The organism is Sulfitobacter sp. W074 (genome assembly GCF_025142275.1).
Classification (GTDB): domain Bacteria; phylum Pseudomonadota; class Alphaproteobacteria; order Rhodobacterales; family Rhodobacteraceae; genus Sulfitobacter; species Sulfitobacter profundi.
In genome coordinates this window covers 1344224-1457950 of the sequence record NZ_CP081130.1, presented here as the reverse complement: position 1 = coordinate 1457950, position 113727 = coordinate 1344224, and the positions used below count along the sequence as shown (strand labels likewise).

Here is a 113727-nt window from a genome sequence, read left to right as displayed (position 1 = left end):
TCGGATCTTGAGGCCACCTTCATACGCTTGGAGCCGGTGATCCAAGGCCTCAACACGGATAGCCTCACCGGTGTCGATCGCAGTGAGACGGTTGAAGCCATTCTGTTTGAACTGGAAGGTTTTGATCTCTCGATCAGGAAGTTTCTTGTGACGCTCTCGCAGGCAAAATCTCAGGCCATGGGAGAGTTCAGATCCGGCCTCCTCACCCTTTCAGATACCGTGGCCTATCTCAGCGCGACAATTCTGGGCCTTCTGGGGATATTCGTCTTTTCGCTTATGCTTGAACTAAGAGCATCCAAAGATGCCGAAAACGAGATGCGCCAACTCGCTGAGGAAGCAACATCGGCTGCCCGGATGAAAATGAATTTCATGAGCATCGTCAGCCACGAGCTAAGGACGCCTCTGACTTCAATCATCGGCGGCCTCGCTTTATTGAAGCGCCGCGTTGCAGATACGATGAAGGATGAGGTCACACTGAAGCTGATTGATGTCGCGTCTCGTAATGGAGACCGACTTCTGGCACTGGTCAATGATATTTTGGATGCGCAGGCTTTGGCAGAGGGGAAAGTTAAAGCAGACCTCAAACCTGTCGATCTCAATGCAGTTGTGTCTTCGGCAGTCGAAGGGTGCCAAGCTTACGGTGATAAACATAACGTCAGCTATCTCGTAGAAACGCCGAACGAGAAGCTGAAAACACTGACAGACAGCGCCCGTGTCAGCCAGGTTCTGGCCAACCTGATTTCCAACGCTACAAAATTTACGACTCCAGGGGACGTCGTGAAAATTAGATTGAAAAAGATGGGCCAGAAGGCGCGGATCGAGGTCACCGACAACGGGATCGGAATCCCCATCGCCGCGCAAACTGCCATCTTCTCCCCCTTTCATCAGGTCAACCCGGGCACCACCGGAGCCACACAGAGCAGTGGCTTGGGTTTGAGCATTACAAAACAGTTAATTGACTTGCTGGGCGGAGAGATAGGGTTCAAGTCTTTCGAAGGAAAGGGCTCAACGTTTTGGATCGAGTTGGATCTGCTTCCCAACACCCCCGAAACCCAAGCAAGGGCGTGACCTGTGAGCGTAGCGCCATTCGCAGAGCGGAAGTTCGCGCAAAATGCAGCATCGGTCAATTTGGGCTCAAAGCGAACGTAGCGCTTCGAGGCTCAGAAACGCCCGATACCGTGATGCTTCCGCCGAGAGATCGGCGTTGATCAAAGGCTAAGAGCCTTCTCTGCCTCGCTGTGTTCAAAGGCGTCTGCGAGGGCATTCAGATCTTCTCCACCAACACCGAATTGCCGCATGAGAGGTTTCCACCGGTTGGCGATGACTGATGCCATCGCGCGCGCCCTTTTGCGCGCCTCGTGCTCCGATAGATCGAAGAACTCCGCAGCGGCCACCGCAAGATCGAGCGATGCCTTAAATGGCCCTCCTTCTATGATCGCCGTCTCGAGATAGCGATGGCGTCCCGCTTGTGGGTTCACATCAAAGAACGGAGAGAGCCGCCAAAGGCCGTTGTCGGCATAGATGAAGCCGTGGTTCTTCAGGTGATCATCCGTGTTGGTGACCAGGACGTTGAAGGCCATTCGCGCCCAAAGCTCATGCAGATCTGCCCGCGCAGCCTTACTGATCATCCGGATCGCCTCTGCGATCTCTGTATAGGACCCCTGCTCCGCACCGGATCGATTAAGAGCTGTGCGGGCTGAAAAATAGGGGACACGCGCGCCCGCCCGCCGATCGAAGCGTCTGATCTCCTCGTTCATCCTGCCGAGAAAATTATACTTCCGCATCCCCTTAAGATCCGGGGGGATTACCATTGGTAGCCACGGAGAGGCGGGCATTTTGATGCAAATTATATTTTAGCGTATCTGGCACTTAATAAATCCCTGCGATCTGCGACCTTCGTTATCTGCCAATACTTCAAGCTTCCAACTACAACAATAAGCCAGAATAGCCAGAAACAGGCACTCGGGTTGGTTAGTAAAAACGCACTACTCTTAATCATGTATACACACGGGGAAGCACATAGGGTCATTTAGCTCTTAGTCGCTTGAATTCCAATGCCTCACTCTCCCAAAAATGGCGGGAATGAGAAACGCTGCTTTGTACGCGCCTCCTATCAGTATCGCCGCACAAAAGTGGCATGCCAAAGACTGAAACCCCCGCCATACTTTGGCGCAAATGAGCGATTTCTGACAAGATGGCTAGACCAGTGCTTACCTCCGTCCCAATACGCTTTTGAAGAGAAGCACGGGAAAGCCTTGGCAAAAAACCGACTTTGTGACCGAATTCTAGAATCTGCGCAGTAGGTTTCCAGTTGGTTAATTGGAAAGGTAGGTCAGCTTTTCTAATAAGCGTTCCAAACCGAACTCTGGATAGGTTTGCTTGTCCAAAACCGATCATGCCCGTCAAAACTGTAACGTGATAATCAACATTATTGCCCCACGCTTCACCGAGAAGAAAATCATTAATCCTTATTATGAGATCATGATCATCAATTTCATCTGGTGATATATCTGAAGAAAGAGGTCCATTTCCAACAACCGCGATGCGGTTTTTCTGCGTGCCAACCCTCCGTGAAAAACCTAGATCGGTAGCGTCTACTCCAGCAAGACCGGCGAGTGCCGGGGAAACCAATTTATTCGCGAAATTTGATACCACCAGACACTGTTGAATAATGCTTTGTGGAATAGCAGCTTTAGACAAAGCTTTCGCCGCCGCTTCGTTGTCTTCCACAGCCAATGCGACTGCGGCCACACGTACTTGCAACAGATGTCTGGCGCCTACCACTCTGTCCAATGCACTAGTCGCGTCACGCAATAATTGTTTTTTATCGCTCGAACTGCGCCTTAGATATTCGACTAGGTACGAAATTCGAATTTGACAAACCAACTCTGGATTTACCAACTGCTCACGGGCAGCGTTCATTTCTGCATCGCCAAACAAATGAAACCGCGCTGGAAAAATCGCTGAGACATGTTCGACATACGCCATTGGAAGTTCCTCTTTGTGGACATGTTTGTTGAGGATACCCGCAACGTCCATCCTCCACAGCTTTGAGGCTCTTTCTTCCATTGCCAACCGAGCCGCTTCATATTCAACTGCGGTATTGGTTAAACTCAGAACGTTCAGAATCTGCTCCTCATTGACGAGAACCTCAGGGCTTTTCAGATTGCGAAATAACTCGACGGCCGACTGCCACCAAATTGGAGCTTTGCTGTCGGGGATCAATCTGTCCCATCCCGCAGCATCGGCTCCAAAACGGCCAATCGATGAAAGCCAACGCAACGGCGAAACACTTGATACGATTCTGTCAGCAACAAGTTGAGCAGCCCGCCAGCCTTCGCCGCTTGCCTGCGACACGGCAATCAATTGCGCATCTGGAACAACGCCCCCTTCTTCAAGAAGGTCAGCGATTACATCCATTGCAATTCGGGGGCGGTTAAACTGTAAGTGTAAGCGTGCGTCCTTCAAGCGCTCATGCACTGGCAAAACACTGGCCGGTTGCTGTGGCGGCGTTTGGGTAAGTAATTTTGGTGGGGTTTGTTTTTCAGCCCAATCAAAAAGTCGATCGTAAATGATACGGTTTGTCTTAATTCGATTCAATGCAATCACCGCTTCACTTTGTGTCTTACAAACGGGAAGCTTTGCGGATGCGGCATCTAAGAGGTCCGCCAATTTGTGTGTATTAGCATCCATGAGTATGAATGGTACACGAGCACGAACCGCAGCGAACATCACGTGATGACGCCCCGTCAGGACCGCACCTGCTGTTGCCAAAGTCGCAATCGCGTCCGACCAATCATAATCTGCAAGATTGAAATAGGGGAGTTTTGAAAATGGCCCCGACGTGCTTCTGACGAAGCCGCCAAAGTCCTTGTTGAAAAAATCAGTGACAACTGTTGCGCCACCGAAATCAACGACGGGCTCGCGTGGCTCAATAGGGGCAAATAATGACAAGTCCGCATGGTGGAACGCAGCCACGCCATGTCGCTCAAACATATCGGCAGCACTGGCCGGACCGCGCAACGTCAACACGTCAAGATTTCTTAGAACATCATCGAACCTTCCACTATTTTCCTGCCAGACTGCATTCACCAAACAGGTTTTTTTTCCAAGCATTTGGGCAGCTGCTAGCTGCTCCATCTTTGCAACAAAATGGGCGGAATCATGGTGCATAGATCCCTCGCCATTTACAATGAGAGTGTCAAAGGGGCCCCCCGTTTCTGCAAACGTGACATCGGGCAACATTCGCCTTATTGCTGAAATCACTGCTGCGCTTCCGCCATGGTATTGACTATGGTCACCTGACAAGAAAACTCTCTGAGACTTAGCACGCTCTGGGGCCATCATCATACCTCCCTTTCTTAAGTATTTTTCTATTTCCACGAATTACAACCTTAAAAGGTGAGCCCCCTCGAATACGGCCCCCACCGAGAACGCGGAATACTCGATGTATTTTCAAATCGCCTGCTTTCTTTCTGGCTACCTTCACAGCACACCACTCAATGCGGATGTTGTCGCATCTATAACGCATCGCCTTTGTGCACCACATTTACGGAGGGGGTTGACAGTAAAATCTTTCAGTCCCGACTTCGAACCGACAAAGATCAAACCCTTTGTACTTGAAATACTCTGGCCAGTCGGCGTCCCGTCGATAGCCCATTGTCAGCCAATGTTGAACAGCGTGATCAGCGTATCGAGAATAAACTGCAGCATGGTTCCCCCGGTTTATTTGCCGATCCCCTAGGGGGGCAAGGAAGCAGGGAAAAATCCTATCGGACCTGCCCGTCCGTTCATCGCAGGTGATCAGTCCACTGTGACCAGATCGTTATCTTCGAATTTCAACCGCCTAACGGTCGGCCAAACCAGCGCGGTTGATCGCTTCCGCCGCGAACAGCACCGTATCATATGCATAGCCGCCATAGGCCAAGAGAAAACTCTCGCCAGTTGCGCTTTCATAAGCTCGCTTGTAGCTCCCGCAGCCCTCACGTTCATGCCAAGCAGGCCCTGTTTGAAGTCTTCGGGGGTGTCGGGGTTCGTCATGGTGATCATTGAAGTGGTCCCATCTTTTCGGACAGGTTTGCAGCTTCTCTAAGGTGTATCGTGTTTAGGTTTCATGCTGTTTTCGCTCGTCGCACGCTATCCCAATATGCATCGTCGGGCGTCAGCCGATCAAGCGCGGAATGGGGCCGCTCGGTGTTGTAAAATCTCATCCAGTTGCTAATCACCCTGCGAGCTTGGAACCCATCTTGGATTTCCTCAAGGTAGACGGCTTCCTGCTTCAGTGACCGCCAGAGGCGTTCGATGAAGATGTTGTCGGAGGTATCGGCCGCGCCCGTCCATCGAGATGCAGACCCCGGCGTCTTTCAGCGTGGTGGTCCAGGCCGATCCGGTGAACTGCGATCCTTGATCCGTATTCATGATCTCTGGCGGGCCGTGTTTGGCGATTGCCTCCTTCAAAGCCTCGACGCAAAAGTTGGCATGCATCGTATTGCTGAGCCGCCAGCTCAGCACCTTCCGGGTTGCCCAGTCCATAATCGCCACCAAATACAGGAAGCCATTCTTGACTGGCACGAAGGTGATGTCGGCGCACCAGACCTGGTTGGGGCGGTCGATCACCATCTTCCTCAGCAAATTAGGATAGACCGGATGCTGTGGGTGTGGCTGGCTGGTTCTGGGGCGTTTATAGATTGCCTCCAAGCCCATCTTTGCCATCAGACGTCGCACGCGGTGGCGTCCCACGATGATGCTCTCCCGGCGCAGATATGCCGCGAACTGGCGTGACCCAAAGAACGGATATTTGGTGAACACCCGATCAATCGCTTTCATCATTTCCAGCGTCGCTGCATCAATCCCGACCGGCGTGTAGTAGAACCCCGACCGGCTCAGGTTCACCAGCTTGCATTGCTGGCTGACGCTCAGCCTAGGATGGTCGCGCTGAATCATCGACCGTTTCTTGAAAGGGCTCACCTTTTGAGCCCTTTCGACAAAAAATCGTTCTCAACGGCCAACCTCCCAATTTTGGCATGTAGCTCCTTCACATCTGCCTCGGTTGGGCCGCTCTGGCTGCCGCCCGAGAACACGTCCGCCATGCCGTCGATGGCCTGCCGCTTCCACGTGCTGACCTGGTTCGGGTGCAGCTGATGCTTCGCGGCAATCTCTTGCACGGTCTTGTCGCCCAGCAGCACTTCCAACGCCACCTTGGCCTTAAACTGATCTGTAAAGTTCCGGCGCTTTGCCATGTTCGTATCCTTCCAAAAGGGTTGGATACACCTTAGCCGACTGTCCGATTTTCTGGGACCACTTCACAGGATTGCGTACCACGGCGGGTCTTCTTGTTGGCCAAGCCCAAAACTCGCTCGGTTGGGGCGGTGGGTAACCTCCGTTGATTTCCAAGCCGCTTCGGCCGAGAAAGTCCAGCCCAACACAGCGGGCGGAACATCCACAAGGCGGGCGCCGTTGGCCGGGTCGAATACCCCCTTTCAAACCTTGTTTGCCTGCAATAGCAACGTCCCGCGCGCCACGATGTCGCAAAGGTCGCAACGCTCCGTCAAAACGCTGTGGCCGTTTCCGTCTGTGACAGAATGCCCAAGCTTGCAAACGCACGTTCCAGATCGCGGTCACCGAAAGGTTTCTGAACCACGGCGCAGCGACCCAAAGCCGCGGCGGAGGGCACTTCCGCTTGGCCGGTGGCAAAGATGATGGGCATATCGGGATGCTGCGCCCGCACGCGGGTGGCGACCTCCTCGCCCGAAATATCCGGCAGGCCCACGTCGATCAGCAGCGCGTCGAATTGCCCGGCTTGCAGCCTGTCCAATGTCTCCTGCCCCGACGCGGTTTCGGTGACCTCGGTGCCCAGCCCGCTGAGGATATCCGCCAGATCGAGCCGTATCAGCGCGTCGTCTTCGCAGAGCAGAACATGACGGGGCCGGTCTGGCTGCTCTTGGACTGCGTCAGCCTTTGTTTTTGCAGCGGGAGCCGAGGACAGCGCGTCGCGGACTTTGATCGCCAAAGCGTCTTTGGTGAAGGGTTTGGCGAGGAACTGCACCCCGGCATCCACCCGGCCATCGCGCACGATCGCATCGCGCGAATAGCCCGAGATGAAGAGGATCGGCAGGTCGGGCCGCTCGGCCTGAAGGGTTTCGGCCATGTCGCGGCTGCTCAGTTCTCCGGGCATGACCACGTCCGAGACCAACAGATCGAATTCCGGCGCTTGCCGCGCGGCTTTGAGGGCGGTGGCGGGGTCTTCTGCGGTGCGTACGCGGTAGCCCAGATCCGACAGCAAGGCGGCGGTGGCGTCGCGCACCTCGGCGTCGTCTTCGACCAGCAGAACGGTCTCGTTCCCGCCCGCGATGTCTGAGGGGTCATGCCATTGCAAAGGCTCCGCCGCCGTCTCGGCGCGCGGCAGCAAAAGCGTCACCGTCGTGCCCGCGCCGGGATGGCTGGCGATGGTGGCCCGCCCGCCCGATTGCCGCGCGAAGCCATAAACGGTGGAGAGCCCAAGCCCGGTGCCTTTGCCCACCGGTTTGGTGGTAAAAAACGGATCGAACACTTTGGCCAGCGTATCCGCCGGGATGCCGGGCCCGTGGTCGATGACTTTGACCTCAAGATAGTCGCCCGCCACCATGTCAGGCTCACCCAGCAATTCTTCGGGGCCGATATGCCGGTTTTCGACCGCGATTTTCAACTTGCCGCGCCCCTCCATCGCGTCGCGCGCGTTGATGACGAGGTTTAGCACGGCGTTCTGGGTGCTTGCCGCATCGACATAGGCTGGCCACAGGGCATCGGGCGTGTCGAGTTCGACCTCCATCCCCTCGCCCAAGGCGCTGCGCATGATGTCGTCGATATCACTGAACAGATCGCGCAGGTCGATTGAGCGCGGCTGCAATGGCTGACGGCGGCTGAACGCAAGCAGTTGCGAGGATAGGGACGCGCCGCGCTCCACCGCCCGCATGGCCGCGTCGATCCGCACCCGCGCCGGGGAATCGGCTGCAATTTCGCGCGCGGCCATGGTCAGGCTGCCTGTCATCACCTGCAGCAGGTTGTTGAAATCATGGGCAACGCCGCCAGCAAGATTGCCGACCGCCTCGACCCGCTGGCTTTGGGCCAACCGGTCGTGAAGCTCTTCCAACTCACGGTTGCGTTTCTCGACACGCTCTTCCAAAGTCGTGTTCAGATCGGCCAGTTGGCGGGACAGTTCTTTCTGCTCGTGGATTTCGGAATTCGTGCCGACCCAGCGCATCAGCGCGCCTTGGTCATCTCTGGTCGGCACGGCTCGCACCAAGTGCCAGCAATAGGCACCATCGGCCCGTCGCAGGCGAAATTCGCTCTCGTAGACCGCCCCGGTTTCCACCGCCTCGGCCCAAGTGGCTATCGCCTCGGCGCGGTCCTCGGGGTGAATGATCGCGGGCCAAGCATCCCCGACCAGACTGCCCGGCGCCGCGCCCGAAAAGGCATATATCTGATCGCTGACCCAATCCAAACGCCCATCGGCGGTGGCGGTCCAGACATGGACCGGCATGGTATGGGCCATGGTGCGGAACCGTTCCTCCGCCTCGCGCAGCTTGGTTTCGGCAAGCTTATGCGCGGTGACGTCATTGCCTTGGATCACAATGCCGATGGTTTCTCCCCGCACGTTGTCGAGCGGTTGAAACACGAAATCGACGACGACCCGTTCAGTCGGACCTCCGGGGCTGCGTTGCACCCATGCCTCGGCCCCCTGTTGGCTCACGGCCTCGCCGGTGCGATAGACCTCGTCCAGCATTTCGAAAAAGCCTTGCCCCGCGATTTCGGGCAAAGCCTCGCGCGCGGGTTTGCCAATAAGATCGCGCTTGCCAATCATCCGTAAATAGGCGGCGTTGACCGTGCGAAAGACGTGGTTCGGCCCCATGAGGGTGACCATGAAATTCGGCGCCTGTTCAAAGATCAGCTTGAAAAGTCTGATCCCGGTATCGAGTTCCAGATTCTGCTGCGTCACCTCATGGGCACGGCGCAGCACGGCAGCTTGGGCCGGGCCTGCGCGCGCCTCACCCGGGGCTTCGGCGGTATAGACTTCGGTGATGTCCTGCGTGTGCTGCAAAATGAACTCAACCTCGCCATCCGCACCTAGGATCGGCGTATGGGTCGCGCTCCAATAACGGTCTTCGGTCTTGCCCTCGGCACTGGCGATTGGATAGGGGATGACCGGCAGGTGATCGGTGGTGCCATCGCGGAACACCCGCGCGAAAGACGCGCGCAGCATGCGGCCCGACTCGCTTTCGGGGTCAGATGGAAATTCCTCGAACAAGTCCTTCCCGATAAGCCGCTCTAACTGGCGATCAGTCACCTGTAGGTAGGCATCATTCGCCCAGACCACCCGAAGCTCACTGTCCAACAACACGAAGGGCGACGGCGCGGCCTGGAGGATTCTTTCAAAGTCATGGGTCATCGTGTGTTGATCTTCTTATCTATTGGAACGTGCGGGTCAGCAGTCTCAGCCGCGCATTCAATCTTGATTTGAGGTGTCAGGCAAGGACGGTTGCAGCGCCGTGTCTCGCGGCTGCCCTGGCTTGGCCCGCTACGGCAGGGAGGCTTTCGGAGGCTGCTCTAGATTTCATCGTATCTCGGAATTTTTAGGTCTGGGCGGCGGCGCCGCTGCGTCTCAACCGCGCGTCACGCATATGTAGCCCGCAATCCCTGCGGAACCAGAACCTCGCGCAGATTTTGCAACGTCTTGCACTCTGCGCTGAGTTTGCGATGAATGGAGCCGCTGCGCCTACCATGCCCCACGGGCCGCGCAGCCGATCAGCCATCGCCCTTTTTCTCATTTCCGCCCGCGCGCCCCTTTCCCAAAGCTATTCAGGACCACCGCATGACATTCCGCTTCATCCACGCGTCTGACCTGCACATCGGGCGCAAGTTCGCCAATATCCCGCAAGCGGCGGATGGCAACATCCGGGGGCGTCTGATGGAAGCGCGGCATGGGGCCATCGCTAAACTGGCCCAAGCCGCGCGGGATCACGGGGCGGCGCATGTGCTCTTGGCGGGCGATACATTCGACACTGCGACACCTTCGGCCGCTGTGCTGCGGCAGGCCTTGACCGCCATGGGCGAGGCGGCAGAGGTGACATGGTGGATCCTGCCCGGCAACCACGACAATCTGCGCGATGCCGAACCCCTGTGGGAAGTGATCCACCGCGATGCCCCTGCCAATCTGCGCGCTCTCTTGGATGCTGCCCCGGTTGAGATCAGCACGGATGCCAGCCTGTTGCCCTGCCCCGTGGCCTTTCGCGCGGGCGCCAGCGATCCGAGCGCCCCTTTGGACAAGATGCAAAGCCCCGAGGGGCATCTGCGCATCGGCCTCGCCCACGGCGGCGTCACCGATTTCACCGACAGTGGAGAGGCGATCGCGCCCGACCGGGACCAGCGCGCGGGGTTGGACTACCTCGCCCTTGGCGATTGGCACGGGCGGATGGCCGTTTCAGACCGGGTACAATACTGCGGCACGCCGGAGCAGGATCGTTTCAAACACGGGCGCCGGGGCGTCTGCCTTGCGGTTGAGGTTGCAGGCCCCGGCGCTGCCCCCAAGGTGGATGAGATCGAAACCGGCAGCTTCCTTTGGTCCGAGGCTGAGCTTGCGCTTCACCCCCGCCAAGACGCGGCGGCGGCATTGCAGGCCCTGCTGCCCGCTGCGGGCCGCCGGGATCACCTGCTGCGCGTCAAAGCAGGGGGCTGGGCGGGCCTTCCCGATCGCGCAGCGCTTGCCCGCGCGGCCGAGGCCTGCGCCCCCGATTTCGCGCATTTCGAACTGGTGACCGAAGGTTTGGGCACGCAATATGAGGCCGCAGACCTTGATGAGATCGACCGCGGCGGTGCCCTGCGCATGGCGGCGGATACCTTGGTGAACGAGGCACAATCCGACACCCTGCCCCAGTCCGAGCGTGATGTGGCCGCCGATGCCCTCGCCCGGCTTCATGCCTATGTGCAGGGGGCGAAAGCATGAAGATCCGCGCCATCACCCTCAACAACGTCCGCCGCTTCACCGACCCCGCGCAAGTGACCGGAATAGGCGACGGGATCAATGTCTTGAGCGAGCCGAACGAGCACGGCAAATCCACGCTTTTCGACGCGATACAGGCGCTGTTCTTCAAACCCTTCGGCTCTCGCGATAAAGAGGTCGCCGCCCTGCGCCCCCATGCGGGCGGTGCGCCGGAGGTGACCATCGAGGTCGAAACCGACGAGGGGCGCTTTGCCGTTCACAAGCGGTGGTTCCAAAAGCCCCTTGCCACCGTGCACCGCGATGGCAGGCTGATCGCACAGGCGGATGAGGCCGAGGCATGGATCGCGCAGCTTTTGGGCGGGGATGCGGGCGGGCCGTCGGGGCTGATCTGGGTCCGGCAGGGCATGACCGCGCTGACCGGTGGCTCGACCAAAGAGGAGAAACTGGCGCTGGAGGCGCGGCGCGATCTGATGACCTCGGTCGGGGCCGAGGTCGAAGCGATGACCGGCGGGCGGCGCATGGACAAGGCGCTGGCACAATGCCGCGACGAGCTTGCCCAGTATGCCACCGGCACCGGACGCCCGCGCACCGGCGGACCGTGGAAAGAGGCCCAAGATCAAGTGGAGGCGCTACAGGCCACGCGCGACCAACTGACCGCCACCGCGCGAGAGTTGCAGGACGCCTTGGCCGAGCGTCAGCGGGCACGGCGGGCCTTGGCCGACCTCGAAGCGCCTGAGGTGGTCGAAGAACGCCGCCAAAAGCTTGAGGCCGCCCGCACCGCCCATGACGCCGCCACCCGCCACGCGGAAGAACTGGAAACCCTTGACCGGGCCGTGGACCTCGCGCGTCTCACGGCTGAAAGCGCCACATCGCGGCTCGACAGCTACCGCGCCGGAGAGGTCGAGCAACAGGCCGCCCGCGCCGCCGAAGCCACAGCCCGCAAAGCGGCAGAAACCGCCCACAGCACCCTATCTGAACGCCGCGGGACGCTTGACACCGCAGAGGCCGCCGCGACAGATGCCCGCGCCGCCCTCAAAACCGCCGAGGACCACCACCGCCACGCCTTGCGGGCGCGTGCCGCGCGGGACGGCGCAGACCGTCGCCGCGCGCTTGAGGATCGCATCAAAGAGGCCGAAGAGGCCCGCCGCCGGATGGAGACCGCCGGTGCCGCCGCCCAATCCGGCCCGGACGCCGCCACGATGCAACGGCTTGAAACCCTCTCTGCAGAACTCTCCGCCAGCCGCGCCGCCCGCGATGCCGCAGCCCCCCAAGTGATTGTCCGCTACGCCCCCGGCCAATCGGGCAGCATCCACAGCGACAGCGGGCCGTTGGCGGAGGGCACCCCCCTGCCGCTTCCGCGCAGCACCACCCTGCGGATCGACGGTATCGGCAGTTTGGAAGTCCACCCCGGCGCGGAGGGCGCAGAGGACGGCACAGTCGAAACCGCCGCCGCCAGCCTGCAAGCCGCGCTCGACCAGATTGGCGCGGCTGATCTGGCCGGGGCTCGCGCCGCCGCCGCGGCCCGTGTGGAGGCCGCCGCGCGTCAGGGAGAGGCCAAGGCCGTTCTCAACAGCCTCGCCCCTGAGGGGATCGACGCGCTGCACCAAGCCCTCGCCGCTATTCCGGCCTCGGAGGAGGTTTCCGACGCACCTGATCTTGCGCGCGCCGAAGACGCCCTCGAAACTGCGCAGGCCGGGCATGAGACGTGCCGGATCGCGCGGGAGACGGCAGCCGAGGCGCTGGCCGATGCCAAGGCCGATGCCGCGGTCAAAGACGCGCAGCTTGCCTCGCTCAGTGACCGGTTGCAGCGCGCCGAGGCGCAGCAGGCCAAGCTGGGCGATGTCACGGAAGACGCGCTTGCCACCCAAACCGCCAGCACCGCCGCCGCGCTGGAGGCCGCACGCCTGTCCCACGCCGAAAAGGCCAAAGACGCGCCAGATGCGGCCAGCCTTCGGGCCGCCCTCACCCGCGCGGAATCGGTTGAGGCGCAAGCCCGAGAGGAAGTCGCCCGCCTGCGTCCCCTGCTGGCCCGGCTCAGCGAACGCATCACCCGCGCCTCTGGCGACGCGGTGGAGGAACGGCTCGCCGAGACCGAAGACCAATTGCAGGCCGCCGAAGAGACCCTCGCGCGGATCGCCCATGAGGTTGCGGTGCTCATCCGGCTGGAAGGCGCTTTGCAAGACGCGCGGAACGAGGCGCGAGAGCGGTACTTCACCCCCATCGTCAAAGAACTCAAACCGCTGCTGCAGCTCCTTTGGCCCGATGCTGAGCTGACATGGGGCGAGGAATCGCTGCTGCCGCACGCGCTGATCCGCGAAGGTCGCGAAGAGCCGATCGATGTCCTTTCAGGCGGCACCCAGGAACAGGTGGCGCTTTTGGTACGGCTGGCCTTTGCGCGGATGCTGGCCCGCGCGGGGCGCATCGCGCCGGTGATCTTGGACGACGCGCTGGTCTTTACCGATGACGACCGGATCGAGCGGATGTTCGACGCGTTGCACCGGCAGGCCAGCGATATGCAGATCATCGTCCTGACTTGCCGCCAACGCGCCTTTCGTGCCCTTGGCGGACAGGCTTTGCGGCTGCAAACGGTGGGCCCATAGAAATAACGGCATCAAGTGCCCAGCGTGAATGAACTTTTCCCCCCGTCCCGCGTTGGCTTCGTAGCATCTGCGCAGGGCATGTTGGGGGGAATACATTGAACGATATCGCCGCGATCAGACGGCTGTTGGAAGTGCTGGTACTGATCGCCCTCTTCGTGACTGCCTATTTCGCCAAGGATTTGCTGCTGCCGATCCTGCTTGGTTTCCTCCTCGCGCTGACGCTTAGCCCGCTGATCCGCTCCTTTGAAAAATTCGGCATCTCGCCTCCGCTGGGGGCTGTGCTGCTGATTGGCTTTGTCGGGCTGATCATCTTTGTGCTGGCCGGGCTGTCGGCGGGCACCGTGGCCACGTGGTCCGACGAAATCCCCTCGATGGGCAATGAGATACAGCGCAAGCTGCAAGGCTGGATGAAGACGGTAGAGGATGTCCGCTCTGCCACGGAACAGGTCGAAAAGATCGGCGCAGATAACGGCGCCAGCAAACCCGAAGAGGTGGTGGTCAAACAGCCGGGCCTGCTCGACAATGCCATGAACACCGGCGCGCGGATTGGCGGCACGGTGGCCGTCGCCCTTGTGCTGGCGCTGTTCCTGCTGGCCTCGGGCGATCTGTTTTACCTCAAGCTGGTTCAGTCCTTCCAGACCTTCACCGGCAAGAAGCGCGCGCTAAAGGCGGTCTATGACGTTGAGCGCCGCGTGTCGCGCTACCTGCTGACCATCACCATCATCAACGCGGGGCTTGGCGTCTCTGTTGGGCTTTACCTTTTCGCGCTTGGGCTGCCCGTTCCTTATGTCTGGGGCTTGGCGGCGTTCTTGCTGAACTTCCTGCCCTATATCGGCGGGGTGATCGGCGCGGTGCTGGTGGGGGCCTATGCCATCGCCACATTCGACAGCGTCGGCTATGCGATCCTTGCCCCCATCGGCTATCAGATCCTCACCGGGATCGAGGGGCAGTTCATCACGCCCTACCTTGTGGGGCGTCGGTTGGAGTTGAACACCGTTGCCGTGTTCCTCACCGTGGTCTTTTGGGGCTGGCTTTGGGGGATTGCAGGCGCGCTCGTGGCGGTGCCCTTCCTCGTGGTCTTCAAGGTGATTTGCGAGAATGTCACCGCGCTCAACATGATCGGGCATTTTCTGGATAAATCCGCCCCCGATGTGGCGGCAACCGCGGCGGATGAACCCGCCGCGGAAAAGCCCGGTGGCTAAAGCCGCCTAGCCCGCGAGGGACGGCAGCCAAAGCACGATCTGCGGGAAGGCCACAAGCAAGCCGATGGTCACCGCGTCGGCGATGAAGAAGGGCATCACGCCGCGGAACACGTCCTGCACGCTGAGATCAGGGCGTACGCCCGCGACGACAAAGCAGTTGAGGCCAATGGGCGGGGTGATCAGACAGAACTCCGCCATTTTCACCACCAGAATGCCAAACCAGATCGCGCACATTGGCCCCGACATGCCAAAGGCGCTGTCAGCAGCCGAGACGAACTCGCCCCCGTTGAGCGCCATGACCGCCGGATAGACCACGGGCAGCGTCAAAAGCAGCATGCCGATGGCGTCCATGAACATACCCAATACCGCATAGGCCAGCAGGATGCAGATCAGGATGATCATCGGAGAGGTTTCGAGCGAGGAGATCCAATCGGCAAAGGCACCCGGCAGATCGGCAAAGCCCAAGAAACGCACGTAGATCAACACGCCCCAGATGATGGTGAAGATCATCACTGTCAGCTTGGCTGTCTCCAACAGCGCGTCCTTCAACTCGGCCAGACGCATCCCACGGAAAACCGCCATGCAGAAGACGATGAACGCACCCACGGCGCCACCTTCAGTCGGGGTGCCCCAAGCGTCGCCAAAGGGGTTGTAGACGAAGAAGATGATGATCACGACCACCGCCACAATCGGCAGAGCGGCAGGCAAAGCGGCAAAGCGTTCACGCCATGTGAAGCCGGTCACCGGCGGGCCGACGTTCTTCCAGATCATGGCGATGCCAATGATCAAGATGGCATAGACCACCGCCGAGAAAGCACCGGGGATAAAGCCTGCGAGCAGCAGCTTGCCCACGTCCTGCTCAACGATGATCGCATAGATCACCAAGATCGCCGAGGGCGGGATCAGCGAAGCCAGCGTGCCCCCTGCCGCCACGACGCCCGCCGCGAATTGCTTGTTATAGCCGATCTTGAGCATCTCGGGGATGGCGATCCGCGCGAAAACCGCAGCCGTGGCCACCGAGGCGCCGGAGACCGCCGCAAAGCCCGCCGTAGCAAATACGGTCGAGACGGCCAAGCCACCCGGCACCCAAGCGAACCAGCGTTTCGCGGCCTCAAAGATCGCTTTGGTCAGACCCGCGTAATAGGCCAGAAAGCCAATCAGAATGAAGGTCGGGATGAGTGAGAGTGTCTGGCTCGATACTTTCGAGTGCGGCACCTGCCCCGCGGTCTTGATCGCCACGGTCAGCGCCCAGCCAAGCTGGTCCCACTCCATGCCCTTCTTGGCCCAGAAAATCCAGATAAGGCCGATAAGCCCGGCCATGGCGGCGGCAAAGGCCACCCGCATGCCAAGCACCACCATAAGCAGCATGCCGCCCGAGACCCAAAGGCCGATTTCAATAGGATCCATCAGTCACGTCCATCCAGTTGTTCGGCCTCGGCCATTGCTTGTTCTGCCGCCGATTGCACCAGCGGCACGGCCACGGGGCGGTCCAGCCCCAGTATCAAGGCCCGGCCATAGCCCCAAATCTGCAGGCAAAGCCGCAGAGAGATCACGGCAAAGGCCACCGGCACCACCAGTTTGCTGGGCCAGATTGGCAGGCCGATATCGATCGAGCTGTCACGGCTCCACATCGGGGCAGCCATATCAAAACTGCGGTCGAAATGCGCCCAAGCGCCCCATGTCAGCGCCAGCATCAAAAGCAGGATCAGCACCACAGACAGCAGTTCCGCCGCCCAAAGCGCGCGACCCTTAAGCTGGCCGATCAGAATGTCCATGCGCACATGCCCGCCCATACGTTGGGTATAGGCGATGCCCATGATGGCGATGAACGGCATGGCCGCTTCGATCCAGTCGACATAGCCCGCCAGTGGCGTGGAAAAGAACTTGCGCCCCCCCACGGACCAAACGGCCAGCACCATCAACATGAAAACGGCAATCCCCGAGATCAGGGCAAAGAAGGTCTCCAGTTTCAGCAGGCCCCGGTCGAGGCGGCTGAGGAGGCTGCTGTCCTCCAGCACGGCGGATGATCCGGCCATCGGCTCTCCTTTTCAGAAAGTCTGTTTGTTACGTCATTAAAGTCGAAAGGGCCGCGCGGTTTGCCGCACGGCCCTCTAAGTCATGCGCGCAAGGCTTAGTTCGACGCGCGTTCTTTTTCCAGCGTTTCCATCACGAGGTCATAGAGTTCCTGACCCGGAATGCCTTGGGCTTCCATGTCTTTGATCCATGCTTCGCGCGCAGGATCAGCCGCTTTGGCTTTGAACTCGGCGATCACCTCGGGGGAGAATTCGACCTTCTCGACGCCCTTTTCTTCAAGAACGGAATCCCACCGCTCAAGCAGTTCACCGTAGTTGGCAAGGTAGTGATCCAGCGCCTCATCGACGGACCCATCAAGCGCTTCGCGCTCTGCGTCGCTCAGCGCCTCATAGGCGTCGATGTTCACCACAACGGGGCAGTTCACGGTGCCGGGGTTGAGGTTCGCGGTCCACCAATCGGCTTTGTTGATCGTGCCAAAGCTGAGGTGCGCGTGCTGGGCGAAGGCCACAGTGTCGACAACACCGGATTCCATCGCGTTATAGGCTTCCGAAGAGGTCACGGATGTCGGCACACCGCCCACGGCTTCGAATGCTTTGCCCAGACCGCCGGTGGCGCGCACGCGCATGCCGTCAAAGTCTTCCAACGTGGTGCGCGGATCGCCGGTGCCGACAAGGTTGTACTGCGGCATGGGCGAGGTCATCAGCATCTTCGCGTTCCACTGCGCCATCTCTTTGGCCACGGCGGGGTGCGCATAGACGGCACGGCTGACCGCGACTTCTTCTTCAAGGTTGCTGACGCCAAGGAAGGGAAGTTCCAACACGGTGATCGCGCGGTTCTTGTCGGCGTGGTAGCCGGCGCAGAACTGGGCCATCTCGAAGGCACCGATGGAGATACCGTCGAGGTTCTCACGGTTCTTGGACAGGCCGCCGTAGCTGACGTTGATGGTGAATTCGCCGTTGGTCTTTTCGCTCACCAGTTCGGCGATCTTTTCGACATGTTCGGTGAAGGCGCGGCGCTTGCCCCAGACGGAGGCGTTCCATTCGGTCGCGGCAGCTTCGCCGACAAAGGCAACGCTCAGCGCACAGGCGGCGGCACCGCTCAGCAGGTTTTTCATGATGTCTCTCTCCCATTGTTGCCGCCCCTTGGATGGGCGGATTGGCGCACAGGCTACCCCGAGGGGACAGGCCTGCCAACCCCGTCATGCCGCGCAAATACGACAGCCGCAAGACAGTTGGGCAGGGTTTGACTGCCAAGGCATTGAAAAAGCGCGTCATTCCCCGGCACAGATCGGAAAATTTACAGATACCCCGCCAATTGGGAAAAACCTTTACAGGCAAGCCCTTGTATTCCAGTTGCTTATTCACTTCTTTTCACGGGCCGCTATGATCCAGCTTAGGAGGAGGCCACGGCAGCCGGGTGAGATCTGCGCCCCGTGGCAAGATGCGAACATCAAGGGAGGAACCACCATGTCCGACGCCACCGCAAAGACCTATCCGCCATCCGCCGACATGGCCGCCCGCGCCCATGTGGATGCGCAGACCTATGACAAGATGTACCACGCCTCGGTCACCGACACCGAGGAATTCTGGCGCGAACAGGCGCAGCGGATCGACTGGATCAAACCCTTTACCCAAGTGCGCGATGTGAACTTTGACCTTGGGTCAGTCAGCATCAATTGGTTCGCGGATGGCGAATTGAACGTCAGCGCCAATTGCATCGACCGCCACCTTGAGACGCGCGGCGATCAGACCGCGATCATTTGGGAGCCGGACAGCCCCGAGGACGCCGCCAAACACATCAGCTACCGCGAATTGCACAGCGCCACCTGCCGCATGGCCAATGTGCTGCGCGATCTGGGCGTGGGCAAAGGCGACCGCGTCATCATCTACATGCCGATGATCCCCGAAGCCGCCTATGCCATGCTGGCCTGCGCGCGGATCGGCGCGATCCATTCCATCGTTTTCGCCGGGTTCTCACCGGATGCGCTGGCCGCCCGCGTCAACGGCTGCGAAGCCAAGGTCGTAATCACCGCAGATGAGGCCCCGCGCGGCGGCAAGGCCACCCCGCTCAAGGCCAATGCCGACAAGGCGCTGGCGCAGTGCGACGCCAGCGTGCAATGCCTCGTGGTGCGCCGCACCGGCGGGGATGTGGCATGGAACGACGCCCGCGACCGCGATTACAACGTACTGGCCGAGCAGGCCGCCGACACCTGCGAGCCGACAGCCGTGGGGGCCGAAGACCCGCTGTTCATCCTCTATACCTCTGGCTCCACCGGCCAGCCCAAGGGTGTGGTCCATAGCACCGGCGGCTATCTCACCTATGCGGCGCTGACCCATGAGGTGACCTTTGATTACCACGATGGCGATGTTTATTGGTGCACCGCTGATGTGGGCTGGGTCACCGGGCACAGCTATATCGTCTATGGCCCGCTGGCCAATGGCGCGACCACGTTGATGTTCGAAGGGGTGCCGACCTACCCCGACGCCAGCCGTTTCTGGCAGGTCTGCGAGAAGCATAAGGTCACGCAGTTCTACACTGCCCCCACAGCAATCCGCGCCCTGATGGGGCAGGGCAAAGAATTCGTCACCAAAAGCGATCTGTCGTCGCTGCGCATCCTTGGCACCGTGGGTGAGCCGATCAATCCCGAGGCGTGGAACTGGTACCACGACGTCGTCGGCCAAGGCCGCTGTCCCATTGTCGACACTTGGTGGCAGACCGAAACAGGCGGTCATCTGATGACCCCCCTGCCCGGCGCGCATGACATGAAACCGGGGGCCGCGATGAAACCGTTCTTCGGGATCAAACCCGTGGTGCTCGACCCAACCTCGGGTCAAGAGATTGAGGGCAATCCAGCCGAAGGCGTGCTTTGCATCGCGGACAGTTGGCCGGGCCAGATGCGCACCGTCTGGGGCGATCATGAGCGGTTCGAGAAAACCTATTTTGCGGATTATCCCGGCTACTATTTCACCGGCGATGGCTGCAAACGCGATGCCGATGGCGACTACTGGATCACGGGCCGCGTCGATGATGTGATCAACGTCTCAGGCCACCGCATGGGCACCGCCGAGGTCGAAAGCGCGCTGGTCGCCCATGACAAAGTCGCCGAAGCCGCCGTGGTCGGCTACCCGCATGATGTCAAAGGTCAGGGCATCTATTGCTATGTCACATTGATGAGCGGTGAAGAGCCTTCCGATGATCTGCGCAGCGAACTGCGCAACTGGGTCCGGCAAGAGATTGGCCCCATCGCCTCGCCCGATCTGATTCAATGGGCGCCCGGCCTGCCAAAAACCCGCTCGGGCAAGATCATGCGCCGCATCCTGCGCAAAATCGCCGAAAACGATTATGGCGCCTTGGGGGATACATCGACACTGGCGGATCCCAGCGTGGTGGATGATCTTATCGACAACCGAATGAACCGCTAAAGCTTGGCACGGCGCGGGTGGCTGCCCGCCCCCGCGCCGTGCCCTAAGAAAGAGAGACATGGACCAAACCGCCCCCCAGATACTGCCGCCCGCCACAGCAGCGGAATGTGACGCCGCCCTGCCGGATATCCTCGCCGCGCCCAAGGATGGCGCCGTCATAGAGCAGCTCTGTTTCCGCTCTGATTACGGCCTGCGAGACCACCCCGATCAGCTGGACCTGACCGTAGGCGAAGGCATCCGTGGCGAGCGTTGGACCAAGAAACCTTGGCTGACCCTGCCCGATGGCAGCCCCGACCCGCGGATACAGGTTTCGATCCTGCCCAAACGCATCATGGACCTGTGCTGGCGCGACCGCGCAAACACGCCCCACCCCGGCGATACGATGATCGTTGACATGGACCTTAGCCATGAGAATCTGCCCGTCGGCACACGGCTACAGGCCGGATCGGCGGTGCTCGAGGTGAGCGACAAGTTCAATACCGGCTGCATCAAATGGCGCGACAGATATGGCCAAGACAGCCTGCGCTGGATCAACCGAAAGGAAAACCGCCCCCACCGCCTGCGCGGTATCCTGTGCAAGATCGTGCAGGATGGCACCGTGCAGGTCGGCGATCAGCTCGTTAAACTTTGAGGCTTGGCAAAGAGCAAAGGCCGCCCCAATAGGACGGCCTTACGTTCATTTCATATTTGTAAGCTCGGCTCTCGCCTTGCGCGGGCTTAGCCTTCGACGCGCTGCAGGTTGATCTCACCCACGCCCACAGCAAAGTTCACGCCGGTCTGGGTGTTCACGCTCAGCGGCTGAAGCGCCAGCGTGTTTTCCGAGCCACCTGTCATCAGGTTGGCGCCTGCCCCGACACCAACGGTCGCCTCAGCAGAGACACCCTTGTAGCTGCCGTTCAGACCGCCTTCGTAATATTCCTGCTCAGTTGGGGCCAACACCAGCCAAGACATCTGGCCGTTCTGGGTTTTGCCGATATCGACGCCCCAGCGGTTGATCTCACCGACATAGGTCTCATCCTCGAGACCTTCTTCGATGGGGTTGAACGTACAGGTCAGCTCGCGGGTGGAGCCAAAGATAAAGCCGGTGCCATCGCCCACATCGCAAGACAGCGACCCGATCTCAGCGTGGTCTACGGTCTCATTGTCATCGGCCATCGCGGTGGAACCGAAAGCGGTGGCGCTCAAGAGGGCGGCGCCGAGGGTCAGTTTGGTTGCATGCATCATCTTTTGTCACTTTCCGGCGCGGCGTTGCGCGCCTTTTCTGCTTTGAACGGCATTCGGGTGCCTTGGACAGGCGGCGCAGATGACCTGCCCCGCCCCTTTCAGACAGCCAGCATCGACACCAGGTAGGGGCCGATGATGCCTCTCATCGCAGACCCAACGCCCATCCCCGGCTGGGGTTCCTGCCCGTGGCCACAGAGGCGAAATACCGCGCAGGGTGACGGGGCGCGCAACGCCCCGGCACCGCTGGACAAATCAGCCGCTACATGGCACCGCTTGTCGCTATGAGTGATGATCTGATCCCCTTCTCGCCCGACAGCGGCGATGCCCCAGCCCTGCGCCGCGCTTTTGGGCGTTTCGGCACCGGCGTGACCGTGGTGACCGTGAAAACCGCACAGGGCCCCTTGGGGATGACCGCGAATTCTTTCGCCTCGGTCTCGCTTGAGCCGCCCTTGGTGCTGTGGTCGCCTGCGATCTCATCCAAACGGCACGACAGTTTCACCTCGGCCGCATCGTTCTGCATCCATGTCCTTGGCGCGGATCAAGAGGATTTGGCCCAGCGGTTCGCCGGCCAAGGTCACGACTTTTCCGGTTTCGACTGGACCGAAGATGCCGCAGGCGTGCCGAGCTTTTCGGGCTGCCTTGCCCGGTTTCACTGCAACACCTACGCCGTGCATCCGGCGGGCGATCATTCGCTGATTTTGGGCCATGTGCAGCAGGTCGCCCTGCGCGAGGATGGCGCGGCGGGTCTGATGTTCGACCAAGGCCGCTATGGCCAATTTACCCCGCGCGACGCAGATTGAACGCGGCCAAGGGCGCCCCGCAAGGCGCCCCCGTTCTCAGTAATCCCGCTCAAAGAAGATGCCGATGCTGCTGTCGCCATCCGAGCCAAGCGTGCCCTTGGCCGTTAGGCTTTCGGTAATGTCGAGGTTGAGGGAAACCTCGCCAGTCCCGTCAGAGGCCGCCGTGACATCGGTATAGACATTGTCGGTCAGGTATTTCCCAAGCCGCAGCGCCGTTGCACCGTCGTCGGTGGTGGTCACATCCAGATCGTCCAAGCCAAAGCCTTCGCGCAGGTTGCCGATCACCCCTTCGCCGCCACGGCCCGCAAGGGTCGCCACCGCACTGGCCAATTGCAGCGCTTGGAAGGCCGAGATTTCCGAGATGTTGCGACCAAAGAGCAGTTGCGACAGCACCTCATCCTGCGGTGCGGCGGGGGTGGATTCGAAGGTCACCTCTGGCTCATTCGCAGGGCCGCTGACGATGACACGCACCTCGCCCGCTTCGGTATCGGTCGAGGTCACGAAGCGGATATAGGGAATGAAATCGCCTTGAAACTGGACCGAGCCTTCGTCGAGCAAAAAGCGTTTGCCCAAGATATCAAGCCGCCCCCGGATCAGTTCAAACCGCCCGGCAGAGATGATCCGATTGGTGGTGCCGCTGAGCTTAAGCGAGCCGCCCAGTTCCGCATCAAGCCCGCGCCCGCGCACGAAAATCCGGTTGGGCGCGTTCAATTGCAGGTTCAGGCCAAAGCCGGGGCTAGAAGCATCCTCGGCAGGGTCTTCCCCCGCCTCGGCCCCCTCCAGCCCGGCCTTGCGCCGCGTTGCCAGAACATCGGCGGGCGCGTTGACATGGGTGATCTGCGGAATGTCCCCGATTGAGGTCAGCCCCGTTGCGGGCACCTGAATATTGGTCTCGCCTGCGTTGATCACCCCGGTGATCTGCGCCCCACCGCTTAAGGGGCCTGCAAGCCGCAGGTCGCCGTTCAGCGTGGTGCTGTAAAGGCTTGGGTCTGCATAGACGAGATTGCGCAGGGTCACGCTGATATCCGCAGGCAAGGCCGGTGTCAGGGTGATCGCCCCCGCCACACGCAGCTCTCCGCCGTCGACTGCCTGACCGGTCACGTTCAACTGCGCCCGGTTGTTGCCAAGCTGGATATCCGCATTGATCCCGCGCAGCGCCACGCGCAGGTTCGGCGCGGTGAACGTCGCGTCGCTGGTGGTGATGCGCCCACTGACCGACGACAGCGCCGCCGGGCCATTGATTTGCAAGTCAAACTGCGCCTGCCCCTGCAAGTTGCGCGGGGCAAGGAAGGGACGCGACAGGCCAAGCGGCGCGTCGCCCGCGATATCAAGGTTCAGCGTCCCATCGGGGTTCACCAACCCAGCCACGGTCGCCTGCGTGCCGGCGGGGCCATTGGCATTGGTGTCAATCCGCCATGCCTCCCCCTCGCGCCGGGCCGAGCCTGCGACGCTCAGCGGGCCGTTCACCTGCTCCACCAAGGAGCCGATGTCCGGCATGTTCAGCTGGAAATCGACCGCCGCATTGGGGCCGGTCACCAAGCCTTCGACCGTCGCCCGCGCGCCGTAGGGGCCGCTGGCGCTTGCATCAAGCACCACACCTGCTTCGGTCTGGCGCGCCACGCCATTCGCGGCGAAAGAACCCGTGACGCTGGGCACCAGCGGGTTCACATTGGGAACGGAGACGTCGAACCGCATTGAGACCTCACCGGTGACCAGCCCTTCGACCATGGCATTGCTGCCATAGGGGCCGTTGGCGCTCACATCCACGGCGATCCCGTCTTCTGTTTGACGGATGTCGCCGGTGGCCGAAAGCGGGCCATTCACACCGGGGGCGATGGGGCTAAGGTCGGGTACCGACAGATCAAAGCTGAGCGCCATATTCGGACCGGTTGCCAGACCTTCGACCACGGCGCTGCTGCCGTAGGGGCCGGTCGCGGCGACATCCACGGCAATGCCATCCTCTTGCTGGCGGACGGTGCCCTGCGCGGCAAGCGGCCCGTTGACGCCGGGGGCCAGCGGGCTGACATCCGGCAAGGTCAGGTCAAAGCGCAGCGCCATGTCAGGGCCGGTTGCCAGCCCTTCCAGCGCAACGCGACTATCGTAGGGGCCATTGGCGATGGTATCGACGACAAACCCCTGTTCGGTCTGCTCCAACGTGCCACTGGCCTCAACCCCGCCGCTGATCTGCGGCACGAGGGGTTGGATATCTGGCAACGACAGGTCAAAGGCCACATCCACGCGCGGCGTGACCAGCCCCCTGACCGAGGCCTGCGCATCAAGCGGGCCGCTGGCGTCGGTGTTGATCTCCCAGCCCTGTGGTGTCTGGCGCAACTCGCCCTTGGCCGTGACAGGCCCGGTGATATCCGCGTCGGGTACGAAATCTTCGATCCGCGGGATATCTGCGGTGAAATCGATCTGCGCGTCCTCGCCCGTGGCCAAGCCCGACACGGTCAGCGCCGCGTCATAGGGGCCATCGGTCACCGCATCAACAACCCAGCCGCGCGCTTCTTGTACCGCTGTTGCCTTGACCGCGATGGGCCCTTCGTACTGTGGCAGAACCAGCCCGACATCGGCGAGCGTAAAGTCCAAAGCCGCGCGGCTGTCTTCGCTGCGCAACTCGACATTGCCGGTCAAATCAATCGCGTCGTTCTTGAGGTCCAGATCACGAAGATAAGTCCCGGTCTCATTGCGCTTTGCGACCATGCTGAGGCTGGTGCGACCCGCCAGAACCGCATCGGCCTGTTCGATCCCAATCTCAAGGTCATCCGTCCCGCCCGCAATCGCCAGATCAAACATACCGCCCAAAGGCGTGACCGTCCCGTTCAGCGCCAGCGCCGTAGCGCCCGCGATATCGCGGCCTGCCAGCGCGGAAAAGCGACTGATATCCTGCGCTTCGAGCGTCATCTTCAACTGCGTGAGCAGCCCGGTATCCACCCCATCGATCGCCGCCTCGCCGGTCAGGCCATAGTCTTCCCCCGACAGGGTCAGCCCGTTGATCTCAATCGGTTCACCTTCGACGAAACGAATCTCGGCGCTGCCGGTGATCGCGTCCCCAATGGCCTCGGCACTGGCCGGGTCGGTCAGCGACATCCCCTCGGTGGCAAAGGTCACATCGCCAAGGAATTGGCCCAAACTGCCAAGGTCGCCTTCGAGGATCCCATCAAGCGCCAGTTGCGTCTGCGCGATTTGCAGCGCGCCCGTGTCCAGCCCGGTGATGTCGAACGCACTTTCAAAGCGGTCGCCATCGGCGGCATCGTAATCCACGCGCAGGGTCACGGCCTCTACCCGCGTGCCCTCACCCGAAATCGGCAACAGGGTCGAAGTGCCATCGGGGTTTGCGATCCGGCCAGAGATGTCGATCAGGGTCGGCCACTTCTCTTGGTTCAGCGTGACCTGCCCCTCAAGATCGACGGAATTCGCCGCAAGAGCAAAGCTGCTGACCTCAACGGCACCGTTGCTCTCAAGCAGCGCATCAACCGCCAACCGCACGTCTTCCCCGAAAAATTCGCGGTAGCGCGGAGCGAGCAGCGCGGTGATGTCGCCCCCGATATCGGCCTGAATGCGACGGTCAGGGGTTTCGCTGGCGCGGCGTGGGGCCTGCGTGCCAAGGGTCACTTGCCCGGCCAAACGCTCCTCGCCATCGGTGGCGATGGTCACATCGGTCGCGAAATCATCCAGCGGGCCCGCGCCTTCGACGGTCATCTGCACTGAAGGCTGCCCCGGCAGGTTCAGCAGTTTCGAGGCGATGCCTTCGGGGTCTTCGGTCAGGTTCAGCAGCAGATCCAGCACATTTTCCGTGCGGTCGAAATCTGCCTGAATGTCGAACTCACCCTTTTTGCCATCGGTCCGGCGGGCCTGAAAATCGACAATACCAACCGTATCGGTCAGCCGCGCATTGGCGCGGACCGAAAGCTGCGCAGCCTCGCCCAAAATGGGCTCGCCCAGATTGATCTCATCTACGGAAAAGTCAGCGATTTCAATGGAAACGGGCAGATCGGGCAAGGCAAAGGGTTTGGCCTCGGCATCGGGCAGATCGACCTCATTGCTGACTGGCAGACGCTCGACATCCAGCCGCCCGGCGGTGAGCTGTTCAACCTCCAGCCGTCCGCGCAGCAGGGCCGAGCGGTTCCAATCCAGCACCACCTCTTCCAACGTCAGCCAGATGCCATCGTCGTCCGAAATAGTCATCCGATCAAAGGAGGCTGCTGAACTCAGCGCCCCCGAGAACCCGTCGATGCTGACGGTGCGGCCCGCGCCACTGAGTGCATCCTGAATGGTCCGGGTGAGAAAACCCTTGTCGTCATCCTGCGCAAAAGCCGGTGTGAGGCAGGCCAGATAGACAAAGCTGGCGGTGAGAATCTGCAAAAACTGTCGCATTAAAACGCCTGTCCAATCCCGATATAGACTTGGAAATCTTCATCAACTTCCGGCCCCGAGGTGGGCACGGCCACATCCAGACGGATCGGGCCGATGCCCGTGGCATAGCGCAGCCCCAGCCCCGCGCCGGAGTGCCAAGTGCCTGATCCGTCGTAGAATTCTTCTGACCCGATATAGCCCGCATCGGCAAAGCCCACGACGCCGATCTTCTCGGTCAGGGCCACGCGCGCCTCTGCCGAGAGGCCGACAAAGCTGCGCCCGCCCACGGTGTCGCCGCTTGCCAGATCAACCCCCAGCGACTGATAGGGCTGCCCGCGCACGGTGCCGCCCCCGCCAGAGTAAAACAGGTAATCCGCAGGCGCCTCGGAAAGGTCCGGCCCAGCGACGGAGCCAAGCTGCCCCCGGAAGGCCAGTGTCACGGGGCGCTCGGTTCCAAAGCTGCGGTAGTAACGCGCATCAAAATAGGTCCTCAGACCGCTTTCAGACCCCGACAGCGCGACGAAGGGCGTGATATTAGCGTCGATGTAATAGCCCTCGGTCGCGTCCAGTTCCTTGTCGCGGTAGTCGAACTCAGCCCCCAGCGGCAAGGTCAGCAGGGTGTATTGGTTGGTGCCAAAGGCATCCTCTGTCTCGGCCACACGCAGGCCAAGGCCCGCAGAATAGGTGCGGTTTTGGTTGGCGATCCGCTCGATCCCCGCTTCCAGATCCAACTGACGGGAGAAGTAATTCACCTCATCCAGCTGCTCTAGCGTCGCCAGCGCATAGAAATCGGTATCTTCGTTAAAGGTCGCCGGACGCTCGAACCGAGCGGAGAGCGTATAGTCTTCGCCGCCCGAGTTGCCGCCGATGCCTTCGATCTCTGCCGACAAGCGCAGCCGTTCGGCTCCGCCCAACAGATTACGGTGCAGCCAGAAGGTGCTCAACGTCAGCCCTTCGAGCGAAGACAGTTCCGCGCCAAACCCAAAGCGGCGCTTGGGCGCTTCTGTCACCTGCGCGGCAATGGGCAGCGTGTCATTTGGGCCAATCCGATCCGCTTCGATCAGGGCCACGGCATCAAAAGCGCCGGTGCGGCGCAGCCGTTCGGTGGCCAGTTCCAACTCCTCGGGAGAGAAGACCTCTCCCTCCGGCAGGCCCGCGATCTCAATCAGGCGGGCGGTGCGCACGTCTTCGTTGCCGGTCACGGTCAGCGCACCAAAGCGCAGCTTTGGTCCCGGGGCGATCCGCAAGGCAGCGTCGATCTGCCGTTCACGGTGTTTGGCCACAAGATCCTGATCGGCCAATTCCGCCTTTGCGTGGCCCACATCGCGCCAGCCGCTGACCCCGGCCGAGACGGTTTCCTTGAGCACACCAAGGCTCGCAGTTTCGCCGCTGGCGAAACCCTCCGGCAGTTCGGTACCGGGGGCAACAGGCGCGATACGGGCCGCGCCAAAGCGGAACTTTGGCCCCGGGTCCACGGTGATCACGGCGCGGTCGATGCGGCGCGGCGGCTGCACCGGGGGAATCGCGGCGGCATCGACGCCGTCCAATGTGATTTTAAGCGTCGGCCCGAAATACCCATTGTCGTAAAGCAGCGCCAAAAGCCTGCCATAGTCCGCCTGCGCTGCGGCGACCAATTCCTGCGGCGTGGCCGGTTCGGCATCTTCATCGGTTTGCTCGGCCAGCAGCGACCCGTCGCGCAGGGTGGCATAAAGCTCTGAATCATCGTCGATACCGGTGATGGCCAGTTCTGCCGCCTGCGCCGCAGCCCCCCCACCAAGAAGAAGTCCAAGAGCGAGACAATACGCCGCCCCTTGAGTCTGCCCTTGTTGCGCCACGCGCTACCCTCCTTGCGTTTCGTCACCCCGGTTTTCGCGCCGGTTTTCCTTAGCCCGCTCAGCACGAGCCTTTTTCTCATCAACCGTTAAACGGCATTGCCGCCTTGGCTGCAAACATTCTGCCGGGGCAATAGCGGTATGAGAGCCCTGTTCGCCCGTCTCGCACAGAAGCGGACCGCAAAATCGGCAAAATACCGCGCAGCAAAGTGTAGTCTGCACGCGACGAGAGACGAGGGCTGAAACGAGTTTTCTTTTTTGGGTGATCCAACCATCGCTTTGCCATTGCAAAGCATGGTGGTGCGGTCGGAGAGACTCGAACTCTCACGGGTGTTACCCCACAGCGACCTCAACGCTGCGCGTCTACCATTCCGCCACGACCGCACGCCATGGTTGGTGGGCGGGGTTTAGCCAAAGACCAAGGGCTTGTGAAGAGGCAATCGGCAAAATTTTTCAGTGAGTTTCAGAAAGCGGGTTAAGCCCCTATTTTCCCGCGGCCACTTCGCTGATCACAATCCCTTTAATGCCCTGCAATCTGACACCTCAGACGTTGAAACGCCGCGTCCGGCAAGCCATCTGTGGACCAAGCAACAAGGAACACGCCATGCCCGCAGATACCGCCACGCCTTCAACTGACGCCCCCACCGTGCAGATCGACATCGTGTCGGATGTCATGTGCCCTTGGTGTATCGTTGGCTATAAACAACTGGAACAAGCGCTCGGCGCGGTCGGCGTGGGCGCATATCTGCGCTGGCATCCCTTTGAGTTGAACCCGCAGATGCCAGCCGAAGGCCAAAACATGGCCGAACATCTGGCCGAGAAATATGGATCCACCCCCGCGCAATCGGTCGAGAATCGCAAGCGGCTGTCCCAGATGGGCAGCGACTTGGGCTTTGCCTTCAACTTTTCCGACGACACGCGGATGCAAAATACATTCGCCGCGCATCAGTTGCTCACTTGGGCGCAGGCCAAGGGGCTGCAACACCCGCTCAAAATGGCGCTCTTCGATGCGCATTTCACGCAAGGTCACAATGTGAATGATCCCGAGGTGCTGGCCGATGTCGCGGCCTCCGTCGGGCTGGACCGCACCGAGGCGCTGGCGGTGCTTAGCAGCGGCAGCTTCGCCGAACAAACCCGCGAAGCACAGCAATTCTGGACCTCCCGCGGCATTTCCGGCGTGCCGTCGATGATTTTTGAGGGCAAATACCTCGTTACCGGAGCACAGGGAGCCGATAATTATGCCCAGATGCTCCGCAAGGTTCTGGAAGAACGTGACGCCGCCGCCTAACGCAGAGCCTCTGGCGGTGCGGCGCGGGTCTTGCTAAGGCATCCCTATGGTTGAATGGATCATCAGCGACGGCTTGACCGATTACCGCACCGCCGAGGCGTGGATGGAGGCGCGCGCCACCGCCATCGCCGCGGGCGAAGCCGAGGAATGCATCTGGCTGGTAGAACACCCCCCGCTCTACACCGCGGGCACCTCGGCGCGTGCCGAAGACCTGACAGAGCCGGACCGCTTTCCCGTCTATCCCACCCGGCGCGGCGGGCAGTACACCTATCACGGACCGGGCCAGCGCGTGGCCTATGTGATGCTGAACGTCGCCGCACGGGGCCGCGATGTCCGCTGTTTCGTGCGCCAGCTTGAAAATTGGGTGATCGCCACATTGGATGAATTCAACCTGCGCGGCGAGGTTCGCCCTGGGCGTGTCGGCGTTTGGGTACAGCGGCCCGAGAAACCCGCCCAGCCCGATGGCAGCCCCGCCGAAGACAAGATCGCCGCGATTGGAATCAGGCTGCGCAAATGGGTCAGCTTTCACGGCATCAGCATCAATGTTGAACCGGAGCTCAGCCATTTTGGCGGCATCGTGCCCTGCGGCATCACGAACCATGGGGTGACCTCACTGGTCGATCTGGGCCTGCCCGTGACGATGGACGATGTCGATCTGGCCCTGCGCGCCACCTTCGATGATGTCTTTGCCAATGACCCCTCTGGCAGCTGCGACATCGCCTCCTGAGAGAGGCAAAGCGCGCGCCAAGCGGCGTTAGAACCCGATTATACGTCGATAGCCGCAGCGGAAAAAATACCCTCCCTGCGACCATCGCGCCCATTGCCCCCGCGAGACGGTCGCTCTAAAACGGGCGCGACACCGCATGTGCCGCCTATGGCGCCATGTGTCCAATTCATTTGCAGGAGGCACCGCATGGCAGACGCAGCCATTCACGGCCAAGATCATCACGACGACCGGGGGTTCTTTACCCGGTGGTTCATGTCCACAAACCACAAAGACATCGGTATCCTTTATCTGATCGTCTCGGCCTTGGTCGGTCTTATCTCGGTGGCATTCACCGTTTACATGCGCCTTGAGCTCATGAACCCCGGCGTTCAATACATGTGTATGGAAGGCGCGCGTTTCATCGCGGATAGCTCTGCCGCCTGTACGCCCAACGGCCACCTGTGGAACGTGCTGATCACCGGCCACGGCATCCTGATGATGTTCTTCGTCGTGATTCCCGCCCTGTTTGGCGGTTTCGGCAACTACTTCATGCCGCTGCAAATCGGCGCGCCGGATATGGCGTTCCCACGGATGAACAACCTCAGCTTCTGGCTCTATGTCGCCGGTACAACGCTGGCGGTCTGCTCGCTGCTGACACCGGGCGGCAATGGCCAACTGGGCTCCGGCGTGGGCTGGGTGCTCTACCCGCCGCTCTCGGTACGTGAAGCAGGCATGTCGATGGACTTCGCGATCTTTGCGGTCCACGTCTCGGGTGCGTCTTCGATCCTCGGTGCGATCAACATGATCACCACCTTCCTGAACATGCGTGCCCCCGGCATGACCCTGTTCAAAGTACCGCTCTTTGCATGGTCGATCTTCGTCACAAGCTGGCTGATCCTTCTGTCCCTGCCGGTACTGGCGGGCGCGATCACCATGCTGCTGATGGACCGCAACTTCGGCTTCGCCTTCTTTGACCCCGCAGGCGGTGGTGACCCGATCCTCTACCAGCACATCCTGTGGTTCTTTGGTCACCCCGAAGTATACATCATCATCTTGCCTGGCTTTGGCATCATCTCCCACGTGATCGCGACCTTCTCGCGTAAACCGGTCTTCGGCTACCTGCCGATGGTTTGGGCGATCATCGCGATTGGCGCTCTGGGCTTCGTCGTTTGGGCGCACCACATGTACACCGTCGGCATGACCTTGAACCAGCAGGCCTACTTTATGCTGGCCACCATGGTCATCGCGGTGCCAACAGGGGTGAAGGTCTTCAGCTGGATCGCCACCATGTGGGGCGGCTCTATCGAGTTTAAAACTCCGATGCTTTGGGCCTTCGGCTTCCTGTTCCTCTTCACCGTCGGTGGCGTCACCGGCATCGTGCTGAGCCAGGCCGCTGTGGACCGTGCCTATCACGACACCTACTACGTCGTGGCACACTTCCACTACGTGATGTCGCTCGGTGCCGTCTTCGCCATCTTTGCAGGCATCTACTTCTACCTGCCCAAGATGACAGGCCGTATGTACCCCGAATGGGCCGGCAAACTGCACTTCTGGGCAATGTTCATCGGCGCCAACCTGACCTTCTTCCCCCAGCACTTCTTGGGCCGTCAGGGCATGCCACGCCGCTACATCGACTACCCCGAGGCATTCGCCTACTGGAACCAGTGGTCCTCGATCGGCGCCTTCCTCAGCTTCGCCTCCTTCCTGTTCTTCTTCGGGATCATGGCCTACACGCTGACACGCGGCGCCCGCTCCACGGCGAACAACCCATGGAACGAGTTCGCGGATACGCTAGAATGGACCCTGCCCAGCCCGCCGCCCGAACACACGTTCGAGCAGCTTCCAAAGCAGGAAGACTGGGACAAACAGCACAGCCACTAAGCGCTGCGTCACCATTTCAAAGGCCCCGCCACACGCGGGGCCTTTTCTTTTGCACCGCTGCACTGTCACACTCAGCGAAAGCCCCAGACAAAGGTCACCCCATGCCTCTCACCCTCACTCCGATTTACGCCGCCCTTTGTGCGCTGGTTTTTCTCGGCCTCAGCTGGCATGTGATTGCCTACCGGCGGGTCAATCGCATCTCTCTCGGCGATACCGGAGACAAGGCGCTGCTCAAACGCATGCGCGCACAGGCCAATGCCGCAGAATACATGCCCATCGCGCTGATCTTGCTGGCGCTGACCGAAGCCAATGGCGCCCCCGCACTGGCTGTCCACGCCCTTGGCCTCGCGCTGCTGACAGGCCGCATCCTGCATCCTCTAGGCTTTGCCGCCACCCCGCAAAAATTCATCCTGCGCCAGGTCGGTATGGTTCTGACCCTCGCCATGATCGCCGCCTCGGCCCTCGGTTTACTGGGTCACGCCCTCTTCTAATTCATCCTTTTTCAAATACCCGCGGGGGTCCGGGGGCAGCGCCCCCGCCCTGCGCAACTTTTTCCGCCAAAAACCACATTTCCCTCTTGAAGCCCCCTGCCCCAATGGGTATTTCGCCCTCACCAGACGGTAAGCGGGCGTAGCTCAGGGGTAGAGCATAACCTTGCCAAGGTTAGGGTCGGGCGTTCGAATCGCCTCGCCCGCTCCATCTGGTCTTCACAGGGTCGCATCCTCGGATGCGGCCCTTTGTGTTTTTCAGGCCCGTGACGAATGCCAGAAAAATCGCATGGACCCGGCCAAGCCGCCGCATTTTACCTCTTGCAGCCCCCCGCGCGAATGGGTATTCCCCCCTCACCAACCGGATGCGGGCGTAGCTCAGGGGTAGAGCATAACCTTGCCAAGGTTAGGGTCGGGCGTTCGAATCGCCTCGCCCGCTCCAGGTTGATCCTACCACCCCGTAGGAAACGCAAAGCCGCCCCTCGGGGCGGCTTTTGTGTATCTCGCGTCCACCATGACATAAAAAAACGCCCCATGACGAACACGGGGCGTAAGGTACGGAACGAGGGACAGTAGGTGGCCGGCAGGCGTTCCGGGCCTGCGGTCACCTTTAAATTTAGGAACCCTTGGCCGTTTTCAAAGGGGCCGGACCCTGCGGCCCCGCCCCCTGCCCGGTTTTGAGCCAGTTCTTGCCGATTCTCAGCCCCCGACCCGGCTGGCATAAAGCGCAATCGCTGCAGCATTGGAAACGTTGAGCGACCCAAATCCGCCCGCCGCATCAATCCGCACCAGCGCATCCACGGTCTCGCGGGTCTTCTCACGCAGCCCCGGCCCCTCGGCCCCCAGAACCAGCGCCACAGGGCGGTCACGGCGGCCCTCTACCGCGCCCTCGATGGTCTGGGTGGCCTCCCCATCCAGCCCCAGCACCAGATACCCCATATCCTGCAGGGCGCGGATCGCATCAGCGAGGTTGCGCACCCGCAGATAGGGCTGACGCTCCAACGCGCCGCTGGCGGTCTTGGCCAACGCGCCGGTCTCAGGCGCGGAGTGGTGCTTGGTGCCGATGACCGCCGAAGCGCCCAAGACTTCAGCCGAGCGGAGAATCGCGCCGACGTTGTGCGGATCGGTCACCCGGTCGAGCAACAGCAGCCGCGGTGCGGAATCACCGATGGCGACATCCTCCAGCCGGCCCCAGTTCAGCGGCTTCACTTCCAGCACCGCGCCTTGGTGGACGGAGTTGGGATCGAGCGGCGGGCGGAACTTGCGCGGGTCAACGACCTGCGGCGTGATTCCCGCCTCTGCGATGGCATCCTCCAACTTGGCTTGGGCATTCGGCGTGACCATCAGCTGCAGTTTTTCGCGGTTCGGGTTCATCAGCGCATCGCGCACCGCATGCAGGCCAAAAAGCCAGACCGTCTGCGCCGCTTCGGCCTTCTTGTCCTGCTCTTTTTGCACGACCCATTTGGGTTTCTTCATCTCTTTATCCTTTCGTGCGATTTCCCCAACATTTCTCAGGAATTCGCCTTGACGCTTCTTTGGGTCGCTTGTAATCACGCCCCCACGTCAGGTGCAATGCACAGGACAAAGTGGGCGACAGGCCGCAAGGTGTGGCAGGGGACTGTAACTCCCTCGCGGAGACGCACGCCTGGTTCGATTCCAGGGTCGCCCACCACTTTCTCCTCCGTAGATGGCCCCGGAACCACGCGAGCGTAACGCCCGTGGCCACCGATCGATCCTGCGCGCGACGGCAACGTAACCGCCTCACGGGATCAGCACGCCCCCCCGCGAAAACGCCTCAAGCTCCATGCTCAGATCGTCGTATACCAACTGAACCCGAACCGTCTGAACAGACCCGAGGTCGAATGTCAGATACGGCTGCGGATCATCATCCAGAATCGCATTGGGCGAAGGCAGCGCCTCGTGACAGGGGGGCATCGGCCAATTCTGCATCGGCGCGTCGTTGACCGCGATTGCCATGGCGGCCAGCCCGCAGCGCCAGCTCCACAGATGGGTGACATAGACGAGGTCCTGCCCATCATACTCCCGCACCGCGATCCAATTGCCGCGCGTCGCGTTCAGGATCGGCTTCACCTCTGCGGCGGTTGTGAATCGGCCCGTGGGGGTTTGATCTTCGGCAACCAATCCGGGGGGCACGGCAGCCATGTGAAATGCCCGGGGCGGTTCTGCGGGTGCGAGAGGCGCCGCCGGACTGGCCGGTGCTGCGGGCCGCGCCGGGGCCTGCACCGTCAACGGCGCATCCGGTCGGCCAACCCCGTCCAAAGGGGCGGCTGGTCCGCCAAGGCTGATCGCGATCACGGCGAAGACAAAATCGAACATTCCGAACCCTCCCGCAGGCCGCTCAAATTGCTGGCTTTTGCCAAGAGACGCCTGCCCCTATATTGGCCGAAAACCAAAAGGCCTTGCCCAAGTATGACACGCAATTCGCGTATCCCGCAAACTTTCAACGTCGTCATCGTGGGGCAGCAGGGCCGGCTGGCCTATGAAGCGTTGCTTTTTGCCGCCTCCCTGCGCCATTCTTGCCCGCAGTTCCAAGGCCGCCTGCTGATCGCCGAGCCGCAGCCCGGACCGCTTTGGGACAACGACCCGCGCATCATCGACACCGCGCTGCGTGAGGCGCTGACCGACCTCGGAGCAGAGTTCATCCCCTTCGAGAGCCAGCATTTCGGCAGCGCCTACCCCTATGGTAACAAAATCGAGATGCTCAGCGCCCTGCCCGCGGGTGAACCCTTTGTTTTCTTTGACACAGACACGCTGATCACTGGCGATCTGGCCGCCGTGCCTTTTGATTTCGACCGGCCCTCGGCCTCCCTGCGGCGCGAAGGGACATGGCCCGAGCCGCAGCTTTACGGACCGGGCTATACCGCGCTCTGGAAGTCGCTTTACGACAAGTTTGACCTCAACTTCGCCAGCAGCCTCGACCTGAGCCAGCCGGATGAATATTGGCGCCGTTATCTCTATTTTAACGCCGGGTTCTTCTACTACCGCTGCCCGCGCGAATTTGGGGCGCTGTTTCTGCGCTATGCGCTGGCGGTACGGGATGATCCTCCTGTGGAACTCTGCGCGCAGAGCTTCGACCCATGGCTCGACCAAATCGTGCTGCCACTGGTGATCCACGCCCTCGGCGGTGGGCGGGATGCCCTGCCCTCTGGCTTGCTGGATGGCACGGTGACCTGCCACTACCGGTTTCTGCCGCTGCTCTATGCCCGCGAAAGCGACCATGCGATTGAGGTTCTAGAGACCATCACCGCCCCCAACCAGATGAAAAAGCTGCTCAAGCAGCGCGATGCGTTCAAGCGGATGGTCTATCAGGGGCGCGGCGCCAAGGTGCGCGCGCTCTTTGATCAAGACAACCTGCCGCGCCGCGAACAGGCGATCCGCAACCGGATCAAATCCAACGGTTTTTGGATGCGCTGAGCGAACCGTCCCCCGTTGTCTGGATGGATCTTTGCGCCTAGGCTGCGCGAAATCCATTTTTCTGAGAGGACAGACCAATGGCCGACAGCCCCAAACATCAATTTGACACGTTGCAGATTCACGCAGGCGCCACACCCGACCCGGCCACCGGTGCGCGGCAGACGCCGATCTACCAGACCACGGCCTATGTCTTTCGCGATGCCGATCACGCGGCGGCGCTCTTTAACCTGCAAGAAGTCGGCTATATTTATTCGCGCCTGACCAACCCCACCAACGCCGTCCTGCAAGAGCGGATTGCCACGCTCGAAGGCGGTGTGGGGGCGGTCTGCTGCTCCTCGGGTCACGCGGCGCAGATCATGGCGCTGTTCCCGCTGATGGGACCGGGCAAGAATATCGTCGCCTCCACCCGTCTTTATGGCGGCACGGTCACGCAATTCAGCCATACGATCAAACGCTTCGGCTGGTCCTGCAAATTCGTCGACTTCGACGATCCGCAGGCCGTTGCTGATGCGATTGACGACGACACCCGCGCGGTCTTTGGCGAAGCCATCGCAAACCCCGGCGGCTATATTATGGATGTGCGCGCCATTGCCGATGTGGCTGATGCGGCGGGCATTCCGCTGATCATCGACAACACCAGCGCCACGCCCTACCTCTGCCGCCCGATTGAGCATGGCGCTACGCTGGTCGTACATTCCACCACAAAATACCTCACCGGGAACGGCACCGTCATGGGCGGCTGTGTGGTGGATTCGGGCAAGTTCGACTGGTCCGCGAATGAAAAATTCCCCTCGCTCAGCCAGCCTGAGGAAGCCTATCACGGGATGAAATTCCACGAGACCTTCGGCGCGATGGCCTTCACTTTCCACGGCATCGCCATCGGCCTGCGCGATCTGGGCATGACGATGAACCCACAAGCGGCGCACTATACCTTGATGGGGATCGAGACGCTCTCGCTGCGGATGGACCGCCATGTGGAGAATGCGGTGAAGGTGGCCGAGTGGCTCGAACAGGACGACCGCGTTGATTACGTCACCTACGCCGGGTTGAAATCCTCGCCCTATCACGACCGGATGCAAAAGGTTTGCCCCAAGGGCGCGGGCGGGCTTTTCACCTTTGCGGTCAAGGGCGGCTATGATGCCTGCGTGAAACTGGTCAATAGCCTCGATATCTTTAGCCATGTGGCGAATTTGGGCGATACGCGCTCGCTGATTATCCATTCGGCCTCGACCACCCACCGCCAGCTTACGGAAGCGCAGCAGGAAGCGGCAGGGGCCGGGCCGGGCGTGGTGCGTATCTCAATCGGGACCGAAGACGCCGACGATCTGATCGCCGATCTGGACCAGGCGCTGACCAAAGCGACCAGCTAAACCTTTGCCCCCGCCGATCACCTCGGCGGGGGATTTTCCATCCAAGGCGGCTTACTGCCCCGGCGCAATCGCGAAGGTCATGGAGACCTCGGCCTGCAGCTCGACCTCGCCTTCGGCCACGGCGCTGTCCATCGCCATGCCCATGCGGGCGGCCTCGAACATCTTAGGCTGGGAATGCGAATTCTCGGTCATGCGGATCAGCGTGCCCAGCTTCACCCCCGCGGCATCGGCCAATTGCCGGGCGCGTTCGGTGGCATCGGCAACCGCGGCTTTGCGCGCCTCTGCCAGCGCGTCTTTCGGATCTTGAAGGCTAAAGTCCAAGCCGTTGAAATCATTCGCACCTTCGTCGATCACCGCGTCCATCATCGCACCAAGCCGGTCCAGATCGCGGACCTTTACGGTCACCGAATTGCCCGCTTGATAGCCGGTGATGCGCGGCGGGGCGCCATTTTCGACGGGGCGGCGGTCATGCACGGGGCGCAGGTAGAAGCGGCTGGTCTGACGGTCCTTCGCCGCGATGCCCTGCGCGTCAAGCTGGGTCAGGATCGCAGATACCGCTTCGGTCACCTTGTCCATCGCGGCTTTGGCGGTCTCGGCCTCTTCGGTCACGCCCAGCGTGATCGTCGCCATGTCGGGCACGGCGGCGATGCTGCCTTGGCCGGTGACGATAATCCCCTCTTCCGGTCCCTGCTGGGCCGAGACCAGCCCCGCCCCCGCCATCCACGCCAGTGCCACCCAATTCATCAGTCGCATGTTCGCTCCTTTCCGTGCATCAATGCGCCGCCATTTGCCCATTGCGGGCCCCCGCTGACAAGCACCTGCGCGGCGCGCACCCTTCCCTTGGGCGAACTCCTGCTCTATCCTTCGCGAAGACTGCGGCGCGTCTGTAAGTGCGCCCTACCCCATGCTAAAGTCGACCCCGATGAAGCCGAATTTTACCCTCTCCCTGTCGTTCGACGGCATTCGTTTGCTCCACCGCACATCGGGCGGCTGGCAGCTTGTTGGTGAAGTGGCGCTCGATAGCGCCGATCTGGCGGCGGAACTGGCGGTCTTGCGCAAAACCGCGACGGCATTAGAGCCCGGCGGGCTGCGCAGCCTGCTGCTGATCCCCGACGCGCAGATCAAATATCTGGCCATCGACACCGCCGGAATGGACCCCGCCGCCCGCCATGCCGCAGCGGCTGAGGCGCTTGAGGGGGCAACGCCCTATCCGGTGGCTGATCTGGTGTTCGACGTCCACGCCGATGGCGCGCAAAGCCATGTGGCCGCCGTGGCCCGCGAAACCTTGGAAGAGGCCGAAGCCTTTGCGGTGGAGCACCGTTTCCACCCTGTCAGCTTTGCCGCCGCCCCTGCCGCCGAGGCGTTTGTAGGCGTGCCGCATTTCGGCATGACCCAAGCCGCATCGGCGCTTTTGGACCCCGGCGAAACCGTGACTCCCGAAGCGGAGCCCATCGTGATCTCCGGCGTGATGAGCGCGCCTGCGGGGCCGATCGTGGACACGGATGAGACGACGCCCGTGGCCGACACATCAGTGGCAGACACACCGGTGGCCGATACGCCCGTGGCCGATACGCCCGTGGCGGAACCTGATCTCGCAGCTACGCCCGAAGAGACACCGCCGCCGGCAAAGGAAGACCTGCCCGAGTTGGCCACCCCCGAGGAATCGCCGGAAACACCCCCGGCGGCGTTGGAGCCGACCCCCAAAGAGACGCCCCCGCCCCTTGAGGAAGACCTGCCCGCACTGGACGCGGCAGTGATCCCTGCGGCAGAGGAAACAGAAGCGTCAGCCCCCGCGGCAGAGGCTGAACTGGCCCCCACGCCAAAAGAAACGCCACCGCCAGTGGAAGAGGACCTGCCCGCGCTGGATATCCCTGCGCCCGCCACAGAACCGACTGAGGCTGCGCCGCAATCGACGCCCCCCGCGAGCGGCAGCGTTGCGGCCTCCGCCGCGCCACTGGCCGCAGCGGCAGCGGCTCAGGCCGAGCCGTCCGCCGCCCCGCGGTCTGAGCCTTCGCGCAGGGTCGATTTCTCTGCCCCGCCGTCGCGCAGCGCCCCTGCTGCCGGTTTCGCAAGCCGCCGTGGCGGGAGTGAGAGCGCCCCCAGCCTTGGTGGTGCGAGCCGCGCGACACCGCCGCCTCCGCCCGCCGCGAAGCCGGAACCATCGCCCGCACCCGCGCCCAGCACACCGTCGCTGCCCGTCGGCGCGCCTTCGCCCGCCGCGGCCCCGCTGGCGCCGCAGATGCCCGTCGAACCGGCAGCCACCGCCGCCGCGGCAGTGGCCGCAGCCCCCCAGCCCGACAGCAGTTCCCTGACGCCCGAAGCGCCCTCCTCCGGTGGGGCTTTCCTCAGCCGTCGCAAGCCGAAGGCATCGAAAGACCGCCGGTCAGCTCCGGCTGCCGCGGCCACCGCCACCCCCGCCTCAGAAGCCGATCGAATGACCGTTTTCGGCGCCCGCCGCCGCAACGAAGTCGGCGGCAAGCCGCGTTTCCTTGGCTTGATCCTGACAGCGGCGCTCTTGGTTTTCCTTGCAGGTGTCGCCGCTTGGGCCTCGATCTTCCTTGACGAGGGCAGCGCCTTCTCCCGGCTCTTTGGCGATCGCAGCCCGCGCAGCACCGCCGAAGCCTTGGCCCCGGCGGAAACGCCCAGCATCGACGAAGAAATCGCCGTGCTGCCCCCTGAACCAGCTGAGCCGGACGCGATTGAAACCGCCGCGTTAGACGCCGGTCTGACCGATGAAGACGGTGCCGTGCTCGACGCCCTGCGCGACCCCGAGCCGCGCCCCCTGACCGCGATGACCGAGGCCGAGATTGACGCCAAATATGCCACCACCGGCATCTGGGCGCGCGCACCGGACGTGCCCCCGGCCCCGGCTGCGGCAATTGATATCGACGATCTTTATCTCACCAGCATCGACCCGATCAGCAGCACGACAGACGCCGTGGCCCTACCCTCGGTCGATGCCTTTGGCACCGATACGGCCCCCGGCGCGGTCAGCTCACCCGTAGCGGCAGGCACGCAATTTGCGCTGGACTCCCGCGGTCTGGTCAAACCCTCAGCGCAAGGGGCGCTCAGCCCCGATGGGCATCTGGTCTACCTTGGTCGCCCCTCCGCCGAGCCGCCCGCCACACTGACCCGGCCAGAGGCCGAACCGGTGGCCCCGGAGGTCGATAACGCCTTGGCAGAGGCCCGGCCCCGCGACCGGCCCGATGATCTGGAAGAAACCACCGAACGCGCGCAGCTTGATGGGCTGACACGCTCCGAACTGGCGGGCCTGCGCCCTCAGTTGCGGCCAAAGTCAGTGCAGGAAGAGGCAGAAGAAGCGCTTGTTGCTGCCGCCCCGCCCGAAGTGACCGTTGATCCGATTGACACCAGCGGCGCCGTTGCCGCCGCACTTGCCACGCCTCCGGCGATCCAGAACGCCACGAAACAGGCCACCACTCAATCACGCCGCCCCGATACGCGGCCCCGCAATTTTGACCGCATCGTGAAACGCGCCGCCCGCGATGCGGCCCCCGCTCAGGTCGCCAGCGTCGCCCCTAAAGCGGTGCAGCCGCGCTTTCCGTCCAAAACCTCGGTTGCGAAACAGGCCACGGTGAAGAATGCGATCAACCTGCGGGACGTCAATCTGATCGGGGTCTACGGCAAACCATCGAACCGCCGCGCCTTGGTCCGGCTCAGCAATGGGCGCTATCAAAAGGTTGAGGTGGGTGACCGTATCGATGGGGGCCGCGTCTCTGCGATTGGGGACAGCGAGTTGCGCTATGTCCGCCGGGGCCGCAATGTCGTGCTGAAGATGCCGAACTAACGCCGGTTTGACTGCCCGCAACCGCGCGCAAAACGGGGCGCCGAAGCGCCCCTTCACCCCTCCCCGGATGTGCTTTGTTTACGAGGTCTCAAGCTCGCCGTTGTCGATCTGCTCTTGCTCGATCGATTCAAACAGCGCTTTGAAGTTGCCTTCGCCGAACCCGTCATCGCCCTTGCGTTCGATAAACTCAAAAAAGATCGGGCCGATGACCGTTTTCGAGAAAATCTGCAACAGGATGCGCGTCTCGCCCCCGTCGACGACACCTTCGCCGTCGATCAGGATGCCGTGTTTCTGCATCCGGTCCAGCGGCTCTTCGTGGCCGGTCACGCGGTCCTTGCTCATCTTGTAGTAGGTCTCGGGCGGGCCGGGCATGAATTTGAGACCGTTGTCGGCAATCGCATCCGTGGCGTCATAGATATCGCGCGCGCCCACGGCGATATGCTGGATGCCTTCGCCGTTGTACTTCTTCAGATAGGCCACGATCTGCCCGGTCTCGCCGCGGTCTTCGTTGATCGGGATGCGAATGCGGCCACAGGGCGAGGTCAGCGCCCGGCTGGTCAGGCCGGTGAACTTACCTTCGATGTCAAAGAAGCGAATTTCGCGGAAGTTAAACAGGTCGCCGTAGAACTTGAACCAGACATCCATATTGCCCTTGTGGACGTTATGCGTGAGGTGATCGAGGTAGTAGAACCCAACGCCCTCGGGTTTGGAGGTCGCGATCCAGTCGTATTCCCAATTGTAGGGCGAGGTGTCGTAATACTGATCAACGAAATAGATCAGCGAGCCGCCGATCCCCATGATCGCAGGCACGTCCAGCACCTTGCCATCGCCTTTGTATTCCTCGGCCCCCTTGGCGACCGCATGTTCCAACGCCTTTTGTGCATCGACCACACGCCAGCCCATCGAGGGTGCGCAGGGGCCATGCTCTTCGACGAAACGCGCGGCAAAGCTTTCGGGGTCGTGGTTCAGCACATAGGTGATGTCACCCTGCTGCCAAAGTTCGATCTTTTTCGTCTTGTGATTGGCGACATGGGCATAGCCCTTTTTGGTAAAGACATCGCGCAGCGCCTGCGGGTCGGGGCTGGCAAATTCGACAAACTCGAAACCATCGGTGCCGGCGGGGTTCTCTGCCGTGATCTGCGATTTCGGGGCGTCATGTGGGAAAGGGCCCATGTCAGTCTCCTCTGCTTTTGGGATTTGGCCCATGATACGATGCTGGTTCTGCGTTGTTTGCGCGTTTCGCGGCATGGTTCTGGCAATTTTCGCGCAGGCGGCGCATAGTACCCGTAAACCATGCGGGAAATGCGCATCATGTTGGATGAAACAGATCGGCGGCTGCTGACGGCACTGCAAAAAAACGCCCACCTCACGGCGCAGGAACTGGGCCAAGAGCTCAACCTATCCTCCAGCCAAGCCGGGCGCAGGCGGCAGCGGTTGGAGGCAGAGGGCTATATTCGCGGCTATCATGCGCGGCTCGATCCGGTGCGGATGGGGCTTAATGTGCAGGGCTTCGTGCAGGTGCATCTGGGCACCCACGGGCCAGAGCATTCGGCCAGCTTTGCGCGGCTTATGGCCACCCGTCCCGAGATTGTGAGCGTTTGGACGATGACGGGGGATGCGGACTATCTCTTGAGAGTCTATTGTGACGATCTGCCGAGCCTGAACAGGCTCATTCACGACGTTCTTCTGCCCCATCAGGCCGTTAGCCGGGTGCATAGCCAGATTGTCATGGACCAACTGAAACAGGACGGGCCGCTGCCCACCTGACATTGAGAGAGGACCGCAATGGAAGGTTTCCTGTTCCAAGCCTCCGTCTATCTGGCTGCCGCCGTGATCGCCGTGCCGATTGCCGCGCGATTGGGGCTTGGGTCGGTGCTGGGCAACCTCGCGGCGGGCATTCTGATCGGCCCGGTGCTGGGCCTCGTCGGGTCCGAGACGAAGGACGTGCAGCATTTCGCAGAATTCGGCGTGGTGATGATGCTGTTCCTCATCGGGTTGGAACTGGAGCCCCGTGCGCTCTGGGACATGCGGCATCGGCTTTTGGGCTTGGGCGGTCTGCAGGTGCTGCTGTCGACAGCGGCGCTGATGGCCATCGCCATGGCCTATGACCAGCCGTGGCGCGTGGCGCTGGCGATTGGTCTGACACTCGCGCTTTCTTCCACGGCGATCGTGTTGCAGACCCTTTCGGAAAAGGGATTGATGCGAACACAGGGGGGCAGATCCGTCTTCTCGGTGCTGTTGACCCAAGATATCGCGGTGATCCCCATCCTCGCCTTCCTGCCGCTGCTGGCCACGGGGCTTGCCGGGGGGATCCTGCCCAACGGGGCGATTTCACTTGATCCCCAAGAGGTCGAGAACGCGCATCTGAGCGCGGAGGCCAGCCACGGCAATGACGCCGCCCATGCCGCCCAGACCTTTGTTCAAAGCCTGCCCGGCTGGGGCGTGACGCTGGTAACCATTGGGGCCGTAGCGGCGATCATCCTCGTCGGCATCTACCTGACCCGGCCCGTGTTCCGCTATATCCACCTTGCCAAACTGCGCGAGATGTACACGGCGCTGGCGCTGCTGATCGTGGTGGGGATTTCCTCGCTGATGACGGTGGTCGGGCTCTCACCCGCGCTTGGTGCCTTCCTCGCCGGTGTGGTCTTGGCCAGCAGCGAATTCCGCCACGAGCTAGAGACCGACCTTGAGCCCTTCAAAGGGCTGCTCTTGGGGCTGTTTTTCATCACCGTCGGCGCGGGCATCAACTTTGTCCTGCTGTTCGAAAAACCGCTAATCCTGATCTGCATGGCGCTTTTGGTCATCATCGTCAAAGCGCTGATCCTCATGGTGCTGGGCCGCCTGTTCCGTCTGAAAGGACGCGATGGCTGGCTGTTTACGCTGGCACTCGCGCAGGCCGGGGAGTTTGGCTTTGTGCTGGTCAGCTTCTCCCTCGCCACCGGTGTCATGCCCGACCCGATTGGCGAGACGCTCTTGCTGGTGGTGGCGCTGACCATGCTGATCACGCCGCTGCTGTTTATCCTGCACGACCTGATCAGCCGACGCCTTGACGACAGCGCCCCCGTCATCGCCGATGAGATCGACAGCAGCGGTCCGGTGATCATCGCGGGCGTGGGGCGTTTTGGGCAGATGGTGAACCGGATGGTACAGGCCAGCGGCTTTCAAACCGTCGTGTTGGACCACAACCCCGAGACCATCGCCGTCATGCGGCGCTTTGGCTTCAAAGGTTTTTTGGGTGATCCGACGCGGCCCGACATCCTGCGCAAGGCGGGTTTGCAAGAGGCCAGCGTGCTGGTGGTGGCGCTTGATGACCCGAAATCGGCGGTCTCTCTGATCTCCTACGCGCGCAAGGAGAACCCGCATGTGCATATCGTCAGCCGCGCGCGCGACCGCGAAGAGGTCTATCGCCACTATCAGGCCGGGTCGAATGACATCGTGCGCGAGATGTTCGACAGCTCCCTCAGGGCCGGGCGATATGTGTTGGAAAACATGGGGCTTTCGGATTTCGAAGCGAACGAGGCGCAAAAGCTATTCTATGCCCATGACCGGGATTCGGTCCGCGAATTGGCGGCCCTCTGGCGCCCAGATGTGCCCCCTTCGCAGAACGCCGCCTATGTCGCCCGGGCGAAAGAATTGCAGAAAGACTTGGAAACGGCCTTTCTCAATCTGGGTGAAAGCAAGGGCAAGGAAAGCGCCTGAACCGGGCAGCTAGCCCCCTTTCCGGGGGGCTGCCCGGCACCGCGCTATGCGTCGCTCACGCCCGCTTCGGCAAAGGTGGCCATGCTCGCGTGACAGGCAAGGGCGGTCTTGAGGATGCCGATCGCCAAGCCTGCGCCAGAGCCTTCGCCGAGCCGCAGGTTCAACTCCAGCAGCGGCTCCTTGTCCATCGCGCCCAGCAGACGCCGGTGGCCGCTTTCGGCGCTGAGGTGGCCCGCGACGCAGTGATCCAGCGCGCCCGGTGTGGTGCGTGCAAGGCCAAGCGCGGCGGCACAGCAGATGAAACCATCAAGGATCACCGGAATGCGCAGCTGCCGCGCCCGCGCCATGGCCCCGGCCATCGCGGCCAGTTCGCGGCCACCAAGGCGGCGCAGGCTCTCCAACCCGTCACCCTTGTCCGCGTGCAGGGCAACGCCCTCGGCCACGACGTCGGTTTTCTGCGACAGGCCCGCATCATCCACCCCGGTGCCCCGCCCGGTCCAGAATTCGGCCCCGCCGCCCAAGATCGCGCTGGCAAGGGCAGCGGCAGAGGTGGTGTTGGCGATGCCCATTTCGCCCACGACCAAAAGATCGGCCTCGGAGTTCACCGCCTCCCAACCTGCGCGCAGCGCTTCGAGGAATTCATCCTCGTCCATCGCGGGCTCAACGGTGAAATCCTTGGTCGGCTTGTCCAATGACAGCGGGACCACATCAAGGCTCGCCCCATTCACCCGCGCGATTTGGTTGATCGCCGCCCCCCCGTGCTGAAAGTTCGCCACCATCTGCGCGGTCACCTCTGCCGGAAAGGCCGAAACACCCCGCGCGGCAACCCCGTGGTTGCCCGCAAAAACGATGATCTGAGGCGCTGCAATCTCGGCCCGGGCACCGCTGCGCCAGCCTCGGTACCAGATCGCCAGTTCCTCTAACCGGCCTAGCGCCCCGGGAGGTTTCGTGAGGATGCTATCATGGGCGCGCGCCTCTTCCATCGCGGCGCTGTCGCAGGCGGGCATCGCGCGCAGAAGGCTGCGAAATTCGGAAAGACTGGCGAAAGACGTGTTCATATGCGGCCCTTTGCGGATTGATATTCAATCGTTTCTAGCCTTAGCCTGTCGGCGCTGAAAGTGCCGAAGGGGCGAAATAATGGCCATTCCCGACATCACCACCCTAAGGCACGCCTTTCGCGCTCGCGACATCGCGGTGGCCTTTGCCCTGCTGACCCGCCTGCCCCTGCCGCATTTCCACTTCCCGACCGAGCCGCAGCGCCCCCCGGCCCGCAGCGCCTGGGCCTATCCGCTGGTAGGCATTGTGCTGGCGCTGATCGCGGGGGCCGTGGGGCTGGCGTTAACGCGGATGGGGGCAACCCCGCCGCTGACAGCGGCTTTCGTGCTGCTTGCGTTGGTGATGCTGAGCGGGGCGATGCATGAAGACGGCCTCGCTGATTGCGCCGATGGGTTCTGGGGCGCTTGGACGGCAGAGAAACGGCTGCGCATCATGAAAGACAGCGTGATCGGCACCTACGGCGTGGTGGCGCTGGTGCTGTCGCTTTTGCTCCGGTGGTATCTGATCAGCGAACTGATCACGGATGAGGCGCTGATCTGGGCGCTGGTCATCGCCTCTTGCGGGTCACGCGCCGCGATGGTCTGGGTGATGGACAGCCTGCCGACGGTGCGCCGCGACGGGCTGTCAAACCGCACCGGCCGCCCCGGCGAATTGGCGACGGCGGTGGCAGTGCTGATCGGGGTGGTGGTGATCGTGGTGGCGCCGGACTATTCAGCATGGCGCTTGGCGCTTTTGGGGCTGCTCGGGGCGCTAGTGGTGCGGCAGATCGCCAAACGCAAGATCGGCGGGCAGACCGGCGATGTGCTGGGCGCGACTCAACAGGTGACAGAGATTGCCCTGCTAACAGGCTGTCAGATGATGGCCTACGGCTGGCAGGCCATCCCCTAACGAAAAAACCGCGCCCCTAGGGGACGCGGCATGATCTCAACCTGCGGCGCTCTTAAGCGGCGACGCGGCTTTCCAGCACATCGCCCACCTGCTTCGCGGCGGCGAGTTCGTCGCCCCCCGAAACGGCGGCCACTTCGCGGGTCAGACGCTCAAGGGCGGCTTCGTAAAGCTGACGCTCGGAATAGCTCTGCTCGCGCTGGTCGTCGGTGCGGTGCAGGTCGCGCACCACCTCGGCAATGGCGATCAGATCGCCGGAGTTGATCTTTTGCTCATACTCCTGCGCGCGGCGGGACCACATGGCGCGCTTGACCTTGGCCTTGCCCTTGAGGGTCTTCATCGCGTGGTTGATCACGTCGGGCGTGGACAGCGCGCGCATGCCAATTTCGGTAGCCTTATGGGTCGGCACCCGAAGGGTCATCTTGTCTTTCTCAAAGGAAATCACGAACAGCTCCAGCGCAATGCCGGCAACTTCCTGCTCCTCAATCGAGACGATCTGCCCCACGCCATGCGCAGGGTAGACGACGAATTCATTGGGGCGGAAATCAAGCTTTTTCGATTTGGTCATATAGGTCGCTCCTTGGCGCGCGGGGGAAGCCCCGCCATTAACTCAGACACCTGAACAGCACGTAAAACGCATGCGAAGCGCAGCCTGAGCGGCCTGCGATCGGGTGCGTTTAATTTAGAAATGTGAGGTCAACCTTGGCAGCAGGGTCGAAACATTATCAGGCTCGTGTGTTACAGCTTGAAGACATCATAGCACAGAATCACGCCGTCCGAAAGCTACACCAAGTCCTACTTGGCGGTTTCCCGGTCATTCCAGCGGTTTAACCCGAAATCTTGAGGTCACAAAGCGGCAACAAAGCGCGAATCGGTTGGGCCTCAGCCGCCCTCGCCCGGCTTTTCCGAGAAGAGCTCCATCTTGCCCTCTTTGCCGTCCATCTCCTCTGCCTCGGGCAGCGGGTCTTTCTTGGTGATGATGACGGGCCAAAGCTCGGAATACTTGCGGTTAAACTCAACCCACTTTTCCATGTCCGGCTCGGTGTCCGGGCGGATCGCATCGGCGGGGCACTCAGGCTCGCAGACGCCGCAGTCGATGCATTCATCGGGGTGGATCACCAGCATGTTCTCGCCTTCATAGAAGCAATCCACCGGACATACTTCGACGCAGTCGGTGTATTTGCAGGCGATGCAGGCGTCATTCACGATATAGGTCATGCGGGAAACTCTGGCTGGGTATGTGAGGGACTAGCTAAACCGGGGCGCGGGATCATTCAAGGTGGCGTGCCTTAGAAAGATCAAGCTGCCTGCGGTCGCGCTTGGTCGGGCGGCCCTTTCCCTCAGAACCGGGATTTTCGGGCTGTCTGTCCTTTGGTTTTGGCTGCGGTGGGGACAGATCGGTATAAAGCGACTGCGCCTCAGGGGCCGGACCCCGCCGCTGGCCTATTGCCTCGATCCGGATGACACGAACGTGATCACCCTGGCTGAAGGTCAGCACATCACCGGGGCCAACATTGCTGGCGCGTTTCTGGGTGGGGGTGCCATTGATCCGGACCGCGCCGCCCGCCACCTGAGCGGCAGCGAGCGAGCGGGTTTTGAAAAAGCGGGCGTGCCACAGCCATTTGTCCAGCCGCAGTTTCGCGCCCGCCTCCACTTACTTGTCGTCCTTCAGCCCCATAAGTGCTGCGGCAAAGGGGTTATCAGGGTCAATCTGCTTTTCCTTGCGCGGCGGACGCGCAGAGAAGTTTTGCGATTTGCCGCCCTTGTCACCACCGGGCTTGCGCCCCTTGCCCTTGGCGGGCTTGCCACGCGGCTTGCCCTGCCCCTGAGGACGGTCCCCCCCGCGGCGGTTGCCACCGGCATTGCCGCGCGGGCTGCGCGCCCAAGTGAAGATATAATAGGTCTCCAACTCCGGCCCGGCGACATCGGCGTCAGGTGCGGTGCCCTGCGGAATTTCTTCGGCCGGTACTTCAGGGATGTTGGTATCGACCTCGGGGTCTTCCGCCGCCACATCGGCCATAGGCGCAATGCCATCGTCGGGCATCTGGGCCACGTCCGCCGGGCGGTCGTCGGGGTTGGTCTCATCCGATGGGGTTTCGATGATACCGCCTGCGGGCTCCTCGGCGGCGACATCCATGATTGGCTTGTCTGCCGCGTCATCGCCGGGCAGATCGCTGTCGAGCTTTTCGGGCACGTTGGTATCGGCAGAGGGGTCCATTGCATCATGGCTGCCATCTTTCGGCATCACGACATCAACGGGTTTCACCTTGGTCCGCTCGTCTTTTTCCGCCTTGTACCCCAAGCCCTCCATCAGGTCGGCAAATTGCTCAAGGGTCATGCCGGTGATCGACAGCATGTCAGGCTTGGCTTCGAACCCACCACGGGAATCTTCGGCGCGCAGCATGTCGGCCAAACGCTCCAGCATGTCGATGCGGATCGCGCGTTTGCCTGCATTGCGGTAGCCCGACATGGTGTCGGCCCCTTCGGGCGCGCCGGTTTCGACCGGAATGGTCACCAGACCGGGAGGGGGCGATTCCGGGAACTCGTTCAGGCCCTTGCTGAGCGACCATAGCACCAAGCGCAGACGTGTCGGCGCAGGCTTGAGCATCAGCGGCATAAAGATAGTGAACTGGCCAAAGCGGATGCCATGTTTACGCAAAGCACCGCGGGCGTCTTGATCCAGCGCTTTCACGTCCTCGGCCACTTGGGCGCGCGGCAGAATGCCGAAATTCTCAACCAGTTGGAAGGCAAAGCCACGGGCCAAGCCGGTCAGCGTCTCATCCTTGCTCAGCCCCAGCAGCGGCTCGAACAATGCGGCAACCTTGCGGTCGATGAAGTGCTGCAAACGGCGCTTCACCTTCTCCGCCACTTCGGGACCGGCGATATCATCGACGAAAACCTCGACCTGCGGCTTCAGCGCGTCGCTGCCAGCGGTCAGTTTACCAACCGCAGCGCTGCCCCACATCAGGCCGCCCTGTTCGGTGAAATCAATCTCGGTATCGGGTGCGTTGTAGAACCGGTCGGCACGCAGATGGAACTGCGGAGCCAAGGCCTGCAATGCGGCGGTTTTCACCGTCTTGTCCTCGGCCGCGCCCGCGCCCTTGTCCACCCGAAAGCGGAACCCGTCCAGCTTGCCTACAAATTCACCTTCAACGGTGACTTCACCGGTCTCGTTTACATCGGCCACCATGGCTTCCTTCTGTCCAAGCCGGCGCAGCAATACGGATGTGCGCCGATCTACAAATCTTTGCGTCAAACGCTCATGCAGAGCGTCCGACAAGCGGTCTTCTACGACACGCGTCGTGTCGCGCCAATGGCTTTCGTCCTTTGTCCAGCCTTTGCGCTGCGCAACGTAGGTCCATGTGCGAATAAACGCGAGTCGTTTGGACAACGCATCAATGTCGCCATCGGTTCGATCAATTCTCTTGATTTGTCGCCCAAGCCAATCGTCGGGGATATATCCGCGCTGGTGCAGGTCGTTAAAAATGGTCTCCAAAAGCCCCGCATGTTCCGCGTGGCTGATGCCGCGAAAGTCGGGAATACGGCAGACATCCCAAAGTAGCCGCACCGAAGCGCCGTCGGTGGCGCGGGCAAAAACTTCATCCACCTGCGCCAGCGCTTTCAAGGCCCGCAGATCATCGGATTCACGCGCCCGTACCAACCGCTCGTCCTCGGGGGGCAATTCCAGCGTCTGGATCAGCCGATCGATGCTGCCGAACTGCAGAGCGTGGTTGCGCCAGTTTACCTTGTTCTGCGGGGTAAAGTTGTGATCCATGATCGCGCGGGCCACGTGATCGTCCAGCGCAGGCGCATCGCCGGTGGTGCCGAAGGTGCCGGACTTAAACCCGCGCCCCGCCCGGCCCGCGATCTGCGCCAACTCATTCGGGGCCAGCGGCCGCATGCGACGCCCGTCGAATTTGGAAAGCGCCGAGAAGGCGACGTGATCAACGTCTAGGTTAAGCCCCATGCCGATGGCATCGGTGGCGACCAGATAGTCGACTTCTCCGTTCTGGTACATCTCTACCTGCGCATTGCGCGTGCGCGGGGAAAGTGCGCCCATCACCACGGCTGCACCGCCCTTTTGGCGGCGGATCAGCTCGGCGATGGCATATACATTCTCAACCGAAAATCCGACAATCGCGCTGCGCGGCTTCATCCGGCTTATCTTTTTCTGACCAGAATAGATCAATTCGCTCATCCGGTCACGGCGCATGAAATCAACGCCCGGCACCAGTGCGGCAATCGTCCCGCGCATGGTGTCGGCGCCCATGAACAGCGTCTCATGTAGGCCGCGCGCCCGCAGCAAGCGGTCGGTGAACACATGGCCGCGCTCGGGGTCGGCGCAGAGCTGGATCTCGTCAATGGCCACGAAATCCGCGCCCATCTCTTGCGGCATCGCCTCAACGGTGCAGACCCAGTATTGCGTGCGCGGCGGCACGATCCGCTCTTCGCCGGTGACCAAGGCCACGACCGAGGGCCCGCGCGCCTTGACGATCCGGTCATAAACCTCACGCGCCAGTAGCCGCAGCGGCAGGCCGATCACCCCGGTCCGGTGCGCCAGCATCCGCTCAATTGCATAGGTCGTCTTGCCGGTATTTGTCGGGCCGAGAACGGCCACGACGCGCTTGTTGCCTGCCACCTGTCTATCCTTGAATTAAAGCTCGCGCCCGATGCCGTCCCGGCGCAGACCCTCAAGGGCCGACCGGGCGTCTTCGTGATGCGGGTTGAGGGCGAGCACCTTACGGTAAAGCGCCGCGGCGCGGCCCAGATCTCCGAACTCCTGTATCATCACGGCAAGTCCGAAGATCGCGTTGTAGTTGTTGGGGTTCAGCGCCAGCGTCCGTTCCAGATCATCCAGCGCGGGACCATAGAGGTTGGCCGCATAATAGGCCTGCGCCCGCGTGTGGAACCCTTCGGCAAACTCGGGCGCGTGATCGGTCAGCGCAGTCAAATGCTCAATCGCCAACCGGCTGTCGCCATTTGCCATCGCTTCGCGCCCTCGCGACAGCAGCAAATCCATCGAGGCCGAGCCGGACCGCTGCCAATGCGCTTCGATCTCATGGGCGATTCTGGGGGCTTCGGCCGCCGGGGCCTCGCGCAGCTTTTGCATAAGCTCAGGCAGCGCCCCCTCGGCCACGGCCATGCCCGCAAGCAACACAAAGCCACCAACTGCCGCAACGGTATGTTTGAGGTTGACGGGTATGATGCGCATAACAAAACTGAATGTAACAGGCTGCCGCCGCAATTCCAGACGTAGCGGGGCCAAATGCCAAAAAAGGGCGAGCGATGAGCGATATTGTGAACGAAGCGGTTGTAGTGCTGAACGAAAAGCTGGCCGGCAGCGATTTTGACGGCACGGCCAAGTTCGACATCGAAGGCGAAGGCACCGTGATGATGGACGAAAACGGCGCCCGCGCTGCTGACGAAGAAGCGGATGTGACGCTCAGCGCCGACGCCGAAACCTTCCAGTCGATTCTCGAAGGCGACACCAACCCGACCTCCGCTTTCATGACCGGTAAGCTCAAGATCGACGGCGACATGGGCATGGCGATGAAGCTCGCTGCTGTGCTCGGCTGATGCGGCTGGACCCGGCCCCGCTTTTTACCGATATCGCCCCCGGCCCCGAGGGGGGCCAAGCCCATTGGGCCGAGACATCGGATGGCAAGCGGATCAGGCTGGGTCATTGGCCCTGCGCCGGGGCGCGCGGCACGGTGCTGCTGTTCCCCGGGCGTACCGAATATATTGAAAAATACGGGCTTTGCGCCGCCGACTTCGCGCGGCGCGGCCTTGCCACCATGGCGATTGACTGGCGCGGGCAGGGTCTGTCGGACCGGCTGCTGCCAGATACCCGCATCGGCCATGTGGATGTTTTCAGCGACTATCAAAAAGACGTTGCCGCCATGCTGCGCGCCGCGCGCAGCCTGAACCTGCCGCGGCCCTATTTCCTGCTGGCGCACTCCATGGGGGGCTGCATCGGGCTGCGCGCCGTGATGGAGGGGCTGCCGGTGCAGGCCGTCGCTTTCACGGGCCCGATGTGGGGCATCTATGTTGTCCCGCACCTGCGCGCCGTTGCTTGGTCCTTGGCGCAGTTCATGCCCCGGGTCGGACAGGGCCACCGCTTGCCGCCGGGCACCAAGATCGAAGCCTACCCCGCCATCGCCCCTTTCGACGACAACCTGCTGACCACCGACCCGCAGATGTACGACATGATGCGCGATCAACTGGCCGCCCATCCGGAACTGAGCCTTGGCGGCCCCAGCTTCGTCTGGCTGCGCGAGGCGCTGGCCGAGACGAAGCACCTCGCCGGGCGGTCCGCGCCCAACATTCCTTGCGTTACCTACCTTGGCAGCAACGAGCGTATCGTCGCCACCGACCGGGTGCACAGGCGCATGGCGCAGTGGAAAGGCGGGCGGCTAGAGATTGTTCCGGGCGGCGAGCATGAGGTGCTGTTGGAGAGGCCGGAGCTGCGCAAGCCGATCTTCGACGGGTTGGAAAAGCTCTATCTGGGCAATATCGCCGGTTAACCCGGTCCAGGCGTCATTTTTCTGTGCAATCGGCCCGCGCCGCCTAGATTGCTTGGAATGACACGTGAACATGTCCTTACCTTCACCGAAAACGGCATCTATTGCCCCGCTGGTGACTTTTACATCGACCCTTGGCGCCCCGTTGACCGGGCGTTGATCACCCATGGCCATGCCGACCATGCCCGCGACGGGATGGGCAGTTACCTTGCCACCCACGCTGCCCTGCCCGTCATGCGCCACCGCTTGGGCGAGATTGCCATTGAGGGCATCGCCTATGGCGAAACGCGCCAGATTGGCGGGGCGATGGTCTCTTTCCACCCGGCGGGCCATGTGTCCGGCAGCGCGCAGATCCGGGTCGAGGTCGCGGGCGAGGTCTGGGTCGCTTCGGGCGATTACAAGGTGATCGACGATGGCATGTCAGAGCCCTTTGAGCCGGTCCAGTGCCACCATTTCATTACCGAGAGCACCTTTGGCCTGCCGGTCTTTCGCTGGGCGCCGCAAGCCGAGGTGGCGGGCCAGATCAACGACTGGTGGGCGGGCTGCAAGGCCGCTGGTAAGATGGCTTTTCTGGGGGCCTATTCGCTGGGCAAGGCGCAGCGGCTCCTGTCGATGCTCGATCCCGCGATCGGACCGATCCTGACCCATACGGCGGTGGAAAATACCAATGCGGTGCTGCGCGCACAGGGCATCACCCTGCCCGAGACCACGCTTGTGACGCCCGAGTTGGTGCCAAAGGAGCATCCCGGCGCGTTGGTGCTGGCGCCGCCCTCGGCCTTGGGCAGCCAATGGGCGCGGCGCTTTGGACCGCAGGAGAGCGCCTTTGCCTCGGGCTGGATGGCGCTGCGCGGGGTGCGCAGACGGCGCGCGGGGGATCGTGGATTTGTCATCTCGGACCATGCGGATTGGCATGGGCTGCTTTGGGCCATCCGTGAGACTGGCGCGGAAAACATATACGTAACCCATGGTTACACCGATATCTTCACGCGTTACCTTAACGACGAGGGCTGGAACGCGCAGGTCGTCCCGACCCAGTTCGACAGCGATGGAGGCGACAGCGAATGAAAGACTTCGCCGCTCTTTTCAACGCCGTCGACCAGACCACCAAAACCACGGTAAAGGTCGCCGCTTTGGCCGAGTATTTCACCACCGCGGCCGAAGAGGACCGCCTTTGGACCGTGGCGCTTTTCTCAGGCCGCCGCCCGAAACGCGCCGTCACCACGACCAAGCTCCGCGAATGGGCCTCAGAGGCGTCCGGTGTGCCGCTGTGGCTGTTCGAAGACAGCTACGCCATCGTCGGCGATCTGGCCGAGACCATCGCGCTGGTCCTCCCCCCGGTAGAGAACGACGACACCGGCACGCTGACCTCGTGGATCAACGCCCTGCGCGGGCTGAAAGACGAAGACGACGCGGCGCGCAAGGCATTCGTCCTTTCGGCTTGGCAACAGCTTGGCGGCACCGAGCGGTTCCTGTTCAATAAGCTTATCACCGGCGGTTTTCGCATCGGCATCAGCCAAAAGCTGATGACCCGCGCCCTGTCCCGCGCCAGTGGCCGCCCCGAGCCGGAAATGGCGCACCGCCTGATGGGCAACTGGCACCCCGATGACGTGACATGGCACAGCCTGATTGAGGCCGAAGACGCCAGCGCCGACGCCTCGCGCCCCTACCCTTTCTACCTCGCCTATGCGCTGGAAGGCGGGCCAGACGCCTTGGGCGACCCGACCGACTGGCGCGCGGAATGGAAATGGGACGGCATCCGCGGCCAGCTTATCCTGCGCGATGGCGACTACTTCGTCTGGTCACGCGGCGAAGAACTGATGACCGACCGCTTCCCCGAACTCGCCCGCGCCGCCGATCACCTGCCGCCGGGCACGGTGCTCGACGGCGAGTTGCTGGTCTGGCAGCCGGGGGCCGAATTCCCTTCATCTTTCAACGCATTGCAGGCCCGCATCGGGCGCAAGACTGTGCCCAAAAAGCTGCTAAAGGAAGCGCCCGTGGTGCTGCACGCCTACGACCTGCTGGAATGGCAGGGCGAGGACATCCGCGACCGCCCCTTTGCCGAGCGCCGCGCGCTGTTGGAGCAGGCCGCAGCCGATCTGCCCGCCGACGCGCCCCTGCGCCTGTCGCCGCAGCACCAATTCACCGATTGGGCCGAGCTGGCCACCCTGCGCGACACCGCGCGAGAAGCGCAGGCCGAGGGGTTGATGCTGAAACGCGCCGACAGCCCCTACCTGTCGGGCCGCAAAAAGGGCGACTGGTGGAAATGGAAGCTGGACCCGCTGACCATCGACGCGGTGATGATCTATGCGCAATCGGGCTCGGGCCGCCGCGCGAACCTTTTTACCGATTTCACTTTTGCAGTCTGGAACGGCAATGATCTGGTGCCCTTCACCAAAGCCTACTCCGGCCTGACGGATGCCGAGTTCCGCCAGATCACCGCATGGGTGCGCAAGAACACACAGCAACGCTTTGGCCCCGTGCGGCAGGTGACCCCGCATCATGTATTCGAGATCGCCTTTGAAGGCATTCAACCCAGCCCGCGCCATAAATCCGGCGTCGCCCTGCGGTTTCCGCGCATGCTGCGCTGGCGCAAGGACAAGCCGCTGCAAGAGGCCAATACCCTCGACGATCTGAAAGAAATGCTGCGCATCTACGGATAGGTTGTTCCGGCCCGCCCGGAGGCATAGATGTGACGAAACGCAAATGAGGTACACCGATGTTTCAGCTTCCCTTCCCGCTTCACGATGCCAACGCCAGCGCCGGGGGCAAAAACCTCGGCGATCTGCCGGAATGGGATCTGAGCGACCTTTACACCGCCGAAGACGCGCCCGAACTGAAGCGCGACCTCGACTGGCTAGAGGACTCCTGCGCGCGTTTTGCCACTGATTACCAAGGCAATCTGGCCGCGCTCGACGCCAAAGGGCTGCTCGATTGTGTGCTGCGCAACGAAAAGATCAATCAGGTCGCGGGGCGCATCATGTCCTACGCGGGCCTGCGCTATTACCAGCAGACGACGGACTCAGGCCGGGCCAAGTTCATGTCCGACTGCCAAGAGAAAATCACCGATTACACCACGCCGCTGGTATTTTTCACGCTGGAACTGAACAAACTGCCCGACGATCACCTTGCCAAGCTCTTGGACGAAAACCCGGATCTGGCACGCTACAAACCCGTCTTCGACCGTATCCGCGCCATGAAGCCCTATCAACTGTCGGATGAAATGGAGAAATTTCTGCACGACCTCGGCGTGGTCGGCGATGCTTGGGAGCGGATGTTCGACGAGACAATCGCCGGGCTGGAATTCGAAGTCGACGGCGAGACGCTCAACATCGAAGGCACGCTGAACTTCTTGACCGACCCCGACCGCAACAAGCGCGAAGCGGGCGCGCGAGAACTGGCCGATGTGCTGGGCCGCAACATCCGCACCTTCGCCCGCGTCCATAACACGCAGGTGAAAGAGAAAGAGGTCATCGACCGCTGGCGCGGCATGGAGACACCGCAGACCGGGCGGCACCTCAGCAACCATGTCGAGCCCGAGGTGGTCGAAGCGCTGCGCAACGCCGTGGTCGAAGCCTATCCGAAGCTGAGCCACCGCTACTATGAGCTGAAGCGCAAGTGGCTCGGCCTTGATGTGATGCAGGTCTGGGACCGCAACGCGCCGCTGCCGATGGAAGACCCCAAGGTGGTCGACTGGGCGCAGGCCGAAGCGACCGTGATGGAAGCCTATACCGCCTTTGACCCGCGCATGGGCGAGTTGGCCAAGCCGTTCTTCACCAAGGGCTGGATCGACGCGGGTGTGAAACCGGGCAAAGCACCGGGCGCCTTCGCGCATCCCACCGTGACCGACGTGCATCCCTATGTGATGCTGAACTACCTCGGCAAACCGCGCGACGTGATGACGCTGGCGCATGAGTTGGGCCATGGCGTGCACCAAGTGCTGGCCGCCGATCAGGGCGAGATGCTGTCCTCGACCCCGCTGACACTGGCCGAGACCGCCTCCGTGTTTGGCGAGATGCTTACCTTCCGCAAGATGCTCGACAAGGCCAAGACACAGGCCGAGCGCAAGGTGCTGCTGGCGGGCAAGGTCGAGGACATGATCAACACGGTCGTGCGCCAGATCGCCTTTTATGATTTCGAGTGCAAATTGCACGAAGCGCGCCGCGGCGGGGAGCTTACGCCCGACGACATCAACGCGCTGTGGATGAGCGTTCAGGCCGAGAGCCTTGGGCCAGCATTCGAGTATATGGACGGCTATGAGACCTTCTGGGCCTATATCCCGCATTTCGTGCATTCGCCCTTCTACGTCTATGCCTATGCCTTTGGCGACGGGCTGGTGAACGCGCTCTACGCAGTCTACGCCGAGGGCGAGGAAGGCTTTGAAGAGAAGTATTTCGATATGTTGAAAGCAGGCGGCTCGAAACACCACAAGGAGCTTCTGGCCCCCTTCGGGCTTGATGCCTCTGACCCCGCCTTCTGGGACAAGGGACTGTCGATGATCTCTGACATGATCGACGAATTGGAAGCGATGGAGGACTGATGTCCCTCGCCGAGCGCATGAAGGACAGGTTCGCGCCGTTCTTTGCTTGGGTCCAAAGGCGGATCCCGCCCGGGTTCAGGTTTGCGCTCGGCCTGCTGCTGATCTGCGGCGGCATCCTTGGGTTCTTGCCGATCCTCGGCTTTTGGATGCTGCCGCTTGGTTTCATGGTGGCGGCGATGGATGTGCGGTTGTATCGGCGCTGGCGCTCTCTTCGGCGTCGGCGCCGGGCAATCCGCTCCTAACCTCACTTCAACTGGCTGTCTTTCGACCCGCGCCGGTTTATCCCGCCGCGCATCTGCGCCTGCCCGTCCCGGTCGCGCACGCAATCAATGCAAAGTTTCACCCCCGGCAGAGCAATACGTCGTGCTTCGGGGATAGGCTCTTCGCATTCCGCGCAATGGGTCAGGCTCTCACCCACCGGCGCGCGGCGGGCTTTCAGCCGTGCCAATTCGTCCGATATGGATGCTTCGATCTGTTCGCTTACCGCGCCATCACGCGCCCATCCGCCTGCCATGTCACGCCCTCCTGTTGCTATGCTCATCATTGATATGGCGCCCGCGGGCCGCATTTCACGGACCTGCGCCCGACATCTATGCCAAGCCCTCGCTGCCCTCATCAGAGTGTAACAAATGGGGGGGCCTGCGCGAATATACAAGGTTCACAGGCCGAGCCGATGCGCCGGAGGATAATTGCGCGAAACGCGACCGTACCGCCTGCCCGACATAAAAAAACACCCCCATAAGGGGGTGCAGTTGCTAGGCATTGGACTGTGCGTCAAGCAGCACGCAGGGTCGTATCTCCTTCATTTTGACGATTGATCAGGACGGACAGGGTAACGGCACTTTGAATGAGCCGTTGGCGAAGCTCTTGGCGCTGCCCGGCAGGGCGCAGCGGCACGTTGGTGCGCAGGTACACGGTCTGCGGCATGGCGCGCGGATGGTGCGTATAGGTCACCTCGACCACCGCCTCCACCCTGCCAAAGTCGCGGTCATGGTGGACACTGTGGAAACGCGCGCTGCAAATGTTTAGAACAGCGGGAAATTCATCGGAAGGATGACAGACGGTAACGGGTTCATAGCTGCGCCTACGGCGGATAATGTCACCTGCATTGAGGGACGCGATGGGGCCGGATGTTTCTGGCGCGATGGAGCGGCTTTGCATGTCTAATCCTCTTTCTACTCGCCTGTTCGTTAGTCTTCCCTTTCTGTGGGCTGTTGCGTTCCCTCGGGAGGTTCCGCTGTTGCCCAACCTGTATACATGTTGTCCGATCCAATTGCGGCAAGAATGGGGCAACAACTTGCCGACAATGGGGCAATCGTATAATTCGACAATCTTTTTTCACACGATCTATGCGAATGGAGCGCTTAACCCGCCTTTTCGACCTCTAGGAGCCAGGTCTCCTGAAGGCGGTTCTCGATTGCCTCAGGGAAGTGATCCCGCACTAGGGCAATGGCGTCGCCTGCCGGAAGCCCGGCCCCCATCAGCAACCAAGCTGCAATAAGTCCGCTACGGCCCGCCCCGTATTGGCACGACAGGGCCACCGTCTCCCCCGCATCCAACGCCTGCTCAAAACCGGCCCGACGTTCCGGCCATTGCGTCAGAAAAGCGTCGCCGGGCACATTGAAATCTTGGATCGCCGCGAAAGAAAGCCTCAGGCCAAGGGGTTGAGAAACTTTGGAAATCAAAGGAAACGCCCCCTCGGGAAGCTCTGCTTCCTCAGTCAGGATGAGCAATTGACGCGCGCCGGTCGCGCGCAACCCTTCCAAGGTTTCGGCCATTTGATGCGGATCAAGATAGGCAGAGCCATCGACATGGGTCAGCAGCCCCGGAAAGCCAGTCATCGCCAGATGCCCCCCACGCGGGGTCGGGATGACGGCGCGTATCGAGGTCGCTTCGGGATCGAAAAAAGGCAGAACGACAGACATGACAGCATCCATAAAATTTGAGTAAGCGCAGCGACACCTGTATACATGTTAGTCAGGCAAGATGTGAACAGACCGAAGGATGCCGGGCAATGCTCAACCAAGTCAAATCCAGCACTGCGATTGCTGACACGCTCCGGGCGGATATCTGCCTGAATCGCGACATTGCGGATGGTATGTTGCACGAGATGGCCTTGGCGCAGCGGTTTGGCGTCTCCCGCACGCCCATCCGACAAGCGCTGCAACGGTTGGCCTATGAGCGGATGATCGCCGTTAAATCCGGTGTAGGCTCTGTCGTGACGCCCTTGGAGGAGTCGATGCGCGCTGACGATATCTGCGCAGCAGCGGCGATTATTGAGGCCGCAGCCAAATGCGCGCCCTCTAGCCCTGCGCCGCCCACGCAATTCATGTCGCTGGCCGGGCTTTTGGGGATGATGGACATCAGCCAGCTGGACCAAGCCGAGGCGTTTTTCGAGATACGCGCCCAGCTTTTGAATGCCTTATCCGAGATGATCGAGAACCCGATCCTCAGTGATGCTTTTCGCGCGGCCTATTGGCGTCTGATCAGGTGGTCCCTGCGGGATTTCGAGACCCAGCCACAGGCCCAGATTGCGCATCTGCGTGAAGTGTTGCAAACCGCGGCCCGCGCGATGAAGAGCGGCACCCTTGCCGCCTGCTTTGAACAGATTGCCGAAATTGAAAGCAGGGTTGCCGAACCGAGCCAGACGTAAAAAAGCCCCGCTCCTGGGAGCGGGGCCATCTATGTTAAGTTAGCCTAGAATTAGCTGGCCGCCATCATGCCTTTTTCCTTCGCCAAGTCGCGCATGCGCTTCTGCAACTTTTCAAAAGCACGCACTTCGATTTGGCGAATACGTTCGCGGCTGACATCATATTGCGACGACAGGTCTTCCAAAGTGACCGTTTCATCCGACAGGCGGCGTTGGGTCAGAATGTCCTTTTCACGGTCGTTCAACACGTCCAAGGCTTCGGCCAACATCTCACGCCGGGTTTCCAACTCGTCACGTTCGGCATAGTCGCCCGCTTGGTCGGCGTCTTCGTCCTCCAACCAATCTTGCCACTGCATCGTGCCTTCGCCTTCGGACCCGACGGTGGCGTTGAGCGAGGCATCCCCGCCCGACATCCGCCGGTTCATCGAAACGACTTCAGCTTCGGTCACGCCCAGTTGGGTCGCAATCTCTGTCACATTCTCGGGGCGCAGATCGCCTTCTTCCAGGGCACCGATCTTGTTCTTTGCCTTACGCAGGTTGAAAAACAGCTTTTTCTGACCCGAGGTTGTGCCAAGTTTCACCAGCGACCACGACCGCAGGATATACTCCTGAATTGACGCGCGGATCCACCACATCGCGTAGGTCGCAAGGCGGAAGCCCTTCTCCGGATCGAAACGTTTGACCGCCTGCATCAGGCCGACATTCGCCTCCGAGATCACCTCGGACTGCGGCAGCCCATAGCCCCGGTAGCCCATCGCGATTTTCGCGGCAAGACGCAGGTGCGACGTGACCATGCGGTGCGCGGCTTCGGTATCTTGTTCCTCGACCCAACGTTTGGCCAGCATGTATTCTTCCTCAGGCTCCAGCAGTGGGAACTTGCGGATCTCTTGCATATAGCGGTTCAGCCCGCCTTCTGGTGTCGGTGCGGGCAGATTTGCATAATTTGCCATGTCTTGTCCCTTTCCCCAGTTTGATCGGGGCCTATGTTATTTCGCTTAACATGCAATATGGGCGGCCCCCTTCGTGCTTTCAAGACAGAAGCCTTCACGCTTTTGTTCATGGTTGCACAGCTTCTGTGAACAAAACGTAACCAATCCTAGGGCGGTTCCCTGAGGTGGCGGGGTCACGCCGACGGGGTTGCTGGCCCTTCACGAAGCAATTGCAACAGCGCTGCCATATCCGATGGCAAAGGCGCTTCGAAACGCAGGCTTTCGCCCGTCACTGGATGCTCAAACCCCAAAACAGCGGCGTGCAGCGCTTGGCGGGGGAAGGCGCGGATGGCGTCGGCGGTGGCCTCGGGCAAGGCCGCTTTGGCCAGCTTGCGCCGCCCGCCATAGGTCGCATCCCCCACCAAACCGTGGCCTGCGTGAGACATATGCACGCGGATCTGGTGCGTGCGCCCCGTTTCCAGCCAGCATTCCAGCAGCGCCAGAACGGGTGGCGTGCCGAAACGCTCAACCGTGCGGGCGCGGGTTACGGCGTGGCGGCCGCCTTGGAACAGCACCGCCTGCCGCTGGCGGTCGGTCTTGTGCCGCGCCAACTGGGTGGTCATGCGCAGGATATTCCCCGCCTCAAAGGACGCGCCTTTGACGCCGCGCAGACGCGGGTCGTTGGCATCCGGCACACCGTAGACAAGCGTTTGGTAGTACCGCTCAACCGTATGTTTTTCGAACTGCGCCGCCAGCCCGTGATGCGCGGCGTCGGATTTGGCGACAACCAGCAACCCCGTGGTGTCCTTATCAATTCGGTGCACGATGCCGGGCCGCTTCATCCCGCCCACGCCCGAGAGATCATCGCCGCAGTGTGCTAACAATGCGTTAACCAGCGTGCCGGAAGGCGACCCCGGAGCGGGATGCACCACCATGCCCGCTGGTTTGTCAATCACGATCAGATCGTCATCTTCGAACACCACCGACAGGGGTATGTCTTCGGGCAGGATGTGGCTTTCCGCCGCCTCTTCGACCGTGATCTGCACCGCCTGCCCTTCGGCCACTTTGGCGCGGGGGTCTTGGACTTTGACACCGTCCAGCGTTACGGCCCCGTCGGCGATCAAACGGCCCAATCGCGTGCGCGACAGGTTCGCTTCCTCTGGCACATCGCGGGCCAGCGCCTTATCAAGACGGGCGGGCGGGCTATCGCCCAGAATGAAATCAATGCGGCGGTGAGACATGGACACGGACAACCCTGATGAACCGGCGAACCTGCGGTTTCTGCGGCGGATGGTGACGGTCTTGACCGTCGTGATGATTGGCGGGGTTCTAGTGCTGATCTTCGTGCTTGTCACCCGTCTGAGCGATCAAGGCCCGACCATGCCGCGCAGTATTTCCCTGCCCGATGGCAGCAGCGCCCAAGCATTTACGCAAGGACGCGGCTGGTATGCGGTGGTGACGGACGCAGATGAAATCCTGATCTTTGACCAGTTGACCGGCGAATTGCGCCAGACGATCCCGATCGAATAATCAGCCGCGGATCGTTTTGGCGAAGGTCGAATAGATCGGCTCGTTGGAGCAGATAATCTCGCCGTGCTGCAGGATATTGCGCTCGGGACGGATCGCCTCGACAAGGCCACCGGCCTCTTTCACGATCAACATGCCTGCGGCCACGTCCCACGGCTTCAAACGGCGCTCCCAGAAACCATCGTAGCGGCCCGAAGCGACGTAAGCCAGATCAAGCGAAGCCGCACCCCAGCGGCGCACACCGGCGCAAACGGGCAGAAGACGGCCCAGATCTTTCAGCGTTTCGGGCAGGTCGGCGCGACCGCCGAAAGGCAGACCCGTGGCAAAGATCGACTCGATCATCCGGTGGCGGCCCGACACCCGCAGACGGCCTTCGTTCATCCAAGCGCCGGTGCCCTTCTCGGCAAAGAACATCTCATCCTTGGCGGGGTCGAAAACCACCCCGGCAACGATTTCGCCCTTATGCTCCAACGCGATGGAGACTGCCCAATGCGGCAGACCGTGCAAGAAGTTGGTCGTGCCATCCAGCGGGTCGACAATCCAACGGCGCGTGGGGTCTTGGCCCTCTTCCTCGCCGCCCTCTTCGGCCAGCCAGCCGTAGGTCGGGCGCGCGCCCATCAGGTCGTCTTTGATGATCTTCTCGGCGCCAATGTCGGCTTTGGTTACGAAATCGCCCGCGCCTTTGACCGAGACCTGAAGGTTCTCGACCTCGCGGAAATCCTTGACCAATGCACGCCCCGCTTTGCGTGCCGCTTTGATCATGATGTTAAGATTCGCACTGCCGATCATTGTTCGCGCCCTTTGATGGATAAGGCGGGACGTATAGGGCGCAAGAGCGCAATTGCCAAGGGGGCAGAAACCTAGGCCGCTGGGGCATTCTTACGCAGCGTGCGGGTTGTTTTAAAAGCACAAGGTGACACCTTGGACCCAAAGCAATCAGCCCGAAGGAAATCCCATGTCCGACCAGATGCAAAAAATCGTCCTCGCCAGCCGCCCTGACGGCGCGCCCACGCCTGAGAACTTCCGTCTAGAGAGCGCGGATATGCCCCAGCCGGGCGACGGGGAAATCTTGGTCGAAGTGCACTACATGTCGCTTGATCCCTATATGCGGGGCCGCATGGATGATGCGAAATCCTACGCGCAGCCCGTGCCTATTGGCGGGCTCATGGAGGGCGGCAGCGTCGGCAAGGTGATCGCCTCCAAAGATCCGAGCTTTAACGTTGGCGATTTTGCCTTTGGTGCCTTTGGATGGGCGACCCACGGCGTTGCCCCGGCCAAGCAGTGCCAAAAGGTCGACGCCGAAGCCGTGCCGATCACCGCCTCGCTTGGTGTGCTGGGGATGCCCGGATTGACCGGTTGGTACGGGCTGAACGAAATCGGCCAGCCGAAAGAGGGTGAGACGCTTGTCGTCGCGGCCGCCACGGGGCCTGTCGGGTCGATCGTGGGGCAGTTGGCCAAGGCCAAAGGGCTGCGCACCGTCGGCATCGCGGGCGGGGCTAAGAAATGCGAGATCGCCACGCGCGACTTCGGCTTTGACGTCTGTCTTGACCACCGCGCCTATGACGACGCCAAATCCCTGCGCGCCGCGTTGAAAGAGGCCGCGCCGGATGGCATTGATATCTATTACGAAAACGTCGGCGGCAAAGTGCTGGATGCGGTACTGCCGCTGATGAACCCGCATGGCCGTATCCCGCTTTGCGGCATGATCGCGTGGTATAACGCAGGCGGGCTTGGTGCCGACGCGGAGGGCGCTGGCCTCACCGCGCCGCGGCTGTGGCGAACAATTTTGGTGAATTTCCTCACCGTGCGCGGCTTCATCATCTCGAACCACTGGAACCGCATGCCGGAGTTCCACCGCGAGGTGGCCCCGATGGTCGCGGCTGGACGTGTAAAAGTGAAAGAGGACATCACCGAGGGGCTGGAGAATGCGCCGCAGGCGTTCATCGACATGCTGAATGGCGGCAACACTGGCAAGGCAATCGTTAAGGTGAAGTAAGCCTTGCGCCTACCTTTGGCCCGGAATCAAGCCGCAGGCGCCGGGCCATCGCCTGCCCGTCCCCCGGGTAGGCGATTTGATGAGGCAAGGCGCTGCCCCTCAGCAACCCTCAGGCCCGCTGCAACTTCCGCGCCTCTTGCCCGGCCAGTTTCAACAACTCATCCATAAACGGTTTGCCCAGATCATCCTTGCGCACCGCCGCATACAGCCGCCGCGTTATGCCCTGTGCCGTCAAAGGCCGCGTGACGTAATCCGACGAATATTTCACCTCGCGCACCACCCAATCGGGCAGGACCGACACCCCGCGATTGGACGCCACCAATAGCAAGATCACCGCCGTTAGCTCGACCTGCCGGATCGCTGCAGGCTCGACCTTGGCGGGGATCAACAACTGGCTGAACACATCCAGTCGCGTCCGTTCCACCGGGTAGGTAATGAGCGTCTCACCACGAAAATCAGCCGCCTCCACAAAGGGTCTCTCGGCCAGAGGGTGGCTTTGCGACGCCACGAAAACCGGATTGTAATCAAAGAGTTCGACAAACTCGACCCCCGGCAGTTCTTCGGGATCCGATGACACCACCAGATCAACCTCTTCGCGCAGCAGAGCGGGCAGCGCGTCAAATGCCAGACCGGGGCGGATATCGACATCAACATCCTGCCAATGCCGCCGGAACTGCTCCAACACCGGGAAAAGCCACTCGAAACAGGCGTGGCATTCAATGGCAATATGCATCCGCCCCGTGCTGCCTGCCCGCAGCCCCGAGAATTCATCTTGCAAGGCTTCGACCTGTGGCAAGACCTGCTGCGCCAGTTTCAACAACCTCTGCCCGGCGGGCGACAGCTTCAACGGTTTTGAGCGCCGGACAAACAACTCAACCCCCGCCTGATCCTCCAAGCCCTTCACCTGATGACTTAACGCCGATTGCGTGATATTCATCTGATCCGCCGCGCGGGCCAGCCCGCCCGCCTCGTGAATGGCCTTGATTGTGCGCAGGTGACGGAACTCAATGTGCATGTGAGGCATTACTCATGTTCAAGATGAATGTTATGAGTTTGTCTCACAAGGCTAGATATGAGACAAGACGTGAAACCGCCAAAAGGATCTCTCAATGACCACGCCTGCCGTTTCCTTCGAAGTCTTCCCGCCCCGCACCGTCGGCGCGGCGTTCAAACTGTGGGATGCAGCTCAGGCGCTGGCCCCACTGGCGCCGCGTTTCTTCTCGGTCACCTATGGCGCGGGTGGCACGACCCGGGATCTGACCCATGATTCGGCACATGTGCTGCACCGTACCTCCGGTCTGCCTGTCGCCGGGCACCTGACATGCGTGGGGGCCAGCCGCGCGGAAACCATGGAAGTCGCCGATAAATTCGCCGAAGCGGGCATCAAAGACATCGTCGCCCTGCGCGGCGATCCGCAGGCGGGCACCGACAAATTCGCGCCCCACCCCGAAGGTTTTGCCGATAGCTGCGAGTTAATCGAGGCGCTGGCGAAAACCGGCAAATTCACCATCCGAGTGGGCGCCTACCCCGACCCGCACCCCGAAGCGGCCGACCAGCAGGCCAATATCGATTGGCTGAAACGCAAGTTCGACGCGGGCGCGGATGAGGCCTTGACCCAGTTTTTCTTTGAAGCCGATACCTTTCTGCGCTTCCGCGACGCCTGCGTCAAAGCAGGCATCGACAAACCGATCACGCCGGGCATCCTGCCAGTGGTGAATTGGACCTCAGCCCGCAAATTCGCCGTCAAATGTGGCACGCCCATCCCGGAATGGGTCGACCAAGCCTATGAAGCGGCGATCCGCGATGACCGTCATGACCTGCTGGCCCAAGCCATGTGCACCGAACTGTGCAGCGAATTGATCGACGAGGGCGTGGACGCACTGCATTTCTACACGCTCAACCGCGCCGAACTGACCCGCGATGTTTGCCGCGCCATCGGTGTGACACCGCAGGTTGATCTGTCGGACGTCGCGTAAACTTGGCACCTCGGGCGCAGGGGCTTGCCCCTGCCCCCTTCGGGCGTATCCTCCGGCGAAATTCATCTGCCGGAGAAGACCATGCCCCGCATCGCCCAAAGCCCTGCTGACCTTTTGTCCCAATCCGAGGCCCTGAAACTGTCGGGGCTGGAGTTCATGCAGGCCATCCTCGACGGCACCAACCCCGGCCCGCCCATCGGCCAAACCATGGGCTATGCGCTGCATTCGGTCGAAGAGGGCCGCATCATCTTTCGCGGCGCGCCGAGCTTCGCCATGACCAACCCGATGGGCACGGTGCATGGCGGCTGGTATGGCACGCTGCTCGATTCGGCGATGGCCTGCGCGGTGATGACGAAAGTGCCGCGCGGCTCGGTCTATACCACTTTGGAATACAAGATTAATATCCTGCGGGGCCTGCCCTTGGGGATGGAGATCGACTGCATCGGCGTGACCGATCACGTAGGCCGCTCCACCGGTGTGGCGCATGGTGAAATACGCGGGGTCGAGGATGGCAAACTCTATGCCACCGGCTCAACCACCTGCATCGTGATGAAGTTGGGCTAACGCCATCCATGAAAAAACCCCGGCGTGGACGACGCCACGCCGGGGTCAAAACTCTTTCGGCAAAGAGTTAACCGTTCAGATCAGTCCCAGAAACCTTCGTCAACGCTGGGCAGCGCTTCCAGTTCTTCTTCGCTCAGGCGGGTGACATAGGCATAGGTTTGGTCGTCGACCGCCACGAGGTTCACGTCGGGCGTGGAAATCATGACATGTTTGTCACCAATATCGAGGAAACCACCGACTTCGGCCACGATACCGACCATTTGGCCGTTTTTGGACAGAACGATGTCTTCGATCTCACCGATCTCGTTCCAGTCGGTGCCGATTTCGGAATATGCCGTGTTGGGGCTCCATTCGTCGCCGGCTTCGTTGATGGTGAAGATCTCTCCACCGGTGATATCCCGCGAGCGGATCAGATCGCCGCGCATCTCGTTCATCGCCACACTGTCGAGGTTGGAATGGTCGACCATATGGGCCTCTGCGAAAGCGGCGGTGCCTGCGATTGTCAGGGCAAGGGTGCTGGCTGTGAGCGTTTTCATGTCTCTCTCCTCTTTCGTTAATTGCTGTGGTCACAACGAAAGCTGCGAATTAACGTTCCAGAAAAAGCTAAAATTAACTATGGATTAGGGCGGAAACGCTGGTGCGGCACCGCGCGGCCAGCCCTCGCGGACAGGTGCCAGCCTCGCTGGAAAGAGTGACCGATGTACTAAAGGGGGGGGATGGTACCACCTCCTGGTCTCGAACCAGGGACCTCTTGATCCACAATCAAGCGCTCTAACCAACTGAGCTAAGGCGGCACTGGGGCGGATTTAGCGCCCGTGGCAGAGGAATGCAAGACCTCAGGGACAGAAGAATGGTCGGTTTTGGGCAGAATTTTCGCGTCATCCCGAGCGTCACCTTTTCCGGGGGAAACTTCGGCGGCTGGCCATTGGTTCTTGCGCCCCTGCCCTTAAACCTCGCCTTCTTCAGTCCTTTCGGCTCAGAGGTGTGCCAGAAAACGGCATTGTAGCCCACCACGCGCCGCATAGAAGGTCAGCGTTTCCCGCAGGCATCCGCACCTTGCCGAATCTTGGTCCCCAAAGCCCCGCAACACCGCAAGATCCCTTGCCTTTTCTGCCACGCCGCGCTAGCGATAAGCCCCACCAAACCGGAGGCTCCCATGGGCATCGACACCGAACGCGATATCGAAGCAAACCTGCAAATCGGCCCGACCGACAAAGGCATGGTCCGCCTTTTTGTCGAAGGGGACGGCGTTGAAATTCCGATGGATTTCACGCCCGAGGAAGCCCGCGAAATCGCCGAAGAAATCATGGCCGCAGCGAACCGCGCGGGCAAAAAGGGGCGTTAAGCCCCTTTGAGGGAGCGGTAGCCTGCAGGGCATTGCGTTCTTCCAGCGCTCTGCCAAGGCACCCCTTCGAAGCACAACCTCCGCCCGGCCCCACAATCAAGACCAGTTCGGCACCATATCTGGATCGCGCAGCCGATGCAGGCGCCGGGCGGCATGGGTCGCGAATTTTTGCACCATCACCTTGCGCCGGGCGGGCGCAAGCTTGGTCTCATCGCTCATCCGAACGATCTCTGCCCCATAGGCGTCACCGATGATAAGGCCGCTTTCCTCCGGCAGCAGCTCGACCGGAAAATCACTGTCGACGGCCCAAAAGAACCGGTCCGCCCATTCCAAATAGCCCTCCCATTTTGCATCACCCATGAAATCGGCGCGGCAGGATTTACATTCGACGATCCAAATCTCCCCCTTGGGGCCAAGTGCAATCACGTCCACCCGCAGGCCGCGCGTTGGCACCAGTTCCTCAACAGAGGCGAAACCCAGATCGGCCAAATGCCGCATCACCCCCCGCGCCAGAAGCTGACCGGGTTGGAACTGTCGTATCTCGTTTTCCATCATAGCGACAAATATGAACATTTGGTGAACATTCGCAAGAGCCCAAACCGGAAAGTTTGGTATTTCCCGCACAACCCCCTATCTTCAAACAAGCAAAGCGAGGGGGGCCCATGGCACAACGCGAACCGATGAGTGAGACACAGGCGCGCGGGGTGCGCTATGCCCGTGAATTGGAGGGCCATTTGACATGGCTCGACACATTCTCAGGCACGGCGCTTGGTGTCCTCGCCGTGGCCTCGGGCATCTACACCTACCTTGGCGTTTCCTCACTGCTTGATGACAACGGCGCCATGTCGGCCTTTGCCGCGATCGCCTATTCCGTGGCGGTTTCGGTCGGTATCTTCGTCTTTTGGTCCTATCTCCTGCGGCTCTTCCCTGCCGTGCGCACGACACGGGCGCGGATGGGGCTTTTGGGGGCGATGGGTCTCGGCTCCGTGGCGATCATCGCGATGTCGAGTTGGCTGAACGCCGCGGCGCTGGCCGGGTCGGCGGCGGTCGAACAGCATCTGGCCGAAACGGTGCAAGACTACCAAGGCGCGCTAGAACGCACCCATGAAATTGCCCTTTCCGCACAAGGGCTTGAGCGTGACGTGGCGCGGGTTAGACAGAGTTTCGAGGACCTGAGCGAACAAGAGGCCGCGGGCAGCCTTTCGGGCCTTGCCGGGCGCGGCGCGGTGTTCCGTGTCCTGCGGCAGAAATCGGCGGAATTGGCAGGGCTAGAGGCGCAGATCGCCACGCAGACCCCGCTGGTGAATGACGCCTTTGCAGAGGGCAACCAAATCCTCAGCCGGATGCGCGCGCTGACGGTAGAGCCCGGCCCGGTCCAAGCACGCTCGGTCGAGTTTTCCGAACAGGCCGTGCGCCTTGCCGGTCTGATCACCCGTTTGCGGCAACTTTCGGTCGCACCACTGGTTGAACGCGCGGCGCAGGATTTGGCGGCCTCCGTCGTGCTGCCGGAACTGGACGGCAGCAACGAAGAACAGCGCGGGGCGCAGGGCGCAACGATCACCTCGGTGCTCGAAGTGCTGGCGCAGCGCGCAGCGACATTGGAACGCGCGGCGCAGGATGTGCAGGCCATGCCGCCCGCCGCCGACACGACCTATACCCCGATTTCCAGCGCCGATGCGGTGATCCTCTATGCGCGCAACTTCGTACCCTCTTGGGCCGGTGCGATTGCGATTGACCTGTTGCCCGCCGTGCTGGTGATGATCCTCGCCATTACCCAAGGCGCGATCCGCTCTGGCCGCGAGGGGGCCGCGGTCGAAGACACGCTGACCCTTGCCGAGCTGCGCGCAGCACTGGCCGCCGTGCGCGATGTCGATGTGGCGATGCAAGAAAGCCCCGCCCACAAACGCCCCACCGCCGAAGCCGCCCCTTTGCCCAATGAGAGCGTGCGTGAAGACGCTCCCGGCCACGTCACGCCGATAAAAAGCACATGAGCGAGGAGACTTCGGAAGAAATGGAAGGCACCCGCCGCCCGCCCATCGTCGGGCGGGTGCTGATCGGCGTGCTGATCTTTCAACTGGGCCTCGCGGTGCTGCTGTTCTGGGGCGATTTAGGCGAAGGACTGCGCCTGCCCGGCTTTGGCCCGCGCGCACCGGAACTGACCGAGCCCATCCGCCCCGGCGACCAGACCCGCCGCTTTCGCCCCGATCGCGCGCCAAATCCCGGCCAGCCGATGCCCGATACCGCCCTGCCCGACCGGCTGATCCTGACGCCCGTCTCTGGCGGTCGCGCGGCATTGTTAGAAGGCACCATCGAAGCAGGCGATGCAGAGCGGATCGCCAAGCAATTGGCGGAGCTTACCCCCGCGCCCGAGGAAATCTATCTCAACTCCCCCGGCGGGTCGGTCCGCGATGCGCTGGAACTGGGCCGCTACCTGCGCCGCGAAGGGTTTGACACCGCGCTGCGTGAGGGCGACATCTGCTATTCCGCCTGCCCCTACCTGCTGGCCGCAGGCGAGGCACGCACTGTCCCCGACAGCGCCTCGGTCGGGGTGCATCAGCACTACTTTGGCGAAAGCACGATCCTGCCCGCCTTTGTCGCCGTTGAGGATATCCAACGCGGCCAAGGAGAGGTGATGCGCTATCTGGATGACATGGGGGTAGACCCGCTGGTGATGCAGCATGCGCTGGTCACCCCGCCCGATGAAATCTACGTGCTGCTGCCGGAAGAGTTACGCCGCTATGGCTTTATCCCTTCTGAGGACTGAGCGGAGCGCAGAAGTTTTGCAAATCCACCTTCGCCCCCTTGCCGCAGCCCCCCATGGACCCTACATCGGGGGTCGACGGGTTCTGCCCTGTTCGTGAACGTTACATTCCAGTGGCCTTAAGCAAATCCGAGGGAGCTGGCTCTGTCCGAGCCCTGGTTCGGTTACCTGGCGCCCACCTGTACATACAGGTCCTCGGGAATATAAAACAGCAGCGGCAGGCGCGGTTCCCGTCACTTTTCCCAAGATAATGATGTGGTTGATGGCCCCTCGGGGCCACTTTCCCTTGCGTTTAAAACGCTTCGGGACGGGCCTCGCGTGCCATGTGGTCGAGCACGGCGTTCACAAAGCTCGGCTCGCGCCCTTCGGGGAAGAACGCATGCGCCACGTCGACATATTCCTTGATCACCACGCGCGGCGGCGTCTCATCATGGCGGAACTCGGCACCGGCGGCGCGGAACAGTGCACGCAGGGTCGGGTCGATCCGGGCGATGGCCCATTTGGCGACGATGGCACGGTTGGCCATCTGGTCGATCGGTGCCTGATAGTTCACCGCATCTTCAAGCACGCGAGAGAAGTGATCGACATCCCCCTCATGCATTTCGTCGCCCTCATAGACGGCGCCGAAACGGTGGTCGATGAACTCGTGACGCACGACATCGACCGTCTGCGCGGAATGTTCCATCTGGAACAGCGCCTGCACGGCATAGAGCCGCGAGGCCGACTTCATCTTACGTTTCTGATTGCCCGAAAGCGCGTTGCTGGTCATGCGAGGTTTGATCCATCCGTGTCGCCGGCCATCAAAGTGTCCTGCCCGAATGGCTTGAACCCGATGCCCTTGCTCTGGCGGCCCCATTTACGAGCGAGCGCGATAAGATGCAAGGCCGCAGCCGCCGCCCCGCCACCTTTGTTTTGCCCCTCAGGGTCGGCGCGGACCTCGGCTTGTTTCTTGTTCTCGACGGTCAGGATGCCATTGCCGATGCAAAGCCCTTGCAGACCAAGCAGTTGCAAGGCGCGGCTGCTGTCGTTGCAGACGGTTTCATAATGCGTCGTCTCACCCCGGATCACGCAGCCAAGCGCGACATAGCCGTCGAAATTACTGCCCCGGTCGGAAATGCCGATAGCGGTGGGAATCTCCAGCGCGCCGGGCATCTCTATCACTTCATAGGTAGCACCGGCGGCCTCAAGCTCGGCCTTGGCGCCGGTCAACATGCCGTTCGCGATGTCCGAGTAATAGGGCGAGACAACGATCAGCAGCTTCACCGGCTCATCAAATTCCGGGCGCGGCAGGATGGTGTGTTCTTCGGCGGAAGCCATGGCGATTACTCCGTGGTGATGGGCCGGGTGCCCACGATTTCCAGCGCATAGGCATCAAGGCCCAGATAGCGCGTGTCGGGATTGTCGGTCAGCAGGACCAACTCATGCAGGCCCATCGACGACAGGATCTGCGCGCCCAGCCCGGTGCGTTTGATGGTGCGCGGGCGCTCATCGTCTTCTGCATCCAGCCGCAGACGCGGGTAAGGGTCGCGGAACAGCACCACGGCCCCCCGCCCTTCATCGGCGATGATCTGCATCGCGCGGGGCAATTCATCCGCCGGGCTGGGGCCAAGGCCCAGAATGTCTTCCAGCGCGTTGATCGCATGGGTCCGGATCAGCACCGGCTCGGGGGTTGAGATATCGCCCTTGGTCAGCACCACATGGTCAGTGCCCGTGATTTCGTCAGAGAAGACCCGCATCTGCCAGTCTCCACCATAAGCCGAGGTCACGGTGCGGCTGTCACGTTCCACCAGCAGGTTGTCGTGTTTGTGGCGGTAGGTGATCAGATCGCTGATCGTGCCGATCTTAAGCTTATGCTCGGCGGCGAATTCCACCAAATCCGGCAGACGCGCCATTTCGCCATCATCTTTCATGATCTCGCAGATCACGCCCGAAGGGTGCAGCCCCGCAAGTCGCGAAATATCGACTGCCGCTTCGGTATGCCCTGCCCGCACCAGCACGCCACCATCGCGGGCGCGCAGTGGGAAGACATGGCCGGGGGTCGCGATATCCGCCGAGCCTGCTTGCTCAGAGATCGCCACCGCCACGGTCAGCGCACGGTCTGCCGCAGAAATGCCCGTGCTCACGCCTTCGCGTGCTTCGATGCTGACGGTAAAGGCCGTTTCATGCCGAGACGAATTGTTCACCGCCATCATCGGCAGGCCCAGATGATCAACCCGCGCCGAGGTCATCGGCAGGCAAATCAACCCGCGCCCATGGGTCGCCATGAAATTGATCGCCGCGGCATCGGCAAACTGCGCCGGGATCACCAGATCGCCTTCGTTCTCGCGGTCCTCATGGTCCACCAGAATGAACATGCGACCTTGGCGCGCGTCTTCGATGATGTCTTCGATCGGCGAAATCGCGTCGCTCAGCCCTGTCTCGACCGGTCCGGGTTTGTCAAATTGCATCGGCTGCTTCCATCTATCTGTTGCCCGGCTCTTAGCCTGACCTGCGCCGCTTGGCCAGAGCGTGCCCCGAAGGGCGCCGCGTCACATCTCGTTCAGCCGCGCGACGTAGCGCGCCAGCGTGTCGATTTCGAGGTTGACCAGATCGCCAACCTTGGCGTCACCCCAAGTGGTCACCTCTTTGGTATGCGGAATGAAGTTAATGCCAAAATCGCAGCCTTCGACGTCATTCACCGTCAGCGAGGTGCCGTTCAGCGCCACGGAACCCTTGGGCGCGATGAACCGCGCCAAATCCTTCGGCGCGCGCAGCGTCACGCGGGTGCTGTCGCCCTCATCTTTCATCTCGGTAATCTCGGCCACGCCATCGACATGGCCCGAGACGATATGCCCGCCCAGCTCATCGCCCACCTTCAACGCGCGTTCAAGGTTCACGCGCCGCCCTTCGGCCCAATGCTGGCCTAGGTTGGTCTTGGCCACCGTCTCGGCGCTGATCTGTACCTCGTACCAATCATCGCCCAGCCCCACGACCGTCAGGCAGACCCCGTCGCTGGCGATTGACGCGCCCATGTCGATGCTGCTGGTGTCATAGCCGGTCTGAATGCGCGCGCGCAGGTCGCCTTCCTGTTCCAGCTTGGTCACGCTGCCAACGTCTGTGATAATGCCGGTGAACATGGATAGGCTCCTTTGCTGTTTGGCGCAGTGGTAAACCCGCGCACCGCCACAGGCAAGAGCGGGTGACGCCACATTGTCGCCCCTATTATATGGTGGTTAAGGGTAAAACACGCCGATTTAGGACCCGTATGACCGTGACCGCTGCCCCCGCCCGCACCTTCCTGTTCCTGCAAGGCCCGCATGGGCCTTTCTTCAACAGTCTGGGCAAGATGCTGCGCCGGGCGGGCGCTGAGGTCTGGCGCGTAGGGTTCAACGCGGGCGACCGGGCCTTTTGGTTTCATCCGTCGACCTACATCCCCTATCGCGGCACGGTTGAGGACTGGCCGAGCGTTTTCGCCACTCTGTTAGAGCAAAAACAGGTCACCGACATCGTGCTTTATGGTGACACACGGCCCATCCACGCCGAAGCGGTGGCCGAGGCCAAGCGCCGCGGCATCACCGTGCATGTTTTCGAGGAAGGCTATATGCGGCCCTATTGGGTCACCTATGAGCGCGGCGGCTCAAACGGCAACTCGCGCCTGATGGAGATGACCATTCCGCAGATGCAGGCAGCGCTGGCGCGGTCGGACATGGAAGCCCCGCTGCCCCCCGGCCACTGGGGCGACATGCGGCACCACATCTTTTACGGCGCGCTTTACCATTGGTTCGTGATGTTCCGAAACGGCGACTACCGCAATTTCAAACCCCACCGCAGCCTGCCGGTGACCAAGGAATTCCGCCTCTACCTCAAGCGCCTGCTGCTGATGCCGGTGCTGGCCGCCGACCGTTTGCTGGCGACGCTAAAAATCCGGCTGGGCGGCTTTCCCTATCATCTGGCGCTGCTGCAACTTGAGCATGATTCCTCTTTCCAAAAGCATTCACCCTTCGACACGATGGCCGATTTCCTAGAGTTGGTGATCGAAGGCTTTGCCAAGGGCGCGCCGCAGCACCACCACCTTGTCATCAAGGCGCATCCGTTGGAGGATGGCCGCGTCCCCGTGCGGCGCGATGTCAAACGGCTGGCACGCGCCTTCGGCGTTTCAGACCGGGTGCATTTTGTCCGCGGCGGCAAGCTGGCACAGCTTTTGAACGACACGCGCAGTGCTGTGACAGTGAACTCCACCGCCGGGCAACAGGTGCTTTGGCGCGGCATCCCCCTCAAGGTCTTTGGCCGGGCGGTCTATTCCCAGCCAGAATTCGTGTCGGACCAGCCTTTGCCGGATTTCTTTGCCACGGCCAGCCGCCCCGACAACCGCGCCTATAAGGACTACCGCCGCTATCTCCTTGAAACTTCTCAGGTTCCGGGCGGGTTCTATGCCGCGCGGGGGCGGCGGCAATTGCTGCGCCAAGTGGTCGATATGATGCTCGCGCCCGACGATCCATATGACGCGCTGGAACAGGGCACCGCGGCCCCTCGGCAACAGTTGCGGGTCGTCACCTGAGTTAACCCATTCCGGCCTGTAGATTTTTTCGTTAGGCTGCGCTAAGTTGCAAAGTAATACGCCAAAACAATTGGCGATTTCGAGGCAGATATTTCAGGTCGAGGAGACCGGGCAGTGAAATCCGTATCTTTCCGGTGGGCGCGTCCCGTCGCAGCACTGGCGGCAGTGGCCGTCATCTCATCTTGTGGTTTGCCGCAGGTCGGGCCGAACAAGCGCCAAATCTATGCAGGCTCCGTTCAGCGCGAGGGCGATGCCTTTGTCGTCAGCGTGAACGACCGCGTCACCCGTGCCACCGCCGTGGCCCCCGCGCTTGGCTTTTCCGAAAGCTTTAAAAACGCAGGCCGGGTCGGCTCTGACACGATCCAACCGGGCGACATCCTTGGCATCACCGTTTACGAAAACGTCGACGATCCGCTACTGGGTGTCGAAGGTGCCCCTGCCACCCTGCTGGAAGAAGTGCAGGTCGATGGCGCGGGTTTTATCTTTATTCCCTACGCGGGCCGCATCCGCGCCGCGGGCAACACGCCCGAGGCCATCCGCCGCATCATCACCCAAAAATTGGGCGAACAGACCCCCGACCCGCAGGTCGAAGTGCGCCGCGCGGCAGGCGATGGCTCAACCGTGTCGCTGATTGGCTCCATCGGCGCGCAGGGCGTCTATCCCATCGAACGCCCCACCCGCACGCTGGCCGCCATGCTGGCCCGCGCAGGCGGTGTGACCATCATTCCCGAAATCGCTCAGGTCACCGTGATCCGTGGCGGGCAGCGGGGCAAAATCTGGTTCCAAGACCTCTATGATCACCCCGAACTCGATATCGCGCTACGCCCCGGCGACCGTATCTTGGTCGAAGAGGATACACGTTCATTCACCGCACTTGGCGCCACAGGCGGTCAGGCCCGCGTGCCGTTTGAATCGCAAAACCTGTCACTGCTCGAAGGCATCGCACAGGTCGGCGGGCTGAGCCCGATCTCGGCTGACCCAACCGGCGTCTTCGTCTTCCGCAACGAGCCGGAAGCAGTTGCCGAACAGGTGTTGGGCCGCAGTGATCTGACCGGCGCGCAGCGTATGGTCTATGTGACCGATCTGACCAAGCCCAACGGCATGTTCATGGCCCGTGACTTCGTTATCCGCGACGGTGACACGATCTATGTGACCGAAGCCCCCTTCACCCAGTGGAGCAAGGTGATTTCGGCCATCACAGGCACGGCAAGTTCGGCCGACAGCATCTCATCGCTCACCAGCGGCTGATCCACGCCGGTGGCCTTTGAAGCTGACCCATACCAATACTCTGCCGCCGGTCCCGAAAGGAGCCGGCGGCTTTTCGTATATAACGGCGGGTTTCTGACGCAGCGGCGGGTGCGGCGCATTTTGCAGCTGTCGGGCCATTCCTTGCGTCTTGGCCTGCCCGGCCCCGATGATGCCGTGGCGGTCTGGGGCAACTCCCCCACCGCGCATCGCGGGCTGGCGGTGGCGGCAAAGCGCGGCGTGCCGGTGATCCGTGTGGAGGACGCATGGCTGCGCTCCCTCCACCCCGGCCGCGCCGGAGAGCCGCCCTTGGGGCTGCTGATCGACAGCCGGGGCGCCCATTTCGACCCCGCCCAACCTTCTGACCTTGAAGAACTTCTTGCCCATCATCCGCTGGACAACACCGCCCTACTGGACCGCGCGCGGGGCGGCATGGCGCAGTTGGCCGAGGCGCATCTGACCAAATACGCGGGCTTTGACCTCGGCACCCCTGCCCCTGAACCGGGCTATGTGCTGGTGATCGACCAGACCCGCGGCGACGCTTCGGTCACCGCTTCGGGGGCGGATCGCGCACGGTTTCTGGAAATGCTCGTCTTCGCGCAAGAAGAACACCCCGGCGCGCGGGTCATCATCAAGACTCACCCAGAGACCGCGCAGGGATATCGTCCCGGCCATTTCGGCCCCGAGGATACCAACGACCGGATCACCCTGCAGACCGATCCCATCAGCCCTTGGGCGTTGTTCGAAGGCGCTGTCGGCGTCTATACCGTTTCCTCGCAAATGGGGTTCGAGGCGATCTTTGCCGGGCACAGGCCGCGCGTCTTTGGCCAGCCTTTCTACGCGGGCTGGGGGCTGACGGAGGATGAATTTCCCGTCCAACGCCGCCAGCGCCGCCTTAGCCGCGCGCAGCTCTTTGCGGCGGCGATGATCCTCTATCCCACGTGGTACGACCCCTACCGCGACCGGCTCGGCAGTTTCGAGACCGCTCTTGCCGCGCTCACAGCACATGCCCGCGCGTGGCGGGAAGATCACCCCGGTTGGGACGCATGGGGCATGCGCCTGTGGAAACGCCGCCCGCTGCAGCAATTCTTTGGCGCGTCAACGCCGCTTCGCTTTCGCAAAGGCGCGGCAGAGACGCCGCAGCCGCCCCGTCGCGCCATGGTCTGGGCCAACCAGGCAGAGACCGCGCCCCAAGGCGCATTGAGGGTGGAGGATGGCTTTCTCCGCTCCCGCGGGCTGGGGGCCGAACTGGTCCCGCCCCTGTCGCTGGTCTGCGATGATCTGGGCATCTACTACGACCCCCAAGGGCCAAGCCGTCTGGAAAAATGGATCGAAATACGCGCCGAATTGCGCCCCGATCAACTGGCCCGCGCCCGCGCGTTGATCGACAGGCTCACCGGCGCGGGGCTGAGTAAATACAACCTTGGCGGCGCCGCGCCCGATCTGCCAGCGGGACGCCGCATCCTTGTGCCCGGTCAGGTGGAAGATGACGCTTCGATCCTCACTGGCACAGACACCGTGCGCAGCAACGCGGCCCTGCTGGCCGCCGCCCGCGCCGCCAACCCGGATGCCGTGATCCTCTACAAACCCCACCCCGATGTCGAAGCGGGCCTGCGCAAAGGCGCGACCGAGGCGGGCGACGCCGATCTGATCCTGCACCACGCCGACCCGATGGCGCTTTTGGATCAGGTCGATGCGGTTTGGACCATGACCTCGCTCTTGGGGTTCGAAGCCCTGCTGCGCCGCGTCCCGGTCGTGACCATGGGCGCGCCTTTTTACGCAGGCTGGGGGCTGACCGAAGACCGGAGCGATGTGCCGCCCCGCCGCCGGGCGCAACCGACGTTGGAAGGGCTGGTCCATGCTGCCCTCATCGACTACCCGCGCTACCGCGATCCGCTAAGCGGCCTGCCCTGCCCCGTCGAAGTGGTGGTCGAACGGCTGGCTTCCGGCAGCCTGCCCCGCGCCGGGCTGGGCAACCGGCTGCTGTCGAAACTTCAAGGGGTCTTTGCCAGCCAGAGCCACCTCTGGCGGCGGTAGCGTTTAGTCGGCCGCGTTCCGACGCCAAACGTGCAGCAAGTCCGGCCCGATCTGCTGGCTCGATTGCAGGGCAAAGCGCGGCGCCTCGGCCAGCCGCGAAAGACCGAGCGCTCCGATCCCCGGCAGACCTTCGGCGCCGATCACCAGCCCAGCGGTAAAGCCCACCAGCCGATCGACCAAATCCGCCTCAATCAAGGACGCGGCCAAGGCGCTGCCGCCCTCGCAGAAGATACGGGTGAGCCCATGGCCCGCCAGTTGCCGCAACACATCACTGGGGTTCAATTGCGCCCCCCGCGCGGCGCAGGGCAGCATCGTGGCCCCCAGATCGGACCACGCTTTGACCAAGGCCGGATCGGCATCCGCCCCATGGCAGAGGATCAACGGCACCTCTGCCGCCGTCCGCGCCAACTGCCCCATCAGCGGCAGGTCAAGCCTGCGCGAGACGACGACGCGGGCCGGTTGCTGGGCGACGCCAAGGCCGCGCACCGTGAGGCTCGGATCATCTTTGCGCGCCGTGCCTGCCCCCACCATCACCGCGTCGTGCCGCGCGCGCATGGCATGGGTCAACCGCCGCGCCGGGGCGTCGGTGATCCACTGGCTCTCGCCCGTACCGGTGGCGATGCGCCCGTCAAAGGAATTGGCCAGCTTCAGCGTGAGCATCGGACGGCCCAAATCGGTACGGCAGAAGAAACCCGCGTTATCCGCGCGGGCCGCGTCTTCGTGCAGCCCGACTGAGACCTCGATCCCCGCCGCGCGCAACATCGCGATGCCGCGTCCGTTCACCCGCGCGTCGTCATCTTGCGTCGCGATCACCACCCGGGCCACGCCCGCGTCGATCAGCGCCTGCGCGCAGGGCGGTGTCTTACCGTGGTGGGAACAGGGCTCAAGCGTGACATAGACCGTCGCCCCGCGCGCCGCAGCGCCCGCCTGCGCCAGCGCCTGCGGCTCGGCGTGGGGCCGCCCGCCGGGCTGGGTCCAACCGCGCCCGACGATCCGGGTGCCTTGGGTGATCACACAGCCCACCGCCGGGTTGGGCCAGACATTGCCCTGCCCGCGCCGCCCCAAGGACAGCGCCAGCGCCATGAACCGCACGTCGCTCACCCCATCGCCGGTCACTCTTCCGGCAGGGCGTCGGGCCGCAGTTCTTGGACGAATTTATCGAAATCATCCGCGGCTTGGAAGTTCTTGTAAACAGAGGCGAAACGCACATAGGCAACGGTGTCGATCCGGGCCAGCGCCTCCATCACGATCTCGCCGATGTGTTTCGAGCTGATGTCGGTCTCGCCCATGCTTTCCAACCGCCGCACGATGCCAGAGATCATCTGATCGATACGCTCGGGATCGATGGGGCGCTTTTGCATGGAGATGCGGATCGAGCGTTCCAGCTTGTCGCGGTCAAAGTCTTCGCGTTTGCCAGAGGTTTTGATCACCACAAGATCGCGCAGTTGCACCCGTTCATAAGTGGTAAAGCGACCCCCGCAGGCCGGGCAAAACCGTCTGCGCCGGATCGAGACGTGATCCTCGGCCGGGCGGCTGTCTTTCACTTGGGTGTCGATATTTCCGCAAAACGGGCAGCGCATGGGCCGTCCCCCTCTTCATCCTGCCTCACTTGTGGGGCGCGCGGCCCTCTTGTCAAAACTTATAGGGGAGCCGCGAGGTTTTGGGTAGAGAAGATTTCCACAGCTAGATGTTGCGTTCAAAAATGTGTCATGGACCCAACGCCATGCCCCTGCGTTGGTCAGCCAAGGACATAAACGGAGCATGCTATGACCAAGACACTTTTCCTCACCGGTGCCTCCAGCGGGATCGGCGCGGCCACCGCGCGAGCCGCAGCCATGGCGGGCTGGAACATCGGCCTGTTCGCCCGCAGCGAAGAGAAACTGAACGCCCTCGCCGATGAGATTGGCGATCAGGCGCTGGTGCTCGTGGGCGACGCCACCGATTACGACGCGCAGAAACAGGCGCTCGACAAGCTCGCCGATCACTTTGGCGGGGTCGATGCAGCATTCGCAAATGCCGGACGTGGCACCAGCCCGGCGGGCACCGAAAAGGGCGATCCGCAGGATTGGAAGGCGATGGTAGACCTCAATATCATGGGCGCGCTCTATACCGCTCACGCCGCCATGCCGCATCTGCGGAAAACGACCGGGCAATATGTCGTCACCGGCTCTGCCGCAGGACGGCGCCATATCCAAGGCTCGATTTATAGCGCCACCAAATGGTTCATCCACGGCTTCGCGGGCAATCTGGCGGATGAGATGGCCGAATGGGGTGGCCGCTGCATGGTGGTGTCCCCCGGCATGGTCGATACGGCCTTTTTCGATGAGGCCAAACCCGACAAGCTGCAACCTGAGGACGTGGCAAATGCCGTCATGCATGCGCTCGACGCGCCTGCGCGGGCGGCGGTGCGTGAAATCCATCTGATGCCGACGGGCTAAGCCCGGTCCGGTCCGGCGTCAGTCGGGCCGGAAATGCGCCGCGATTTGGCGGTGATGGGGGGCGTTGCGGTGCTCGAACAGATAGATGCCCTGCCATGTCCCCAGCATCATCCGCCCCCGCCCCACGGGGATGCTGAGGCTGACGGGCAGAACCGAGGCTTTGATATGCGCAGGCATGTCATCCGGCCCTTCCAACAGATGCGTGAGATAGCCCATTTGCGGCGCATCCGCAGGCGGCACCAGCCGCGCGAAATAGGCCAAGAGGTCGCGCTGCACGTCTGAATCGGCGTTCTCTTGGATCAACAGCGAGGCAGAGGTGTGCCGCACAAGGAGCGTCAGCAGCCCCTCCCCCTGCCCGGCAAGCCAGCGGGCCACATCATCGGTGAATTCGTAGAGCGCCTGCCCGCGCGTTTCGACGGTAAATACAGTCTGCATCTTAGCAGGCTCCCCAATTTTGCGCGTCAGCGTCCCAGCATTGGCCCGCCGCCTGTTTCGCATCGCTGAGCGCAAAGAGCCCCAGTTCCGCCGTGCCGCTGTCGCAGGTAAGCGCCGCGATCTCTCGGCCCTGCTCGGTCACTGTCACACCGCCATTGCTGGTTTGATCAATCTTGTCGTATGCGCCGTAGACCTCATAGGAAAACGCCCCGTTGCGAAAGGTCGTGCTCTCCCAAATGGCGCGACCAATCCCCGGCCAAGGCTGATGCGCGACCTCCTTGATCGGAGCGCTCAGCCTCAGGTCAGGCGCGGTGTGAGGGCCAAAGCGGTAGGTCACGCGATCCCCGGTGATACAGACATCCAACTGCTTGGTGCCCCTGCCGGTCGTACAGCTCAAAACCGTGGTGCTGCCTGCGTCGCAAAGGGCAGCGGCTTGGCTGACGCCGAGGGTCAGAAACAGGCTGGCAAGAACGAGACGCATGAGATTGATCCACCGCAACATCCCACGCAGGATAGGCCCGAGGTGCCGCGCAAACAACGGTCTGGGTCAGAGTGTGGCTCTAGAAATCTTCCAACTCGATCAGGTGGTCCAAACAGAACTGGCGCGCATGGTGGCTAGGCAGGTTCTCTCCCGCGCGGCGCAGGGTGACGGAATAGGACTGCCGGATATCGCCGTTCACCCGCTCGAGATCGGTGGTGAAAACAACGCCGGTTCGGCCCACACCGCTGAGCGACGGCCCACGGGGCGTTTTGATGAAAAGCCGCTCACTGCGCGGCAGGCCCAAAACATCCTGCGCAAACTCCGCAGCGGCGCACCAGACGTGACGCGCGCCTGCGCCGTGGTCTTCGATCACTTCAAAATCACGCGCGGTGAGGGGCACGACGACCAACCAATTCTCGGCCCGATAGGCCTGCGCGGCGGCTTGCAGCGGCAGCACCAAGCACAGAAGGGTAAGGAGAGTTTTGCGCATCATGGGATCCTCCTTGGGATATCCCATTGATGTAAGCGGCGCGCGCGGCAGGTCAAAGGCCCACCCCGCAAAAGGAAACGCGGCCACCGGGGCCGCGCATCGTTTTATTGATCAAGGAAGCTGCGCAGCTTGCGCGAACGGCTCGGGTGTTTGAGCTTGCGCAGTGCCTTGGCTTCGATCTGGCGAATACGTTCGCGGGTGACCGAGAACTGCTGACCGACTTCTTCGAGCGTGTGGTCGGTGTTCATGCCGATACCAAACCGCATCCGCAGGACACGCTCCTCCCGCGGGGTGAGCGAGGACAGCACGCGGGTCGTGGTCTCCTTGAGGTTTTCCTGAATGGCGCTGTCGAGCGGCAGCACGGCATTCTTGTCCTCAATGAAATCGCCCAGTTGGCTGTCTTCCTCATCGCCGATGGGCGTCTCAAGGCTGATCGGCTCTTTGGCGATTTTCATCACCTTGCGGACCTTTTCGAGCGGCATCTGCAGCTTCTCGGCCAGTTCCTCTGGCGTCGGCTCGCGGCCGATTTCGTGCAGCATCTGACGACCGGTCCGAACCAGCTTGTTGATCGTCTCGATCATATGCACCGGAATACGGATGGTGCGCGCCTGATCGGCGATCGAACGGGTGATCGCCTGACGGATCCACCACGTCGCATAGGTGGAGAACTTGTAGCCGCGGCGGTACTCGAACTTATCCACGGCCTTCATCAGGCCGATGTTACCTTCCTGAATAAGATCAAGGAATTGCAAGCCGCGGTTCGTGTACTTCTTGGCGATGGAGATGACGAGGCGCAGGTTCGCTTCGACCATTTCCTTCTTGGCCTGACGGGCTTCTTTTTCGCCCTTCTGGACCTGCTGCACGATACGGCGGAATTCAGAGATATCAAGACCGACATACTGACCGACCTGCGCCATGTCAGCGCGCAGTTCTTCGACCTTGTCGCTGGAGCGTTCGATAAACATCTGCCAACCGCGACCGGACTTCTCGGCCATCCGCTCCATCCAGTTGGGATCAAGCTCGTAGCCACGGTAGTTGTCGACGAACTCCTTGCGGTTGATGCGCGCTTGGTCGGCGAGCTTTACCATCGCGCTGTCGATCTGCATGATGCGGCGGTTGATGCCGTAAAGCTGGTCGATCAGGGCTTCGATACGGTTGTTGTGCAGGTGCAGTTCATTCACCAACAGCACGATCTCGGACCGCAGCTTTTGGTACATCGCTTCCTGATCTTTGGTGAAAGACCCGTCTTCGTTCAGCGTGGCCGAGATACGGCTGTCCTGCATCGCGCTGAGCTTTTCGTAGTCGTCGGCGATGATGTCGAGCGCTTCGAGAACCTGAGGCTTCAGCGCCGCTTCCATGGCCGCAAGGCTCATGTTGGCCTGTTCGTCCTCATCGTCGTCGTCGTCGGATGAGATCGGGTTGCCGTCGGCGTCGTACTCGGGCTTGGCTTCTTCGCTCTTGGTCTCGGTCCCGGCGGCAGGGGCCACGACCGGCGTGGTTTCTTCCTCATCGCCCATCTGCGTGCCAAAAGTCGCCTCAAGGTCGATCACGTCGCGCAGCAAAATGTCTTCGGACAGAAGTTCGTCGCGCCAGATGGTAATCGCCTGAAACGTCAGCGGGCTTTCGCAAAGCCCCGCGATCATCGTGTTGCGGCCGGCCTCGATCCGCTTGGCGATGGCGATCTCGCCCTCACGGCTAAGCAACTCAACGCTGCCCATCTCGCGCAGGTACATGCGGACCGGGTCATCGGTGCGGTCGAGTTTTTCAGAGGTGCCAGACGACAACGCCACATCACGGTTGGACTCGGTGGTCGTGACTTCGGTCGAGCCTTTGTTCTCTTCCTCTTCGGCCTCTTCGTCTTCGATGATGTTGATGCCCATTTCCGACAGCATCGACATCACGTCTTCGATTTGTTCCGAGCTTACCTGATCGGGCGGCAGCACTGTGTTGAGCTGATCATAGGTGATATAGCCCTTCTCGCGGGCCTCGCCGATCATCTTCTTCACGGCGGCTTGGCTCATGTCGAGCGAGTGGCCAGCCTCTGAATCGTTGCTCTTTGCGTCGTCATTCGTATCTTTGGCAGCCATCTCATGCTCCTTCAGCGCGTCAGCGCGAATCATCCGCAGACGATTCGGTTTTCCGAATCATGCGGGGTTATTGGTGATTCTTAAACCCGTTGCCCAGCATTTTCAAAAAGTCCTGCAAATGGGCCACGCTGATGCCTCATCCGCGACCCTTCGACTTCTCATATTTAATCGTTCCCAAGAGCGCATCCAGTGCGCTGCGTTCATCGCGGTCCATGGTCATGCCGTTGTCGCCCACGTCGAATTCCCCGTTGCTTTCTTCCTGCGCGCTGCGGCGGGCAAGGTCGGCGGCGCGGGCCGCTTCGCTCAGACGCCAGGTTACCCCCTCGTCCGCCGGGCCACTGAGGTCTTCGACGGCTTCGGCAATCTCTTCGTTCAGCCCACGGGCGGCATCCAGCTTGGCCAGTTCCTCGGCCACAGTCAGGCGGGTCATGTCCACGTTGCCGGGATTGCGAATGCAGGGCGTGATGGCAACGTGGCGTTGCCCCTTCATGTTTTCAAGTGTCTCCCAGCCCAGCGAATAGGAAATCTCATCGCGCAGCGTCTCTTGACCCGCATGGCCAAAGCGCAGCAGCAGATCGCGCAGCCGGGCGTGGTCGGGATCGTCGCAGCGCATCGCCTCTAACCCGGTCTCGAAAGTCTCGACCAATTGCGGGCAGTCCACGAGGGCCACGAGGATCACCGCCTCGCGCAGATGCATGCCCACCTGTTCATCGCTCATCGCCACGAGGGCCGAGGCTTTCGTGCTCGCCAAAGGGGCCAGCGGCGCGCCCCATGGAGCACCCTTGCCCCCTTTGCCCCCGCCCTTGCCCGGCCCCCTGCCGCCCACGGGGCGGAATTCAGGGCGCTGTTTTTGCGGGCGGAAGAGGTCCCACCGCAGGTCTTTGATCTCTTGCCCATAGTGGCTGCGGATCGACGGATCGCGGATAAGTTTGATCTTTTCACGCAGACTTTTATCCAGCGCCGCTTTTCGTTCGGGGCTGTCAAAGACTTTGCCCTCGGTCTCGCGCTGCCACAGCAGGCGCACCATGGGCAGGGCGCTGTCTAAGAGCTTTTGCAAGGCCCCGGCCCCTTGGGCCCGCAGCAGATCGTCGGGGTCTTGCCCCTCGGGCATCACCGCGAAACGCAGGCTTTGCCCGGCCTCTAGCAGCGGAAGCGCCAGATCGATCAGCCGAAGCGCAGCACGCTGGCCCGCCGCGTCGCCATCCAGCGTAATAATCGGCTCGGGCGCGATCCGCCAAAGCATCTGCAACTGGTTCTCGGTAATCGCGGTGCCAAGCGGGGCCACGGCGCCTTCAAACCCCGCCCCATGCAGGGCGATCACATCCATATAGCCTTCGGCCACGATCAACGCCTGCCCCCGACCTGCAGCGGCGCGGGCGTCTTTCACATTGTAAAGGCTGCGGCCCTTGTCGAAGAGTTCTGTCTCAGGCGAGTTGAGGTATTTCGCCTTGTCCTCTGGGTCCATCGCGCGACCGCCAAAAGCAATCGCCCGCCCCCGCGCATCGCGGATCGGGAACATAATGCGCCCGCGAAAAGTATCATAGGGTTTTCCCCCCTTGGACGAGGGTTTCGCCAGCCCCGCACCAAGGATCAACTCATCCGCCACGCCCTTAGATTTGAGGGCATCCCAAAGCCCCTGCCAACTGTTCGGCGCAAAGCCAATCTCCCAATGCGCCTGCGCCTGTTCCGAGAGGCCGCGCTTGATCAAATAGTCCCGCGCCGCCCCCGCCGCGCCGGTGCGCAATTGCAGGCGGAACCACTGCGCCGCTTGCTCCATGACCTCGGCCAGTTGCGTGCGCTTGTCGGCCTTGGCCTGCGCGCGCGGGTCTTGCTTGGGCACCGGCATGCCGACTTCACGGGCGATGATCTCTACCGCCTCCATAAAGCTCACATTCTCGGTCTCGCGCACGAAAGAGATCGCATCCCCCTTCGCGTGGCAGCCAAAGCAGTAGTAGAACCCCTTGCGGTCATCGACGTGGAAGCTGGCGGATTTTTCCTGATGGAAAGGGCATGGCGCCCACATGTCGCCCTTGCCCTGATTGGACTTTCGGTTGTCCCATATGACCTTGCGCCCCACCACCTGAGACAGGCTGGCGCGGTCACGCAGTTCTTCCAAAAATCCAGGGGGCAGGCTCATGGTTTCATATACCGGCTGGGGCGGATCAGAGTCCAGAGGAGGCAGGTCAGCCACGGGCGGCAAAGCGCCTTTCCATGCCGGGCAGCGCCCCTGCCCGGCATGGTGTTTGTTAGCTTACTGCGCGAGGCACATTTCTTTCCACGCGGCGGAGAGATCGTTCTTTTTCACGTCGTGCATTTTCATCTCATAAACCCAAGGGGTCACCAGCGGGATCGCGGTGTTAAAGCTTTCGGGCCATGTCGCCTTGGCCTTCACGGCGGCAGGCACTTCGCGTTCCTTCACGCGATCAAGCCGCGCCTGCTGCACGGCGGCGACCACGGCGGCCTGATGCATACAGCTGTCTTCTTTTTTCGAGGCTGCCAGCGCCGGGCCCGAGACCGCCATGCTGATCGCGGCCAAAGCGGCGAAAATCGTTTTGTTCATGTCTATGCTCCGTTGTTTGCCAAACGGGGATTCGGGCCCCCGCCGGACAACCTAGCGCCGCGATGCCACCGCTTCCATAGCGCGGCGCAACTCCTGCACCAAAGTGGCGGCCATCGACCGATAGACCATCAGCAGGAAGCCGGTCTCAGTGCGGGTGATCGAGGCAGGCATGTCGCGCAACGCGCTGCGCAGGGTCTGGCCGGATTTGAACGCCGCATCGCGCAGGTCCACCGGGGCCAATCGCGCCAGCACATCCTCGGCCCCCGGCCCCTGCAATTCCGCCACCGCCCATCCGTCTGAGACATCGACGAGGGCTGCATGTTTCGCAAGCGCCTCATCAGGCGTAGGCCCGACAAGCAGCGCCTCTTCCCGGCCAAACCACAGGCATTGGGCATCGCCCTCAGCGGTGCTCTGAAGTGGCTCTGGCAGTGCAACCCCATGGGCCGCCTCAAGCGCTTTGGAGAGGCCCGCCCGATCAGACACGCCCAGTACGGTCAACTGGCCCAGATCACGGGCCGCCACCGTCATGTCACCGATGTGCAGCGGGAGCAGCTCGCCGAACGGCGTTTGCGCTTTCAATTCAACCACGGGCGCGCCCTCCTTCCGGGTCCACAAAGACCGGGGCGCAGATCTCCACCTCGGCCTCGATTTCGCGCAGATGGTCGACCATGCGCATCACCTCCCCATACCGTGCGCGGCCCCGGGTAACAAAGCCCAGTCCGACAAAGGTACCGACATCCGGCGCAAAACCGACCGAAGTCGTATGCCCCTGCACATTCTCGCGCGTGGCCACGGCCCCGGCCTCGAACAGAAACGCCCCTGCGGTCAACTGCTTCACCGCGCCCACAGGCCGCAGCCCCACCAGTTGCGCGCGGCTTGGATCGCGCAGGCCGGGGCGTTCCGACATGGTCTTGCCGATACAGTCCTTGCCGTCCGACACCATGCGCTCCATGCCGATGTCGCCCGCCGTGGCGCGCCCATCAATCTCTGCATGGGTGATATGGCCCTTTTCCAACCGCAGCACGTTCAGCGCCTCCATCCCGTAGGCGCCGCCCTCCAGCGCCTCGGCCCGCGCGACCAGCAGATCGAACAGCGCCGCGCCATAGCGCGCGGGCACCGCGATTTCATAGGCATGTTCGCCAGAGAAAGAGATGCGGAACAGCCGCGCCGCGACACCGCCGAGCCACACGTCACCACAGGCCATGAAGGGAAAGCTGTCATTGTCGATCGGCTGCTCCAGCAGCCCATTCAGCAATTCACGAGACTTCGGCCCCGCCACGGCGAATTGGGCCCATTGTTCGGTGACCGAAGACAGATGCACCTGCCATTCGGGATGCAGACATTGCGTCACGAATTCCAGATGGCGCATCACCTCACCGGCAGCGCCGGTGGTGGTGGTCATCAGGTAATGCGTCTCCCCCAACCGCGCGCAGGTGCCGTCGTCCATGACGAAACCATCCTCGCGCAGCATCAACCCGTAGCGCACTTTGCCGACCTTCAAGGTGCTGAACTTATTCGTATAAACCAGATCGAGCAGCTTGGCCGAATCCGGCCCTTGAATGTCGATCTTGCCCAAGGTCGAGACATCGCAGACCCCAACCGTGTTGCGCACAAAACCGACCTCCCGGTCACAGGACTGCCGCCAGTTGCGTTCCTGCCCGCGCGGGAAATAGCTGGGGCGATACCACAGCCCCGCCTCCACCATCGGGGCGTTCATGGCAAGGCTGGCCGCGTGGCTGGTCGTCAGCCGTTCGGGCGCAAAGCCCTTGCCCTGCCCGCCCGCGCCCATCGCTGCAATCGCAACCGGGGTATAGGGCGGGCGGAAGGTGGTCGTGCCCGTCTCGGCAATGCCGCGCCCCGTGGCATCGGCCAGCACCGCCAGCGCCGCAACGTTTGAGTTTTTACCCTGATCGGGTGCCATGCCTTGGGTCGTGTAGCGTTTCATATGCTCGACCGAGCGGAAGTTTTCTGCCGCCGCCTGCTGCACGTCTTTCACACAGACATCGTTCTGAAAATCGAGCCACGCCCGGCCCTTGCCCGGCACCGCCCAGAGGGGTTTGAGAGTGTATGGCGCATCATCGGCCTGCGGCAGGTCCACGGCCTCTGCTTTGCAGCCCAGCGCCTCCAGCGCGTCCCCGGCCGCGGCTACACCCGCGGCAAGGCAGCCGTGGGTCGAGAAGGTGCCGTTGCAGGCCCCCGCCACATGCATCCCCGGCACAGCGCCGGGGGTTGGGACGAAGGCGTGAATATCGGGCTCCCACGTCGGTCGCCCGCCCAGATGACAGGTCAGATGCAGCGAAGGATTCCAGCCGCCCGACATGGCCAGACAGTCAGCCTGTATCTTGTGCTCTCCGCCCGCTGTGCGGATGGTCACGGCCTCCAATTCCTTGCGGCCCGAAGCGTTGCAGACCACGGCACCGCGCAGCACCGGAAAATCCGCGCCTTCAATGCTGACCCCCTCGCGGCTGTCGATCAATGCAGCCACATGCACCCCCGCCGCTGCCAGATCGCGCGCTGTGCGGTGGGCGTCGTCGTTGTTGCCAAAGACCGCCACTTGCTTGCCCGGTGCCACGCCCCAACGGTTGAGATAGGCCCGCACCGCGCCTGCCGTCATGATGCCGGGGCGGTCGTTGTTGGCGAAGGCCACGGGGCGCTCTAACGCGCCTGCCGCAAGGATCGATTGCTTGGCCGCGATGCGCCAGAAACATTCCAGCGGCGCACCCTCGCCGCGCCGCGCGCGGTGTTGGTTGACCCGTTCGAGCGCGCCGAACATGCCGCCGTCATAGGCCCCGGTGACCGTCGTGCGCGGCATCAGGCGGACGTTCTCCATCGCGGCCAGTTCCGCCACCATTCCCGCTGCCCATGTGTGACCCGGTTGGCCACCGATACTCTCGTTCTCGGCATTGAGCCGCCCGCCCATCAGCGCGTCTTCGTCGGCGAGGATCACATCGGCCCCAGCCCGCGCAGCCGTCAGCGCCGCCATCAACCCCGCCGGCCCCGCGCCGATGACCAATAGGTCGCAAAAGGCATAGGCTTTCTCATAGGCATCGGCATTGGGTTGACCGCTCAGCCGACCAAGCCCCGCAGCACGGCGGATCACCGGCTCGTAGACATGTCGCCAGAACCGGCGCGGCCACATGAATGTCTTGTAATAGAACCCCGCCCCCAGAAAGGGCGCGCCAAGGTCGTTTACCGCCATCAGATCAAAATCGAGGCTCGGCCAAGCGTTCTGGCTGCGCACCGCCAGCCCCTCGTAAATCTCTTGCATCGTGGCGCGAACGTTAGGCTCTGACGCGGGACCGACACCTGTGGTCACCAGCGCGTTCGGCTCTTCGCTGCCCGCGCTGAGCACCCCGCGCGGGCGGTGGTATTTGAACGACCGCCCCATCAGCCGCTGCCCGTTCGCCAGCATGGCCGAGGCGACCGTATCGCCCGCAAAGCCGTCATAGCGCCGCCCGTCGAAGGTGAATCTGACCGGCTTGTCCCGGTCAATCAATCCGCGCCCTGCGATCCTCATGCCATGGCCCTTTTCACATCAGATGCCAGTTCCACGGCCTGCACCGCATGGGTCACCGTATCGCGGGTGACGACCAGCCACGCGCCGCAACCGCTCTCATGCTGCCACAGATCGCGCGTCTGCCCTGCCGGGTTGTCGCGCAGGTGGAGGTAGCCGTCCCAGACATCGTCGCCAGCATCAGGTGCTGGCCGCGCCAAGGCGATGGCGTCGCCGCGATAATAGAACTCTCGCCGGTCCCGGCTGCCGCAGATGGGGCATTCAATCCGCATGGTCGCCCTCCCTCAATGCAAGTTGTGCTGAGACCCGGTGGCCTCTTCATCCATCAGACCTTCGCCCGAGCGGAAACGGTCGAGCCTAAGGCCCGCCGCCGTCTCATGGTGTTGCCCGGTGGCCATCAGATGCGCCAGCGCATAGCCCGAGGCCGGCACCGCTTTGAAGCCGCCGTAACACCAGCCGCAATCGATGAACAAACCTTGCGTATCAGTCTTGTCGATGATCGGGCTGCCATCGGGGGTCATGTCCATGATCCCACCCCAAGAACGCAGCACACGGGCCTTGCCGAGCATCGGCATCAGGGTCATCCCCGCCTCCATCACATGTTCCATCATCGGCATATTGCCGCGCTGCGCGTAGGAGGCATAGAAATCCAGATCGCCGCCAAAGACCAATCCGCCCTTGTCGGACTGGCTGATATAGAAATGCCCCATGCCGAAGCTCACCACATGGTCGATCACCGGCTTCAGCCCCTCGGTCACGAAGGCTTGCAATACATGGCTCTCAATCGGCAGGCGCATCCCGGCCATCGCGGCCACTTGGCCCGAGCGCCCCGCTGTCACAATCGCCACCTTCTTGGCCCGGATCGGCCCGCGCGTGGTCTCTACGCCGCGCACCTTGCCATTCTCGATGTCGATGCCGGTGACCTCGCATTGCTGGATCAGATCGACGCCGCGCTGGTCCGCGCCGCGCGCATAGCCCCATGCCACCGCATCATGCCGCGCGGTGCCGCCGCGCCGGTGCAGCAACCCGCCATGGATGGGAAAACGGCCGTTGTCGTAGTCCAGATAAGGCAGCAATTTTCGCAAGTCGTCGCGGCCCAAGAGTTCCGCGTCGTCGCCTTGGTTGATCATCGCATTGCCGCGCCGGGCCGAGGCGTCGCGCTGTGCGTCGGAGTGAAACAGCGTGATCACCCCGCGTTGGCTGAACATGACGTTGTAGTTCAATTCCTCCGACAGCCCTTCCCAGAGCTTCAGCGAATGGCTGTAGAACTCGGAATTGCCCGGCAAAAAGTAATTGCCCCGCACAATCGTGGTGTTGCGCCCCACGTTGCCACCGCCCAGATAGCCTTTCTCAAGCACCGCGATATTGGTCATCCCGTGGTTTTTGGCGAGGTAATAGGCCGTGCTCAGCCCATGGCCGCCCCCCCCGATAATCACCGCGTCATATTCCGCCTGCGGCTCTGGATCGCGCCATTGCGCTGTCCAACCGCGATTGCCGGTCAAACCTTCGCGCAACACCCGCAGTCCTGAAAATCGCATCATTCGCCTCCCCCGGTCTTGCCGCAGTCAAGCAACTTGAAGCGCAAGTATCAATGACCGAAAACGCCCTCTGCCCCCATCGTGGGCCCGGTCAGCAAAAAGGGGCGCACTGCGCCCCTTTTTCGTTCACTTAAGGGGAAATACGCCCCCTCAAAGCCCTTTGGCGTGATAGCTCGCCGCCACCTTTTCAATCGAGACCAGATAGGCGGCCGTGCGCAGGTCATCGACGTCGTCGCGGCTGTGCCAGACATGCGCCATCGCCTCATAGGCCGTGCGCATCGTGTCGTCCAAGCCAGAGCGAACCAGCTCCAACTCGCCCGCGCCGCGCAGGTACTTCTCTTTGAAGTTCGGGCTCAGCGTCCAACCCAGTTGCTTGTCCGCGCTCAGCCGCTCAAGCTCGTCCACCACCAGTTGGTGACGCGATTCCTCGGCGCGGCGCTGCATACGGCCAAAGCGGATGTGGCTAAGGTTCTTGACCCACTCGAAGTACGAGACCGTCACACCGCCCGCGTTGGCATACATATCCGGCACGATGACCGTGCCCTTCTTGCGCAGCACCTCATCCGCCCCGGCGGTCACAGGGCCGTTGGCGGCCTCGATGATCAGCGGCGCTTGGATACGCTCGGCATTGCTGAGGTTGATGACACCTTCAAGCGCGGCAGGGATCAAGATATCGCATTCTGCTTCCAAAAACTTGGCGCCATCTTCCTCAAACTTCGCATCAGCGTAGCCTTTGATGCTGCCGTGCTTTTCGATCCACTTGTGCACGGCTTCGACGTTCAGCCCGTCTTCGCTGTGCAGCGCGCCATCGCGTTCGATGATTGCGGTGATCTTTGCGCCATCCTCTTCGCTCAGGAACTTGGCGGCGTGATAGCCCACATTGCCGAGACCCTGAATGATGACCCGCTTGCCCTCAAGCTTACCGCTCAGACCGGCTTTCTTTAGCCCCTCGGGATCACGGAAGAAGGCTTGCAACGCATATTGCACGCCCCGGCCCGTCGCCTCGGTCCGGCCTTGGATGCCGCCTGCGTTGATCGGCTTGCCGGTGACACAGGCGACACCGTTGATGTCGGTGGTGTTCATGCGTTTGTATTGATCCGCGATCCACGCCATCTCGCGCTCGCCAGTGCCCATGTCGGGGGCGGGCACGTTCTGCGCGGGGTTGATCATATCGCGTTTGATCAGCTCATAGGCAAAACGCCGGGTGATCAACTCTAGCTCATGCTCGTCGTAGTCGCGCGGATCAATGCAAAGCCCGCCCTTGGACCCGCCAAAGGGCGCTTCGACCAAGGCGCATTTATAGGTCATCAGCGCCGCCAGCGCTTCTACCTCGTTCTGGTTCACGGCCATGGAGTAGCGGATGCCGCCCTTCACAGGCTCCATATGTTCCGAATGCACCGAGCGGTAGCCGGTGAAAGTATGCATACGGCCCCGCAGGCGGACGCCGAAACGCACCGTGTAGGTGGCGTTACAGACGCGGATTTTCTCTTCAAGACCGGGTGGCAAATCCATCAGCGCGACCGCGCGGTTGAACATCAGGTCCACACTGTCGCGGAAACTCGGCTCATTGGCTGGATTCATCGGTCTCTCCTCTTCTTGTCTGGCCGCGTTACCTCTGTTGCGGGGCGCGACTCATCTGGCTGCCCTAGGGGCATGCTGCCGCACCGTAGGACGCCTCATGACGGGGTGCGACCTAATTCAGCGCGATTTGCAAAACTTTATCAACCCTGGGTAGGGCCGGGAAACACGCCCTCCCCGTTCGGTGGAAATCAGCCAGTGCTAGGTGGGTCATTTCCATGAAAACCTGCCCGGAACGCTGCCTATTGCCCCAGATGCGCCAAACTCTGGACACTTTCCCACAGCACAACAAGGGCAAGGCAAATGCCGCCCATTCCCTTTGGTGCCCGCAGGACGCCACAGGAAGAAAGGTTGATGACGATGCGCAAGACATCTCACAGTTCGGAACATTCCCCGCGGCCCCTGCCCGCGCTGCTTCGGCGTTTTGCGCGGGAAGAAGACGGGTTGGTCACGTTTTTCGCCATTCTGATGATCCTGTTGATGATCCTTTTGGGCGGTGTCGGGGTGGACCTGATGCGCCATGAGCGTGAACGCTCTCTGGTGCAGGCCGTGGCCGACCGCGCCGTGCTGGCGGCAGCTGACCTAGATCAGACGCTCAGCCCCGAAGCTGTGGCCCGCGACTATTTCGACAAGGCAGGGCTGGCCGAATATGTCTCAAGCGTCACGGTCGAAGAAGGGCTGAACTACCGCCGCGTCACGGTCGATGCCTCCCATACCCTGAACACCATGTTCATGAGCAAATTCGGCCAAGACAACCTGCGGGTCCCCGCCAAATCCCAAGCCGAGGAAAAGGTGAACAAGGTCGAGATTTCCATGGTGCTCGATATCTCCGGCTCCATGCGGGAGAACGGCAAAATGGCCAACCTACACGATGCAAGCGATGCCTTCATCGACACGGTGATCAAACCCAAGAACGCCGACCTGATCTCAATCTCGGTGGTGCCCTATACCGCGCAGGTGAACGTCGGGCAGGACATCATGAATGAGCTGAACGTCACCCAACTGCACTCCTTTTCGCACTGCGTTGATTTTGACGACAGCGAATTTGATCTCACCGCCATCAGCCAGACCCGCAGCTATGAGCATATGCAGCATTTCGAGGCGGGATATAGCTGGAACGGCTATGACCGCGAGAACACCGGGCGCTATGACAACATCTATAATCCCGGCTGCCCGAAACAAAGCTATGAAGAGGTGGCCGCCTTCTCGCAGAACGCCGCCGCGCTGAAGGCCCGTATCTCAAATTTCCAGCCCCGCGCGAATACTGCCATCCATCTGGGGATGAAATGGGGCGTGGCCCTGCTCGACCCGTCCTTCCGGGCGATCAACCAGGCCACGGGTGGCGAGGCTGCATTTCAAGATCGCCCTGCGGCCTATGATGATATCGAGACGCTTAAGACAGTGATCCTGATGACTGACGGCGTGAACGTGACCACCCGCCGGATCAACCCGCAGGTCTATGCCAACATGGACCACTACCGCCACTGGAGCGATTACCCCTTTTATTGGTGGCTCAACCGCAATGTCCGCTCAAGCGAGCAATACCGCTGGTATTACACCAAATACACCGCCTCGCGGGCCGACGCCCTGTTGGACAACATCTGCGACGCGGCCAAGGCCAAGGGCATCGTGATCTGGTCGATCGGCTTTGAGGTGACCGACCATGGCGCGTCGGTCATGAAAAACTGCGCCTCTTCCGACAGCCATTTCTTCCGCGTCGAAGGGGTCGAGATCGTCAGCGCCTTTGAGGCCATCGCCCGGCAAATCAACCAGTTGAGGCTGACGCAATGATACAACGCAGCATCAAAGCATGGCGCCGGTTTCGCGGCGATGAGGATGGATCGGCGATGCTGATAGAATTCGCCATCCTGTCGCCGCTGCTGTTTGGCTGTCTGCTTATGTCGGTCGAAATGAGCTTTTACGCCATCCGCCACATGCTCCTTGATCGGGGCTTGGACATGACGGTGCGCTATGTCCGGCTAAACACCAACACACCGATGACGCATCAGACCATCAAGGACAAAATCTGTGAATCCGCGATCTACTTGGAAGACTGCAGCGAAGTCCTGCGTCTTGAGATGATCCAAGTGGATCCGCGCAATTTTGCAAGTTTCGATCAGTCACCCGATTGCGTCGACACCTCCGAAGACCCCAAACCGGTGCGCGGCTGGACCCTCGGGGTCGAGCATCAGTTGATGCTGCTGCGCGCCTGTGCCCGGTTTAAACCTTTCTTTCCGACCACCGGCCTTGGCTATGCCCTTGAGAAAGACGGCGCGGGCCGTGTTTCCATGGTCTCAAGCGCGGCCTTCGTACAGGAGCCGAACTGATGCGTACGCTCATCTCTCTGCTGGCCCGGTTCAAAGGGCGCGAAGACGGCTCGATCGCCGTTGAAACGGTGATCATGCTGCCGTTGATGTTCTGGGCCTATCTGGCCATGTATTCGACCTTTGACACCTTCCGCATGTATAACCTCAACCAGACGGCGGCCTATACCGTGGGCGATGCCATCTCGCGGGAGACGCAGGCGATTGACCCAGACTACCTGCAAGGAATGCAGCAACTTTTCGAATATCTCACCCGTGGCACAGGGCAAACCGACATGCGGGTCAGCTCGATTTGGTATGATGAGGCCAACAACCGCTACCATACGGATTGGTCGCAGGTGCGCGGCACCCCCACCCCTCTGACCAGCGATGACGTGCGCAATTGGCACGACAAGCTGCCGGTGATGCCCAACAACGAACGTGTCACCTTGGTCGAGACATGGCGCGATTTCGAGCCACTGTTCAAAACCGGGCTCGAGCGCCGCGATATCTATAACTTCGTCTTCACCCGTCCGCGCTATGCGCCGCGCACGGTCTGGTCAGACGGTTAAGCCGCGTCACGCTCGGCCAGTTTGGCGCGGATGATCTCGGCGATCAGCTTGGTTTCGTTGGCCGGGGTCATGCCACCAACACCAATACGGCGGCCAAGGCTCCACCACAGGCCCAAGCGCCAGCCCCGCGCCACGCGGCGGTTGGTCTTGAGCAGGAAACCGTTTGAGGGTTTGACCGCGAAAGCCCCCTGATCAATGCGGGCGATTTCGTCGATGCGGACGATCACCCGGCCATCGGCATCGCGCAGCGCCTCATTGGTGAGTTCCACGCCGCTGGCGGTTGAGCGGCGCATCAATTCGGCAATGCCGATGAAGCCCAGCCCCACCAGCGCCAGCGCGATCTGCCACCCCGGATCGGGCGAACGGGTGAGCGCGGAATAGATCAGCAACAGCCCCAGCCCCGCCAGCGACAAAAGCCCCACCCCGCGCCGCGCGGGAGAGGCTTTGGCCCTGGCCAGCACGGTTTCCGCGCCGCTGTGCATCGTCTGGGGGGTATCGGTCATCGGCCGGGCTTTCTGAGGGGCAATGGGGCCGCACGCCTGCCGCCGCCTGCCGATTTCATTCGCCCTCGGCCTAGCCCGCCGCCCCGCAAAGGGCAAGACCGCGCGCCCGGGGGCGCCCTGCCCGATTAACGCTCAGCCTTGCCCTCGCGCTTGTCTCTTTTGCGGGCGTGCCCGGCTTGCAACCGCTCTTGCAGCTTGTCGGCATAGGCTTTGCGGGCGGCGGCATCCATCGCGCTGACCTCGGCCAGCCATGCGTTATGGGCCACGGTTTGAACACTGGCCGCAGCCTCTCCTTGCGCGGCGAGCACCGCCGCGGCCACATCCGCCTGAAACGGCTCTGCCCGCAGCGCGGCAAGCATCTCGTCATAAAGCGCGCGCCGTGCCGCCCGGTCGAGGTGATGCGCCTTGCCGCTGCTGCGCATCTTGCCGTGCAGATCGCGCCGCGCTTCGGGCGGCAGCGCCTGCACATAGGGCGAAGCATAGCTGCGCAGCCCCGGCAGATCGCCATCGCCGCGCGGCCCCGGCCCGCCATGACGCCACATCGCACCGCCAAGCGCGCCGAGGATCATCACGTTCAGCGCCAGCGACAGACCAAGCGCCAAGCGCATCAGTCGCCTGCGCCGTGGTGTGGGAACCTGTGTCATCTCAACTTTCCTCCATGTCCCAGCCAAAACCACCCAGTTCGGTGCCTGTATCGGCTTCGCCCGTGTCCAATGTCTCGGCCGTCCATGTGCCAGAGACGAATTGTCCGGCGAGATCCGGCATGCCCTCGGGCGGGGCGACGCCGACCCAAATCCCAACCGCCGCGGCAGTGGCAAGACCGCTTAGCCCCGCCGCACCACCCAAAAGCTGCCAAAGTGCTTGGTGCAACGGCTGGCGCGCTGCTTTGGGCATATGCGCTTCGGCATCGGCCAGAACCCGCGCTTGCAGATCGGCAGAGACCTGTGGCGGAGTAGCCCGGGCTGCGGCAAAGAAATTTTCCAGTGCGGCGTCACTCAATGCCCCATCACTTAATGCGTCGTCAAAGTCATTCATTTTCAAACCCCAATGCGTCCCGTTGCGCAGATAGCTGCGCGGCCAACGCCCGTTTGCCCCGTGCGGTCAGGCTCTCCACCGCTTCGACCCCAATGCCCAAGACTTCGGCAATTTCGGGGTTTGCCATACCGTCAATGTGGCGCAGCACCACCGCCTGACGCTGCCGGTCGGGCAGGCTGGCCAGCGCCTGTTGCAGCGCATCCACACGGGCGGCCTGCTGCATCTTCTGTGCGGCACCCGGCGTCGGATCGACCGGCTCGGCCACGTCATCAAGCCCTGCCGCCCCCGCGCCACGACGGCGCAGACGGTCAGTGCAAAGGTTGGCCACGACGCGATAAAGCCATGTGGTGACCTTGGCCTCACCTGCGCGCCACTTTGGCGCCTGACGCCACAGCCGCAGCATCGCTTCTTGGGCCACATCCTCTGCCTCGGCACGGTCGCCGAGCACCCGCAGCGCATGGCCGTGAATGCGCGGCACCAGCCGGGCCGTCAACAGCCGCGCCGCCGCCGCATCGCCGCTGGCGTAGCGCTGCAACAACTCGGCATCCGCATCGTGCTGCTCGTCGGACAAATCCTGCATCCCGTCCATCGCTAAGGCCCGGGCGCGCCATGATCAAGCGCGCCCGGCGCATCATTTAGTCGCGCTGCGGCTTGTCATGGTCCATCTTCTGGCCCTTGCCGTGGCGCTTGCCATGCATTTTCTTCGCCGCTTCGAACTCTTCGGCGCTGATGCTGCCGTTCTCGTCCTTGTCCAGACGCTCGAACATCTTGGCGGGGTCGTGGCGCTGCGTCATTTCTTCCATCGACAGCTTGCCGTCGTCATTGGCGTCCATACGCTCGATCATGCGCTCGCCGCCTTTGTGACCGCGCTTGCCGTCCTTTTTGCCGTCGCGCTTGTCACCGCGTTTGTCACCCATGGCTTCCAGTTCAGAGGCATCAAGGCTGCCGTTGCCGTCGGTGTCGAACCGCTCCAGCATCTTGGCCGAACGCTCGGCCTTGCGTGCCTCGCCTGCGGCTTTCAGCTCTTCGCCAGTCACGAAACCGTCGCCATCGGCATCAACCTTGGCGAAACGCGCCTCGGCGTGGGCTTGAAACTCTGCCTGTGTGATCTCGCCGTTGCCGTCAGCGTCAAGCTGCTGGAACCGGTCCTGCCCACTTGGCTGCGCGGTGGCGGCGACGGCACCGATGGCCAACAATCCGCTGAGGGCTGCGATCTTCATATTGGTACGAATGGTCATCTTGATACTCCTCGTTTTTTAAAGATCGTCTCACGCTTTTGCGCCGCGATCACAGGGTCAAACGGCTGGCGCCAGAACTTCCGTCGCTCGAACCCGAAGTTTTTTCAAAAAGTCGGCAAAGCCCCGCCCCCTGCGCGACATGGCGCCGCAACGGCGTCCTCAAGTCTTTTCTTTTCACGCCCCAGCCTGCATCTACCCCTCAACCAAAGGATCGCCCCTATGTCACAGACACAGCAATTGGCCCCCGACACTGCCGAGACGCAAGACAGCGAAGAGCGGCCTCGCCTGCCCGCCATGCTGCGCGGCTGGCGCGGCAAATGCCCCTCTTGTGGGGGCGGTCAGTTGTTGCACGGCTATCTTAAGGTGAATGACGACTGCGCCGTCTGCCGCCAAGAGTTTCACCACCACCGCGCCGATGATGGCCCAGCCTATCTGACCATTCTTCTGGTCGGCCACCTGCTGGCCCCGGGGCTGCACATCGCCTTTGTGGTCTGGCGGCCCGAGCCTTTGACCCTGTTCACCATTTTTGCGGTTGGCTGCACGGCGCTGTCCCTCTACCTTCTGCCCAGACTGAAGGGGGCCATGATCGGCTTTCAATGGGCCAAAAGGATGGGCGGCTTCGGCGGCACCACCTAGCGCGGCCCGCCCTTCGGCCCCTGACCGCCGGAGCATCGCCGCATGACCATCGACAAGACCAAAATCCGCAACGCCGCCACGGTGATCGTGCTGCGCGACCGCCATGTGACCCCGCATATCCTGATGGGGCAGCGCGGGGCCAAGGCGGCATTCATGCCCAATAAATTCGTTTTTCCCGGCGGTGCAGTCGATGCGACCGATGCGCAGGTGCCGCTGGCCGCGCCGGTGAACGCGCTCTGTCACGGCAGGCTTTGCGATGACGCCGAACCGTCCTTGGCCCATGCCATCGCCGTCGCCGCCATTCGTGAGTTGTGGGAGGAGACCGGTCTGGTGCTGGGCCGCAAGGGCGCGTGGGAGGGCGACGTGCCCGCCGATTGGCAGACCTTTGCCGCTACGGGGCACTTGCCCGACGCCTCTGCCCTGCAATTCGTGTTTCGCGCGCTGACACCTCCGGGCCGTCCGCGCCGCTTTGATGCGCGGTTCTTTTTGGTCGACGCCGAAGACATCGCCAGTGACCCCGATGATTTCGACGCCGCCTGTGATGAGCTTTCGCATCTGCAATGGGTGCCGCTCAGCCGGGCGCGGTCGTTTGACATGCCCTTCATCACCGAGGTCGTGCTCGCCGAAGTCGCCGCCCGCGCGCGCGATACCAATCCGCCCGCCTCGGTCCCGTTTTTCAAAAACAACGACGAAGAGAGCCTGTTCCTGCGTCTGCATGGCCGCCCGATGACGGGCTAAGTCGCCAGCACCAGCGCCAGGATCGACAGCGCCAGCACGGCCATCCCCGCCCATTCCCGGCGCGAGATCCTTTCGCGGAAAAACAGAGTTGAGGCGGCGATGCTCAGCATCAACTCCACCTGCCCCAAAGCCTTCACATAGGCCGCGTTTTGCAGGGTGAAGGCGATGAACCAGCACAGCGAGCCACCCATCGAGGTCAGTCCAATCCAGACCGCCACCCGCCGCGCCGCCCAAACCCGGCGCATCTGCCCCGGCTCGCGCAGGCGCAGCCAAACGGCCATGATCAGCGTCTGCATCAGCACCACCGCCGCCAGCGTCACGCCCGCGCGTAGCAGCGGATCGTCAGAGACCACGGCCAGCGACGCGCCGCGATAGCAGACCGCCGAAATGGCGAACAAAAACCCCGAAGCGATCCCCAGCCCCGCCGCGCGGTTGCGCAGATCGGCCAACCGCAGCCCCTTGGCCTCGGCCCCGCCGGACAGAAGCAGCAGCCCCACCACGCCAAGCGCAATGGCGGAAAACCCCGCGCCCGACACACCTTCGCCCAGCACGATCCAGCCCATCAGCACGGTCTGGATCACTTCGGTCTTCTTAAAGGTGATGCCGACGGCAAAATTGCGTTGCTTGAACAGCAGCACCACACAGACCGTCGCCATGATCTGCGCCGTGCCGCCCATCGCACCGTACAGCCAGAACCCCGGCCCTAGCGCGGGCAGCGCCTGCCCGCTAAGGCCCAGATAGAGCGGCAACAGCAGCGCGATGAAGGGCGCGGAGTAGAGAAACCGCGAAAACGTCGCCCCGCCCGCCGACAGCGTATCGGTCGCCAAATGCTTTTGCAGCATGAAGCGCCCGGTTTGAAACGTGGCGGCGGCAAGGGTGACGAGGACCCACAGATCGGGCGCGAAAATACTGTCCATAACAGCCTATAGGCCGAAGCCGGGCGGCAGTGCCAGCGCCGTCGTGGTCAGCGCCTCATTTGCAGCGCGCTGAGGTTGTAGCCGTTGAAATCCAAAATCTCTTGCGCCGCGGTGATCCGGTCTTCGCCGCCTGTCGCCTGACGGTCAAGGATCCAGCCGTACCCCCCCTCGGGGCTGCCGATGACGGCGGTGCGGAAGCCTTCATCGACCCAAAGCACCCAGAAGGCGCGCTCGGCCCCACCCACGGCGGCGCGCATGGTATAGCGCGCCGGGCCCTCTTCGCTCAGCGCCCAGAGATCACGGCGGTCGGTGCAAGCTCCAGCAGCATGACAGACTTGGCGGTGCTCGATCAGCGTTGGCCCCTGCGGTGCGAAGGTCACCGCGCGCAGATTGGCATCATTGGCAAAGGCCGCCCGGACCTGCCAATCACCGCCAAACCGCGCCGCGTCATAGCGGCTGGTGGCCCCGATCAGCGCCTCGGCATTGCGAAAGCCGGTCTGCGCGGGCGGCGGTGCGCTGCGGTTGCAGGCGGCCAGTGCGCCGAGCAACACTAGCACAACGACACGGCGCGCCCCAGAAGATGCGAAACGGCCCATCAATAGGGCATCGGATGGGATTTATGCGTCGCATCAAGGTCGGCCATCACCTCATCGCTCAGGGTCAGGTCGGACCCGCCGAGCGCCACATCAAGCTGCTCAAGGCTGGTCGCGCCAAAGATCACCGAGCCCATGAAGGGCCGCGTCGCGCACCATGCCAGCGCCATCTGCACCGGGTCGATCCCGTGTTTCTGCGCCACATCAAGGTAGGCGGCAACGGCCTCAAAGGCGCGGGGTGTGACGCGGCCGCCCAGGTCTTCGTTCAGCGACAGACGCGATCCAGCGGGCACTTTGCCACCCTGATATTTCCCGGTCAGCAGCCCTGCGGCGAGGGGTGAGAAAGACAGCATGTCGATCTGTTCGTTCACACATGTTTCCGACACATCGGTATCGGCCAAACGGCACATCAGCGAATATTCGTTCTGCACCGAGATCGGGCGCGGCCCGCCCGTGCGCTCGGCCACGGCGGCCCATTGGGTCAGCCCCCATGCGCTTTCGTTGCTCAGACCAAAGGCGCGGATCGTGCCCCGCTCAACCTCGCGCTGCAGCGCGCCGAGGGCGTCTTCCATATGGGTGATGGTCTCGGCCCGGTTCTGACTTGAGGGGTCAAAGGTCCAGTTCTTGCGGAACATATAGCTGCCCCGGTTCGGCCAGTGAAATTGGTAAAGGTCGATGTAATCCGTCTGCAACCGCTTCAGCGACCCTTCGATGGCACCGGGGATCGTGTCGGATGAAATCGGCGCACCATCGCGGGCGTGTTGCATCCCCTCGCCGGAATGTTTGCTGGCCAAGACCACCTCATCGCGGCGCTTGTCGCGGGCAAACCACTGGCCGATGATCTCTTCCGTCCGGCCAATAGTCTCGGCGCTGATCGGGTTTACGGGGTACATCTCGGCCGTGTCGATGAAGTTGATCCCGGCGTCGAGCGCGCGGTCGATTTGCGCGTGGCCCTCTTCGGCGGTGTTCTGGGTGCCCCATGTCATGGAGCCCAGACAGAAATGCGAGACCTCGATATCGCTTGAGCCGAGCTTGTTCATCTTCATCTTGTGGTCCTCGCTTGTGATTTGCCCGCAACCTAGCCGCCTGCCCGGCCTTCGCAAGGGCAATTGCCAAGCGCCAATCTCACGGCCCCGGCAAAAATGCGGACCCGGCGCATTCGCGCTTCCGTTCGGGCAGCAATGGACGCAATGTGCCCTCATGCGCCTGCTCATTTCCTTCGCCGCCCTGTTTTTCTCGGTCATCCTTTTGCAACTCTCCACCGGGGGTGTGGGGCCAATTGATGTGCTTTCTGGCGTGCAGCTTGGGTTTAGCCGTCAGGAAATCGGTATGCTCGGCTCGGCGCATTTTCTGGGGTTTTTCATCGGCTGCTGGTGGGCCCCGCGGCTGATGGGCAGCGTCGGCCACAGCCGCGCCTTTGCCGCCTTCACCGCCGCCGGGTCAATCGGGTTGATGGCGCATATGATGGTGGTGGATCCTTACGCATGGGGCCTGATGCGGGTGGCGTCGGGCATGTGCGTCGCCGGGTGCTATACGGTGATCGAGGCGTGGATGCAGGCCAAGGTCACCAATGAGACGCGCGGGCGCACCATGGGGGTTTACCGGGTGGTCGACATGAGCGGTTCGCTCGCCGCGCAGTTGATCGTCGGCGTGCTCGCCCCGGCGTCATATGTCTCGTATAATCTGCTCGCCATCGGCTGCTGTGCCGCACTTTTGCCCCTGACGCTGACCAAAGTCCGCCCGCCAGAGACGCCCAACCAACCAAGGCTGCGCCCGCGCCTTGCCTTTGACCGTTCGCCTTTGGCGGCGGCGGGTGTCGTGGTGGCGGCGGTCTCAAGCGCGTCGTTCCGGATGGTCGGGCCGATCTACGGGCAAGAAGTGGGTCTTAGCGCCCCACAGATCGCTTGGTTCCTTGCCGCTTTCGTGCTCGGCGGGGCGCTGGCGCAATATCCGATGGGGATTCTCGCCGACAAATACGACCGCCGCTGGGTGTTGATCTGGCTGTCGGTCGCGGCGATGGGTGGCTGCGCTGTCACGATGATGGGCGCGGGCTATGGCACGGCGGGGATCATGCTTTCGGCAGGGCTCTTTGGGGCCACGACATTCCCGATCTATTCCGTCTCTGCCGCCCATGCCCATGATTTCGCAAGCTCTGACGAGCGTGTCGAACTGTCTGCCGCCTTGATGTTCTTTTTCGCCGTGGGCGCCATCGGCGCGCCCTACCTTGCCTCTGTGCTGATCGACGGTTTCGGTGCATCGGCGTTGTTCGCGATGATCGCGGCGGCCCATGGGGTGCTGGTGGTCTTTGGCCTTGCCCGGATGCGCGCCCGGCCCACGCGCGCAGAGCGTACGCCCTATGTCTATGCCCCCCGGACCACCTTTCTTATCGGGCGCTTGCTGGGCCGCACCCGAGACCGCGACTAGCCGATCCCGTCTTTTGCTGGCAACAGCGCAGCCCTTGCGATAAGGCTGCGCCAAGCACCGGGAATATTGATATGACACGCCACCTCATCACCTCCGCCATCCCCTATATTAACGGGATCAAACATCTGGGTAACCTTGTGGGCAGCCAACTGCCTGCGGACCTCTATGCGCGCTACCAGCGTGGCCGGGGGCAGGATGTTCTGTTCCTCTGCGCCACCGACGAACACGGCACCCCTGCCGAACTCGCCGCCGCCAAAGCGGGCAAACCGGTCGAGGAATACTGCGCCGAGATGTATGAAACACAGGCCCGCATCGCCGAAGGCTTTGGCCTGTCGTTCGACCACTTTGGCCGTTCTTCCAGCCCGCAAAACCGCAAGCTGACCCAGCATTTCGCGGGCGCGCTGGCGGATCAGGGGCTGATCGAAGAAGTTTCGCAGCGCCAGATTTACTCCCCCACTGATGGCCGCTTCCTGCCGGATCGCTATGTCGAAGGCACCTGCCCCAACTGCGGGTTCGAGGACGCGCGCGGCGACCAATGTGACAACTGTACCAAGCAATTGGACCCCGAAGACCTGATCAATCCGCGCTCCACCATTTCAGGCGCGACCGATCTGGAGATGCGCGAGACCAAGCATCTGTTCCTGCGGCAGAGCAAGCTGAAGGACGAGTTGGACGACTGGATCAATTCCAAGACCGATTGGCCCGTACTGACCACCTCCATCGCCAAGAAATGGCTGCATGACGGCGATGGTCTGCAAGACCGTGGCATCACCCGCGATCTTAGCTGGGGCGTGCCGGTGAAGCGCGGCGATCAAGATTGGCCCGGCATGGAAGGCAAGGTCTTTTACGTCTGGTTCGACGCGCCGATCGAATATATCGCCTGCGCGCAGGAATGGGTCGATACGGGCAAAGGCTCTGACTGGGAAAGCTGGTGGCGCACCGACAAGGGCGCCGACGACGTGCGCTATACCCAGTTCATGGGCAAGGACAACGTGCCCTTCCATACGCTCAGCTTTCCGGCCACGATCAAGGGCTCGGGCGAGCCGTGGAAGCTGGTGGATTACATCAAATCCTTCAACTACTTGAATTACGACGGCGGTCAGTTCTCCACCTCGCGCGGGCGCGGGGTCTTTATGGATCAGGCGTTGGAGATCCTGCCCGCGGATTATTGGCGCTGGTGGCTGCTCAGCCACGCACCCGAGACTTCGGATGCCGAATTCACATGGGAAAACTTCCAAGCGTCGGTGAACAAAGATTTGGCAGACGTGCTGGGCAACTTCGTCAGCCGCATCACCAAATTCTGCCGCTCCAAATTCGGCGAAGCCGTGCCGGAGGCCGGGGAATACGGTGCGGCGGAGCACGCCTTGATCGAAGACATCACCGCCCGCGTCGCGCGTTACGAGGCGCTGATGGAGGCGATGGAAGTCCGTAAATCCGCCGCCGAACTGCGCGGCATCTGGGCGGCTGGCAACGAATACCTGCAGGCCCAAGCGCCCTGGACCACCTTCAAGACCGACCCCGACAAAGCGGCGGCACAGGTGCGGCTGGCGCTGAACCTGATCCCGCTCTATGCGGTGCTATCGGCCCCATTCATCCCTGCGGCTTCGGCCTCGATGCTCGAGGCGATGAAGGTCGAAGACATGCCTTGGCCCGATAATGTGCCAGCGGCCTTGGGCAAACTAGCCCCCGGTCATGGCTTTGACGTGCCCGAGGTGCTTTTTGCCAAGATCAGCGATGAGGACCGCGAAAGCTGGGCCGAACGCTTCGCCGGCAAGCGGGATTGATAGAAACCGACGGATCAGCGGCGCCGCGTAAGTCGCCGCTGTTTCTTTATGCGCTGATGGGCATTCGCGGCTAGCTGCCCATGGCGCGCCGCGAAGCCCCCTTCCCCAACGCGCGCACCGGTCCCACATCGTTCGCCGCGGCTTCCACGCCCCGAAACCGGATGGTTTGAACCCGCCCATCAGGGCCGCGCGCCGCGCTGAACTGTCCGTCGACGATCCGGGCTGTGTCCTCTCCCGGGTGCATCTGAAAACGCCCCTGCGGACACTGCCCCCGCAGGACCTGCGTCCAAAGTTTGCCGATCTCAGCCCCATCGCAAAGCCTTGGGCCAAAAAGATCGTAGATATGCTGCCCGTTCAGACAATCGCCCAGCCCGTAGGTGACGCCGCAGGCCGCCTCATTCGCGTGGCGGACGCGCCCGTCCGGCGCGAAGTCCACTTCGATCTCAGCCATATCGACGTTGGCGTTGGAAAGGATGCGCGCACCTTCAGCCCCCGTCAGCGCCGCGTGACAGAAAGTGGGGAAAAGCCCCCCGCAGCGCCGCGCCTTGGGCGCCGCCCCGCCTGCGACGCCATCGTGATTGTGCCTAAACATGCGCCGCTCTGCCGCGAAAACGATGGAGATAAACGGGAATTGCCCTAAGGTAAGCGGTCCCTCTGAACCAGTTAAGTCCTTGCGGAAAACCAGCCTGTTTTCGCACTGCCTTCCTCGCCCAAACGCACGACGCTGCCGCGCCCGACCAATCAGCTGCCCGACATGGCGAAACAAGCGAAAAACAAATCGCCGCAATGAGTTAGACGGTTTCACCCGCTCGTTTAACTCTACCATACCCCCGCCTTTTCCTCATCTCGCCGCAATACCGATCATGGCTGAGGTTTAGCGCCCTGCCCTTAAGAGCGAGTTAAAACTGCAGCATAGTGTGAACTTGCGGGGGCCTTATTTTGGCCTTATTCGGCCAGCAATTAACTAAATCTTAGTATTTGATAGGATTAAGATGTTCCGGGTCGCCCACAGTATTCATCATGATCACGACCTCGGGCTCGTGCTGCTGGCGGCGCTGCTTTGTATCTTTGGCAGCTGGGTGGTGTCGCGGCTTTATCAGCATGTGCTTGAGCAGCCGCGCGCACAGGCAATGATCTGGTGCTATTTGACCGCGATGACCGCCGGGGTCACGATCTGGTGCACCCATTTCATCGCGATCCTCGCCTATCAGCTCGACGCGCCAGCAACCTTCCATTTCTCCCTGACTTTCCTGTCCCTGATCATCGCCATCGTTGGATCGATCTTGGGTGTCGTCATCGCGGGTCTGTTAAAATCTCGACGCGCCACGGTTTTGGGGGGGACGATCTTCGGCTTGGCAATCTCGGCCATGCATTACACCGGCATGATCGCCTACCGTGTGCAGGGCACCATCCAATGGGACATGGGCTATCTGGCCGCCTCTGTGATCATCGCGGTGACCCTCGCCACCCTTGCGCTCGGGGCCGCCGGCCGTGGGGGAAAGGGCAGCGTGTTGTGGATGACCGGGCTTTTGGCCTTGGCCATTATCCTATTGCATTTCACTGGGATGGCCGCCTTTCAAGTGACGCCGCTCGCCGCGCAGCCTCTCTATGCCAATCCTGTCGAATACCGGCTCATCGCGCTGATCATCGCCGGAACCGCCGCCATCATCGCGCTGGCCGCGCTTTTCAGCTATGTGGTCGAAAACCGGACACGCAACGAAAGCGTCGAAGAACTGCGTCAGGCCCGCGATGCCGCCGAAAGCGCCAGCCGCGCGAAATCGGAATTCATGAGCGTGCTCAGCCACGAATTGCGCACCCCGCTGACCATCGTCATCGGCTACGCCAGCTTCCTGTCGGAACTCAAGCGTCACAACCTTGCCAAGCTCGAACCGGAGGAGAAACCGGCATCAGAGCATTTCACCAAGATGGGCGATCAGGCGGAACTCTACGGTCAGCGCATCAAATTTGCGGGCGGGCAATTGCTGACCATTATCAACGACATCCTTGATTACACGAATATGGAGTTGAACGACCTCGCGCTGGATAAGACCCCCTTTGATACGCGCATGTTATTGGAGGAAGTGGTCGAGCAGCACCATGGGGCGGCGCATGACAAGACGGCCACGCTACATATCGACACCCCCCCGCTCACAGTTACCGCCGACCGCCGCCGCAGCCTGCAGCTGCTCGGCCATATCGTCGGCAATGCGCTGAAATTCTCCAAGGCGCGCGACATCCACCTACGCGCCCGCCCCCATGCAGGCGGGTTCGTTTTTGAGGTCGAAGACAACGGCGTCGGCATCGCCGCGCAGGACTTCGACCGCATCTTCGAAGCCTTCACCCAGATTGAAGACGCCGACGACCGCGCCGAAGGCGGCACAGGTCTGGGGTTGGCGATCTGCAAGAAACTGGCGCTCGCGCACGGCGGCGACATCACGGTCAAAAGCACCCTTGGCCAGGGCACGATCTTTACCGTCTTCATCCCCGGCGCCACGCAGATGGCGGAACCTGCGACGCTGGCCCAAGCAAGCTAAGTCTTTGAAAAAGGTGGTGCGGGCGGTGGGACTCGAACCCACACGGGGCTACGCCCCAACAGATTTTAAGTCTGGTATGTCTACCATTCCATCACGCCCGCATCGGGGCGCACAATAAGCATCACGTGGGCGGTGTAAATGGGGGAAGGCCCCGGCCCACGGTTTAGGCCGTATCGGCCAGCATGGTTTCTTTCACCGCCTCCATCGCCACATAGGTCGATGTGCTGGCCACATGCGGCAGGGTCGAAATAACCTCCCCCAGAAAGCGCCGATATTCCGACATGTTCCGCGTGCGAATCTTGATCAGATAATCGAAATGGCTGGCGATCATATGGGCCTGTTCGATCTCTGGCACCTTGGCGACGGCGACGTTGAAGGCCCTCAGCGCCGCCTCGCGCGTGTCGTTCAACCGGACCTCGACAAAGGCCACATGGTCGAGCCCCAGCCGGATCGGATCCAAAAGCGCGCGGTAGCCGAGGATCACGCCGCTTTCCTCCAACCGGCGCAGGCGCGCTTGGGTGGGTGATTTCGACAGGCCGATGCGGCGGGCAAGGTCGGTGATGCTGATGCGGCCATCCTCGGCCAGCACCGATAGAATCGCGCTGTCGAACCGGTCCAGATCGAAAAGTTCATTTGCCATGTGATTACCCCATACTTCAGTTTGATCGACTGAAGTATGTATTATCTTCAGTCGAATATCCCGCCGATCATCAGGTATTCTGGGTCAAACATCAACTGGAGCTTGCCATGCCCCTCGATCACGCCCCCGCCCTCCGCCAAACCATTGACGCGCGCACCTATGCCGACCCGGATGCGCTGCTGACCGAGCTCAAGGCGCAGGCCAATCTTTCTGCCGAAGATCGCGCCCAGATCACCGCCGATGCGGCGGGTCTTGTCCGTGACATTCGCGGCACCTCCGCGCCGGGGATGATGGAAGTCTTCCTCGCTGAATACGGTCTCAGCACCGACGAAGGCGTGGCGCTGATGTGTCTCGCCGAGGCGCTGCTGCGGGTCCCAGATGCCGAGACCATCGACGCGCTGATCGAAGACAAGATCGCCCCCTCGGACTGGGGGCGCCACATGGGGCATTCGACCTCCAGCTTGGTGAACGCCTCCACTTGGGCGCTGATGCTGACGGGCCGCGTGCTCGACGATGACCAGCCCGGCCCGGTGCGCCACCTACGCGCCGCGATCAAACGTCTGGGCGAGCCGGTGATCCGTACCGCCGTCAGCCGCGCCATGCGCGAGATGGGCCGTCAGTTCGTTCTGGGCGAAGACATCCACGCCGCGATGAAACGCGCGAAGGGGATGGAGAAAAAGGGTTTCACCTATAGCTACGACATGCTGGGCGAAGCGGCGCGGACTGAGGCCGATGCCAAACGCTACCACCTCAGCTATTCCCGTGCGATCTCGGCCATTGCCGATGCCTGCACCCATGACGATATCCGCAAGAACCCCGGCATCTCGGTCAAGCTATCGGCCCTGCACCCGCGCTATGAATTGGCGCAGGAAAAGGCGGTGATGCGCGATCTAGTGCCGCGTCTGCGGGCGCTGGCGCTCTTGGCGAAATCCGCGGGCATGGGCCTGAACATCGACGCCGAAGAAGCCGACCGCCTCGCGCTCTCGCTCGAAGTGATCGACACGGTGATGGCCGAGCCTGCGCTGGCAGGCTGGGACGGTTTCGGCGTGGTGGTGCAGGCCTATGGCCCGCGCGCGGGCGTGGTGCTCGACACGCTTTATGACATGGCCAAACGTCACGATCGGCGCATCATGGTCCGTCTGGTCAAGGGCGCCTATTGGGACACCGAGATCAAGCAGGCGCAGGTCGAAGGCATCGACGGCTTCCCGGTCTTCACCCGCAAGGCCGCGACCGATGTGAGCTATATCGCCAACGCCCGCAAACTGCTGAACATGACGGATCGCATCTATCCGCAGTTCGCCACCCACAACGCGCATACCGTTGCCGCCGTGCTGCATATGGCCGACGACCCCGAGGCCTATGAGTTCCAACGCCTGCACGGCATGGGCGAGACCCTGCATGACATCGTGATGGAAAAACACGGCACCCGCTGCCGCATCTACGCCCCCGTCGGCGCGCACCGCGACCTGCTGGCCTATCTGGTGCGGCGTTTGCTTGAGAACGGCGCGAACTCCAGCTTCGTGAATCAGATCGTTGACGAAAACGTGCCGCCCGAAGTGGTGGCCGCCGACCCGTTTGACCAGTTGCAGGACAGCGCGCCGACGATCCCGAAAGGCCCGGACGTGTTCCAGCCGCAACGCGCCAATGCGCGGGGTTTCGATCTGGCCCACACCCCGACGCTTGCCGCCATCGAAGAGGCCCGCGCCCCCTTCGCCGATGCCACATGGAACACTGCGCCAATCCTTGCAGGCACCCCCGCGCCCGAAGCCGCAGAGGAGGTTTCCAACCCGACTGGCGGAACCTCCCCCGGCACGGTGCAACCGGCATCTGAGGCCGATGTCGCCACGGCCCTGGACACTGCCGCGCTTTGGGACGCCCCGCTCGACTCACGCCGCGCAACGCTTTTGCGGGCCGCTGACATGTTGGAGGACCGCTACGGCGAGATCTTCGCCATCCTCGCCCGTGAGGCCGGGAAAGGCATGCCCGACTGCGTGGCCGAACTGCGCGAGGCGGTGGACTTCCTGCGCTACTACGCGGGCCAAGCCACCAATGAGCCGCCCGCGGGCATCTTCACCTGCATCTCCCCGTGGAACTTCCCGCTGGCGATCTTCTGCGGGCAGGTCACGGCGGCGCTGGCCGCTGGCAATGCCGTACTGGCCAAACCGGCTGAACAAACGCCGTTAATCGCCAAACTCGCCGTCGAAGTGCTGCACGAAGCCGGCGTGCCGCGTTCCGCCCTGCAACTGCTGCCCGGTGGCGGCAAGGTCGGCGCGGCATTGACCGGCGATGCCCGTGTGAACGGCGTGGCCTTCACCGGCTCCACGGCCACTGCCCTGCGCATCCGCGCCAGTATGGCCGAACACTGCGCCCCCGGCACCCCATTGATTGCCGAGACCGGTGGCCTCAACGCGATGATCGTCGACAGCACCGCCCTGCCCGAGCAGGCCGTGCAGGCCATCGTCGAAAGCGCCTTCCAATCGGCCGGCCAACGCTGTTCCGCCGTGCGCTGCCTCTATGTGCAAGAGGACATCGCCGAAGACCTGATCCGCATGCTGACGGGGGCCATGCAGGCGCTCAACATGGGCGATCCGTGGCACCTGTCGACCGATGTCGGCCCGGTGATCGACGCGCAGGCGCGCAAGACAATCGTGGATCATATCGAAGCGGCCCGCGCCGAGGGGCGGCTGATCGCCGAGATGACGGCCCCCGAGGGCGGCACTTTCGTCGGCCCGGCGATCCTGCGGGTGGGCAGCATCAGCGAGATGAAACGCGAGATTTTCGGCCCCGTGCTGCATGTCGCGACCTTCAAGAGCCACGAACTTGACACCGTGATCGACGCGATCAATGCCACGGGCTACGGGCTCACCTTTGGTCTGCACACCCGCATCGACGACCGGGTGCAGCATGTCTCGGAACGGATCGAGGCGGGCAACATCTACGTCAACCGCAACCAGATCGGCGCCATCGTCGGCAGCCAGCCCTTCGGCGGCGAGGGGCTTTCGGGCA

Annotated in this window: 99 protein-coding genes, 6 tRNA genes, 1 other RNA gene and 1 pseudogene (2 of these 107 only partly in view); 48 read left to right on the top strand and 59 right to left on the bottom strand. The window is 62.0% G+C overall.

The annotated features are described in order from the left end of the window. Positions 1-1068: the 3' portion of a sensor histidine kinase KdpD gene (locus K3762_RS07170; RefSeq protein ID WP_132446781.1), read on the top strand. Its footprint begins 354 nt before the window's first position; 1068 of the gene's 1422 nt are visible here — the last part of the coding sequence; the start codon falls outside the window, past its left edge; the stop codon is at positions 1066-1068. Between the two features lie 140 nt (positions 1069-1208). Here K3762_RS07170 and K3762_RS07165 read toward each other — a convergent pair whose 3' ends face one another. From K3762_RS07165 to K3762_RS07150, 4 genes and pseudogenes are all read right to left on the bottom strand, one after another. Beyond that, positions 1209-1757 carry a type II toxin-antitoxin system HipA family toxin gene (locus K3762_RS07165; RefSeq protein ID WP_260012586.1) on the bottom strand — a complete coding sequence of 183 codons (549 nt, stop codon included), beginning with the start codon at positions 1755-1757 and terminating at the stop codon, positions 1209-1211. A 268-nt stretch (positions 1758-2025) separates the two neighbouring features. After that, positions 2026-4383 (bottom strand): polysaccharide pyruvyl transferase family protein, encoded by a 2358-nt coding sequence (locus K3762_RS07160; RefSeq protein WP_260012585.1) that lies wholly within the window; start codon positions 4381-4383, stop codon positions 2026-2028. Positions 4384-5111: 728 nt separating this feature from the next. Beyond that, positions 5112-6239 (bottom strand): annotated as a pseudogene (locus K3762_RS07155) (IS3 family transposase). A 308-nt stretch (positions 6240-6547) separates the two neighbouring features. Next, positions 6548-9424 carry a response regulator gene (locus tag K3762_RS07150; protein ID WP_132446773.1) on the bottom strand — a complete coding sequence of 959 codons (2877 nt, stop codon included), beginning with the start codon at positions 9422-9424 and terminating at the stop codon, positions 6548-6550. Between the two features lie 423 nt (positions 9425-9847). On the opposite strand from K3762_RS07150, the gene K3762_RS07145 reads away from it, so the two are divergent. The 3 genes from K3762_RS07145 (at position 9848) to K3762_RS07135 (ending at position 14777) form a co-directional block, all read left to right on the top strand. Next, positions 9848-10978 (top strand): metallophosphoesterase, encoded by a 1131-nt coding sequence (locus tag K3762_RS07145; protein WP_132446771.1) that lies wholly within the window; start codon positions 9848-9850, stop codon positions 10976-10978. Beyond that, entirely contained in the window at positions 10975-13575 is a 2601-nt protein-coding gene (locus K3762_RS07140; protein ID WP_132446769.1) for an AAA family ATPase, read from the top strand. Before K3762_RS07145 ends, K3762_RS07140 begins: the two co-directional genes overlap by 4 nt. A gap of 95 nt (positions 13576-13670) precedes the next feature. Beyond that, complete coding sequence (locus K3762_RS07135) at positions 13671-14777, top strand: AI-2E family transporter (RefSeq protein WP_082849525.1); 1107 nt, start codon at positions 13671-13673, stop codon at positions 14775-14777. 6 nt (positions 14778-14783) lie between these two features. On the opposite strand, the gene K3762_RS07130 is transcribed toward K3762_RS07135, so the two are convergent. The 3 genes from K3762_RS07130 to K3762_RS07120 form a co-directional block, all read right to left on the bottom strand. Then, positions 14784-16184 (bottom strand): TRAP transporter large permease, encoded by a 1401-nt coding sequence (locus tag K3762_RS07130; RefSeq protein WP_120350717.1) that lies wholly within the window; start codon positions 16182-16184, stop codon positions 14784-14786. Next, complete coding sequence (locus tag K3762_RS07125; RefSeq protein WP_132446767.1) at positions 16184-16813, bottom strand: TRAP transporter small permease subunit; 630 nt, start codon at positions 16811-16813, stop codon at positions 16184-16186. Before K3762_RS07125 ends, K3762_RS07130 begins: the two co-directional genes overlap by 1 nt. 95 nt (positions 16814-16908) lie before the next feature. After that, the gene (locus K3762_RS07120; RefSeq protein WP_260012581.1) at positions 16909-17925 is read right to left on the bottom strand and encodes a C4-dicarboxylate TRAP transporter substrate-binding protein; all 1017 of its coding nucleotides are present in this window, start codon (positions 17923-17925) and stop codon (positions 16909-16911) included. Between the two features lie 352 nt (positions 17926-18277). Here K3762_RS07120 and acs point away from each other — a divergent pair, with 352 nt between their 5' ends. Together acs and K3762_RS07110 are read left to right on the top strand one after the other, a co-directional pair. Then, on the top strand, positions 18278-20233 hold the full coding sequence (acs, locus tag K3762_RS07115; protein ID WP_132446763.1) for an acetate--CoA ligase: 1956 nt from the start codon (positions 18278-18280) through the stop codon (positions 20231-20233). A 58-nt stretch (positions 20234-20291) separates the two neighbouring features. After that, positions 20292-20864: an MOSC domain-containing protein gene (locus K3762_RS07110; RefSeq protein ID WP_132446761.1), complete on the top strand. Its 573-nt coding sequence runs from the start codon at positions 20292-20294 to the stop codon at positions 20862-20864. 86 nt (positions 20865-20950) lie between these two features. On the opposite strand, the gene K3762_RS07105 is transcribed toward K3762_RS07110, so the two are convergent. Further along, a complete protein-coding gene (locus K3762_RS07105; protein WP_120350712.1) occupies positions 20951-21457 on the bottom strand; it encodes a DUF992 domain-containing protein in 507 nt (168 codons plus the stop codon). Positions 21458-21720: 263 nt separating this feature from the next. Here K3762_RS07105 and K3762_RS07100 point away from each other — a divergent pair, with 263 nt between their 5' ends. Then, a complete protein-coding gene (locus K3762_RS07100) occupies positions 21721-22257 on the top strand; it encodes a flavin reductase family protein (RefSeq protein ID WP_409202468.1) in 537 nt (178 codons plus the stop codon). A 36-nt stretch (positions 22258-22293) separates the two neighbouring features. On the opposite strand, the gene K3762_RS07095 is transcribed toward K3762_RS07100, so the two are convergent. From K3762_RS07095 to K3762_RS07085, 3 genes are all read right to left on the bottom strand, one after another. Then, a complete protein-coding gene (locus K3762_RS07095; RefSeq protein WP_132446759.1) occupies positions 22294-26634 on the bottom strand; it encodes a translocation/assembly module TamB domain-containing protein in 4341 nt (1446 codons plus the stop codon). Beyond that, positions 26634-28448 carry an autotransporter assembly complex family protein gene (locus K3762_RS07090; RefSeq protein WP_120350709.1) on the bottom strand — a complete coding sequence of 605 codons (1815 nt, stop codon included), beginning with the start codon at positions 28446-28448 and terminating at the stop codon, positions 26634-26636. Before K3762_RS07090 ends, K3762_RS07095 begins: the two co-directional genes overlap by 1 nt. 295 nt (positions 28449-28743) lie before the next feature. After that, positions 28744-28829 (bottom strand) — tRNA-Leu (locus K3762_RS07085). Between the two features lie 220 nt (positions 28830-29049). On the opposite strand from K3762_RS07085, the gene K3762_RS07080 reads away from it, so the two are divergent. From K3762_RS07080 to K3762_RS07055, 6 genes are all read left to right on the top strand, one after another. Further along, complete coding sequence (locus K3762_RS07080; protein ID WP_260012576.1) at positions 29050-29733, top strand: DsbA family oxidoreductase; 684 nt, start codon at positions 29050-29052, stop codon at positions 29731-29733. Between the two features lie 46 nt (positions 29734-29779). Next, on the top strand, positions 29780-30460 hold the full coding sequence (gene lipB, locus K3762_RS07075; RefSeq protein ID WP_120350707.1) for a lipoyl(octanoyl) transferase LipB: 681 nt from the start codon (positions 29780-29782) through the stop codon (positions 30458-30460). A gap of 186 nt (positions 30461-30646) precedes the next feature. Continuing rightward, on the top strand, positions 30647-32320 hold the full coding sequence (gene ctaD, locus K3762_RS07070) for a cytochrome c oxidase subunit I (RefSeq protein WP_067622408.1): 1674 nt from the start codon (positions 30647-30649) through the stop codon (positions 32318-32320). 101 nt (positions 32321-32421) lie between these two features. Next, a complete protein-coding gene (locus tag K3762_RS07065; protein WP_120350705.1) occupies positions 32422-32811 on the top strand; it encodes an MAPEG family protein in 390 nt (129 codons plus the stop codon). A gap of 133 nt (positions 32812-32944) precedes the next feature. Next, positions 32945-33019 (top strand) — tRNA-Gly (locus tag K3762_RS07060). Between the two features lie 156 nt (positions 33020-33175). Continuing rightward, positions 33176-33250 (top strand) — tRNA-Gly (locus tag K3762_RS07055). A gap of 257 nt (positions 33251-33507) precedes the next feature. Here K3762_RS07055 and rlmB read toward each other — a convergent pair. Then, positions 33508-34284: a 23S rRNA (guanosine(2251)-2'-O)-methyltransferase RlmB gene (rlmB, locus tag K3762_RS07050; protein WP_067626569.1), complete on the bottom strand. Its 777-nt coding sequence runs from the start codon at positions 34282-34284 to the stop codon at positions 33508-33510. A 112-nt stretch (positions 34285-34396) separates the two neighbouring features. Here rlmB and K3762_RS07045 point away from each other — a divergent pair. Further along, positions 34397-34480 (top strand) — tRNA-Tyr (locus K3762_RS07045). Between the two features lie 89 nt (positions 34481-34569). On the opposite strand, the gene K3762_RS07040 is transcribed toward K3762_RS07045, so the two are convergent. Then, positions 34570-35145 (bottom strand): hypothetical protein, encoded by a 576-nt coding sequence (locus K3762_RS07040; protein WP_165935619.1) that lies wholly within the window; start codon positions 35143-35145, stop codon positions 34570-34572. 93 nt (positions 35146-35238) lie between these two features. Here K3762_RS07040 and K3762_RS07035 point away from each other — a divergent pair, with 93 nt between their 5' ends. Beyond that, positions 35239-36243, top strand: a complete 1005-nt coding sequence (locus K3762_RS07035) for a hypothetical protein (RefSeq protein ID WP_260012572.1) — start codon at positions 35239-35241, stop codon at positions 36241-36243. A gap of 77 nt (positions 36244-36320) precedes the next feature. Further along, positions 36321-37613: an O-acetylhomoserine aminocarboxypropyltransferase/cysteine synthase family protein gene (locus K3762_RS07030; RefSeq protein WP_132446753.1), complete on the top strand. Its 1293-nt coding sequence runs from the start codon at positions 36321-36323 to the stop codon at positions 37611-37613. 51 nt (positions 37614-37664) lie between these two features. Here K3762_RS07030 and K3762_RS07025 read toward each other — a convergent pair whose 3' ends face one another. Beyond that, positions 37665-38366, bottom strand: a complete 702-nt coding sequence (locus K3762_RS07025) for an SIMPL domain-containing protein (RefSeq protein ID WP_132446751.1) — start codon at positions 38364-38366, stop codon at positions 37665-37667. A gap of 169 nt (positions 38367-38535) precedes the next feature. Between K3762_RS07025 and K3762_RS07020 the strand changes: the two genes are divergently transcribed. After that, complete coding sequence (locus K3762_RS07020) at positions 38536-41418, top strand: hypothetical protein (RefSeq protein ID WP_260012567.1); 2883 nt, start codon at positions 38536-38538, stop codon at positions 41416-41418. A gap of 78 nt (positions 41419-41496) precedes the next feature. On the opposite strand, the gene hppD is transcribed toward K3762_RS07020, so the two are convergent. Next, the gene (gene hppD / locus K3762_RS07015) at positions 41497-42591 is read right to left on the bottom strand and encodes a 4-hydroxyphenylpyruvate dioxygenase (RefSeq protein ID WP_132446084.1); all 1095 of its coding nucleotides are present in this window, start codon (positions 42589-42591) and stop codon (positions 41497-41499) included. Positions 42592-42729: 138 nt separating this feature from the next. Here hppD and K3762_RS07010 point away from each other — a divergent pair, with 138 nt between their 5' ends. After that, positions 42730-43185 (top strand): Lrp/AsnC family transcriptional regulator, encoded by a 456-nt coding sequence (locus K3762_RS07010; protein WP_067626139.1) that lies wholly within the window; start codon positions 42730-42732, stop codon positions 43183-43185. Positions 43186-43203: 18 nt separating this feature from the next. Further along, complete coding sequence (locus K3762_RS07005; protein ID WP_260012565.1) at positions 43204-45117, top strand: monovalent cation:proton antiporter-2 (CPA2) family protein; 1914 nt, start codon at positions 43204-43206, stop codon at positions 45115-45117. 44 nt (positions 45118-45161) lie between these two features. Here K3762_RS07005 and cobT read toward each other — a convergent pair whose 3' ends face one another. Then, on the bottom strand, positions 45162-46175 hold the full coding sequence (gene cobT / locus K3762_RS07000) for a nicotinate-nucleotide--dimethylbenzimidazole phosphoribosyltransferase (protein WP_132446088.1): 1014 nt from the start codon (positions 46173-46175) through the stop codon (positions 45162-45164). A gap of 79 nt (positions 46176-46254) precedes the next feature. Between cobT and cobS the strand changes: the two genes are divergently transcribed. After that, a complete protein-coding gene (gene cobS / locus K3762_RS06995) occupies positions 46255-47061 on the top strand; it encodes an adenosylcobinamide-GDP ribazoletransferase (protein ID WP_132446090.1) in 807 nt (268 codons plus the stop codon). 52 nt (positions 47062-47113) lie between these two features. Here the strand turns inward: cobS and K3762_RS06990 are convergent, their stop codons facing one another. The 5 genes from K3762_RS06990 to K3762_RS06970 form a co-directional block, all read right to left on the bottom strand. Further along, on the bottom strand, positions 47114-47626 hold the full coding sequence (locus K3762_RS06990) for a CarD family transcriptional regulator (protein WP_007120274.1): 513 nt from the start codon (positions 47624-47626) through the stop codon (positions 47114-47116). 314 nt (positions 47627-47940) lie between these two features. Further along, on the bottom strand, positions 47941-48276 hold the full coding sequence (gene fdxA, locus K3762_RS06985) for a ferredoxin FdxA (protein ID WP_067262482.1): 336 nt from the start codon (positions 48274-48276) through the stop codon (positions 47941-47943). Between the two features lie 52 nt (positions 48277-48328). Continuing rightward, complete coding sequence (locus tag K3762_RS06980) at positions 48329-48712, bottom strand: RNA-binding S4 domain-containing protein (RefSeq protein WP_260012561.1); 384 nt, start codon at positions 48710-48712, stop codon at positions 48329-48331. Further along, positions 48713-51697: a helicase-related protein gene (locus K3762_RS06975; protein ID WP_240791649.1), complete on the bottom strand. Its 2985-nt coding sequence runs from the start codon at positions 51695-51697 to the stop codon at positions 48713-48715. 15 nt (positions 51698-51712) lie between these two features. Continuing rightward, positions 51713-52270, bottom strand: coding sequence for a hypothetical protein (locus tag K3762_RS06970; RefSeq protein WP_120350698.1), 558 nt, complete (start codon positions 52268-52270; stop codon positions 51713-51715). 74 nt (positions 52271-52344) lie between these two features. Between K3762_RS06970 and K3762_RS06965 the strand changes: the two genes are divergently transcribed. From K3762_RS06965 to K3762_RS06940, 6 genes are read left to right on the top strand one after another with little or no spacing between them, the layout of a single operon-like run. Further along, positions 52345-52635 carry an SCP2 sterol-binding domain-containing protein gene (locus tag K3762_RS06965; protein WP_067262473.1) on the top strand — a complete coding sequence of 97 codons (291 nt, stop codon included), beginning with the start codon at positions 52345-52347 and terminating at the stop codon, positions 52633-52635. Further along, positions 52635-53582: an alpha/beta fold hydrolase gene (locus tag K3762_RS06960; protein ID WP_132446094.1), complete on the top strand. Its 948-nt coding sequence runs from the start codon at positions 52635-52637 to the stop codon at positions 53580-53582. Before K3762_RS06965 ends, K3762_RS06960 begins: the two co-directional genes overlap by 1 nt. 57 nt (positions 53583-53639) lie before the next feature. Further along, positions 53640-54644, top strand: a complete 1005-nt coding sequence (locus tag K3762_RS06955) for a ligase-associated DNA damage response exonuclease (RefSeq protein ID WP_260012552.1) — start codon at positions 53640-53642, stop codon at positions 54642-54644. Then, positions 54641-56239 (top strand): ATP-dependent DNA ligase, encoded by a 1599-nt coding sequence (locus K3762_RS06950; protein ID WP_260012550.1) that lies wholly within the window; start codon positions 54641-54643, stop codon positions 56237-56239. Before K3762_RS06955 ends, K3762_RS06950 begins: the two co-directional genes overlap by 4 nt. 56 nt (positions 56240-56295) lie before the next feature. Next, complete coding sequence (locus K3762_RS06945; protein WP_260012547.1) at positions 56296-58116, top strand: M3 family oligoendopeptidase; 1821 nt, start codon at positions 56296-56298, stop codon at positions 58114-58116. Beyond that, positions 58116-58358 (top strand): hypothetical protein, encoded by a 243-nt coding sequence (locus tag K3762_RS06940; protein WP_240791650.1) that lies wholly within the window; start codon positions 58116-58118, stop codon positions 58356-58358. The genes K3762_RS06945 and K3762_RS06940 overlap by 1 nt, the downstream gene beginning before the upstream one ends. A 2-nt stretch (positions 58359-58360) precedes the next feature. Here K3762_RS06940 and K3762_RS06935 read toward each other — a convergent pair whose 3' ends face one another. The 3 genes from K3762_RS06935 to K3762_RS06925 form a co-directional block, all read right to left on the bottom strand. Then, positions 58361-58630, bottom strand: coding sequence for a DksA/TraR family C4-type zinc finger protein (locus K3762_RS06935; protein WP_120350693.1), 270 nt, complete (start codon positions 58628-58630; stop codon positions 58361-58363). A 260-nt stretch (positions 58631-58890) separates the two neighbouring features. Next, the gene (locus K3762_RS06930) at positions 58891-59277 is read right to left on the bottom strand and encodes a hypothetical protein (RefSeq protein WP_120350692.1); all 387 of its coding nucleotides are present in this window, start codon (positions 59275-59277) and stop codon (positions 58891-58893) included. 203 nt (positions 59278-59480) lie between these two features. Then, positions 59481-60041 (bottom strand): dual specificity protein phosphatase family protein, encoded by a 561-nt coding sequence (locus K3762_RS06925; RefSeq protein ID WP_165935600.1) that lies wholly within the window; start codon positions 60039-60041, stop codon positions 59481-59483. Between the two features lie 89 nt (positions 60042-60130). Here K3762_RS06925 and K3762_RS06920 point away from each other — a divergent pair, with 89 nt between their 5' ends. Further along, entirely contained in the window at positions 60131-60769 is a 639-nt protein-coding gene (locus tag K3762_RS06920) for a GntR family transcriptional regulator (RefSeq protein WP_132446104.1), read from the top strand. A gap of 50 nt (positions 60770-60819) precedes the next feature. Here K3762_RS06920 and rpoH read toward each other — a convergent pair whose 3' ends face one another. Beyond that, complete coding sequence (gene rpoH / locus K3762_RS06915; protein ID WP_067624486.1) at positions 60820-61716, bottom strand: RNA polymerase sigma factor RpoH; 897 nt, start codon at positions 61714-61716, stop codon at positions 60820-60822. Positions 61717-61889: 173 nt separating this feature from the next. Beyond that, on the bottom strand, positions 61890-62936 hold the full coding sequence (locus K3762_RS06910; RefSeq protein ID WP_132446180.1) for an RluA family pseudouridine synthase: 1047 nt from the start codon (positions 62934-62936) through the stop codon (positions 61890-61892). Here K3762_RS06910 and K3762_RS06905 point away from each other — a divergent pair. Further along, a complete protein-coding gene (locus tag K3762_RS06905) occupies positions 62935-63225 on the top strand; it encodes a DUF6476 family protein (protein ID WP_120350688.1) in 291 nt (96 codons plus the stop codon). The two genes, K3762_RS06910 and K3762_RS06905, sit on opposite strands and share 2 nt — an antisense overlap. On the opposite strand, the gene K3762_RS06900 is transcribed toward K3762_RS06905, so the two are convergent. Then, a complete protein-coding gene (locus K3762_RS06900) occupies positions 63226-64011 on the bottom strand; it encodes an inositol monophosphatase family protein (RefSeq protein WP_120350687.1) in 786 nt (261 codons plus the stop codon). 166 nt (positions 64012-64177) lie between these two features. Here K3762_RS06900 and K3762_RS06895 point away from each other — a divergent pair, with 166 nt between their 5' ends. Then, on the top strand, positions 64178-65218 hold the full coding sequence (locus K3762_RS06895) for an NADP-dependent oxidoreductase (protein WP_132446106.1): 1041 nt from the start codon (positions 64178-64180) through the stop codon (positions 65216-65218). A gap of 109 nt (positions 65219-65327) precedes the next feature. Here the strand turns inward: K3762_RS06895 and K3762_RS06890 are convergent, their stop codons facing one another. Next, positions 65328-66233 carry a LysR family transcriptional regulator gene (locus tag K3762_RS06890; protein ID WP_067624470.1) on the bottom strand — a complete coding sequence of 302 codons (906 nt, stop codon included), beginning with the start codon at positions 66231-66233 and terminating at the stop codon, positions 65328-65330. 94 nt (positions 66234-66327) lie between these two features. Here K3762_RS06890 and metF point away from each other — a divergent pair, with 94 nt between their 5' ends. After that, positions 66328-67194, top strand: a complete 867-nt coding sequence (metF, locus tag K3762_RS06885; RefSeq protein WP_120350684.1) for a methylenetetrahydrofolate reductase [NAD(P)H] — start codon at positions 66328-66330, stop codon at positions 67192-67194. Between the two features lie 81 nt (positions 67195-67275). Next, entirely contained in the window at positions 67276-67758 is a 483-nt protein-coding gene (locus K3762_RS06880) for a PaaI family thioesterase (RefSeq protein ID WP_120350683.1), read from the top strand. A gap of 80 nt (positions 67759-67838) precedes the next feature. On the opposite strand, the gene K3762_RS06875 is transcribed toward K3762_RS06880, so the two are convergent. Both K3762_RS06875 and K3762_RS06870 read right to left on the bottom strand, forming a co-directional pair. Then, on the bottom strand, positions 67839-68294 hold the full coding sequence (locus K3762_RS06875; protein WP_132446108.1) for a PRC-barrel domain-containing protein: 456 nt from the start codon (positions 68292-68294) through the stop codon (positions 67839-67841). Between the two features lie 181 nt (positions 68295-68475). Then, positions 68476-68552, bottom strand: a tRNA-His gene (locus K3762_RS06870). Positions 68553-68914: 362 nt separating this feature from the next. Here K3762_RS06870 and K3762_RS06865 point away from each other — a divergent pair. Then, entirely contained in the window at positions 68915-69103 is a 189-nt protein-coding gene (locus tag K3762_RS06865; protein ID WP_067624462.1) for a DUF6324 family protein, read from the top strand. A 96-nt stretch (positions 69104-69199) separates the two neighbouring features. Here the strand turns inward: K3762_RS06865 and K3762_RS06860 are convergent, their stop codons facing one another. Next, positions 69200-69676, bottom strand: a complete 477-nt coding sequence (locus tag K3762_RS06860; protein ID WP_260012541.1) for an MmcB family DNA repair protein — start codon at positions 69674-69676, stop codon at positions 69200-69202. A gap of 89 nt (positions 69677-69765) precedes the next feature. On the opposite strand from K3762_RS06860, the gene K3762_RS06855 reads away from it, so the two are divergent. The 3 genes from K3762_RS06855 (at position 69766) to ssrS (ending at position 72098) form a co-directional block, all read left to right on the top strand. Continuing rightward, complete coding sequence (locus K3762_RS06855; RefSeq protein ID WP_120350679.1) at positions 69766-71094, top strand: hypothetical protein; 1329 nt, start codon at positions 69766-69768, stop codon at positions 71092-71094. Next, the gene (locus K3762_RS06850) at positions 71091-71867 is read left to right on the top strand and encodes a hypothetical protein (RefSeq protein WP_206054327.1); all 777 of its coding nucleotides are present in this window, start codon (positions 71091-71093) and stop codon (positions 71865-71867) included. Before K3762_RS06855 ends, K3762_RS06850 begins: the two co-directional genes overlap by 4 nt. A gap of 76 nt (positions 71868-71943) precedes the next feature. Then, positions 71944-72098: non-coding RNA, 6S RNA (gene ssrS, locus K3762_RS06845), on the top strand. Between the two features lie 58 nt (positions 72099-72156). On the opposite strand, the gene nusB is transcribed toward ssrS, so the two are convergent. The 4 genes from nusB to K3762_RS06825 all read right to left on the bottom strand — a co-directional run bounded on the left by nusB (position 72157) and on the right by K3762_RS06825 (position 74980). Further along, entirely contained in the window at positions 72157-72633 is a 477-nt protein-coding gene (gene nusB / locus K3762_RS06840) for a transcription antitermination factor NusB (RefSeq protein WP_260012540.1), read from the bottom strand. Beyond that, a complete protein-coding gene (locus K3762_RS06835) occupies positions 72630-73181 on the bottom strand; it encodes a 6,7-dimethyl-8-ribityllumazine synthase (protein ID WP_243265002.1) in 552 nt (183 codons plus the stop codon). The genes nusB and K3762_RS06835 overlap by 4 nt, the downstream gene beginning before the upstream one ends. Before the next feature lie 5 nt (positions 73182-73186). Beyond that, complete coding sequence (gene ribB / locus K3762_RS06830; protein WP_132446112.1) at positions 73187-74311, bottom strand: 3,4-dihydroxy-2-butanone-4-phosphate synthase; 1125 nt, start codon at positions 74309-74311, stop codon at positions 73187-73189. 81 nt (positions 74312-74392) lie between these two features. Beyond that, positions 74393-74980: a riboflavin synthase gene (locus K3762_RS06825; RefSeq protein ID WP_120350675.1), complete on the bottom strand. Its 588-nt coding sequence runs from the start codon at positions 74978-74980 to the stop codon at positions 74393-74395. A 128-nt stretch (positions 74981-75108) separates the two neighbouring features. Here K3762_RS06825 and K3762_RS06820 point away from each other — a divergent pair, with 128 nt between their 5' ends. The 3 genes from K3762_RS06820 (at position 75109) to K3762_RS06810 (ending at position 79683) form a co-directional block, all read left to right on the top strand. Continuing rightward, positions 75109-76401: a capsule biosynthesis protein gene (locus tag K3762_RS06820; RefSeq protein ID WP_260012537.1), complete on the top strand. Its 1293-nt coding sequence runs from the start codon at positions 75109-75111 to the stop codon at positions 76399-76401. Between the two features lie 114 nt (positions 76402-76515). After that, a complete protein-coding gene (locus K3762_RS06815) occupies positions 76516-77649 on the top strand; it encodes a polysaccharide biosynthesis/export family protein (protein WP_205570909.1) in 1134 nt (377 codons plus the stop codon). Positions 77650-77658: 9 nt separating this feature from the next. Beyond that, positions 77659-79683, top strand: coding sequence for a capsular polysaccharide biosynthesis protein (locus tag K3762_RS06810; RefSeq protein WP_260012536.1), 2025 nt, complete (start codon positions 77659-77661; stop codon positions 79681-79683). Between the two features lie 3 nt (positions 79684-79686). Here the strand turns inward: K3762_RS06810 and ribD are convergent, their stop codons facing one another. Then, a complete protein-coding gene (ribD, locus tag K3762_RS06805) occupies positions 79687-80766 on the bottom strand; it encodes a bifunctional diaminohydroxyphosphoribosylaminopyrimidine deaminase/5-amino-6-(5-phosphoribosylamino)uracil reductase RibD (protein ID WP_260012799.1) in 1080 nt (359 codons plus the stop codon). A 29-nt stretch (positions 80767-80795) separates the two neighbouring features. Beyond that, positions 80796-81263 (bottom strand): transcriptional regulator NrdR, encoded by a 468-nt coding sequence (nrdR, locus tag K3762_RS06800; RefSeq protein ID WP_067264800.1) that lies wholly within the window; start codon positions 81261-81263, stop codon positions 80796-80798. Positions 81264-81449: 186 nt separating this feature from the next. On the opposite strand from nrdR, the gene K3762_RS06795 reads away from it, so the two are divergent. Further along, entirely contained in the window at positions 81450-82121 is a 672-nt protein-coding gene (locus tag K3762_RS06795; RefSeq protein ID WP_260012534.1) for an SDR family oxidoreductase, read from the top strand. Positions 82122-82139: 18 nt separating this feature from the next. On the opposite strand, the gene K3762_RS06790 is transcribed toward K3762_RS06795, so the two are convergent. The 11 genes from K3762_RS06790 to K3762_RS06740 all read right to left on the bottom strand — a co-directional run bounded on the left by K3762_RS06790 (position 82140) and on the right by K3762_RS06740 (position 94807). Next, on the bottom strand, positions 82140-82556 hold the full coding sequence (locus K3762_RS06790) for a secondary thiamine-phosphate synthase enzyme YjbQ (RefSeq protein WP_132446120.1): 417 nt from the start codon (positions 82554-82556) through the stop codon (positions 82140-82142). A gap of 1 nt (position 82557) precedes the next feature. Beyond that, positions 82558-83037 carry a hypothetical protein gene (locus K3762_RS06785; protein ID WP_132446122.1) on the bottom strand — a complete coding sequence of 160 codons (480 nt, stop codon included), beginning with the start codon at positions 83035-83037 and terminating at the stop codon, positions 82558-82560. Positions 83038-83116: 79 nt separating this feature from the next. Beyond that, on the bottom strand, positions 83117-83530 hold the full coding sequence (locus tag K3762_RS06780) for a hypothetical protein (RefSeq protein WP_240791652.1): 414 nt from the start codon (positions 83528-83530) through the stop codon (positions 83117-83119). A 101-nt stretch (positions 83531-83631) separates the two neighbouring features. Further along, the gene (gene rpoD, locus K3762_RS06775; RefSeq protein ID WP_120352171.1) at positions 83632-85614 is read right to left on the bottom strand and encodes an RNA polymerase sigma factor RpoD; all 1983 of its coding nucleotides are present in this window, start codon (positions 85612-85614) and stop codon (positions 83632-83634) included. Positions 85615-85750: 136 nt separating this feature from the next. After that, positions 85751-87751: a DNA primase gene (gene dnaG / locus K3762_RS06770; RefSeq protein ID WP_132446124.1), complete on the bottom strand. Its 2001-nt coding sequence runs from the start codon at positions 87749-87751 to the stop codon at positions 85751-85753. A gap of 114 nt (positions 87752-87865) precedes the next feature. Continuing rightward, entirely contained in the window at positions 87866-88174 is a 309-nt protein-coding gene (locus K3762_RS06765; RefSeq protein WP_206054328.1) for a hypothetical protein, read from the bottom strand. Positions 88175-88225: 51 nt separating this feature from the next. Continuing rightward, complete coding sequence (locus tag K3762_RS06760) at positions 88226-88762, bottom strand: sarcosine oxidase subunit gamma (RefSeq protein WP_260012530.1); 537 nt, start codon at positions 88760-88762, stop codon at positions 88226-88228. After that, positions 88755-91691, bottom strand: a complete 2937-nt coding sequence (locus tag K3762_RS06755) for a sarcosine oxidase subunit alpha family protein (RefSeq protein ID WP_260012528.1) — start codon at positions 91689-91691, stop codon at positions 88755-88757. The genes K3762_RS06760 and K3762_RS06755 overlap by 8 nt, the downstream gene beginning before the upstream one ends. Next, positions 91688-91960, bottom strand: a complete 273-nt coding sequence (locus tag K3762_RS06750; protein WP_132446130.1) for a sarcosine oxidase subunit delta — start codon at positions 91958-91960, stop codon at positions 91688-91690. The genes K3762_RS06755 and K3762_RS06750 overlap by 4 nt, the downstream gene beginning before the upstream one ends. Before the next feature lie 12 nt (positions 91961-91972). Further along, positions 91973-93226, bottom strand: coding sequence for a sarcosine oxidase subunit beta family protein (locus K3762_RS06745; protein ID WP_132446192.1), 1254 nt, complete (start codon positions 93224-93226; stop codon positions 91973-91975). A gap of 150 nt (positions 93227-93376) precedes the next feature. Then, on the bottom strand, positions 93377-94807 hold the full coding sequence (locus K3762_RS06740; protein WP_120350664.1) for a Glu/Leu/Phe/Val dehydrogenase: 1431 nt from the start codon (positions 94805-94807) through the stop codon (positions 93377-93379). Between the two features lie 357 nt (positions 94808-95164). Here K3762_RS06740 and K3762_RS06735 point away from each other — a divergent pair, with 357 nt between their 5' ends. Genes K3762_RS06735 through K3762_RS06725 form a run of 3 tightly spaced genes read left to right on the top strand, consistent with a single transcriptional unit; the run spans position 95165 to position 97679 of the window. After that, positions 95165-96595 (top strand): Tad domain-containing protein, encoded by a 1431-nt coding sequence (locus K3762_RS06735; RefSeq protein WP_260012524.1) that lies wholly within the window; start codon positions 95165-95167, stop codon positions 96593-96595. Continuing rightward, positions 96592-97131, top strand: coding sequence for a TadE/TadG family type IV pilus assembly protein (locus K3762_RS06730; RefSeq protein ID WP_120350663.1), 540 nt, complete (start codon positions 96592-96594; stop codon positions 97129-97131). Before K3762_RS06735 ends, K3762_RS06730 begins: the two co-directional genes overlap by 4 nt. Next, positions 97131-97679, top strand: coding sequence for a TadE/TadG family type IV pilus assembly protein (locus K3762_RS06725; RefSeq protein WP_120350662.1), 549 nt, complete (start codon positions 97131-97133; stop codon positions 97677-97679). The genes K3762_RS06730 and K3762_RS06725 overlap by 1 nt, the downstream gene beginning before the upstream one ends. Here the strand turns inward: K3762_RS06725 and K3762_RS06720 are convergent. The 5 genes from K3762_RS06720 to K3762_RS06700 all read right to left on the bottom strand — a co-directional run bounded on the left by K3762_RS06720 (position 97676) and on the right by K3762_RS06700 (position 100455). Then, entirely contained in the window at positions 97676-98182 is a 507-nt protein-coding gene (locus K3762_RS06720; RefSeq protein WP_120350661.1) for a hypothetical protein, read from the bottom strand. The genes K3762_RS06725 and K3762_RS06720 overlap by 4 nt on opposite strands. Before the next feature lie 125 nt (positions 98183-98307). Then, positions 98308-98826, bottom strand: coding sequence for a periplasmic heavy metal sensor (locus K3762_RS06715; RefSeq protein WP_260012521.1), 519 nt, complete (start codon positions 98824-98826; stop codon positions 98308-98310). Between the two features lies 1 nt (position 98827). Next, complete coding sequence (locus tag K3762_RS06710; RefSeq protein ID WP_260012519.1) at positions 98828-99217, bottom strand: hypothetical protein; 390 nt, start codon at positions 99215-99217, stop codon at positions 98828-98830. Next, entirely contained in the window at positions 99210-99806 is a 597-nt protein-coding gene (locus K3762_RS06705; protein ID WP_067626641.1) for an RNA polymerase sigma factor, read from the bottom strand. Before K3762_RS06705 ends, K3762_RS06710 begins: the two co-directional genes overlap by 8 nt. A gap of 46 nt (positions 99807-99852) precedes the next feature. Beyond that, positions 99853-100455 carry an EF-hand domain-containing protein gene (locus K3762_RS06700; protein ID WP_260012516.1) on the bottom strand — a complete coding sequence of 201 codons (603 nt, stop codon included), beginning with the start codon at positions 100453-100455 and terminating at the stop codon, positions 99853-99855. A 219-nt stretch (positions 100456-100674) separates the two neighbouring features. Here K3762_RS06700 and K3762_RS06695 point away from each other — a divergent pair, with 219 nt between their 5' ends. Both K3762_RS06695 and K3762_RS06690 read left to right on the top strand, forming a co-directional pair. Then, complete coding sequence (locus K3762_RS06695; protein WP_132446142.1) at positions 100675-101091, top strand: DUF983 domain-containing protein; 417 nt, start codon at positions 100675-100677, stop codon at positions 101089-101091. Between the two features lie 42 nt (positions 101092-101133). Next, positions 101134-101829 carry an NUDIX hydrolase gene (locus tag K3762_RS06690; RefSeq protein ID WP_067627603.1) on the top strand — a complete coding sequence of 232 codons (696 nt, stop codon included), beginning with the start codon at positions 101134-101136 and terminating at the stop codon, positions 101827-101829. On the opposite strand, the gene K3762_RS06685 is transcribed toward K3762_RS06690, so the two are convergent. The 3 genes from K3762_RS06685 to K3762_RS06675 are packed head-to-tail and all read right to left on the bottom strand — an operon-like array spanning position 101826 to position 104385. Beyond that, the gene (locus tag K3762_RS06685) at positions 101826-102746 is read right to left on the bottom strand and encodes a DMT family transporter (RefSeq protein WP_067915998.1); all 921 of its coding nucleotides are present in this window, start codon (positions 102744-102746) and stop codon (positions 101826-101828) included. The two genes, K3762_RS06690 and K3762_RS06685, sit on opposite strands and share 4 nt — an antisense overlap. A gap of 47 nt (positions 102747-102793) precedes the next feature. Further along, positions 102794-103342 (bottom strand): lipocalin family protein, encoded by a 549-nt coding sequence (locus tag K3762_RS06680; RefSeq protein ID WP_132446144.1) that lies wholly within the window; start codon positions 103340-103342, stop codon positions 102794-102796. Further along, positions 103342-104385, bottom strand: a complete 1044-nt coding sequence (locus K3762_RS06675) for an aldo/keto reductase (protein WP_260012513.1) — start codon at positions 104383-104385, stop codon at positions 103342-103344. The genes K3762_RS06680 and K3762_RS06675 overlap by 1 nt, the downstream gene beginning before the upstream one ends. Positions 104386-104539: 154 nt before the next feature. Here K3762_RS06675 and K3762_RS06670 point away from each other — a divergent pair, with 154 nt between their 5' ends. Next, on the top strand, positions 104540-105763 hold the full coding sequence (locus tag K3762_RS06670; protein ID WP_132446148.1) for an MFS transporter: 1224 nt from the start codon (positions 104540-104542) through the stop codon (positions 105761-105763). A gap of 71 nt (positions 105764-105834) precedes the next feature. Further along, positions 105835-107547, top strand: coding sequence for a methionine--tRNA ligase (gene metG, locus K3762_RS06665; RefSeq protein ID WP_132446150.1), 1713 nt, complete (start codon positions 105835-105837; stop codon positions 107545-107547). A gap of 70 nt (positions 107548-107617) precedes the next feature. Here the strand turns inward: metG and K3762_RS06660 are convergent, their stop codons facing one another. Further along, positions 107618-108139 carry a PAS domain-containing protein gene (locus tag K3762_RS06660; protein WP_260012511.1) on the bottom strand — a complete coding sequence of 174 codons (522 nt, stop codon included), beginning with the start codon at positions 108137-108139 and terminating at the stop codon, positions 107618-107620. A gap of 400 nt (positions 108140-108539) precedes the next feature. On the opposite strand from K3762_RS06660, the gene K3762_RS06655 reads away from it, so the two are divergent. Beyond that, positions 108540-110081, top strand: a complete 1542-nt coding sequence (locus tag K3762_RS06655) for an MHYT domain-containing protein (protein WP_260012510.1) — start codon at positions 108540-108542, stop codon at positions 110079-110081. Positions 110082-110095: 14 nt separating this feature from the next. Here the strand turns inward: K3762_RS06655 and K3762_RS06650 are convergent. Further along, a tRNA-Leu gene (locus K3762_RS06650) sits at positions 110096-110182 on the bottom strand. Positions 110183-110244: 62 nt separating this feature from the next. Next, positions 110245-110721: an Lrp/AsnC family transcriptional regulator gene (locus tag K3762_RS06645; protein WP_067622609.1), complete on the bottom strand. Its 477-nt coding sequence runs from the start codon at positions 110719-110721 to the stop codon at positions 110245-110247. A 107-nt stretch (positions 110722-110828) separates the two neighbouring features. Between K3762_RS06645 and putA the strand changes: the two genes are divergently transcribed. Next, positions 110829-113727, top strand: the 5' portion of a protein-coding gene (gene putA / locus K3762_RS06640; protein WP_132446156.1) for a bifunctional proline dehydrogenase/L-glutamate gamma-semialdehyde dehydrogenase PutA. The gene runs 518 nt beyond the window's last position; 2899 of the gene's 3417 nt are visible here — the first part of the coding sequence; the start codon lies at positions 110829-110831; its stop codon lies beyond the right edge, outside the window.

Bases quoted from the DNA above. Each gene is read 5' to 3' on its own strand.
- K3762_RS07165 (WP_260012586.1), bottom strand. From the start codon at position 1,757: ATGAACGAGGAGATCAGACGCTTCGATCGGCGGGCGGGCGCGCGTGTC.
- K3762_RS07150 (WP_132446773.1), bottom strand. From the start codon at position 9,424: ATGACCCATGACTTTGAAAGAATCCTCCAGGCCGCGCCGTCGCCCTTC.
- K3762_RS07145 (WP_132446771.1), top strand. From the start codon at position 9,848: ATGACATTCCGCTTCATCCACGCGTCTGACCTGCACATCGGGCGCAAG.
- K3762_RS07140 (WP_132446769.1), top strand. From the start codon at position 10,975: ATGAAGATCCGCGCCATCACCCTCAACAACGTCCGCCGCTTCACCGAC.
- K3762_RS07130 (WP_120350717.1), bottom strand. From the start codon at position 16,184: ATGGATCCTATTGAAATCGGCCTTTGGGTCTCGGGCGGCATGCTGCTT.
- K3762_RS07125 (WP_132446767.1), bottom strand. From the start codon at position 16,813: ATGGCCGGATCATCCGCCGTGCTGGAGGACAGCAGCCTCCTCAGCCGC.
- K3762_RS07120 (WP_260012581.1), bottom strand. From the start codon at position 17,925: ATGAAAAACCTGCTGAGCGGTGCCGCCGCCTGTGCGCTGAGCGTTGCC.
- acs (WP_132446763.1), top strand. From the start codon at position 18,278: ATGTCCGACGCCACCGCAAAGACCTATCCGCCATCCGCCGACATGGCC.
- K3762_RS07110 (WP_132446761.1), top strand. From the start codon at position 20,292: ATGGACCAAACCGCCCCCCAGATACTGCCGCCCGCCACAGCAGCGGAA.
- K3762_RS07105 (WP_120350712.1), bottom strand. From the start codon at position 21,457: ATGATGCATGCAACCAAACTGACCCTCGGCGCCGCCCTCTTGAGCGCC.
- K3762_RS07100 (WP_409202468.1), top strand. From the start codon at position 21,721: ATGGCACCGCTTGTCGCTATGAGTGATGATCTGATCCCCTTCTCGCCC.
- K3762_RS07095 (WP_132446759.1), bottom strand. From the start codon at position 26,634: ATGCGACAGTTTTTGCAGATTCTCACCGCCAGCTTTGTCTATCTGGCC.
- K3762_RS07080 (WP_260012576.1), top strand. From the start codon at position 29,050: ATGCCCGCAGATACCGCCACGCCTTCAACTGACGCCCCCACCGTGCAG.
- lipB (WP_120350707.1), top strand. From the start codon at position 29,780: ATGGTTGAATGGATCATCAGCGACGGCTTGACCGATTACCGCACCGCC.
- ctaD (WP_067622408.1), top strand. From the start codon at position 30,647: ATGGCAGACGCAGCCATTCACGGCCAAGATCATCACGACGACCGGGGG.
- K3762_RS07065 (WP_120350705.1), top strand. From the start codon at position 32,422: ATGCCTCTCACCCTCACTCCGATTTACGCCGCCCTTTGTGCGCTGGTT.
- rlmB (WP_067626569.1), bottom strand. From the start codon at position 34,284: ATGAAGAAACCCAAATGGGTCGTGCAAAAAGAGCAGGACAAGAAGGCC.
- K3762_RS07040 (WP_165935619.1), bottom strand. From the start codon at position 35,145: ATGTTCGATTTTGTCTTCGCCGTGATCGCGATCAGCCTTGGCGGACCA.
- K3762_RS07035 (WP_260012572.1), top strand. From the start codon at position 35,239: ATGACACGCAATTCGCGTATCCCGCAAACTTTCAACGTCGTCATCGTG.
- K3762_RS07030 (WP_132446753.1), top strand. From the start codon at position 36,321: ATGGCCGACAGCCCCAAACATCAATTTGACACGTTGCAGATTCACGCA.
- K3762_RS07025 (WP_132446751.1), bottom strand. From the start codon at position 38,366: ATGCGACTGATGAATTGGGTGGCACTGGCGTGGATGGCGGGGGCGGGG.
- K3762_RS07020 (WP_260012567.1), top strand. From the start codon at position 38,536: ATGAAGCCGAATTTTACCCTCTCCCTGTCGTTCGACGGCATTCGTTTG.
- hppD (WP_132446084.1), bottom strand. From the start codon at position 42,591: ATGGGCCCTTTCCCACATGACGCCCCGAAATCGCAGATCACGGCAGAG.
- K3762_RS07010 (WP_067626139.1), top strand. From the start codon at position 42,730: ATGTTGGATGAAACAGATCGGCGGCTGCTGACGGCACTGCAAAAAAAC.
- K3762_RS07005 (WP_260012565.1), top strand. From the start codon at position 43,204: ATGGAAGGTTTCCTGTTCCAAGCCTCCGTCTATCTGGCTGCCGCCGTG.
- cobT (WP_132446088.1), bottom strand. From the start codon at position 46,175: ATGAACACGTCTTTCGCCAGTCTTTCCGAATTTCGCAGCCTTCTGCGC.
- cobS (WP_132446090.1), top strand. From the start codon at position 46,255: ATGGCCATTCCCGACATCACCACCCTAAGGCACGCCTTTCGCGCTCGC.
- K3762_RS06990 (WP_007120274.1), bottom strand. From the start codon at position 47,626: ATGACCAAATCGAAAAAGCTTGATTTCCGCCCCAATGAATTCGTCGTC.
- fdxA (WP_067262482.1), bottom strand. From the start codon at position 48,276: ATGACCTATATCGTGAATGACGCCTGCATCGCCTGCAAATACACCGAC.
- K3762_RS06970 (WP_120350698.1), bottom strand. From the start codon at position 52,270: ATGCGCATCATACCCGTCAACCTCAAACATACCGTTGCGGCAGTTGGT.
- K3762_RS06965 (WP_067262473.1), top strand. From the start codon at position 52,345: ATGAGCGATATTGTGAACGAAGCGGTTGTAGTGCTGAACGAAAAGCTG.
- K3762_RS06960 (WP_132446094.1), top strand. From the start codon at position 52,635: ATGCGGCTGGACCCGGCCCCGCTTTTTACCGATATCGCCCCCGGCCCC.
- K3762_RS06955 (WP_260012552.1), top strand. From the start codon at position 53,640: ATGACACGTGAACATGTCCTTACCTTCACCGAAAACGGCATCTATTGC.
- K3762_RS06950 (WP_260012550.1), top strand. From the start codon at position 54,641: ATGAAAGACTTCGCCGCTCTTTTCAACGCCGTCGACCAGACCACCAAA.
- K3762_RS06945 (WP_260012547.1), top strand. From the start codon at position 56,296: ATGTTTCAGCTTCCCTTCCCGCTTCACGATGCCAACGCCAGCGCCGGG.
- K3762_RS06940 (WP_240791650.1), top strand. From the start codon at position 58,116: ATGTCCCTCGCCGAGCGCATGAAGGACAGGTTCGCGCCGTTCTTTGCT.
- K3762_RS06935 (WP_120350693.1), bottom strand. From the start codon at position 58,630: ATGGCAGGCGGATGGGCGCGTGATGGCGCGGTAAGCGAACAGATCGAA.
- K3762_RS06930 (WP_120350692.1), bottom strand. From the start codon at position 59,277: ATGCAAAGCCGCTCCATCGCGCCAGAAACATCCGGCCCCATCGCGTCC.
- K3762_RS06925 (WP_165935600.1), bottom strand. From the start codon at position 60,041: ATGTCTGTCGTTCTGCCTTTTTTCGATCCCGAAGCGACCTCGATACGC.
- K3762_RS06920 (WP_132446104.1), top strand. From the start codon at position 60,131: ATGCTCAACCAAGTCAAATCCAGCACTGCGATTGCTGACACGCTCCGG.
- rpoH (WP_067624486.1), bottom strand. From the start codon at position 61,716: ATGGCAAATTATGCAAATCTGCCCGCACCGACACCAGAAGGCGGGCTG.
- K3762_RS06905 (WP_120350688.1), top strand. From the start codon at position 62,935: ATGGACACGGACAACCCTGATGAACCGGCGAACCTGCGGTTTCTGCGG.
- K3762_RS06910 (WP_132446180.1), bottom strand. From the start codon at position 62,936: ATGTCTCACCGCCGCATTGATTTCATTCTGGGCGATAGCCCGCCCGCC.
- K3762_RS06900 (WP_120350687.1), bottom strand. From the start codon at position 64,011: ATGATCGGCAGTGCGAATCTTAACATCATGATCAAAGCGGCACGCAAA.
- K3762_RS06895 (WP_132446106.1), top strand. From the start codon at position 64,178: ATGTCCGACCAGATGCAAAAAATCGTCCTCGCCAGCCGCCCTGACGGC.
- K3762_RS06890 (WP_067624470.1), bottom strand. From the start codon at position 66,233: ATGCACATTGAGTTCCGTCACCTGCGCACAATCAAGGCCATTCACGAG.
- metF (WP_120350684.1), top strand. From the start codon at position 66,328: ATGACCACGCCTGCCGTTTCCTTCGAAGTCTTCCCGCCCCGCACCGTC.
- K3762_RS06880 (WP_120350683.1), top strand. From the start codon at position 67,276: ATGCCCCGCATCGCCCAAAGCCCTGCTGACCTTTTGTCCCAATCCGAG.
- K3762_RS06875 (WP_132446108.1), bottom strand. From the start codon at position 68,294: ATGAAAACGCTCACAGCCAGCACCCTTGCCCTGACAATCGCAGGCACC.
- K3762_RS06865 (WP_067624462.1), top strand. From the start codon at position 68,915: ATGGGCATCGACACCGAACGCGATATCGAAGCAAACCTGCAAATCGGC.
- K3762_RS06860 (WP_260012541.1), bottom strand. From the start codon at position 69,676: ATGTTCATATTTGTCGCTATGATGGAAAACGAGATACGACAGTTCCAA.
- K3762_RS06855 (WP_120350679.1), top strand. From the start codon at position 69,766: ATGGCACAACGCGAACCGATGAGTGAGACACAGGCGCGCGGGGTGCGC.
- K3762_RS06850 (WP_206054327.1), top strand. From the start codon at position 71,091: ATGAGCGAGGAGACTTCGGAAGAAATGGAAGGCACCCGCCGCCCGCCC.
- nusB (WP_260012540.1), bottom strand. From the start codon at position 72,633: ATGACCAGCAACGCGCTTTCGGGCAATCAGAAACGTAAGATGAAGTCG.
- K3762_RS06835 (WP_243265002.1), bottom strand. From the start codon at position 73,181: ATGGCTTCCGCCGAAGAACACACCATCCTGCCGCGCCCGGAATTTGAT.
- ribB (WP_132446112.1), bottom strand. From the start codon at position 74,311: ATGCAATTTGACAAACCCGGACCGGTCGAGACAGGGCTGAGCGACGCG.
- K3762_RS06825 (WP_120350675.1), bottom strand. From the start codon at position 74,980: ATGTTCACCGGCATTATCACAGACGTTGGCAGCGTGACCAAGCTGGAA.
- K3762_RS06820 (WP_260012537.1), top strand. From the start codon at position 75,109: ATGACCGTGACCGCTGCCCCCGCCCGCACCTTCCTGTTCCTGCAAGGC.
- ribD (WP_260012799.1), bottom strand. From the start codon at position 80,766: ATGGCGCTGGCGCTGTCCTTGGGGCGGCGCGGGCAGGGCAATGTCTGG.
- nrdR (WP_067264800.1), bottom strand. From the start codon at position 81,263: ATGCGCTGCCCGTTTTGCGGAAATATCGACACCCAAGTGAAAGACAGC.
- K3762_RS06795 (WP_260012534.1), top strand. From the start codon at position 81,450: ATGACCAAGACACTTTTCCTCACCGGTGCCTCCAGCGGGATCGGCGCG.
- K3762_RS06790 (WP_132446120.1), bottom strand. From the start codon at position 82,556: ATGCAGACTGTATTTACCGTCGAAACGCGCGGGCAGGCGCTCTACGAA.
- K3762_RS06785 (WP_132446122.1), bottom strand. From the start codon at position 83,037: ATGCGTCTCGTTCTTGCCAGCCTGTTTCTGACCCTCGGCGTCAGCCAA.
- K3762_RS06780 (WP_240791652.1), bottom strand. From the start codon at position 83,530: ATGATGCGCAAAACTCTCCTTACCCTTCTGTGCTTGGTGCTGCCGCTG.
- rpoD (WP_120352171.1), bottom strand. From the start codon at position 85,614: ATGGCTGCCAAAGATACGAATGACGACGCAAAGAGCAACGATTCAGAG.
- dnaG (WP_132446124.1), bottom strand. From the start codon at position 87,751: ATGAGCCTGCCCCCTGGATTTTTGGAAGAACTGCGTGACCGCGCCAGC.
- K3762_RS06765 (WP_206054328.1), bottom strand. From the start codon at position 88,174: ATGAACAAAACGATTTTCGCCGCTTTGGCCGCGATCAGCATGGCGGTC.
- K3762_RS06755 (WP_260012528.1), bottom strand. From the start codon at position 91,691: ATGAGGATCGCAGGGCGCGGATTGATTGACCGGGACAAGCCGGTCAGA.
- K3762_RS06750 (WP_132446130.1), bottom strand. From the start codon at position 91,960: ATGCGGATTGAATGCCCCATCTGCGGCAGCCGGGACCGGCGAGAGTTC.
- K3762_RS06745 (WP_132446192.1), bottom strand. From the start codon at position 93,226: ATGCGATTTTCAGGACTGCGGGTGTTGCGCGAAGGTTTGACCGGCAAT.
- K3762_RS06740 (WP_120350664.1), bottom strand. From the start codon at position 94,807: ATGAATCCAGCCAATGAGCCGAGTTTCCGCGACAGTGTGGACCTGATG.
- K3762_RS06735 (WP_260012524.1), top strand. From the start codon at position 95,165: ATGCGCAAGACATCTCACAGTTCGGAACATTCCCCGCGGCCCCTGCCC.
- K3762_RS06730 (WP_120350663.1), top strand. From the start codon at position 96,592: ATGATACAACGCAGCATCAAAGCATGGCGCCGGTTTCGCGGCGATGAG.
- K3762_RS06725 (WP_120350662.1), top strand. From the start codon at position 97,131: ATGCGTACGCTCATCTCTCTGCTGGCCCGGTTCAAAGGGCGCGAAGAC.
- K3762_RS06720 (WP_120350661.1), bottom strand. From the start codon at position 98,182: ATGACCGATACCCCCCAGACGATGCACAGCGGCGCGGAAACCGTGCTG.
- K3762_RS06715 (WP_260012521.1), bottom strand. From the start codon at position 98,826: ATGACACAGGTTCCCACACCACGGCGCAGGCGACTGATGCGCTTGGCG.
- K3762_RS06710 (WP_260012519.1), bottom strand. From the start codon at position 99,217: ATGAATGACTTTGACGACGCATTAAGTGATGGGGCATTGAGTGACGCC.
- K3762_RS06705 (WP_067626641.1), bottom strand. From the start codon at position 99,806: ATGGACGGGATGCAGGATTTGTCCGACGAGCAGCACGATGCGGATGCC.
- K3762_RS06700 (WP_260012516.1), bottom strand. From the start codon at position 100,455: ATGACCATTCGTACCAATATGAAGATCGCAGCCCTCAGCGGATTGTTG.
- K3762_RS06695 (WP_132446142.1), top strand. From the start codon at position 100,675: ATGTCACAGACACAGCAATTGGCCCCCGACACTGCCGAGACGCAAGAC.
- K3762_RS06690 (WP_067627603.1), top strand. From the start codon at position 101,134: ATGACCATCGACAAGACCAAAATCCGCAACGCCGCCACGGTGATCGTG.
- K3762_RS06685 (WP_067915998.1), bottom strand. From the start codon at position 102,746: ATGGACAGTATTTTCGCGCCCGATCTGTGGGTCCTCGTCACCCTTGCC.
- K3762_RS06680 (WP_132446144.1), bottom strand. From the start codon at position 103,342: ATGGGCCGTTTCGCATCTTCTGGGGCGCGCCGTGTCGTTGTGCTAGTG.
- K3762_RS06675 (WP_260012513.1), bottom strand. From the start codon at position 104,385: ATGAAGATGAACAAGCTCGGCTCAAGCGATATCGAGGTCTCGCATTTC.
- K3762_RS06670 (WP_132446148.1), top strand. From the start codon at position 104,540: ATGCGCCTGCTCATTTCCTTCGCCGCCCTGTTTTTCTCGGTCATCCTT.
- metG (WP_132446150.1), top strand. From the start codon at position 105,835: ATGACACGCCACCTCATCACCTCCGCCATCCCCTATATTAACGGGATC.
- K3762_RS06660 (WP_260012511.1), bottom strand. From the start codon at position 108,139: ATGTTTAGGCACAATCACGATGGCGTCGCAGGCGGGGCGGCGCCCAAG.
- K3762_RS06655 (WP_260012510.1), top strand. From the start codon at position 108,540: ATGTTCCGGGTCGCCCACAGTATTCATCATGATCACGACCTCGGGCTC.
- K3762_RS06645 (WP_067622609.1), bottom strand. From the start codon at position 110,721: ATGGCAAATGAACTTTTCGATCTGGACCGGTTCGACAGCGCGATTCTA.